Source organism: Paracidovorax cattleyae, from assembly GCF_900104515.1.
Taxonomy (GTDB): domain Bacteria; phylum Pseudomonadota; class Gammaproteobacteria; order Burkholderiales; family Burkholderiaceae_C; genus Paracidovorax; species Paracidovorax cattleyae.
The window spans coordinates 1-112231 of sequence record NZ_FNJL01000009.1 but is presented as its reverse complement, the minus strand read 5'-3'; the positions used below and the strand labels follow the sequence as shown (position 1 = coordinate 112231).

General features: G+C 70.3%; 102 protein-coding genes and 2 pseudogenes. 73 read left to right on the top strand and 31 right to left on the bottom strand.

The annotated features are described in order from the left end of the window. Positions 1-174 precede the first annotated feature (174 nt). The 3 genes from BLR05_RS09320 (at position 175) to BLR05_RS09310 (ending at position 2907) form a co-directional block, all read left to right on the top strand. On the top strand, positions 175-1041 hold the full coding sequence (locus tag BLR05_RS09320) for a M23 family metallopeptidase (protein ID WP_092833966.1): 867 nt from the start codon (positions 175-177) through the stop codon (positions 1039-1041). After that, on the top strand, positions 1038-1730 hold the full coding sequence (locus BLR05_RS09315) for a pseudouridine synthase (protein ID WP_377777907.1): 693 nt from the start codon (positions 1038-1040) through the stop codon (positions 1728-1730). Before BLR05_RS09320 ends, BLR05_RS09315 begins: the two co-directional genes overlap by 4 nt. 139 nt (positions 1731-1869) lie before the next feature. After that, the gene (locus tag BLR05_RS09310; protein WP_167361227.1) at positions 1870-2907 is read left to right on the top strand and encodes a tetratricopeptide repeat protein; all 1038 of its coding nucleotides are present in this window, start codon (positions 1870-1872) and stop codon (positions 2905-2907) included. Between the two features lie 31 nt (positions 2908-2938). Here the strand turns inward: BLR05_RS09310 and BLR05_RS09305 are convergent, their stop codons facing one another. Next, entirely contained in the window at positions 2939-3601 is a 663-nt protein-coding gene (locus BLR05_RS09305; protein WP_092833960.1) for a hypothetical protein, read from the bottom strand. Between the two features lie 136 nt (positions 3602-3737). Here BLR05_RS09305 and BLR05_RS09300 point away from each other — a divergent pair, with 136 nt between their 5' ends. From BLR05_RS09300 to BLR05_RS09280, 5 genes are all read left to right on the top strand, one after another. Then, a complete protein-coding gene (locus tag BLR05_RS09300) occupies positions 3738-5054 on the top strand; it encodes an MFS transporter (RefSeq protein WP_208605994.1) in 1317 nt (438 codons plus the stop codon). A 130-nt stretch (positions 5055-5184) separates the two neighbouring features. Beyond that, complete coding sequence (locus tag BLR05_RS09295; RefSeq protein ID WP_092833956.1) at positions 5185-6795, top strand: methyl-accepting chemotaxis protein; 1611 nt, start codon at positions 5185-5187, stop codon at positions 6793-6795. A gap of 95 nt (positions 6796-6890) precedes the next feature. Next, on the top strand, positions 6891-8243 hold the full coding sequence (locus tag BLR05_RS09290) for an ABC transporter substrate-binding protein (RefSeq protein ID WP_092833954.1): 1353 nt from the start codon (positions 6891-6893) through the stop codon (positions 8241-8243). A 206-nt stretch (positions 8244-8449) separates the two neighbouring features. Continuing rightward, entirely contained in the window at positions 8450-10099 is a 1650-nt protein-coding gene (locus tag BLR05_RS09285) for a DUF1800 domain-containing protein (RefSeq protein ID WP_092833952.1), read from the top strand. 64 nt (positions 10100-10163) lie between these two features. Further along, the gene (locus BLR05_RS09280) at positions 10164-11462 is read left to right on the top strand and encodes a DUF1501 domain-containing protein (RefSeq protein WP_092834092.1); all 1299 of its coding nucleotides are present in this window, start codon (positions 10164-10166) and stop codon (positions 11460-11462) included. Positions 11463-11523: 61 nt separating this feature from the next. Here the strand turns inward: BLR05_RS09280 and BLR05_RS09275 are convergent, their stop codons facing one another. Continuing rightward, positions 11524-12486, bottom strand: coding sequence for a DHH family phosphoesterase (locus BLR05_RS09275; RefSeq protein ID WP_092833950.1), 963 nt, complete (start codon positions 12484-12486; stop codon positions 11524-11526). A gap of 132 nt (positions 12487-12618) precedes the next feature. On the opposite strand from BLR05_RS09275, the gene BLR05_RS09270 reads away from it, so the two are divergent. The 3 genes from BLR05_RS09270 to BLR05_RS09260 all read left to right on the top strand — a co-directional run bounded on the left by BLR05_RS09270 (position 12619) and on the right by BLR05_RS09260 (position 15036). Continuing rightward, positions 12619-13278: a glycine zipper family protein gene (locus BLR05_RS09270; RefSeq protein ID WP_167361226.1), complete on the top strand. Its 660-nt coding sequence runs from the start codon at positions 12619-12621 to the stop codon at positions 13276-13278. A 46-nt stretch (positions 13279-13324) separates the two neighbouring features. Then, positions 13325-14179, top strand: a complete 855-nt coding sequence (locus tag BLR05_RS09265; protein WP_092833948.1) for a pseudouridine synthase — start codon at positions 13325-13327, stop codon at positions 14177-14179. A 239-nt stretch (positions 14180-14418) separates the two neighbouring features. After that, on the top strand, positions 14419-15036 hold the full coding sequence (locus BLR05_RS09260; RefSeq protein ID WP_092833946.1) for an MgtC/SapB family protein: 618 nt from the start codon (positions 14419-14421) through the stop codon (positions 15034-15036). Between the two features lie 58 nt (positions 15037-15094). On the opposite strand, the gene soxR is transcribed toward BLR05_RS09260, so the two are convergent. After that, positions 15095-15673, bottom strand: a complete 579-nt coding sequence (gene soxR, locus BLR05_RS09255; RefSeq protein WP_279616006.1) for a redox-sensitive transcriptional activator SoxR — start codon at positions 15671-15673, stop codon at positions 15095-15097. Positions 15674-15805: 132 nt separating this feature from the next. Between soxR and BLR05_RS09250 the strand changes: the two genes are divergently transcribed. The 3 genes from BLR05_RS09250 (at position 15806) to BLR05_RS09240 (ending at position 17948) form a co-directional block, all read left to right on the top strand. Then, on the top strand, positions 15806-16258 hold the full coding sequence (locus BLR05_RS09250; RefSeq protein ID WP_092833944.1) for a RidA family protein: 453 nt from the start codon (positions 15806-15808) through the stop codon (positions 16256-16258). Between the two features lie 81 nt (positions 16259-16339). Beyond that, positions 16340-17575 (top strand): MFS transporter, encoded by a 1236-nt coding sequence (locus BLR05_RS09245; protein WP_092834086.1) that lies wholly within the window; start codon positions 16340-16342, stop codon positions 17573-17575. Between the two features lie 130 nt (positions 17576-17705). Continuing rightward, on the top strand, positions 17706-17948 hold the full coding sequence (locus BLR05_RS09240) for a hypothetical protein (RefSeq protein WP_092833942.1): 243 nt from the start codon (positions 17706-17708) through the stop codon (positions 17946-17948). 43 nt (positions 17949-17991) lie between these two features. Here BLR05_RS09240 and BLR05_RS09235 read toward each other — a convergent pair whose 3' ends face one another. Next, positions 17992-18762 carry an IclR family transcriptional regulator gene (locus BLR05_RS09235; protein WP_092833940.1) on the bottom strand — a complete coding sequence of 257 codons (771 nt, stop codon included), beginning with the start codon at positions 18760-18762 and terminating at the stop codon, positions 17992-17994. Positions 18763-19158: 396 nt separating this feature from the next. Here BLR05_RS09235 and BLR05_RS09230 point away from each other — a divergent pair, with 396 nt between their 5' ends. After that, positions 19159-20226 carry a porin gene (locus BLR05_RS09230; RefSeq protein WP_092833938.1) on the top strand — a complete coding sequence of 356 codons (1068 nt, stop codon included), beginning with the start codon at positions 19159-19161 and terminating at the stop codon, positions 20224-20226. 113 nt (positions 20227-20339) lie between these two features. On the opposite strand, the gene ylqF is transcribed toward BLR05_RS09230, so the two are convergent. After that, the gene (gene ylqF / locus BLR05_RS09225; protein ID WP_092833937.1) at positions 20340-21308 is read right to left on the bottom strand and encodes a ribosome biogenesis GTPase YlqF; all 969 of its coding nucleotides are present in this window, start codon (positions 21306-21308) and stop codon (positions 20340-20342) included. Positions 21309-21435: 127 nt separating this feature from the next. On the opposite strand from ylqF, the gene BLR05_RS09220 reads away from it, so the two are divergent. The 3 genes from BLR05_RS09220 to BLR05_RS09210 all read left to right on the top strand — a co-directional run bounded on the left by BLR05_RS09220 (position 21436) and on the right by BLR05_RS09210 (position 23321). Beyond that, a complete protein-coding gene (locus tag BLR05_RS09220) occupies positions 21436-21687 on the top strand; it encodes a hypothetical protein (protein WP_092833935.1) in 252 nt (83 codons plus the stop codon). A gap of 44 nt (positions 21688-21731) precedes the next feature. Beyond that, positions 21732-21962 carry an oxidoreductase-like domain-containing protein gene (locus BLR05_RS09215; protein ID WP_092834084.1) on the top strand — a complete coding sequence of 77 codons (231 nt, stop codon included), beginning with the start codon at positions 21732-21734 and terminating at the stop codon, positions 21960-21962. Between the two features lie 93 nt (positions 21963-22055). Further along, on the top strand, positions 22056-23321 hold the full coding sequence (locus tag BLR05_RS09210; RefSeq protein ID WP_092833934.1) for a GAF domain-containing sensor histidine kinase: 1266 nt from the start codon (positions 22056-22058) through the stop codon (positions 23319-23321). 15 nt (positions 23322-23336) lie between these two features. On the opposite strand, the gene BLR05_RS09205 is transcribed toward BLR05_RS09210, so the two are convergent. Then, complete coding sequence (locus BLR05_RS09205; protein ID WP_092833932.1) at positions 23337-23972, bottom strand: LysE family translocator; 636 nt, start codon at positions 23970-23972, stop codon at positions 23337-23339. 133 nt (positions 23973-24105) lie between these two features. Here BLR05_RS09205 and BLR05_RS09200 point away from each other — a divergent pair, with 133 nt between their 5' ends. Beyond that, positions 24106-25818: a thiamine pyrophosphate-binding protein gene (locus BLR05_RS09200; protein ID WP_192883780.1), complete on the top strand. Its 1713-nt coding sequence runs from the start codon at positions 24106-24108 to the stop codon at positions 25816-25818. 10 nt (positions 25819-25828) lie between these two features. Here BLR05_RS09200 and gshA read toward each other — a convergent pair whose 3' ends face one another. Continuing rightward, positions 25829-27385: a glutamate--cysteine ligase gene (gene gshA, locus BLR05_RS09195; protein WP_092833930.1), complete on the bottom strand. Its 1557-nt coding sequence runs from the start codon at positions 27383-27385 to the stop codon at positions 25829-25831. Positions 27386-27660: 275 nt separating this feature from the next. Between gshA and xopZ the strand changes: the two are divergent. After that, a pseudogene (xopZ, locus tag BLR05_RS27480) lies at positions 27661-31530 on the top strand (XopZ family type III secretion system effector); the annotation flags it as partial. 176 nt (positions 31531-31706) lie between these two features. Here the strand turns inward: xopZ and BLR05_RS09190 are convergent. Together BLR05_RS09190 and BLR05_RS09185 are read right to left on the bottom strand one after the other, a co-directional pair. Beyond that, complete coding sequence (locus BLR05_RS09190) at positions 31707-32774, bottom strand: aldose 1-epimerase (RefSeq protein ID WP_092834080.1); 1068 nt, start codon at positions 32772-32774, stop codon at positions 31707-31709. Positions 32775-32793: 19 nt separating this feature from the next. Beyond that, on the bottom strand, positions 32794-33756 hold the full coding sequence (locus BLR05_RS09185) for an SMP-30/gluconolactonase/LRE family protein (RefSeq protein WP_092833929.1): 963 nt from the start codon (positions 33754-33756) through the stop codon (positions 32794-32796). A 122-nt stretch (positions 33757-33878) separates the two neighbouring features. Between BLR05_RS09185 and BLR05_RS09180 the strand changes: the two genes are divergently transcribed. Next, the gene (locus BLR05_RS09180; RefSeq protein WP_092833927.1) at positions 33879-34694 is read left to right on the top strand and encodes an SDR family NAD(P)-dependent oxidoreductase; all 816 of its coding nucleotides are present in this window, start codon (positions 33879-33881) and stop codon (positions 34692-34694) included. A 449-nt stretch (positions 34695-35143) separates the two neighbouring features. On the opposite strand, the gene BLR05_RS09175 is transcribed toward BLR05_RS09180, so the two are convergent. Next, positions 35144-36106 carry a LysR family transcriptional regulator gene (locus BLR05_RS09175; protein ID WP_092833925.1) on the bottom strand — a complete coding sequence of 321 codons (963 nt, stop codon included), beginning with the start codon at positions 36104-36106 and terminating at the stop codon, positions 35144-35146. 106 nt (positions 36107-36212) lie between these two features. Between BLR05_RS09175 and BLR05_RS09170 the strand changes: the two genes are divergently transcribed. From BLR05_RS09170 to dgoD, 13 genes are all read left to right on the top strand, one after another. Then, entirely contained in the window at positions 36213-37655 is a 1443-nt protein-coding gene (locus tag BLR05_RS09170; protein WP_092833923.1) for an aldehyde dehydrogenase family protein, read from the top strand. Positions 37656-37713: 58 nt separating this feature from the next. Then, positions 37714-38682 carry an ABC transporter substrate-binding protein gene (locus BLR05_RS09165; RefSeq protein WP_092833921.1) on the top strand — a complete coding sequence of 323 codons (969 nt, stop codon included), beginning with the start codon at positions 37714-37716 and terminating at the stop codon, positions 38680-38682. Positions 38683-38723: 41 nt separating this feature from the next. After that, positions 38724-39794: a multiple monosaccharide ABC transporter substrate-binding protein gene (chvE, locus tag BLR05_RS09160; RefSeq protein ID WP_092833919.1), complete on the top strand. Its 1071-nt coding sequence runs from the start codon at positions 38724-38726 to the stop codon at positions 39792-39794. A gap of 84 nt (positions 39795-39878) precedes the next feature. Continuing rightward, on the top strand, positions 39879-41396 hold the full coding sequence (gene mmsA, locus BLR05_RS09155) for a multiple monosaccharide ABC transporter ATP-binding protein (RefSeq protein ID WP_092834077.1): 1518 nt from the start codon (positions 39879-39881) through the stop codon (positions 41394-41396). Between the two features lies 1 nt (position 41397). Then, the gene (gene mmsB, locus BLR05_RS09150) at positions 41398-42642 is read left to right on the top strand and encodes a multiple monosaccharide ABC transporter permease (RefSeq protein WP_092833917.1); all 1245 of its coding nucleotides are present in this window, start codon (positions 41398-41400) and stop codon (positions 42640-42642) included. A 35-nt stretch (positions 42643-42677) separates the two neighbouring features. Then, positions 42678-44237, top strand: a complete 1560-nt coding sequence (locus BLR05_RS09145) for a sugar ABC transporter ATP-binding protein (protein ID WP_092833915.1) — start codon at positions 42678-42680, stop codon at positions 44235-44237. After that, positions 44230-45285 carry an ABC transporter permease gene (locus BLR05_RS09140; protein ID WP_092833913.1) on the top strand — a complete coding sequence of 352 codons (1056 nt, stop codon included), beginning with the start codon at positions 44230-44232 and terminating at the stop codon, positions 45283-45285. The genes BLR05_RS09145 and BLR05_RS09140 overlap by 8 nt, the downstream gene beginning before the upstream one ends. Further along, a complete protein-coding gene (yjfF, locus tag BLR05_RS09135) occupies positions 45282-46298 on the top strand; it encodes a galactofuranose ABC transporter, permease protein YjfF (RefSeq protein WP_092833911.1) in 1017 nt (338 codons plus the stop codon). Before BLR05_RS09140 ends, yjfF begins: the two co-directional genes overlap by 4 nt. A gap of 45 nt (positions 46299-46343) precedes the next feature. Continuing rightward, positions 46344-48077 (top strand): IlvD/Edd family dehydratase, encoded by a 1734-nt coding sequence (locus BLR05_RS09130; protein ID WP_092833909.1) that lies wholly within the window; start codon positions 46344-46346, stop codon positions 48075-48077. A 195-nt stretch (positions 48078-48272) separates the two neighbouring features. Further along, on the top strand, positions 48273-49211 hold the full coding sequence (locus tag BLR05_RS09125; protein ID WP_092833907.1) for a dihydrodipicolinate synthase family protein: 939 nt from the start codon (positions 48273-48275) through the stop codon (positions 49209-49211). 13 nt (positions 49212-49224) lie between these two features. Next, the gene (locus BLR05_RS09120) at positions 49225-50277 is read left to right on the top strand and encodes a 2-dehydro-3-deoxygalactonokinase (RefSeq protein WP_092833905.1); all 1053 of its coding nucleotides are present in this window, start codon (positions 49225-49227) and stop codon (positions 50275-50277) included. Beyond that, on the top strand, positions 50274-50996 hold the full coding sequence (locus BLR05_RS09115) for a 2-dehydro-3-deoxy-6-phosphogalactonate aldolase (protein WP_092833904.1): 723 nt from the start codon (positions 50274-50276) through the stop codon (positions 50994-50996). Before BLR05_RS09120 ends, BLR05_RS09115 begins: the two co-directional genes overlap by 4 nt. A 12-nt stretch (positions 50997-51008) precedes the next feature. Then, positions 51009-52157 carry a galactonate dehydratase gene (gene dgoD / locus BLR05_RS09110; protein WP_092833902.1) on the top strand — a complete coding sequence of 383 codons (1149 nt, stop codon included), beginning with the start codon at positions 51009-51011 and terminating at the stop codon, positions 52155-52157. A 34-nt stretch (positions 52158-52191) separates the two neighbouring features. Here dgoD and BLR05_RS09105 read toward each other — a convergent pair whose 3' ends face one another. Beyond that, positions 52192-54474: an FUSC family protein gene (locus BLR05_RS09105; RefSeq protein ID WP_092833900.1), complete on the bottom strand. Its 2283-nt coding sequence runs from the start codon at positions 54472-54474 to the stop codon at positions 52192-52194. A gap of 188 nt (positions 54475-54662) precedes the next feature. Here BLR05_RS09105 and BLR05_RS09100 point away from each other — a divergent pair, with 188 nt between their 5' ends. Further along, the gene (locus BLR05_RS09100) at positions 54663-56654 is read left to right on the top strand and encodes an esterase/lipase family protein (RefSeq protein WP_092833898.1); all 1992 of its coding nucleotides are present in this window, start codon (positions 54663-54665) and stop codon (positions 56652-56654) included. A gap of 12 nt (positions 56655-56666) precedes the next feature. Here the strand turns inward: BLR05_RS09100 and BLR05_RS27475 are convergent, their stop codons facing one another. The 4 genes from BLR05_RS27475 to BLR05_RS09085 all read right to left on the bottom strand — a co-directional run bounded on the left by BLR05_RS27475 (position 56667) and on the right by BLR05_RS09085 (position 58994). After that, positions 56667-57074, bottom strand: coding sequence for a methyl-accepting chemotaxis protein (locus BLR05_RS27475; protein WP_353615664.1), 408 nt, complete (start codon positions 57072-57074; stop codon positions 56667-56669). A 105-nt stretch (positions 57075-57179) separates the two neighbouring features. Further along, positions 57180-57428, bottom strand: coding sequence for a hypothetical protein (locus BLR05_RS27105; RefSeq protein WP_225978901.1), 249 nt, complete (start codon positions 57426-57428; stop codon positions 57180-57182). A gap of 164 nt (positions 57429-57592) precedes the next feature. Further along, positions 57593-58345, bottom strand: coding sequence for an Hpt domain-containing response regulator (locus tag BLR05_RS09090; protein ID WP_092834075.1), 753 nt, complete (start codon positions 58343-58345; stop codon positions 57593-57595). A 28-nt stretch (positions 58346-58373) separates the two neighbouring features. Beyond that, positions 58374-58994, bottom strand: a complete 621-nt coding sequence (locus tag BLR05_RS09085) for a response regulator (protein ID WP_092833896.1) — start codon at positions 58992-58994, stop codon at positions 58374-58376. A 128-nt stretch (positions 58995-59122) separates the two neighbouring features. Between BLR05_RS09085 and BLR05_RS09080 the strand changes: the two genes are divergently transcribed. From BLR05_RS09080 to tolA, 14 genes are all read left to right on the top strand, one after another. Continuing rightward, complete coding sequence (locus tag BLR05_RS09080; RefSeq protein WP_092833894.1) at positions 59123-59512, top strand: response regulator transcription factor; 390 nt, start codon at positions 59123-59125, stop codon at positions 59510-59512. Continuing rightward, positions 59512-60336 (top strand): ABC transporter substrate-binding protein, encoded by an 825-nt coding sequence (locus tag BLR05_RS09075; RefSeq protein ID WP_092833892.1) that lies wholly within the window; start codon positions 59512-59514, stop codon positions 60334-60336. Before BLR05_RS09080 ends, BLR05_RS09075 begins: the two co-directional genes overlap by 1 nt. Continuing rightward, positions 60336-62855 (top strand): sensor histidine kinase, encoded by a 2520-nt coding sequence (locus tag BLR05_RS09070; protein ID WP_092833890.1) that lies wholly within the window; start codon positions 60336-60338, stop codon positions 62853-62855. The genes BLR05_RS09075 and BLR05_RS09070 overlap by 1 nt, the downstream gene beginning before the upstream one ends. 107 nt (positions 62856-62962) lie before the next feature. Further along, a complete protein-coding gene (locus BLR05_RS09065; RefSeq protein WP_092833888.1) occupies positions 62963-63244 on the top strand; it encodes a DUF427 domain-containing protein in 282 nt (93 codons plus the stop codon). A 344-nt stretch (positions 63245-63588) separates the two neighbouring features. Beyond that, positions 63589-63888 carry a 2Fe-2S iron-sulfur cluster-binding protein gene (locus BLR05_RS09060; protein ID WP_092833886.1) on the top strand — a complete coding sequence of 100 codons (300 nt, stop codon included), beginning with the start codon at positions 63589-63591 and terminating at the stop codon, positions 63886-63888. Positions 63889-63991: 103 nt separating this feature from the next. Next, positions 63992-65692: a T6SS phospholipase effector Tle1-like catalytic domain-containing protein gene (locus BLR05_RS09055; protein ID WP_092833883.1), complete on the top strand. Its 1701-nt coding sequence runs from the start codon at positions 63992-63994 to the stop codon at positions 65690-65692. Positions 65693-65795: 103 nt separating this feature from the next. Continuing rightward, entirely contained in the window at positions 65796-66917 is a 1122-nt protein-coding gene (ribBA, locus tag BLR05_RS09050; RefSeq protein ID WP_092834073.1) for a bifunctional 3,4-dihydroxy-2-butanone-4-phosphate synthase/GTP cyclohydrolase II, read from the top strand. Between the two features lie 8 nt (positions 66918-66925). After that, positions 66926-67390, top strand: a complete 465-nt coding sequence (gene ribH / locus BLR05_RS09045; protein WP_011795345.1) for a 6,7-dimethyl-8-ribityllumazine synthase — start codon at positions 66926-66928, stop codon at positions 67388-67390. Then, on the top strand, positions 67387-67947 hold the full coding sequence (nusB, locus tag BLR05_RS09040; RefSeq protein ID WP_092833881.1) for a transcription antitermination factor NusB: 561 nt from the start codon (positions 67387-67389) through the stop codon (positions 67945-67947). Before ribH ends, nusB begins: the two co-directional genes overlap by 4 nt. A gap of 103 nt (positions 67948-68050) precedes the next feature. Beyond that, positions 68051-69235 carry a pyridoxal phosphate-dependent aminotransferase gene (locus BLR05_RS09035; protein ID WP_092833879.1) on the top strand — a complete coding sequence of 395 codons (1185 nt, stop codon included), beginning with the start codon at positions 68051-68053 and terminating at the stop codon, positions 69233-69235. Positions 69236-69258: 23 nt separating this feature from the next. After that, entirely contained in the window at positions 69259-69681 is a 423-nt protein-coding gene (gene ybgC, locus BLR05_RS09030; protein WP_092833877.1) for a tol-pal system-associated acyl-CoA thioesterase, read from the top strand. Continuing rightward, positions 69678-70379: a protein TolQ gene (gene tolQ / locus BLR05_RS09025; RefSeq protein WP_092833875.1), complete on the top strand. Its 702-nt coding sequence runs from the start codon at positions 69678-69680 to the stop codon at positions 70377-70379. The genes ybgC and tolQ overlap by 4 nt, the downstream gene beginning before the upstream one ends. Before the next feature lie 27 nt (positions 70380-70406). Next, positions 70407-70832 (top strand): ExbD/TolR family protein, encoded by a 426-nt coding sequence (locus BLR05_RS09020; protein ID WP_092833873.1) that lies wholly within the window; start codon positions 70407-70409, stop codon positions 70830-70832. A 55-nt stretch (positions 70833-70887) separates the two neighbouring features. Then, entirely contained in the window at positions 70888-71913 is a 1026-nt protein-coding gene (gene tolA / locus BLR05_RS09015; RefSeq protein WP_092833871.1) for a cell envelope integrity protein TolA, read from the top strand. Positions 71914-72018: 105 nt separating this feature from the next. Here the strand turns inward: tolA and BLR05_RS09010 are convergent, their stop codons facing one another. Then, positions 72019-73446: a cytochrome-c peroxidase gene (locus BLR05_RS09010; RefSeq protein ID WP_092834071.1), complete on the bottom strand. Its 1428-nt coding sequence runs from the start codon at positions 73444-73446 to the stop codon at positions 72019-72021. On the opposite strand from BLR05_RS09010, the gene BLR05_RS26505 reads away from it, so the two are divergent. Both BLR05_RS26505 and acpA read left to right on the top strand, forming a co-directional pair. Further along, the gene (locus BLR05_RS26505) at positions 73445-73597 is read left to right on the top strand and encodes a hypothetical protein (RefSeq protein ID WP_167361225.1); all 153 of its coding nucleotides are present in this window, start codon (positions 73445-73447) and stop codon (positions 73595-73597) included. The genes BLR05_RS09010 and BLR05_RS26505 overlap by 2 nt on opposite strands. Continuing rightward, positions 73594-75237 carry an acid phosphatase gene (gene acpA, locus BLR05_RS09005; RefSeq protein WP_092833869.1) on the top strand — a complete coding sequence of 548 codons (1644 nt, stop codon included), beginning with the start codon at positions 73594-73596 and terminating at the stop codon, positions 75235-75237. The genes BLR05_RS26505 and acpA overlap by 4 nt, the downstream gene beginning before the upstream one ends. Before the next feature lie 152 nt (positions 75238-75389). On the opposite strand, the gene BLR05_RS09000 is transcribed toward acpA, so the two are convergent. After that, the gene (locus BLR05_RS09000) at positions 75390-76724 is read right to left on the bottom strand and encodes an MFS transporter (RefSeq protein WP_092833867.1); all 1335 of its coding nucleotides are present in this window, start codon (positions 76722-76724) and stop codon (positions 75390-75392) included. A gap of 278 nt (positions 76725-77002) precedes the next feature. On the opposite strand from BLR05_RS09000, the gene cyoA reads away from it, so the two are divergent. From cyoA to BLR05_RS08965, 7 genes are read left to right on the top strand one after another with little or no spacing between them, the layout of a single operon-like run. Continuing rightward, positions 77003-78052 carry a ubiquinol oxidase subunit II gene (gene cyoA / locus BLR05_RS08995; RefSeq protein ID WP_092833865.1) on the top strand — a complete coding sequence of 350 codons (1050 nt, stop codon included), beginning with the start codon at positions 77003-77005 and terminating at the stop codon, positions 78050-78052. Between the two features lie 56 nt (positions 78053-78108). Beyond that, positions 78109-80115: a cytochrome o ubiquinol oxidase subunit I gene (gene cyoB, locus BLR05_RS08990; RefSeq protein ID WP_092833863.1), complete on the top strand. Its 2007-nt coding sequence runs from the start codon at positions 78109-78111 to the stop codon at positions 80113-80115. Continuing rightward, positions 80108-80740 (top strand): cytochrome o ubiquinol oxidase subunit III, encoded by a 633-nt coding sequence (gene cyoC, locus BLR05_RS08985; RefSeq protein ID WP_092833861.1) that lies wholly within the window; start codon positions 80108-80110, stop codon positions 80738-80740. Before cyoB ends, cyoC begins: the two co-directional genes overlap by 8 nt. Positions 80741-80742: 2 nt before the next feature. Then, positions 80743-81171, top strand: coding sequence for a cytochrome o ubiquinol oxidase subunit IV (cyoD, locus tag BLR05_RS08980; RefSeq protein WP_092833859.1), 429 nt, complete (start codon positions 80743-80745; stop codon positions 81169-81171). 7 nt (positions 81172-81178) lie between these two features. After that, entirely contained in the window at positions 81179-82057 is an 879-nt protein-coding gene (locus BLR05_RS08975; RefSeq protein WP_092833857.1) for an SURF1 family protein, read from the top strand. After that, complete coding sequence (locus BLR05_RS08970; RefSeq protein ID WP_225978904.1) at positions 82002-83417, top strand: ATP-binding protein; 1416 nt, start codon at positions 82002-82004, stop codon at positions 83415-83417. Before BLR05_RS08975 ends, BLR05_RS08970 begins: the two co-directional genes overlap by 56 nt. Next, positions 83407-83940, top strand: coding sequence for a response regulator transcription factor (locus tag BLR05_RS08965; protein ID WP_092833855.1), 534 nt, complete (start codon positions 83407-83409; stop codon positions 83938-83940). Before BLR05_RS08970 ends, BLR05_RS08965 begins: the two co-directional genes overlap by 11 nt. A 19-nt stretch (positions 83941-83959) precedes the next feature. On the opposite strand, the gene BLR05_RS08960 is transcribed toward BLR05_RS08965, so the two are convergent. Continuing rightward, complete coding sequence (locus BLR05_RS08960) at positions 83960-84727, bottom strand: sulfite exporter TauE/SafE family protein (RefSeq protein WP_092833853.1); 768 nt, start codon at positions 84725-84727, stop codon at positions 83960-83962. 171 nt (positions 84728-84898) lie between these two features. Between BLR05_RS08960 and BLR05_RS08955 the strand changes: the two genes are divergently transcribed. Together BLR05_RS08955 and trhP are read left to right on the top strand one after the other, a co-directional pair. Continuing rightward, positions 84899-85798: a LysR family transcriptional regulator gene (locus tag BLR05_RS08955; RefSeq protein WP_092833851.1), complete on the top strand. Its 900-nt coding sequence runs from the start codon at positions 84899-84901 to the stop codon at positions 85796-85798. Positions 85799-85886: 88 nt separating this feature from the next. Further along, positions 85887-87293 (top strand): prephenate-dependent tRNA uridine(34) hydroxylase TrhP, encoded by a 1407-nt coding sequence (gene trhP / locus BLR05_RS08950; protein WP_092833849.1) that lies wholly within the window; start codon positions 85887-85889, stop codon positions 87291-87293. 16 nt (positions 87294-87309) lie between these two features. Here trhP and BLR05_RS08945 read toward each other — a convergent pair whose 3' ends face one another. Continuing rightward, positions 87310-87690, bottom strand: coding sequence for a hypothetical protein (locus tag BLR05_RS08945; RefSeq protein ID WP_225978905.1), 381 nt, complete (start codon positions 87688-87690; stop codon positions 87310-87312). A 136-nt stretch (positions 87691-87826) separates the two neighbouring features. On the opposite strand from BLR05_RS08945, the pseudogene BLR05_RS08940 reads away from it, so the two are divergent. Further along, positions 87827-88457, top strand: a pseudogene (locus BLR05_RS08940) (MmyB family transcriptional regulator). Between the two features lie 12 nt (positions 88458-88469). On the opposite strand, the gene BLR05_RS08935 reads toward BLR05_RS08940, so the two are convergent. The 6 genes from BLR05_RS08935 to BLR05_RS08910 all read right to left on the bottom strand — a co-directional run bounded on the left by BLR05_RS08935 (position 88470) and on the right by BLR05_RS08910 (position 96002). Beyond that, a complete protein-coding gene (locus BLR05_RS08935) occupies positions 88470-89486 on the bottom strand; it encodes a putative transporter (protein ID WP_092833847.1) in 1017 nt (338 codons plus the stop codon). Positions 89487-89699: 213 nt separating this feature from the next. Next, the gene (gene acnB, locus BLR05_RS08930; protein ID WP_092833845.1) at positions 89700-92291 is read right to left on the bottom strand and encodes a bifunctional aconitate hydratase 2/2-methylisocitrate dehydratase; all 2592 of its coding nucleotides are present in this window, start codon (positions 92289-92291) and stop codon (positions 89700-89702) included. A gap of 103 nt (positions 92292-92394) precedes the next feature. Continuing rightward, a complete protein-coding gene (locus BLR05_RS08925) occupies positions 92395-93108 on the bottom strand; it encodes a hypothetical protein (protein ID WP_092833843.1) in 714 nt (237 codons plus the stop codon). A gap of 64 nt (positions 93109-93172) precedes the next feature. Next, complete coding sequence (locus tag BLR05_RS08920) at positions 93173-94198, bottom strand: HpcH/HpaI aldolase/citrate lyase family protein (RefSeq protein WP_092833841.1); 1026 nt, start codon at positions 94196-94198, stop codon at positions 93173-93175. Continuing rightward, positions 94195-94977: a trans-aconitate 2-methyltransferase gene (gene tam / locus BLR05_RS08915; protein ID WP_092834067.1), complete on the bottom strand. Its 783-nt coding sequence runs from the start codon at positions 94975-94977 to the stop codon at positions 94195-94197. Before tam ends, BLR05_RS08920 begins: the two co-directional genes overlap by 4 nt. Positions 94978-95015: 38 nt before the next feature. Further along, positions 95016-96002: a malate dehydrogenase gene (locus tag BLR05_RS08910; RefSeq protein ID WP_092833839.1), complete on the bottom strand. Its 987-nt coding sequence runs from the start codon at positions 96000-96002 to the stop codon at positions 95016-95018. Between the two features lie 195 nt (positions 96003-96197). Here BLR05_RS08910 and BLR05_RS08905 point away from each other — a divergent pair, with 195 nt between their 5' ends. The 7 genes from BLR05_RS08905 (at position 96198) to BLR05_RS08875 (ending at position 102182) form a co-directional block, all read left to right on the top strand. Next, positions 96198-96989, top strand: a complete 792-nt coding sequence (locus BLR05_RS08905) for a GntR family transcriptional regulator (RefSeq protein WP_092834065.1) — start codon at positions 96198-96200, stop codon at positions 96987-96989. 140 nt (positions 96990-97129) lie between these two features. After that, the gene (gene sdhC, locus BLR05_RS08900; protein ID WP_092833837.1) at positions 97130-97564 is read left to right on the top strand and encodes a succinate dehydrogenase, cytochrome b556 subunit; all 435 of its coding nucleotides are present in this window, start codon (positions 97130-97132) and stop codon (positions 97562-97564) included. 53 nt (positions 97565-97617) lie between these two features. Further along, complete coding sequence (gene sdhD, locus BLR05_RS08895; protein ID WP_092833835.1) at positions 97618-97983, top strand: succinate dehydrogenase, hydrophobic membrane anchor protein; 366 nt, start codon at positions 97618-97620, stop codon at positions 97981-97983. Between the two features lie 32 nt (positions 97984-98015). Further along, the gene (gene sdhA / locus BLR05_RS08890) at positions 98016-99824 is read left to right on the top strand and encodes a succinate dehydrogenase flavoprotein subunit (protein WP_092833833.1); all 1809 of its coding nucleotides are present in this window, start codon (positions 98016-98018) and stop codon (positions 99822-99824) included. A 28-nt stretch (positions 99825-99852) separates the two neighbouring features. Then, positions 99853-100554 carry a succinate dehydrogenase iron-sulfur subunit gene (locus BLR05_RS08885; RefSeq protein WP_013595337.1) on the top strand — a complete coding sequence of 234 codons (702 nt, stop codon included), beginning with the start codon at positions 99853-99855 and terminating at the stop codon, positions 100552-100554. 7 nt (positions 100555-100561) lie between these two features. Next, complete coding sequence (locus tag BLR05_RS08880) at positions 100562-100855, top strand: FAD assembly factor SdhE (RefSeq protein ID WP_013595338.1); 294 nt, start codon at positions 100562-100564, stop codon at positions 100853-100855. A gap of 16 nt (positions 100856-100871) precedes the next feature. Continuing rightward, complete coding sequence (locus tag BLR05_RS08875; protein WP_092833831.1) at positions 100872-102182, top strand: citrate synthase; 1311 nt, start codon at positions 100872-100874, stop codon at positions 102180-102182. Between the two features lie 89 nt (positions 102183-102271). Here the strand turns inward: BLR05_RS08875 and BLR05_RS08870 are convergent, their stop codons facing one another. The 5 genes from BLR05_RS08870 to BLR05_RS08855 all read right to left on the bottom strand — a co-directional run bounded on the left by BLR05_RS08870 (position 102272) and on the right by BLR05_RS08855 (position 104715). Beyond that, on the bottom strand, positions 102272-102526 hold the full coding sequence (locus BLR05_RS08870; protein ID WP_092833829.1) for a hypothetical protein: 255 nt from the start codon (positions 102524-102526) through the stop codon (positions 102272-102274). Between the two features lie 134 nt (positions 102527-102660). After that, on the bottom strand, positions 102661-103029 hold the full coding sequence (locus BLR05_RS27600; RefSeq protein WP_208605993.1) for a T6SS effector amidase Tae4 family protein: 369 nt from the start codon (positions 103027-103029) through the stop codon (positions 102661-102663). A 114-nt stretch (positions 103030-103143) separates the two neighbouring features. Beyond that, positions 103144-103512, bottom strand: coding sequence for a GNAT family N-acetyltransferase (locus BLR05_RS27100; protein WP_225979370.1), 369 nt, complete (start codon positions 103510-103512; stop codon positions 103144-103146). 6 nt (positions 103513-103518) lie between these two features. Further along, a complete protein-coding gene (locus BLR05_RS27095) occupies positions 103519-103704 on the bottom strand; it encodes a GNAT family N-acetyltransferase (RefSeq protein WP_225978906.1) in 186 nt (61 codons plus the stop codon). Positions 103705-103713: 9 nt separating this feature from the next. Next, positions 103714-104715, bottom strand: a complete 1002-nt coding sequence (locus BLR05_RS08855; protein WP_092834063.1) for a GlxA family transcriptional regulator — start codon at positions 104713-104715, stop codon at positions 103714-103716. Positions 104716-104928: 213 nt separating this feature from the next. Here BLR05_RS08855 and BLR05_RS08850 point away from each other — a divergent pair, with 213 nt between their 5' ends. From BLR05_RS08850 to BLR05_RS08830, 5 genes are all read left to right on the top strand, one after another. Next, positions 104929-106035: an S-(hydroxymethyl)glutathione dehydrogenase/class III alcohol dehydrogenase gene (locus tag BLR05_RS08850; RefSeq protein WP_092833827.1), complete on the top strand. Its 1107-nt coding sequence runs from the start codon at positions 104929-104931 to the stop codon at positions 106033-106035. Between the two features lie 143 nt (positions 106036-106178). Next, positions 106179-107048: an S-formylglutathione hydrolase gene (gene fghA / locus BLR05_RS08845; protein WP_208605998.1), complete on the top strand. Its 870-nt coding sequence runs from the start codon at positions 106179-106181 to the stop codon at positions 107046-107048. A 283-nt stretch (positions 107049-107331) separates the two neighbouring features. Continuing rightward, a complete protein-coding gene (locus BLR05_RS08840; protein WP_092833823.1) occupies positions 107332-109050 on the top strand; it encodes a phosphoethanolamine transferase in 1719 nt (572 codons plus the stop codon). A gap of 54 nt (positions 109051-109104) precedes the next feature. After that, positions 109105-110013: a LysR family transcriptional regulator gene (locus BLR05_RS08835; protein WP_092834061.1), complete on the top strand. Its 909-nt coding sequence runs from the start codon at positions 109105-109107 to the stop codon at positions 110011-110013. Positions 110014-110190: 177 nt separating this feature from the next. After that, complete coding sequence (locus tag BLR05_RS08830) at positions 110191-111801, top strand: methyl-accepting chemotaxis protein (RefSeq protein ID WP_092833821.1); 1611 nt, start codon at positions 110191-110193, stop codon at positions 111799-111801. 36 nt (positions 111802-111837) lie between these two features. Here the strand turns inward: BLR05_RS08830 and BLR05_RS08825 are convergent. After that, positions 111838-112231 (bottom strand): aldehyde dehydrogenase family protein (locus tag BLR05_RS08825; protein ID WP_143015881.1); only part of this gene is annotated, 394 nt, incomplete at its 5' end.

The window sequence follows — 112231 nt, the reverse complement described above, 5'->3', positions numbered from 1 at the left end:
CCGCCCCTGTAGGCCGGCGCCTCCAGCCGCCTACACTGGCAAGCCTACCCGGACGGGCGCCCGCGCGCCATCGATTGCCTGCAGACCATGCCTTCGCCATCCTCCCGATTCGCCATCCCCTCCCTTACCTCCCCGGACACCGCCGGGCCTTCCGGCGTGGTCGCCGGTCCATGGATGCCCTCGCGCCGCGCGGCGCTGGTTGCCGGCACCGCGCTGGCGGCCTCCTTGCGGACGGGTGCGCTGCAGGCGAAACAGGCTGCGGGCAGCGCGCAGGAAGGCGTGTGGCCACGGGCGCTGCAGGTGCCGGGCGGCGTGGCGCGCCTGTCGCTGGGCCCGGCGGCGCAACGGCCCCAGGCGCATGCGGGCGATGTGCCGCTGCTGGTGCTGGGCGATGCCATCGAGTGGACGGCGATCGTGGGCATCGCATTGTCGGCGCCCACGGGCACGGCCTCGGTGCAGGTGCAGTCCGACGGCGAGGCCCCGCGCGACATCGCCTGCCGCGTGGAGCCCAAGCGGTACAAGGAACAGCGGCTGACGGTGGCGCCGCGCACGGTGGACCTGTCCGCCGAGGACAACGCGCGCTACGAGCGCGAACGGGCGCACCAGCAGCAGGTGATGGCCACCTTCTCCACGCCGCTGCCGCGCGCCATGGACCTGGCGATGCGCCAGCCGGTGCCCGGGCGGCGGTCCAGTTCGTTCGGGCTGCGGCGCGTGTTCAACGGGCAGGCGCGCAATCCGCACAGCGGCATGGACATCGCGGCGGCCACCGGCACGCCCGTGGTGGCGCCGCTGCCGGGCAAGGTGATCGACACGGGGGACTATTTCTTCAACGGCGGCACGGTCTGGCTCGACCATGGCGGCGGCCTGCTGACGATGTACTGCCACCTGAGCGCGATCGACGTGCAGGTGGGCGATACGCTCGCCACCGGCCAGGCGTTCTGCAAGGTGGGCGCCACCGGGCGCGTGACGGGGCCGCACCTGCACTGGGGCGTGATGCTCAACCGGACCATGGTGGACCCGGCGCTGTTCCTGCCAGCATGACGCGCCGCGGAAATGGAACCCCGCCGCCGACACGGCCCGGCGAGAACCGGCGCGGGTCCAGCCCGCGACCCGGAGCGCGGCGCGCACCGGTGGAACGTGTCGGACTTCCACGCCTGCTGCGCTTCCACAAGCCCTACGGCGTGCTGAGCCAGTTCACACCCGAGGGCCGCTGGCGCGGGCTGAAGGATTTCATCGACCTGCCGGGCGTGTACGTGGCCGGCCGGCTGGATGCCGACAGCGAGGGACTGCTGCTGCTGACCGACGACGGCGGGCTGCAGGCGCGCATCGCCGATCCGCGCTTCAAGATGGAGAAGACCTATTGGGTGCAGGTGGAGGGCGTGCCGGACGCGGCAGCGCTGCAGGCGCTGGAGCGCGGGGTGCCGCTGAACGACGGCCCGACGCTGCCGGCGCGCGCCCGGCGCCTGGATGCGCCGCCGCCCGTGGGCGAGCGTGAGCCGCCGATCCGCGTGCGCCAGCACATTCCGGACACCTGGATCGAGCTGGTGATCCGCGAGGGCCGCAACCGGCAGGTGCGGCGCATGACGGCGGCGGTGGGGCATCCCACGCTGCGGCTGGTGCGCGCGGCGATCGGCCCCTTCGCGCTCGACGGACTGGCGCCCGGCACCTGGGCGGAGGCGGAGATTGCAGCGGCACTGGCGGCGCGGCGGCCCGGCACCCACCGGACGTGACGCCGGCCGGCGCGGGGCCACAGCGAACCGGGCAATGAGCGCGCAGGCCGCTGCGCAGGAGAGACAATCGCGGCCATTCCACCGCGCGCGGCTCCTGCAGGCAGCGCCGCCTCGGCAACGCCACCCGCAAAGGACACATATGGCAGCAGGCACCTCCTCCCCCACCGACCACCGCCGCACGCGCGACCAGCGCGCGGGCACGCTGCCGGCAATGGAAGAATGGTCGCTGGTACCGCTCGATGGCGCGGAAGCCGCCATCCCGGATGTGGCCGCACTGCTCGCGTCCGCTCCCGTGCCTGGGCGCCCTTCCGCGCCGGCCGCTGCGCACACCCCGGCACCGCCTGCCGCACCTGCGGCCTCGCGGGCGGGCGGCACCGGCGTGGCCCGTGCGGCCGGCATGCCGGCGCGTAGCGCGCGTGGCCTGCACGACTGGCCCTGGACCTGGCTGGTGCTGGCCGGCGGCGTGGCGGTGCTCGCCAGCCTGCTGGCCTGGAAGTCGGTCCACGACCGGACGCGCGCCGCCGAACAGGCGGCGCGGATGGAGGCCGATGCCCGCGCGGCGCGCATCGCACAGGCAGGACAGGCGCAGGACACGGACGCGCGCATCGATGCGATCCACAGTGCCTGGCTGCGCGGCCAGGGCGCGACGGAACTGCCCGCGGTACGGGCGATGGCACAGGACGGAAACGCCCGGGCGATGGTGCTGCTGGGCACCATGCTGTCCGAGGCGCACGGCATTCCGAAGGACCGCCCGGAGGCGGTGCGCTGGCTGGCGCAGGCGGCGGACGGCGGCTCCGCGCTCGCGGCGGTGCGGCTGGGAGCGATGTACGAGCGCGGCGGGGACGGCGAGCCGCGCCAGCTGTCCGCCGCGGAGAACTGGTATCTGCGCGCCGCACGCCAGGGCGATGCCGCCGGGCTCTACAGCCTGGGCACGCTGTATGCGCGCGGTGGCGACACCGTGGTGCAAAGGCCCATCACCGCCTGCATGCTGATGGAACTCGCGGCCCGCGCCCATGCGGCATCGGGCCGGGACGACGTGCTGCTGCCGGCAGGCCACAGTGCCCTGGGCGCGCGGGCCGCCCAGATGCGGCTGGCAGGTGCCCTGGGCATGCAGGACGCGGCGGAAGCACAGCGCCGCGCCGACGCCTGGAAGCCGGGCCAGCCGCTGGACCTCTGACCCCGCGGGGCGGTGGGTCAGCGTGAGCCCATCACCGCCGGCGCCACCAGAGGAACAGCGCCAGGAACGTGAGGCCGAAGAACAGCGGGATCCAGGCCATGAAGGTTTCCAGCAGCGACGAGGGGCGCATGCCGGACCAGATCTCGATGCGGACCCGGTCGATGCGCAGATTGCGGGCCGCAGCGAATTCCGCCACGGGCGCGAGCTTGCGGTCGGTCTTGAAGCTCACGGGCGGCGCGGCGCCGGCCATTTCCACGGGCTGGCCGGCGCGCAGGCCCTTGGCCACGATGTTCGGGATGACGTTCAGGCGCGCGCCGTTGTCGATGGACCAGCCCGCCATCCAGCGCGAACCGGCCTCGCCGTCGGCCAGCGCCACGCCCGAGATGTGCAGCACCACGGTATAGGGGTTGCCGCTGGCGGGCAGGTCGATCTCCTGGCCGGTATAGGACTGCGTGTCGGCGAACGGCATGCCGCCGGGTGGCAGTCCTTCAGCGGCGACCACGCCCTTCTTTTCCTGGAACCGTGCCAGCCGGGCCAGGGCATCGGGAGGCATTTCCTGGGTGGCCACCACGCGCCGGCCCCAGGCCTCCTTCGCGTGCGCCGCCGGCGCCATGCAGGCGCAGGCAAGGGCCAGCAGCGCGGCGGCGAGGCCGCGGGAGCCTGCGAGGACGGCGGGAGTCGCGAAGGTTTTCATGGATGCGGAGCGTGTGGCGGGATCGGTGCGGCGACACGGCCGCGGCGGCGAGTGTATCCAGGCGCAAGGCCCGTTCAAGCCGGGCATGGCGGGGCCGGCAGCGGATTCCGGGCGGCGGCGCGCGCGAAGGGGTAGCATGCAGCCCGTGCCTGTTCCTCCGTCCAATCCGCCTTCCTCCGCTCCCTCCTCCCCGGTGTCCCGCCCTCCCGGCATTTACAGCCACCCTGGTTTTCTCGCGTTCATCGTGGCGCGGGTGGCGGCCATGTTCGCCACGCAGGTGCAGGCGGTGGTGGTGGCCTGGCAGGTATACGACCTGACCCGCGAACCCATGGCGCTGGCCTGTGTGGGACTGGCGCAATTCCTGCCCATGCTGGCGCTGCTGCTGCCCGCAGGAGACCTGATCGATCGCGCACAGCGCAAGCGCATCCTGTGCGCCAGCTGGGCCGTGGGCGCCGTGTGCAGCGCGGCGCTGTGGTGGCTCGCGGGTCACGGCACCGCGGGGGTCACGGGCATCTACGCGGTGCTGGTGCTGTTCGGCGCCTCCCGCGCGTTCTCGGCCCCTGCGCTGCAAAGCCTGCTGCCGCAAGTGGTGCCCCGCGAGCGGCTGGCCTCGGCCATCGCCGCCAATTCCATGCTGATGCGCACGACGGCCATCGCCGGTCCGTTCCTGGGCGGCCTGCTGTACGCGGCCGGCGGCGGCGAGCTGACGTATGCCGTGTGCCTCGTGGCATTCGCCTTGGGAGCCGCGCTGATGCTGCGGGTGCCGGTGGCGCATGCGGCACCGCCGGGGCCGGTGCTGGGGACGATGCGCGAGCGCTTCGGCGAGGGCATCCGCTTCATTCGCTCGCGGCCCATCATCCTGGGCACGATCTCGCTGGACCTGTTCGCCGTGCTGCTCGGCGGCGTGATCGCGCTGCTGCCCATCTATGCGCACGAGGTGCTGCACGTGGGGCCGGAGGGCCTGGGCGCGCTGCGCAGCGCCATGGCCATGGGCGAGGTGGGCATGGGCTTCTACCTGAGCATGCGGCCCTTCAACCGCAGGGTGGGCGCGACGATGTTCATCGCGGTGGCCGTGTTCGGCGTGGCCAACCTGGTGTTCGCGTTCTCGACCGTGTTCTGGCTGTCGTTCGCGGCGCTGGTGGTGGCGGGCGCGGCGGACATGGTGAGCGTGTACATCCGCGGCTCGCTGGTGCAGTTCTCCACGCCGGACGCCATGCGCGGCCGGGTGAGCGCGGTCAACATGCTGTTCATCGGCTCGTCCAACGAACTGGGCGAATTCCGCGCCGGCACCAGCGCCGCCTGGCTGGGCACCGTGCCCGCCGCCTTGGTCGGCGGCCTGTGCACGCTCGGGGTGGTGGGGGCCTGGGCCTGGATGTTCAAGCCCCTGCGGAGGGTGGACCGTTTCGAGGAGGCATCGCCCCAGGCGGGCGCCGAGCCGGTCCAACGCCACTGATTCTCGATAACCCCTTTGCAGATGTGGTATTTTTGCCAATTCACTGTTGCAATCTTTTGCGGAAATCGGGGCTTCTACTGAAATGCGGGACCATCGGTCTCTAATGGAATCATTTTTTCGGGAGAACCCAATGAACAAAGATGCAAAAGTGCGTACCCAGCTGATGTTGGCTTTCGGCACGATGGGGGTGCTGATCCTCTTCATGTCACTGTTCGGCCTCACCGCGCTGGGCGACGCGACCACACGCTTCCAGGGCTACGTGCACGGCATCGGGGCGCGCACGGCGATCACGGCCCGGTTGCGCACCGCCATCGACGAGCGCGCCATCGCCGCGCGCAATATCGTGCTGGCGACCACGCCGGCCGAGGTACAGACGGAGAAGTCGCGCGGCGAGCAGGCCCACGCCCAGGTCCAGAAATCGCTTGCGGAGCTCAAGCAGCTGATGGCGCAGGCCACGGACACGTCCGACAAGGCGCGCGCGCTGGTGGCGGAAATGGACCGGATCGAGCAGAGCTACGCACCCATCGCCCTCGGAATCATCAACATGGCGGCGCGCGGAGAACGCGAGGCCGCCATCACCAAGCTGAACGGGGAATGCCGCCCGCTGCTCGACCAGTTCGCGGCCATCACGTCCGAATACGCCCAGTTGTCCCAAACCAATGCGAACCAATTGGCCGACACTGCCGCGGAACGGCTCGCGGCGGAACGCGCCGCGCTGATCGCGGCCGCGCTACTGGCGTTTGTCATCGCCACCGCGGCGGGCCTGGTGATCACGCGCAGGCTGACGGGCGCGCTCGGGGGCGAACCCGCGGAGCTGCGGCAGATCGCAGAGCAAGTGGCCAGCGGCGACCTCTCTCCCATGCAGCGCCAGGGCGCGATCATGCCGGGCAGCGTGCTGGCCTCGCTGGCGAGAATGCATTCGACGCTGGCCCATATCGTGACCGACGTGCGGCTCGCCTCGGACTCGATCACCACGGGATCCGGCGAGATCGCCACCGGCAACACGGACCTGAGCCGGCGCACGGAGCTGCAGGCCGGCGCCCTGCAGGAGACGGCATCCGCCATGGAAGAGCTGAGCGCGACGGTGCGCCACAACGCGGACAATGCCCGCGCCGCGAGCCAGCTGGCGACGGGCGCCACCAACGTGGCGAACCGCGGCGGCCAGATCGTCGAGCAGGTGGTGGACACCATGCAGGAGATCAGCGCCAGTTCCCGCCAGATCACGGACATCACCGGGGTGATCGACAGCATCGCTTTCCAGACCAACATCCTGGCATTGAATGCGGCCGTGGAGGCCGCACGGGCGGGTGAGCAGGGGCGCGGCTTCGCCGTGGTCGCCGCCGAGGTCCGCACACTGGCGCAGCGCAGCGCACAGGCGGCCAAGGAGATCCGGGCGCTGATACTGGGCAGCGTGGAGAAGGTGGACCGGGGAGCGACCCTGGTCTCCCAGGCGGGCACCACCATGGCGGAGATCGTGACGGAGATCCGCCGCGTGAGCGAGATCGTGGGCGAGATCAGCGTGGCGAGCGCGGAGCAGAGCGACGGAGTGCTGCAGGTGGGCCAGGCGGTGGCGCAGATGGACCAGGCCACCCAGCAGAATGCCGCGCTGGTGGAGGAAGGTGCGGCGGCAGCGGCCAGCCTGCGCGACCAGGCCCGGCGGCTGGACCAGTCGGTGTCGGTGTTCCAGGTGCCGGGTCTCGCCGGCGGCGCGGCACCTGCGCACCGGCTGGCGATGTCCTGAGCGGGCGCGGGACATGCCCGCGCCTTGGGGACGTGGACCGGTGGACTGCGCACTAGAATCCGCGCCACCCTTTCAACCCCGACGCGCTTTCGTCCATGCATTCCGCCACGGCCCGCGGCCCCGCCGCACTTTCCCGCACTCGCCGCTGGCCGGTGCGGGCCACCGGATGGCTGGCCGGGCTGCTGGTGGCGGCCTGGGCCGGCGCGGCCGCGGGCGCGCCGCCCGTCCGCCCCGCGTCGCGGGCGGCCGAGCCTGCGGCACTGCACATCTGGCACTGCTGGGCCTCGCCCGGTGAGCGCCAGCGCAGCGCGGTACTGGCACGGCATCTGGCGCGGCACGGCCTGCACTGGACGGTCGAGGAGCCGGTGTGCGACAACGGCAACAGCGCGCTGTCGGTGTTCACCCAGCGTTTCCAGCACCGCCTGCCGCGCCCGGCCGCGGTGATGGCGGCGGGCGAAGGCGCGCCGCCGCTGGCCGCCAAGGGCCTGCTGCTGCCGCTGGACGCCATCGCGCGCGAACAGGAGTGGGAAGAGGTCGTGCCCCACGCGCTGCAGGAATGGGCACGCTTCCGCGGCCACTGGATCGCCGCGCCGCTGTTCGTGCATTCCACCAACCTGCTGTGGTTCAACAAGCCTCTGCTCGACCGCCTGGGCGGCACCGTGCCCGATACCTGGGACGAACTGCTGGCGCTGCTCGCCCGTGCGCAGGAAGCGGGCATCGTGCCGGTGGGGATTGGCGCCGATGCGTGGGAATACTCGTTCTGGTTCGAGTCCGTGGCGGCCGGCGCGGGCGGTGCGGCGTTCTACCGGCGGTTTTTCCTGGAGCACGACCGGCGTGCCTACGACGAAGCCGTCGTGATGCGCATCTTCGCGCGCATGGCGCAACTGCGGCCCTACCTGCGCGCGAACGCGGCCTCGCGCGACTGGAGCAGCGCCAGCGGCCTGGTCGAGCAGGGCAAGGCGCTGCTGCAGATGCAGGGCAGCTGGCTGAACGGCGAGCTGCGCCAGCGCGGGATGGAGGCCGGGCAGGACTACCTGTGCCCGCGCTTCCCGGACACGCAGGGCATGGTGCTCTACATCGGCGACCAGATCGGCTTCGTGCGCGGCGCGCAGGTGGATCCGGCCGCGCAGCGGGCCTTCATGCGCATGGCGATGGACCTGGACTTCCAGCGCGAGATGGGCATCGCCAGCGGCGCCGCGCCCGCGCGCGTGGACGTGCCTGACACCGGCGCGGACGCCTGCGGCCGCCAGGCCATCCGGGACCTGCGCAGCGCCAACATGCGGCGCACCGTGCTCGCCTCCTTCTCGGCGCTGTCCCCGCGCTCGGTGCAGCAGCACATCAACGACATCGTCATGCAGCACCTGCAGGGCCGCATCGACGACGCGCGCGCCACGCAGCGTCTCAAGGACCTGTTCCTGGGCACCGGACCGGTCGGGCCCGAACGCTGAAGGGCGCTCGCCCCGGGTCGGCCATTCGCTATGTATTGCATAGCACTGCAGCCAATAGATGCAGGGGGTTCCGCACTTTTCTCCTGATGAGATGGACGGCACGCGGCGATACATCTGTGTCCGCCGGGTAAAACCTCGCGCGCCCCCTTGCGGGGCCCTGCGCGGCGGCGCACCATGCGCCCCACAGCCACTCTTCCTCCAACACCATGCTGTCCTTCGTGAACGCCGCTGCTGCCCGTGCCGCGTCCGCACGCGGCCCCGAAGACCCGGATGTCGCGCCCGCCACCATCGGGCGCCGCCAATGGCTCGCCACCGCCGCAGTGGGCCTGTGCGGAGCCGCCGGACTCACATTGGCCGCACCGCCCGGCGCCTTCGCCGCGGAAAGCGACCGCGACGCGCCCCGCTCCCCCGCGGAAGGCGCGCGCCTGCTGGACCGGCTCACCTGGGGCGCCAATGCCGCGGCGCTGGAGGGGCTGCAGCGCATCGGCCCGGCGGCCGCCATGGCCGCGCTGCTGCGCCCCGCACCCGACGCCCCGCTGCCGCCCGAGGCGCAGGCGCAGATCGACGCCATGGCCATCACCCGCACGCCGATGGAAACCCTGGCCACCGACCTGCAGACCCGCCAGCAGGCGATCAGGAACGAGCCCACCGAAGACGCCCGCAAGGCCGCCCAGGACGCCTACCAGCGCGACATGCGGGCGCTGCAGCGCGAGGCCGAGCGGCGCTTCGTGCTGCGCGCCGTGTACTCCCCGGCGCAGCTGCAGGAGAAGATGACCTGGTTCTGGATGAACCACTTCAACGTGTTCGCAGGCAAGGCCGACATCCGCGCCATGCTGGGCGACTACGAGGACCGCGCCATCCGCCCGCATGCGCTCGGGCGCTTCCGCGACCTGTTGGGCGCCACGGTGCGGCATCCGGCCATGCTGCGCTACCTGGACAACGCGCAGAACGCCGCCCGCCGCATCAACGAAAACTATGCACGCGAGCTGATGGAGTTGCACACGCTGGGCGTGGACGGCGGCTACAGCCAGCACGACGTGCAGGAGATGGCACGCGTGCTCACCGGCCACGGCGTGTCGCTGCGCCCGCTGGACGAGCCGCCGCCGAAGCTCAAGCCCGAGTGGGCGCGCCAGTACGTGCGCCGCGGCCTGTACGAGTTCCACCCGCAGCGCCACGACTGGGATCCGAAGGAGCTGCTCGGCCAGCCGCTGCAGGGCCAGGGCATGGCGGAGCTGGACGAGGCACTGGACCGGCTCGCCCGCGCTCCGGCCACCGCGCGCTTCGTGACCCGCAAGATGGTCGCCTACCTGGTCGGCGACGCGCCGCCGCCCGCGCTGCTGCAGGCGATGGCCGAGCGCTTCCAGCAGACCGACGGCCACATCGGCGCGGTGCTGCAGACGCTGTTCACGAGCGAGGCGTTCCAGGCCTCGCTCGGCACCCGGCTGCGCGACCCCGTGCAGTACGTGATGGCCGGCCTGCGACTGGGCTACTCCGACCGCGTGCTGGCCAACCCCGATCCGGCACTCTCGTGGCTGCAGCGCCTGGCCGAGCCGCTCTATGGCCGCGTCACGCCGGACGGCTATCCGCTGGACGCGGCTGCCTGGACCAGTTCCGGCCAGATGGCCGTGCGCTTCGAGATCGCGCGGGCGCTGGGCGGGGCCGGTACCGGCGCGCTCTACCGCGCCGAAGGGGCGCCGCCGCCGAAGGTGCAGCCCCCTGCGATCGCGCAGAACGCCGCCTTCCGGGCGATCGAGCCGCAGCTGGCGCCGGCCACGCGCGTGGCGCTGGCGCGTGCCGGTTCGCCCACGGAATGGAACACTTTCTTGCTGTCCGCCCCCGAATTCATGTACGCCTGATGGCCGCTCCGGGCGTTGCGAATGCAGCGCTCCCCGCTCCCCGATGACCCAGGAAAGGCCTGCCATGACGCATCCCGCCTCCCCCCGAGATTCTTCCCTGCCCCACAATGCGGCCGATGCCGTGCCGGGCCTTGCCGGCATCGCGCCCACGCGCCGGCGCTGCCTGCAGGCGCTCGCCGCGCTGGCCGCACCGGGCGTGCTCCAGGCCAGCCTGGCGGCCACGCCGCAGGGCGCCGCGGACGCGCGCTTCCTGCTCGTCTTCCTGCGTGGCGGCTACGACTGCGCCAGCCTGCTGGTGCCCACCGCCAGCGACTTCTACTACGAGAGCCGCCCGAATATCGCCATTCCCCGACCCGGCACCGAGGGCGGCGCCCTGCAGCTCACGGCCGACTGGGGCCTGCACCCGGCGCTGGCCGGCTCGCTGCAGCCGCTCTACGCGAAAAAGCAGGTCGCCTTCGTGCCGTTCTCGGGCACCGAGGATCTCACGCGCAGCCATTTCGACACGCAGGACAGCATCGAGCTGGGCCAGCCCGTGGACGCGCGGCGGGACTACCGTTCGGGCTTCCTGAACCGGCTGGCGCTGGAGCTCGGCGCCCAGCCACGCTGGCACGACCACCTCTCGCCCATGGCCTTCACCGACACGCTGCCGCTGGTGCTGCGCGGCGGCTACGACGTGCCCAACACGGCCCTGGCCGCGGCCGGCGCAGCCAAGCCGGGCATCGACGAACGGCAGGCAGGATTGATCGCCTCCATGTACCAGGGCACGCCGCTGGCCGGGCCCGTGGCCGAAGGCTTCCAGACACGCGACGAGGTAGCGCGCACCATGCAGGGCGAGATGGACGCCGCCAGCCGCAACGCGCTCAGCACCAAGGGCTTCGAGGGCACGGCGCGGCGCATGGCGCGGCTCATGCAGTCGCGCTACAACCTGGGCTTCGTGGACGTGGGCGGCTGGGACACGCACGTAGGCCAGGGCAACGCCACCGGCGCACTGGCCAACCGCTTCGAGGAACTGGGGCGCGGCCTGGCCGCCTTCGCCGACGAGATGGGCCCGGCCTGGGACCGCACCACCGTGGTCGTGGTGAGCGAGTTCGGCCGCACCTTCCGCGAGAACGGCAACCGCGGCACGGACCACGGCCACGGCAGCGTGATGTGGGTGCTGGGCGGCGGCATCGCCGGCGGGCGCATCGCTGGCGATCAGCAGGCCCTGACCGCGACCACGCTGTTCCAGAACCGCGACTATCCCGTGCTCAACGACTACCGCGGCGTGCTGGGCGGCATCTTCGCGCGCATGTATGGGCTGAATGGCGGGGCGCTCTCGCGCGTGTTCCCGGGAGCGAAGCCGAAGGACCTGCGGCTGGCCTGACGGGTGGGGCCGCTGCCTGGCCCCCTGAGGCTCCCGTGGCGCCCTGCCCGCCCCTGCCAGGTCAGCGCTGCGCTGCGCCGCCCGAGCGGAAGTCGCCCCCCAGCAGTTCGGGCAGGCGATCGCGCCCCATGCGGAACCCGCAGGCCTGCGCATGCCCGCCGCCGCCCATGCGCGTGGCGAGCACCGAGCAGTCGTAGCCGCGCTGCGAGCGCAGGCCGACCTTCACTTGGCCGTCCTTGCCCACCGCCCACATCAGCGCGAAGGTGCCGGACTGCTGCGACAGCATCTCGCCGATCAGGCTGTGGAAGGCGCCCGGGGCATTGACCATCAGCCCCTGCTCGCCATCGAACACCAGCGGCTGTGCGCCGCCGGCCACATCGGCCGCGAGGTGGCGGAATTTCTCGTCCATGGCCTCGCCGCGCGCGACGAAGGCCTGCGTCGCTTCGGGCGTGAAGCGAGCGATGGCGTCCCAGCGCGCGAAGTCGAAGGGCTCCATGTCCAGCGCGGCGACGTAGCCGGCGGTCTCGGGATACTTCCAGTTCCAGAGGTCGCGGTCCTCGATGAAGCGAACGAGGTCGGGCAGCGGCGCATCCGCGTGGAAGAAATCCCAGGCGAGGCACGCGCCCGACTTCTCCATGTCGAAGTGCACGACGCCGCAGCGGCATGCGAAGCCCGTGAGCTGTTCGGCGGCGCTCTTGTGGTGGTCGAGCATCACCAGGCGGGCGGCGCGCTCGTCGATGGCGCGCAGCAGCTCGGGCGGGAACGAGAAATCCAGGATGTACACGTACCGGCCATCGAGGGGCGGCAAATCCTCCACCGACTTCGCCTGGCCGTGGGAGAGACCCACGCATTCCACCGCGCCGCCGTAGTAGCGCCAGGCGGCCAGCGCGGCGCCGAAGCCGTCGGCGCAGCGGCCATGGTAGAGCACCAGGGGGGATGGGTCGCCGGGCGACGGGGCCATGAGCAGTGTCTGGGGCAGCAGGGTGCGCGCGGGAGCGGGGGCGGAAGTCGTCGTCGTGGTCATAGGGGCGCGATTGTCGGCGACATCGGGGCTGGCGTGCTCGCGCGGGGCGCGGAACAATGGCGTTGTCAGGGCAGCGTGCAATCCGCTGCCACCGCGCCCTGCCCCTCATCCACTCCGCCCGAGGAGCCCCACATGCCCGCGATCCACCCCCTCCTCCCCGTCCGCAAGAGCCCTGCACGCCTGGCTTGCACCAGCCTGCTGGCGGCCGCGCTGGCGCTCGCGGGATGCGCCAGCACGGTGCCGGCGCCCTCCAGCGCGGATCCGGCCGAGGTGCAGCGCCATGCGGCCGACCTGGCCGAATGCCAGCGCTACGCGCAGCAGATCGGCGTGGTGATCGAGACGCTGGACGGGATGGTGACCGGCGCCCTGGTGCTGGCGTCCCTCGCCTGGTCCGCGGGCGGCAGCCACGATGCGGTGCGCGACTGGGCCGTGGCGGGCGGCGCGCTCGGGGCCACCCAGGGCCTGAAGCCGCTGGAGCGACGGCGCCGCGCGGTGGACAGCTGCATGCAGGCGCGCGGCCATGCGGCCGGGCCCTACCCCGCTGCGCCGCTCCCGCCCCCGCCCGCCGAACCTGCTCCCGGCACGGTGACGGGCCCCGCGCTGCCCGCCATCGCGCTGGGGGTGGACAGTTTCAGCGCCCAGCAACTGGCGCGCGCCCAGGCCTGCAGCGCCCGGCCGGTCGCGGCGCTGGCGGCCAAGGGGCCGGGCTTCGAGACCTATACCGTGGCCTGTGACAGCGGCGATGCGCTGGCGATCCGCTGCGAGTTCGGCAACTGCCGCGTGCTGCGCTGAGCGGCCACGCGGCGTTCCGGACGCGCCCGGGTATGCTGCGCCCCCGATGCCGCCTCCGACCACCCCCCGACACCCGCCCCTGGCCATCCTCCGGCAGGACGACGACCTCGTCGCCGTGTACAAGCCCGCCGGCTGGCTGGTGCACCGCACGGGGCTCGACGCGGGCGAGACCCGCTTCGTGATGCAGGCGTTGCGCGACCAGTTGGGCCGCCGCGTGTATCCAGTTCACCGGCTCGACAAGGGCACTTGCGGGGTGCTGGTGATGGGGCTGCACGCGGACGCGGCCCGCGCGCTGTCGCAGGCTTTCGAGCAGCACCGGGTGGACAAGCGCTACCTGGCCCTGGTGCGCGGGCATGCGCCGGACCAGGCCATGGTGGACCATGCCCTGCGGCCGGACGACGCACCGCCCGATGCCGCCGTGCAGCCGGCCCGCACGGCGCTGCGCTGCCTCGCCCGGCTGGAGTGGCCCGAGGCCAGCGACGCGCGCTTTGCCACGACGCGGGCCTCGCTGGTGGAAGCGCTGCCGGAAACCGGCCGCCGCCACCAGATCCGCCGGCACCTCAAGCACATCGCCCATCCGATCCTGGGCGATGCCACCCACGGCAAGGGACCGCTGAACCGCTGGTGGGCGCAGCGGCTGGGCCTGCAGCGGCTCTGGCTGCACGCGTGGCGGCTGGAACTGCCGCATCCGGCGACGGGCGAGACGGTGGTAGTGGACAGCAGCCTGTACGGCGGGCCGCTGCCCGGCACGACGGCGGCTGCGGCGGCCGGGGCGGAGCATGCGGACCATGCCGACCGGGCGAATGTGCAGGCGGCTTCGCCCGACCTGCACGATTGGCAGGCACACGTCCTCAGCCTCGACTGGATACCCTGCGGCGATGCGGCCGCCCGGGAACGCTGACGCCGGGATCCACTGGAGGACGCGCATGCCGGAGCCGGCAGCACGGCCTTGACAGCGTCCGGGTAGGCGCCGTCCTACCTGCTGTCGCGACGGGTGCTGCCCGCATGGCCGCTGCCCGCAGCGCACAGTCGGGACCACTTCCGGAGACATGACACCGCCATGCACAGCACGACACCCCGACGCCCGGCCTGCCGGCCCATCCTGGCATATGCCGGCGGATGCCGGGACGGAGATCCCGCATGACGGACTGGTGGAGCGTGATCCTGGCCACGGTGGCCGGCGAATTCTCCGACCTGCCCGACCTGGAGCAGGCCACGCGCATCGTGGTGCGCCTGGGCATGGCCGGTCTGCTGGGCGGGCTGCTGGGCTGGGAGCGCGAGCACCGCGGCAAGGCCGCCGGGGTGCGCACGCACATGCTGGTGTCGATGGGCGCGGCGCTGTTCGTGCTGGTGGCCGAGCAGGAAGGCATTGCGCCTGCGGACAACAGCCGCGTGCTGCAGGGCATCATTGCGGGCGTGGGCTTCCTGGGCGCGGGCACCATCCTCAAGAGCGACGGCGCGCACCAGATCCGCGGGCTGACCACCGCCGCCGGCATCTGGCTCACCGCGGCGATCGGCGTGGCGGCCGGCCTGGGCCGCGAGGCGACCGCGGTGCTCAGCACGCTGCTGGCGCTGCTGGTGCTGGCCGCGGAACCGCTGGCACAGCGGCTGCTGCACCGGCGCGGCGCCCCCGGCGATGGGGGCAGGACGGCTGCCGCCGAGCGCCATGCCGCGGCCGGCCCGCGTTCACCCTCGCCGGCATCGGACCCCGGCAGCGAGACGGGCTCCACCGGCGGCGGACCGCCCCACGCATCCTGAAGCATCCGCCCGCTGCACCGCGCAGGCGGGTACTGCAGGCAGCCGTGGCTCCGGGCCTTCAGCGTGCCTGCCGCCGCGCGGCCGGATCGGCGGAGAAATGCGGCCCCGCGCCGGACGCCCCCAGGGCGTCGTCCGGATTGCGCAGCGGGCAGGCGCGCAGGGACAGGCAGCCGCAGCCAATGCAGCCGTCGAGCTGGTCGCGCAGGCGCGTGAGCGTGGCGATGCGTTCGTCGAGTTCCGCGCGCCAGGCCGCCGACAGCCGCCGCCAGTCGGCCACGGTCGGCGTACGGCCCTCGGGCAGGGCCTGCAGGGCGTCCGCGATCGTCGCGAGCGGCAGCCCCATGCGCTGCGCGATCTTGATGACGGCCACGCGCCGCAGCACGGAACGGGGATAGCGGCGCTGGTTGCCGGCGCTGCGCACGCTGGCGATGAGGCCCTTGGATTCGTAGAAATGCAGGGCCGACACGGCCAGCCCGCTGCGTTCGGCGACCTCGCCCACGGTGAGTTCGGGAACGTCGGCACGGCCGGCCCGCCGCGAAGGGAGCGTGTGGGTCAGGGATGGCGCCACGGATGCGGCGGGAGTGTCGGCCGGAGCCGAAGGAGCGGAAGTCGGGGCGCTGCGGGAGGCGGGCGGCATGGAGCGGTAGCGGGAATCGGCGGGGGTGGAAAAAAAGCGGTTGACCTCAAGTCTAGTTGAGGTTCGATACTGCAGGGCATGCGTTCGCCGGCCTGCCGGGCAGGCGTCCTTTTTCCATCCAGAGGCTTTCACATGACTTCCCACGCACCTGCCCAGACCTCCTCCACCGCCGCCCGCCCCGTGCTGTCGTTCGCCAATCCGGCCGGTCTCTACGACCCCGCGCCGAACGGCTATTCCCACCTGGCCATCGTGCAGGGACCCGCCCGTACCATCCACGTGGCCGGCCAGGGCGGGGAGGATGCGGAGGGCCGGCTGGCCGAGGGTTTCGATGCCCAGGTGCGCCAGGCGCTGGACAACCTCTGCACCGCGCTGGCCGCGGCGGGCGCGGCGCCGCGAGACGTCGCCCGCCTCACGGTGCTGGTGGTGGACCACTCCGAAGAGCGGCTCCACTCCTTCGGCGCGGCCCTGCAGGCCTGCTGGGCCGGCGCGACCCTGCCGGCCTGCACGCTGATTCCCGTGCCACGCCTCGCGCTCGATGGCATGCTGTTCGAAATCGACGCCATGGCGGTGCTGCCGGCGGCGTGACTGCGCCTGTCGCCTGCCCGCGGGCCGCGACGCCGCGGTGCCCCATGCCTTCGCCCTTCCCTGTTGACCGATTCGCCTGCCATGCCATCCAGCTCCCCTTCCACCCACGCGGGCAGCACCCCGCACACCCAGGCCCCCGCCGGCCTGTCCACGCCCGTCCTGCTCCTCATGGCCACGGCCTGCGGCCTGTGCGCCGGGGCCAACTACGTCAACCAGCCCCTGCTGCATTCGATCGCGGTGCAGCTGGGCGTGAGCGAATCCCGCGCCGCGTTCACGGTGACCATCGCCCAGGTGTCGTATGCAGCAGGTTTGCTGCTGCTGGTGCCGCTCGGCGACAAGCTGGAACGGCGGCGCCTGGTGGTGGCGCTGATGGCGCTGGCCGCCTGCGGGCTGTTCCTGAGCGGCTTCGCGGGCAGTTTCGGTGCGCTGGCCGCCGGCACGCTGATGACGGGGCTGTTCTCGGTGGCCGCGCAGGTGCTGGTGCCGATGGCGGCGGCGCTGGCCGCGCCGGGGCGCAGCGGCCGCGCGGTGGGACTGGTGATGAGCGGCCTGCTGGTGGGCATCCTGGCGGCGCGCAGCGTGGCGGGCCTGCTGTCGGGCGTGGGCGGGTGGAGCCTGGTGTACCGCGTGGGCGGCATCGCGATCCTGGCGGTGGCGCTGGCGCTGTGGTTCGTGCTGCCGGCGCTGCGCACGCCCAACCCGCCCAGCTACGCGCAGGTGCTGCGTTCGCTGGCCACGCTTGCGCGGCAGCACCCCCGGCTGCGCAGCCGGGCCCTGCTGGGCGGCCTGTCTTTCGGCTCGGTGAGCGTGCTGTTTTCCACGATGGCGCTGATGCTGGCCGGGCCGGCGCACCGGCTGGGCGATGCGCAGATCGGGCTGGTGGGCCTGGCGGGCGTGGCCGGCGCGCTCATGGCCAACTGGGCGGGCCGCATGGCCGACCGCGGCCGCGAGCAGTGGACCACCCGCGCATCGGTACTGCTGCTGGCGGCCAGCTGGGGCGCGCTGTGGCTGGGCGGCACCAGCCTGCCGTGGTTCCTCGTGGGGGTGCTGGCGATCGACCTGGCCCTGCAGGGCGTGCACATCAGCAACCAGAACGTGATCTACGCCCTGGCGCCGCAGGCGCGCTCGCGGCTCAACGCCGTGTACATGACGACCTACTTCGCCGGTGCCGCCCTGGGTTCCGCGCTGGGTTCGGCGGCATGGCAGCACGGCGGCTGGGGCGCCACCTGCGCCATCGGCCTGACGGTGGCGGGTGCGAACTGCGCCGCGATGTGGCACGACGCCCGGCTGGCCCGGCGGGCGGCCCGCCACAGATGAGCACGGGCGCGCACTGGCGGCGTGGTCCGACACGGCGTCCCCCGGCCGGGCCGGTGTAATGGCATTTCAGAAGGCCCCGCACGCCGCGCGGCCGGCCCACCCAACCATGCATTGCGAGGAGGACCGACCCATGCACGCAGAACACGCGACCATCCACGGCGAAGTGACCTACCGCGAGGGCGACGGCATGCCCATCGCCATTCCCGAAGGCCCGGTGGAACTCACCCATGCGGACGACAGCGTCACGCTGAGCTGGAAGGAACAGGATGAAAACGCGGCGGGCGTCGCCGCCCTGCCCCGCCATGAATTCGACCGCTATGTGAAGGAAGGCAAGATCGTCACCGAAGGCGGCACGGGGGACAGCGGCGGCTGATCGCCCTCACGACCGCACCGGGGGCCCATGCGCCCCGATCCCTTCAGCGGATCGACAGGGCCTCCGCAGCCTGCGCCAATTGCTCGCGCGCGGCCTGCAGGTCGGCTTCCAGTGGCCGGTCCAGGCGGCGGATGAAGGGGCAGGTCAGCACCGCCAGCGCCTGGCCCTGCGGCCCGCACACGGGCATGGAGATGTCGATCACGCCGAAGGCCTGCTGGCTGTCGCCCTGCCACCAACCCTGGGTGCGGACATGCTCCAGGATGGTGTGCAGTTCCGCCGGCTGCATCGGCGTTTCGCCCTCGGCCCCCTGCAGGGCCTGGTGCTCGGCCAGCATTTCGGCGCGGCGCTGCTCGGTCTGGAAAGCCAGCATCACGTGGCCCGAGCCGGTGTCGATCAGGCTCACCCGCACGCCCAGCCGGATCGACAGGCCCCAGTTGCCCGGCCCGTTGACCTGGGCCACCACCGTGATGCCCCCCCGGTTATAGACGCCCAGGTGGCAGGACTGCTGCGCCGCCGTGGCGAAGCCTTCCATGACCGGCAGGGCCTGGGACACCATGCGTTCCATGGGCGGATGGCTGTGCCCCAGCACGAAGAGCTTGAGGCTGAGCGCGTAGCGGTCGCCCTGCGGTGAGCGGGTGACGTAGTCGCGCGCCACCAGCCGCTCGAGCATGCGGTAGATCTCGCCCGGACTGCGTCCCATGGCCTTGACGATCTCGGCGCGGGTCAGGCCATGGGGCTGGCCGGCCAGCAGCTCGAGGATGTCCAGCCCCTTGTCCAGGGCGGGAGCACGGTAGCGATCGGTGTCTTCTGTCATGTCGGGGAATGGGGATGGGACGGCCCGTGCCGCGAGGGCCCCGGTGGCGCGCTGGTGCGCTGGTGCGCATTCTCCAGGCAATCGCGCGGCGAGATGCATGGCAATTTGCCGTGGCAGCGTCGCCACGGCAGCAGGGTATCCCCTCATTGGCGCTGGAGCCTGCTCGTTTTTACATTGTTCTCCAATGAATTAACAGTTCATATATGAACTTGGCAACGGAGCCCTACCAGGGCCCCGCGGCCAGCCGCTGCCCGTGGGGGCGGTGGCTCCAAGGCTTCCGGCGCGATGCCCCGTGCCCGGAACAGCCGGCGCGGATGCGCGCCACGGGTGGGCGACTGCCGGGCATGGCCCGGTTTCCTTTCGATCAGCAAAGTTACTACAACGGAGATAAACGCTGTGAATACGCATTCCAAGACAACCCTGGCGGCCGCGGCCGCGCTGCTGGCCGCGGCCGGCACGCTGCCCGGCGCAGCGCACGCGCAGTCCAACGTCACGCTCTATGGCCGCGTGGTCGCGGGCGTGGAATACATCAACAAGATCGCCGACCCCACGACCGGCCAGACCCACTCGCTCACGCGCGCCGCCGACAACCAGTGGGGGACGAGCATGATCGGCTTCCGCGGCAAGGAAGACCTGGGCGGCGGCCTGAGCGCCGTCTTCAACCTGGAGGGCGGCTTCAGCGCCACCAAGGGCACGACCGGCTCCGCGTTCTTCAACCGCCGTTCGCTGGTGGGCCTGAGCAGCGCCAGCTGGGGCACCCTGGTGGTGGGCAAGAACCTCTTCAACAGCAACGACGTGTGGAACATCGATCCCACGGGCCAGCAGTTCATGAGCAGCGCGACGCTGGTGCGCGGCCGCAACTGGCCGGGCGTGAACAACGTCATCGAATACACCACGCCCAATTTCGGCGGATTCACCGCCAACGTGCAGGTGGGCATGGGCGAGCAGCCGGGCTCGAACAAGCAGTTGCGCAACGAAGGCCTGTCGCTGGCCTATGCCGCGAACGACCTCGAAGTGCGCGCCATGCTCAACAGCCGGCGCGATGCGAACGGCAATTACAGCGACGCCTACGCCTATTCCAAGGACGCGATCCTGGGCGGTACCTACCGCATCGGCGCGGCCAAGCTGTTCGCCGCCTACGAAGCCATCTCCGCCCCCGACGCCGCGGCCGGCGCACCCAGCAAGCTCAAGCACGGCTGGCTGGGCGTGCGATACGACGTGACCCCGGCGCTCACCCTGATCGGCGCGGGCTACCGCGTCAGCGCCAACCGGGGCAACGGCAACGCCACGCTGCTGATGGTAGGCGCGGACTACTACCTGTCCAAGCGCACCTTCCTGTACGCATCGCTGGGCGGCGTGAACAACAGCTCCACCGCCAACTACGCGGCCGACGTCACCGTCAACGGCCCGGGCGCCGGCGCATCGCAGCGCGCGATGTATTTCGGCATGGGCCACTCGTTCTGAGGAGCTGCATCCCGGTTTTCCCGTTTCTTTCATTGCGAGCCGGTGGACCGGCATTGGGGCTGCCATGCGGGACATGGCAGCCCTTTTTTCCTGGTCGCCCGCCTGCGCCGTGGTCAGGCGCCTTCGCCGCTTTCGGCGCCGCTGGCGGGCCGACCTCCCTTGCGGCGCGATTCGCGCTCGGCCTTTTTGGCGGCCCGGGCGGCTTCCTGCACCTGCGCCGCGGCGCTCCAGGCCTCGAATTCGGGCGGTGTCTCCAGCGTGATGCGCCCCAGGATGGCACTGCGGAAATCCGTCATCACCAGCTCGGCCGCCTTCTGCAGGTTCACGCGCCCGCCCGACATCACGGCCCCGCGCTTGCGCGCGATCAGCGTGAGCAGTTCGTCGTCGTGCAGCGCCGCGATCCCGGCCGCGTCCAGCCCGAGGCGGTAGCGCGCGTCCAGCAGGGGCGCGTAGTGGCGCTGCAGGTAGGCCAGCAGTGCCAGCGCCACCTCTTCCTCGTCGTAGGCGTTGCGTCCCACCGCGCCGCTCGCGGCGAGCTTGTAGCCGCTCTCCGGGATGGTGATGCGCGGCCAGAGCATGCCGGGCGTATCCCACAGGTAGAAATCGTCGTCCAGCACGATGCGCTGCTCGAGCTTGGTGATGCCGGCCTCGTCGCCGGTCTTCGCCTGGGTCTTGCCGGTGAGCGTGTTGATCAGGGTGGACTTGCCCACGTTGGGAATGCCGCAGATCAGCACGCGCATGGGCTTGGCCATGCCGCCGCGCTGGGGGGCGAGCTGCCGGCAGGCGTCGATCAGGCGGCGGGCCGGCGCGGTGTCGGAAGCATCCAGCCCGATGGCGCGGGTGTCGGGACGGGCGTTGTACCAGTCGAGCCAGGCCGGCGTGCGGGCGGCATCGGCCACGTCCTGCTTGTTCAGGACCTTGAGCGTGGGCCGGTGGCCGGTGAGCTCGGCCAGCAGCGGGTTGGCGCTGGAGCCAGGCAGGCGCGCGTCCAGCAGTTCGATGACGACGTCGATGTCCTTGATGCGCTCGCCGATCGCCTTGCGCGTGGAATGCATGTGGCCGGGAAACCATTGGATGGCCATGGGAGGAACTCAGGTGGTGCGTTGGGAGAAGGGGGATGAAAGGGGTGTCAGCGCAGCCGCACGGATAATCGCGCATCCGGCGCCCTGCCCCGCCCCCGTTGTTCCACCGATTGTCCCAGACCCGCCCATGACCCGCGCCTCCCCCACGCCGCCACCCGCTTCCGAGACCACCCGGCGGCAGGCGTCCGAAATGCTGTTCAAGGGCGTGACCTGCGCGCTCATCGGCATCGTGATCCTGTTGGCGCCCTATTACGCGCGCTCGCTGGGCGTGCGCGACCTCATGGGGCAGATCCACGTGGTCGGCTGGTTCGCGCTCGTGCTCGGGCTGGCCTTCATGGGCCGCTGGGGCTGGCAGCGCTGGCGCGGCGGCCCCCGGTGACCGCACCGCACGGCCCGCAGGCGGACCCGGTGCAACTCGCGCCATTGCGCACCGCCGAAGACGCGGCACGGGCTTTCGCAGGACTGCAGGCGCTGGCGCAGGCCCGCGGCGTGGCGCTGCGGCCACCGCCCGGGCCGCCCACCACCTGCTGCGGCCGCGGCTGCAACGGCTGCGTGTGGGAGGGCTTCTTTGCCGCCGCGCAGTGGTGGTGCGAAGACGCGCAGGCGGCGCTGCCATCCCTCCCGGCCGCCATGCCCGTGGCCCCGGCCGCCTGAGCCGCCACGGCGCGGCCTGCGCGTCGGGGGGCCCGGCAGGCATTTCGCGGCCCCGGGCGCTCTACGGTATTGCTGTCGCGTTATTCTCGGCCCATGCATGCCACCGCGACCCCTGCCGCCCAGCCGGCCGACGCCTCCCTGGAGGGTGTGCATTCCGCCGCCCAGGCCCTGGCGGCCCGCAGCGCGCCGCAGCGCCTGGACGCCGTGGGGGCCACCGGCCTGCTCGACTCTCCTGCGGAACCCGGCTTCGACAGCCTGACGGCGACCACGGCCCGCCTGCTGGGCGCCGCGGCATGCTTCATTTCCGTCGTCGATGGACGGCGCGATTTCTACAAGAGCCAGTCCGGCTTTCCCGAGGCGCTGGCCCGCGCCCGTGAAATGGAGGGCCTGACGTTCTGCCACTTCACGCTGGACAGGGACGATGCGCTGGTGATCCACGACACCCACGCCGAGCCGCAATGGCGCGCCGTGCCCACCGTGGAGAGCCTGGGCGTGCGCGCCTACGTGGGCGTGCCCCTGAAGGCACACGGGCAGAACATCGGCAGCTTCTGCGTGATCGACACGCGCCCCCGCGCCTGGACGGACGACGAACTGGAGACCATCCGCCAGCTGGCCGCCTCCGCGGCGCGCGAGCTGGACCTGCGCACCGCCCTGGCCGCCGCGCAGGAGGCCGCCGCCACGGCGCGCGCCCAGGCGCTGGCGCGCGAACGGGTGCTGGCGGTGGTCGCGCACGACCTGCGCACGCCGCTGCAGGTGCTGCAGCTCAGCGCCACGCGCATCCAGCGCTGCGCGGAGGCGCCGCCGGAGGCCGTGGTGCAGCGCATGCTGTCGGCCGTGGGCATGATGGCCTCGCTGGTGGAAGGCCTGCTCCGGCCGGCCGATTCGGCATCGACCGTGCAGGCCCTGCCGCTGGCCACGCTGGCCAAGGATGCGGTCGAGATGATGGCGCCCATCGCCGAGAAATGCGGCATCGCGCTCCTGCTGGGGCACGTGCCCGACGCGCTGGTGCGCGTGGACTATGGCCAGATGGTGCGGGTGCTGGGCAACCTGATCGGCAATTCGCTGAAATATTCGCCCGAGGGCAGCACGGTGCGCCTGTCCGGCACCTGCAGTTCCCCGCATGCCGCGCGGTCCGTCGAGCTGACGGTGGCGGACAACGGCACGGGCATGGCCGCGGAGGAAGTCGCCCGTGCCTTCGAGCCCGGCTGGCAGGGCGAGACGGCCCGCGCCCGCCAGGACGGGGTCGGCCTGGGCCTGGGCATCGTGAAATCGCTGGTGGAATCGAATCGCGGCCAGGTGCGCATGGAAAGCCGCCCCGGCCAGGGCACTTCCGTCACCATCACCCTGCCGCGCGCCTGAGCGGCGCTCCCGCGCTCAGCGCGAGGCCACCATGCGCAGGCCCAGCGCGATGAAGACCGTGCCCGCGATACGGTCCAGCCACAGTCCGGCGCGCGGCCGGCGCTGCAGCCAGCCGCCGATCGTGCCGGCGAAGCAGCCCAGCAGGCCGAAAAGCACCGCTGCCTGCAGCGTGAACACCAGCCCCAGCACGCCCAGCTGCAGCCCCACCGCCCCCTGCGAGGGCACGACGAACTGCGGCAGGAACGAGAGGAAGAACAGCACGACCTTCGGATTGACCGCGTTCGCCAGCATGCCCCTGGCGAACAGGGCGCGCAGCGGCTGGGCGGCCGGCCCGGCCACGTCGGTGCGCAGGGTGCCGCCGCTGCCGGCATGGCGCAGGGCCTGCACGCCGAGCCACACGAGATAGGCGCCGCCCACCCACTTGAGCACGGTGAATGCGGCCGGAGACGCCGAGATCATCGCGCTCACGCCGAGCACCGCCAGCAGCGTGTGGCTCAGGCAGCCCGCGGCGCAGCCGAGGCCGAAGGCCACGCCCCGGGCCCGCCCCCGCGACATGCCCATGCCGAGCACCATGAGGTTGTCCGGCCCCGGCGTGGCGGTGATGAGGACGGCAGCGAGCAGGAACGCGAGGAGCTGGGCGGCGGTGGGCATCGCGCGATGATACGGGTCCGTCCCGCGGGCCCGCCTGGTGCGCCGGGCCCGGCGGTTCCACACATCGGAACACATACCCTAGGCAGGGCCCGCGCACTGGGCGATAGTGGCGCCTTCCCATTCTTCCCCTTCCATGACCACCCTGCCCCCTTCTCCTTCCGCTCCGGCCGCCGCCACGCTCCGCACCGGCGGCCGGATCCTCGTGGACCAGCTCATCCTGCACGGCGTGCGCCAGCTGTTCTGCGTGCCCGGCGAAAGCTACCTGGCGGTGCTCGACGCGCTGCACGATGCCGACATCGCCGTCACCGTCTGCCGCCAGGAAGGCGGCGCGGCCATGATGGCCGAGGCGCAGGGCAAGCTCACCGGCCGGCCGGGCATCTGCTTCGTCACGCGCGGCCCGGGGGCCACGAATGCCTCGGCCGGCATCCATATCGCGCACCAGGACTCGACCCCGCTGATCGTGTTCGTGGGCCAGGTCGCCCGCGAGGCGCTGGGCCGCGAAGCCTTCCAGGAGCTGGACTATGGCGCCGTGTTCGGCACCATGGCCAAGTGGGTGGTGCAGGTGGACGACGCGCGGCGCCTGCCGGAGCTGCTGTCGCGGGCGTTCCATGTCGCCACCTCGGGCCGGCCCGGGCCGGTGGTGGTGGCCCTGCCGGAAGACATGCTGACCGATGCGGTGCAGGCCGCCGATGCCCTGCCCCATGCGGTGGCCGAGACACATCCCGGCCCGGACGCGCTGGGGGAACTGGCCCGGCGGCTGGCCGCGGCCGAGCGGCCGGTGGCCATCCTGGGCGGCAGCCGCTGGTCGGAAGCCGCGGTGCGCGATTTCACGGCCTTCGCGCAGGCGTGGAGCCTGCCGGTGTACTGCTCGTTCCGCCGGCAGATGCTGTTTCCGGCCAGCCACCGCTGCTACGGTGGCGACCTGGGCCTGGGCGCCAATCCGAAACTGCTGGCGCGCATCCGCGAAAGCGACCTGGTGCTGCTGGTGGGCGGGCGGCTGTCGGAGGTTCCCTCGCAGGGCTATACGCTGCTGGACATTCCCGTGCCGGCGCAGCCCCTGGTCCACGTGCATGCGGATGCCGACGAACTGGGCCGGCTGTACCGCCCGGTGCAGGCCGTCCACGCCACGCCGCAGGCCTTCGCCGCCGCCCTGTCCGCGGTGCGGCCAGAAAGCCCGGTGCGCTGGGCCGCGCATGCCGCCGGGGCACGCGCCGACTACCTGGCCTGGAGCGATCCCGCGCCGATCCGCATTCCGGGCCCGCTGCAGATGGGCGAGGTGATGGGCCACCTGCGCAAGGTGCTGCCGCCGGACACGATCTTCTGCAACGGCGCGGGCAATTTCGCCACCTGGGTGCACCGGTTCTGGCCCTTCACGGCCTTTGCCAGCCAGCTCGCGCCCACCAGCGGCTCCATGGGCTACGGGCTGCCGGCCGGCGTGGGTGCGAAGCGGCTGTGGCCGCAGCGCGAGGTGGTGGTGTTCTCGGGCGACGGCGACTTCCTCATGCACGGGCAGGAGTTCGCCACCGCCGTGCAGTACGGCCTGCCGGTGATCGTGGTGCTGCTGGACAACGGCATGTACGGCACGATCCGCATGCACCAGGAGCGCGAGTACCCCGGGCGGGTGAGCGCCACGCAGCTGCGCAACCCCGACTTCCGCGCCTATGCGCAGGCCTTCGGCGGCCACGGGGAGCGGGTGGAGCGGACGGAGGATTTCGCGCCCGCACTGGCGCGCGCCCGTGCCAGCGGCCTGCCCAGCGTGCTGCACTGCCTGCTGGATGCGGAGGCGATCACGCCCACGGGCACGCTGGCGGGCATCCGCGGCGCGGCGCAGTCGGCCGGCCGCTGACGCGGGGGCCCTACACGGTCTGCGCGAGGGGCGCGCCGGCCGCCGAGGGCATCGCGCCGACGGCCATGTAGCGCTTGCGCCAGCTCTCGAAGTCCAGCGTGTCGGCGGCCTCGATGGCCTTCTGCTCGGCCAGGGACTCGGCGGCCATGCGCTCGTAGCGCGCCTGCTGCTCGCCGCTCCAGGGCTGCTGCAGCAGGGTGTCGCGCGAAGCGCGGGATTGCGCGAGCGTGAAGCCCAGGAAGCTCTGCCCGTCGCCGCCGGCCATGCGCGCGAGCACGCGTGCGGAGGGCGTGGCATCGGGCTGGCGCAGCATCCCCCGCGCCTCTTGCAGAGCCTGCGCATGCGCATCCGTGCCCTGGGCCGCATCCAGCGCGGCGGCGATGGGCGCGCATTCGGACAGGATCTCGGCACCCCATTCCGCCAGCGGCACGCTGCGGCCTCCGCGCTCCAGGCAGAGCCCCGGCTCGCGGCCGCGTTCGGCGGTCAGGTGCTGGTTGCGCTTGAGCGCGGCGATCTCGGCGGGGGTGTCGGGCGGGCTTTCGGACAGCAGGCAGTGCAGCAGGAACATGTCCAGCAGCCGCATGGTCGGCGCCTCGATGCCCACCGGCGCGAACGGATCGAGGTCCATGAGCCGCACCTCCACGTACTCCACGCCGCGGTCGCGCAGCGCGTGCAGCGGGCGTTCGCCGGGGCGCACGGTGCGCTTGGGGCGGATGGTGCCGTAGAACTCGTTCTCGATCTGCAGCAGGCTGGTGCCCAGCTGGTTGTAATCGCCGCCGGGGTTGCGCACGCCCAGGGCCTCGTAGGCGGGATAGGGACGCGTCAGGGCTTCGTGCAGGGAGTCGGCGTAGCCGTCCAGCCCGTTGTAGCTCACGGCCAGCGTGGCCTGGGCATCGCTCTGGTAGCCCAGGCGGCCCATGCGCAGCGAGGTGGCGTGCGGCAGGTAGAGAGAATCCGGCCCCAGGCGCTGCAGGCCGTGCTGGCGGCCCTGCACGAAGCAGTCGCACAGCGCAGGCGATGCGCCGAAGAGGTAGAGCAGCAGGAAGGCCTGGCGCCGGAAGTTGCGGATCAGTCCGAAATACTCGTCGCTCGCGATGCCGGGCATGGACCAGTTGTAGTGGATGCCCGAGATGGTCTGCATGCGGCGGCCGTAGCGGTGCCCCAGGCCCATGCGGTAGATGCTCTTGGCGCGGCCCACGTTGGAGGAGCCGAAGCGCGCCAGAGGGATGGTCTCGTCCGTGGGCAGGCCGCAGGGCATGCTCGATACCCAGAGCATCTCGCCGGACTGCGCCAGGGTGCGCAGCACGAACTGGTGGATCTCGGTCAGTTCCTCGAGGCACTCCTGCACCGAGGTGCGTGCGCCGGTGATGAGTTCGATCTGCGACTCGCTGTAGTCGGTCGTGATGTGCGGATGCGTGAGCGCGGAGCCCAGCGCCGCCGGATGGGGCGTGAGCGCCAGCCCGCCCTCGGCCAGTACGCGCAGGCCCTCCTTCTCGATTCCGCGGCGCATGCCCGCCAGCCGGTTTCCTGGCAGCGCGCGGATTTTCTCCTGCAGTTGGCTCGTCATGGTGCGTCTTTTTTTGTTACCGGTTGGTCCGTGTCGGGACGGAACTTAGCACGGCCGCCACGCTCGCGCTCGCGTCCCGGTCCAAGTCCCTGCTTCGCACCGCCGGACGGCGCTTCGGCCGGATGGCGGCGGCCGCAGCGGCATGCACCGCATCATCGCAGGCGTCGTGGCCAGCCAACGGCGCATGCCTCCGGGGCCTGCGGCGTCCAGCCACCTTCTCCTTCCCGGGATTTGCACCGGGATCGCGCACGACGCCCCTGTGACCGACGGACGCCATGCCGAAATTCTCCCTGCGCCCCCATACCACCACCCTGCTCGTCCCCGGCAATGCCCGCAACGCGGCGCATGCGGGGGACCCCGCGCCCGGCAAGCAGGCCCACCACAAATTGCACCAGCTCGACGGCGCCGCGGCGCGCGGCGAGGCGCTCGCGCCCCACTTCGGCCTGGCCGGCCGGGTGCGCAAGTACCTGGCGGAACCCCTGCCCGCCGCGGCCGGTGCCGATGCCGATGCCGCCAGTGCGCAGCCCCCGCCCCCGGGCGCCACGGCCCCGCGCAAGGCGACCAAGGCATTGCGGAAGTTCCTGGGCAAGGCAGGCACCGCGCTCGGGCTGCGGGCCGGCAGGCCCGCGGGCCTGGCCGAGCTGACGCGCTTCCGCGACAGCGCCGCCGCCGGCGCGCGGCCCATCGCGCGGGACGATCCGCGCGACCAGGGCACGTGGCGCAGCGTCGCCGCGGCGCAGGCCCGGGCGTTCGCCGCATCGCAGCGGCTGCACGAGGCCGAGGTGGCGGTCCGCAAGGCCACCGCACTCGAACACCTGGTGCAACTGCACATCGGGCGGCTGGAGTCCGACGCCCAGCGCTCCGGCCGGCGGATCGCGCATGCCGCCGACCGGCCCGTGGCGCTGCACCGGCAGCAGGAGGCCATCGCGGCGCAGCAGCAGGCCCTGGACGCCGGCATCGCGCGGCTGGCGGAGGAAGCCGGCGCGCTGGAGCGGCGCATCGCCCAGGCCGAGGCCGAGGCCGCCCTGGCGGCGCCCGTGCGCGGCCGGCTGGACGCGCTGATGAACGCACGCACCGCGGTGGACCTGGGCGGGGCGGACGCCGGAGCGGACGCCGTCGCACTGCGGCAGCATTTGCACGAGCTGCGGTCGCTGCACATGATCCGCACCGGCATCCGGAGCGACCTGGAGCAGCGCAGGCAGGATGTGCAGGCCGAACTGGAGCGGCTGGAGCGCTCCGCCGTGGCCATGGCCCGCGACCTGTTCGATGCGGACGACGAGGCCTCCGACCTGCGCTCCCTGCTGGGCGGCCTGCAGGACCGGCGCGCCACGCTCGAGACGGCGCGCGATGCAGCACGGGCTGACAGCGAAGCGGCCGCGTCCGCGCTGAAGTCGCGCGAGAAGGAACTGGCCGACCGGCATGTCGATACGCTGCCCGGCCTGCGCGCTCCGGCCGCGCCGGGAGAGGCCGCTGCCTGCGCATCGTTGAAAGCGGCGCTGCGGGACTGGGCGGACGGGCTGGACACGGCGCCGTTCGGCGACCGGGCGATTCCCGCTGCCGGCGTGGTGACCGTGGGGCTCAAGGCCCTGGCCGTGGCGGCCGGCGGCGACCCGGCGGAGGCCCTGCAGGCCCTCGCCGCACTGCGCCAGCTCCGGTGGGACGACCTGGCGCCCCCCCCTGGCGCGGAGCCCGACCGGCGGGACCCGGCCGGCCTGCCGCCTGCGGCGCAGCGCACCGTGGATCACCTGGCGCGCGCTCCCCGGGGCCTGCAGGTGCTGTCGCACCTGCTGCGCCCGGAAGGCAGCCCGGCCGCGCAGCCGGAGCGCCTGGCGGCCGCGCGCCTGGCATTGCGCGCCGATGCACTGCTGCGCGCCGCCGCGCCGGACGACGCCGCGCTGCGCACGTGGCTGGGCCACGCTCGGCGCGCTGCCCGCCGGGCCCTGCATGCCGTGGAGCCCGCGAAGGCGCTGGACGCGTGCACGGTGGACGAACGCGCGGCCTACCATGCGTTGCGCAATGGCTATGAAAGCAACGCGCCCGGCTCGGCCTACGACCGGGCGAACGGCCACCTGCAGCGGCTGGCGGACGCATTGCACGACCTCGCGCGGCATGGCGCGCAGCCGCAGGTGTTCGGCGGGCAGCCCAATGCGCTGCGCTCCCTGCCGCAGGCGCTGGAGGTGGGCTCCGCCACGGCGCTGCCCACGCCGCGGCGCCGGGCGGACGCGGCCCTGGAAAAGGCCGCCGGCCAGCTCTCCGAGATGCTCGGCGGCCTGCGCGCGGACCGCTCCCCGGGCCGGCTGCCCGGCCCCGCGGAATGCGCCTGGCAGGCCCTGGCGGAAACCGTGCGATGGGCATCGGAAGCCACGGACCGCACCACCCTGGTGATCGATGCCGCCGCGCGCGAGCGCATCACGGCGCGCGCCACGGAACTGCGTGCGCACTTCGAGCGCACGGCGCTCGGCCAGGGCGTGCCGCCGTCGGAACTCTCGCAGGACAGCCTGCCCTTGCTGGAGACCGCCTGGCAGCGACTCGAACGCCGCCCGCACACCGCCGCCGAAGCGCTGGCACTGCTGGCCGAGGGCCTGCCCGAGGATGCGGGCGGGCCCTCCTCCCCGCCGCCACCGCCTCCGCCCGGCGGCACGCCCGTGTCCTGGCGCGGCTATGCGCAGCAGCAGGGCGCGCAGTTCCGCGCCAGCGTACAGGAGGCCGCCCGCCTGCTGCGTGACGGCATCCCCGGGCAGGCCACCCATGCACAGGCCCTGCTGGACCTGACCCGCGACATGATCGGCCAGCTCGAATGGCGCGACCGCCTGCGCCTGATCGGCCAGCAGGCCTGGGGCCTGAACGCCGGGCCGCTGTCCGCGGCCGTGGCGCTGGGGTCCTCCATGTTCGGCCTGGGCGTGCGTCTGATCGCCGGTGCGCAGCGCAACCGCGACGCCGTGATGGAGTTCTACATGGGCCGCACCGGGATGTACCTGCAGATCGGCGAACTGCGCACGGACCAGGTGCAGGTGGGCGCAGGCGCGAACACCGGCTATGCCGCCAACCTCGGCACCGACCAGGCGACGCTCGGCGCCACCGTCGCGGCGGACTGGCGCTGGCGCGGCGAGCGCGGCCTGGAAAACGGCATTCAGCTGCGCCTGCCGCGCCTGGGCAAGGGCCGCGAGCCGGAACTGAATGTGGAATTCCTCGATGCCTACGAACACCTGCTTCGCCTGGCGGAGCCGGGCCCCGATGGCGCGCCGGCACGCCACGACTGGCTGCGCGAGCTGCTGGCCCACCATCCGGAACTGAGTGCGGGCCTGATCGACGATGCCCAGCGTTCCAGCACCGGCACCGAGACCAATGTATCCGCCAGCGCGGGCCTGCGCTTGGGCGAGGTCGCGGGCCGCGGGCGCCGCGCGGGGGTGGCCGCCAGCCTGGGCGCGAAGATGCGCCAGGACAACGGCAGCACCGCCACCACCGTTGCGGGCTACATGACCACGGTCTATCGCGATGCGACCGCTTCATCCCGGGTGGAGGTCGCGGCCCGCGCCACGGCCAGCGTGCAGTTCGCCGAGGCGCTGCGCAGCGACGGCGTGCAAACCGCGCAGCGCGCCAGCGCAAGCCTGGGCGTGCTCGACGCTGGCTACGCCGTGGAAGTGGCGAACCATGCCACGACGAACTTCTGCACGCTGTTTCTCTTCGGCGACGAGATCGACCCGACGCGCAGTGACCGCGCCACCGACTACTCGCGCTTCGAGGAGTTCGAGCGCCACGTGCGCGCGGAATGGGACGGCTGGGCGCACTACGGCACGGGCAAGCTGGGCAGCGACGTGGAAGAGCCGCTGCACCACCTGCTGGCGGACATCCAGCTTTCGCACTTCATGGAGCAGACCCGCACCTTCGCCCAGGCCAACGGCTTCGCGGCCATGTTCGCGGACAAGGTGATGCGCCCGCCCGCGGCCCCCCTGCTGGATGTGCACCGCGCGCTGTCCAAGCTGGCCCGGGCGGCCGGCGACGAGGACGGCGCACGGGCCGAGGACGCGGCCTTCGACGCCTTCCTGCAGAACGAGTCCATGTGGGAGCCCACCCTGCTGCTGTTGCGCGAGAAGGCCAAGCTGCAGGAAGAACGGGGCCTGGATTTCTTCCTCAAGCACCAGAACAACCGCGGCGCGGAAGCCATGCGCACGGTGGGCCAGTGGATCCTCTACGAACCCGTGCCACGGCGCGAGCCGGAACAGCGTCTGCAGCCAGCGCGGACCTGGGAGCCGCGGCCGGCCCAACCGCCGCAGGATGCGGACGGGGCGGCGGGTGCCGGCGCCGGAGCAGACAGCAGCCGCTACGACACGGCCACGGACGCGAGCCTGGATTCTTTCCGCACGGCCCCCGGATCACCGATGCGGCCCCCCACCCCCGCGGAAGTCCCGCCCACGGACGCCGGACCAGGCGCCGCGCGGCCAGGCGGCGGGGGGTCGCCGGGCCGCGCATCCTCCAGCCGGCCATAGCGCCACTGCACGCGCAGCGCGAGTTCCTGGCCACGCTGCAGCACGCGCAGGCCCGGCAGCCCCGGCTGGTGGAAGGCATCGATGGGCTGGGTGATGGGCTCGAAGCAGAAGGCCGGCCCTTCGGGCGGCCGGTACACCAGGCAGAAGTGGCTCCCGGCGCCGCCGTCCTGCTCGAAGTGCGGCATGCTCGCCGTGAGCTGCAGGCCGCGCTCGGGCCAGGCGATGCGCGCCGTGCCGCCCCAGCCGGTGTAGGCGTTGTCGATCAGGTTGCCGTGGGCCGATATGCCGCCGTTGAGGTTCCAGCCTTCGGGGAAACACCCGGTGTGGCGCGTGGGCAGCGGATCGCTGCCGCTGAGCCACACGCCCTGCACGGGGGCGAATATGCGCGTGCCCGGCGTGCGCGGGAACCAGGGATGCAGGCCCAGCCCATAGGGCAGCGGCTCGGGGCCGAGGTGGCGCACCTGCACGCTCTGGTCCAGCCCGCCCGGCACCAGGCGGAAGGTCTGCACGCATTCGTAGTGGTAGGGGTTGCCCTGGAACCCCTCCGAATGCAGGGCCATCTCCAGGGTGTCGGGGGCCGGCTGGCGCAGGCTCCAGAGCTGCAGCCAACCGTCGCCATGGATGGGGTACGGCTCACCGGCGCGGTTGGGCTGCATCGGATGGAAGCGCCCCGCGTGGGTGAACCCGCCGCCGCTGATGCGGTTGGACCACGGCACCATGGCGAACGAGGCCATGCGGTAGAGGTCGGCCGTGCGGCCGTCCCAGGAGCGCCAGAGGTCGGCGCGGCGGCCGTCGGGGCCGTCGATCTGCCAGGCCGCCACGCTGCCGCCCAGCGAAGGCACGAGGCCCAGGTGCTGGTCGGCATGGTGCAGCCAGGTGACGGGATGGAAGGTCTCGGTCATGGGGCGTCTCCAGTCAGGTTCAGCCGCCGAAGCGGTGGGCCGGCAGGCCGGGGCCGTCCACGGAGACGGCGAAGAGCGCTCCCCCCAGGGGCTCGGCCACCAGCCGGGCATCCGACAGGCCCGTGCGGGCGGAGATGATGAAGAGCGTGCGCAGGTCGGGGCCGCCGAAGACGCAGGTGGTGACCTGGCTCACCGGCAGCGGCACGCGGCACAGCTCGGCGGCGCTCACGGGATCGTGGCAGGTCACGCATGCGCCGCCCCAGTGCGCGATCCAGAGGCGCCCCCGGGCATCGGTCGTCATGCCGTCGGGCAGCCCGTCCTCGGCCGGCCAGCGCTTCCACAGCATGCGGTTCGAGAGCGTTCCCGTGCCGGGATCGAAGTCGTAGCGGTAGGTGCAGGCCTCGGCGGTGGCGTTGAAGAACATGGCCGGCGCGCGCGCCCCGTCCGGGGAGCCGGTGTGCGGCCACGCGGGGCCGTTGGTCACCGCGAAGCCGTCGTCGTGCCGCGTGCAGCGGCCGTCGGGATCGAAGCGGTAGAGCGCGCCGGTGGGCGCCTCGCAGCCGAAGTCCATCGATCCGGCCCAGAAGCGCCCCTGCGCATCGCACTTGCCGTCGTTGAAGCGGTTGCCGGCACGCTCCGGTTCGGGCTGGTGCAGGTAGCGCGGCGCGGTGTCCGTGGCCGGGTCGAACAGCGCGAAGCCGCGGCGCAGGGTGACGACGAGGCCGGGTGCCGCGGCGCGCTCGGCCAGCGCGGAGATTTCTTCCTCGAAGGTCCAGCAGCGGTGGGCGCCGCCTGCGGGGTCGCAGCGGTGCAGTTCGCGGGCGAGGATGTCCACCCAGTACAGCGCCTGCTCGCGCTCCGACCACAGCAGGCCCTCGCCCAGCTGGGAGGCCATCGGCCGCACGCAGCGCACGGCGCCGATCACGGGAATGGGCAGGGGCGCGGCCGGCGGGCTGACGGATGGCGTTTCGGGAGGGTTCATGCGCGTCTCCAGGCGTTGTTTCAGCGCCCGTCTGTCGCGGGCCTCTTGACGCGGCGCATCTTATCAACGCAAATTGATGCACGTAACCATTATTTTTTCTATCAATCGATACCAATTTTTATATGTCTCAAATTTCCTCCGTTCCCGCTCCCGGCGCCGCCGCCTCGCCGTCCGGAGCCCTGTCGGTGTTTCCCAGCCTGCGCGGGCGCGCGGTGTTCGTGACGGGGGGCGGCAGCGGCATCGGCGCCGCCATCGTCACCGCCTTCGCCGAACAGGGCGCGCGCGTGGCCTTCGTGGACGTGGCCCGCGAGGCCAGCGAGCAGCTCGCCCGCGACATCGAGGCGGCGGGCCTGCCGCGCCCCTGGTGGCGCGGGTGCGATGTGCGCGACATCGAGGCCCTGCGCGCCGCCGTGCGCGACGCTGCGGCCGAACTGGGCGACATCTCCGTGCTGGTCAACAACGTGGCGAGCGACGACCGCCACACCCTGGAGTCCGTCACGCCGGAGTACTACGACGAGCGCATGGCGATCAACGAGCGCCCGGCCTTCTTCGCGATCCAGTCGGTGGTGCCGGGCATGCGCCGGCTGGGCGGCGGCTCCATCGTCAACCTCGGCTCCACCGGCTGGCAGGGCAAGGGGTCGGGCTACCCCTGCTATGCGATCGCCAAGTCGTCGGTGAACGGGCTTACCCGGGGCCTGGCGCGCACGCTGGGCCATGACCGCATCCGCATCAACACCGTGTCCCCCGGCTGGGTGATGACCGAGCGCCAGATCCGGCTCTGGCTCGACGCCGAGGGCGAGCAGGAGCTGGCGCGCAACCAGTGCCTGCCCGACAAGCTGCAGCCGCGCGACATCGCGCGCATGGTGCTGTTCCTGGGCTCCGATGACGCCGCGATGTGCACCGCGCAGGAGTTCAAGGTGGACGCGGGGTGGGTCTAGGGCCTGTTAACGCTATGCAAGGGGATCGCGTTGCTTCGCAAAGGGGCTGGGTGCAAGGCGCCTGGGCGCAGCAAGGCCGGGGCCTTGCAAGCACGGGCAACGCCGCAAACGGCCCCTTCGCGGAGCAACCCGAAGGGAAGCGCATCACAGCCCGCCCCCCGGCGTTGCACTCCTGGTACGTGTGGACACACGCACGGCGTCGCGCGCCTTGATGGGCGGGCTGTGATGCGCTTCGCGACCCCTTGCATAGCGTTCACAGGCCCTAGGAGCAACCCCCTGAGGCGCTGACGCGCCTTCCCCCTTCTCTCGCCGGGCTGCACCCGGCGGGAAGGGGGACACCGCCAGCGCGGCGGGGCGGCCCTTGCGCGGCGGTTGCTGGAGGGGCCGTGCCTGTGCAGAGGCCGTGGCACAGCGCACATTCGCGTGGGCCCTCATCGGGGGGCTGCGGCCTACTCGTCCATCTCCAGCTTGCGGCCGTACTGCACGAAGCTGGTCTGCTTGAGCGCCTTCATCATCACCTTGGCGGCGGGCGACAGCAGGCGGTCGGTGCGGGTGACGATGCCGAAGGCGTCCATGTGGCAGGGCATGGCGATCGGCAGCACGGCGACGATGCCGTGGGCCGCGTAGTAATGGGCGACATCCGCCCCCACTACGGCGATCATCTCGCTCTGCTGCAGCATGCGGGTGATGAACAGCAGCGCGGAGGTCTCCACGATGTCCGTCGGCGGGGCGAGGCCGTCCTGCTGGAACATCAGGTCGAAGCGGTGCCGCAGCACGCTGCCGGCGGGCGGCACGATCCAGTTGGCCGACAGCACGTCCCGCAGCGTCAGGCCGCTCATGCCCGAGAGCGGATGGCCGGGGCGGCTGATGGCGCAGATCGGCTCGTCCGTCAGCGGCTCGTAGCGCAGGTGGCCGGTCTCAGGCCCGGGGAGCACGCGCCCCACCATGATGTCCAGGCGTCCCTGCTCCAGCCGCTCCAGCAGCACGGGACTGGTCTCGATGTCCAGCGTGATGCGCAGGCTCGGGTGCTGCTGCTTGACCAGGGCCACGGCCGCCGGCAGCAGGGTCAGGCCCGGCGAGGTGATGGCGCCGATGCCGACCTGGCCGTAGTGCCCCGTCTTCAGCGCGCCGATCTCGTCGTGGGCCTGGTTGAGGCTCGCCAGCGCCATGCGCGCATGCCGGATCATGGTCTCGCCATACCAGGTGGGGCGCATGCCGCGGGGCAGGCGCTCGAACAGCGGCACCTCCAGCACGTCTTCCAGGTCCTTGAGCAGCTTGGAGGCCGCGGGCTGGGTCATGCTGAGCACCTGGGCCGCACGGTGGATGTTGCCTTCCTCGGCCAGGGCCACGAGCAACAGCAGCTGCCGTGTCTTGAGGCGCGCGCGGATGAACCAGTGGTTGTAGGTGCTCATGGGGTTTTCCTGAATGCCGGGATTGATATGTATTTTGTCCAAAAAACTATTGGATTGATATAAAAAACATCCATAGACTGCAGCGCAACCGTAGCAAAGAGGGCCCATGAAGCTTGGCGACATGCAGCAGACGCCCCGGCACCTGATCAATGGGCGCTGGGAGATCGGCACCACCACCGGGGTCAGCGTCAATCCGTCCGACACCCGTGAGGTGGTGGCCGAATACGCCCGCGCCGACCGGAACCAGGCGGGCCAGGCCGTGCGGGCCGCTGCGGATGCCCTGCGCCACTGGAGCCGCAGCGCACCCCAGCGGCGCGCGGACGTGCTGGACCTCGTGGGCAGCGAACTGCTGGCCCGCAAGGAAGAACTGGGCACGCTGCTGGCCCGCGAAGAGGGCAAGCCCCTGCCCGAGGCGGTGGCGGAAGTGGTCCGCAGCGGCCATATCTTCAAGTTCTTCGCGGGCGAGGCGCTGCGCATCCCCGGGGAGCTGGTGGCGTCGATGCACCGGGGTGTGCAGGTGGAGGTGACGCGCGAACCCGTGGGCGTGGTCGGGGTGATCGCGGCGTGGAACTTCCCCTTCGCCATTCCCGCCTGGACGATCGCGCCGGCCCTGGCCTTCGGCAATACCGTGGTGTTCAAACCCGCCGAGCGGGTGCCGGCCTGCGGCTGGGCGCTGGCCGAGATCATCGCCCGCAGCGGCCTGCCGGCGGGCGCGTTCAACCTCGTCATGGGCAGCGGCCGCGAAGTGGGCCAGACCCTGGTGGACCATCCGCTGGTCGATGCCGTGAGCTTCACCGGCTCGGGCCCCGTCGGCGCGCGCATCCTGCGCTCGGCCGCGGCACGCGGTGCCCGGGCGCAGCTGGAGCTGGGCGGCAAGAACCCGTTGGTGGTGCTGGCCGACGCCGACCTGGACCAGGCCGTGGACTGCGCGCTACAGGGCGCCTACGGCTCCGCCGGCCAGCACTGCATGGCCTCCAGCCGCATCGTGGTCGAGGCCCGCGTGCACGAAGACTTCGTGGCCCGCCTGCGCCAGCGCTTGGCGGCGCTGCCCGTGGGCCATGCGCTGGAACGCGGCACCGGGATGGGGCCCGTAGTGGACGAGCGCCAGCTGGCGCAGGACCTGGAACACGTCGCGGCCGCCCGCCAGGAGGGCGCGGAGCACGTCTTCGGCGGCGAGCGCCTCGAGCGCCCCACGCCCGGCCATTACCTGAGCCCGGCGCTTTTCATCGCGCGCCCCGAGCACCGGATCGCCCGCGATGAGGTCTTCGGGCCCGTGGCCTGCGTGCTGCGCGCGGACGACTACGAACACGCCCTGGCGCTCGCCAACGACACGCCCCGCGGCCTGTGCGCGGGCATCTGCACCAGTTCGCTGAAGCACGCCATGCATTTCAAGCGGCACGCCCGCGCGGGCATGACCATGGTGAACCTGCCCACGGCCGGCACGGATTTCCAGGGCGAGCGCCGGGAGCCCGGCCACGGCCCGCGCGACCGGGGCCGCAGCGCCGCGGAGTTCTTCACCACGGTGCGCACCGGCTACATGCGGGCCTGAGCCCCTGCCCCACCCTTCCCCTTTCCTCTTCACACCACCATAAAGACAGGAGACAACGATGACGAAACTGACCCGACGCACGCTGGCCAAGGCCCTGGCCTGCGCGCCCGTAGCCGCCCTGCTGCCCGCGGCCGCATGGGCGCAAAAGCCCATCGTGCTGGGCTTCAGCCAGGTGGGCGCGGAGAGCGAGTGGCGCACCGCGAACACCGAATCGATCAAGTCGGCGGCAAAGGAAGCGGGCATCGAGTTGAAGTTCTCGGACGCGCAGCAGAAGCAGGAGAACCAGATCAAGGCCATCCGCTCCTTCATCGCCCAGCGCGTGGATGTGATCGCGTTCTCGCCCGTGGTGGAGTCGGGCTGGGAGCCCGTGCTGCGCGAGGCCAAGGCCGCCAGGATCCCGGTCGTGCTCACGGACCGCGCCGTCAACACCAAGGACACCTCACTCTTCGTCACCTTCATGGGCTCGGACTTCGTGGAAGAAGGACGCAAGGCCGGCCGCTGGCTGGTCGAGAAGATGAAGGACGGCAAGGGCGACGTGAACATCGTCGAGCTGCAGGGCACCGTGGGCTCGGCCCCGGCCATCGACCGCAAGAAGGGCTTCGAGGAAGTCGTGAAGGCCGACCCGAAGTTCAAGATCATCCGCTCGCAGACCGGCGACTTCACCCGCGCCAAGGGCAAGGAAGTGATGGAAGCCTTCCTCAAGGCCGAGGGCAGGAAGATCAACGTGCTCTACGCGCACAACGACGACATGGCCATCGGCGCGATCCAGGCGATCGAGGAGGCCGGCCTCAAGCCCGGCAAGGACATCACCATCGTCTCCATCGATGCCGTGAAGGGTGCCTTCGAGGCCATGATGGCCGGCAAGCTCAACGTGACGGTGGAATGCAGCCCGCTGCTGGGCCCGCAGCTGATGGCCGCCGTCAGGGACATCAAGGCCGGCAAGCCGGTGCCCAAGCGCATCGTGACGGAAGAAGGCATCTTCCCGATGGAGACCGCGGCCCAGGAATTCCCCAAGCGCAAGTACTGATTCCCGATCCCTCACACACCGATAAAAACCAGGAGACTCCCGTGAAGCGAACCTTTCTGAAAACCACCGCCGCCGCCTTCGCCCTGGCCGCCCTCGGCACCCTGCCGCTGGCGCATGCCCAGGACAAGGGCAGCATCGGCATTTCCATGCCCACCAAGTCCTCGGCCCGCTGGATCGCGGACGGCGACAACATGGTCCGGGTACTCAAGGAGCGCGGCTACAAGACCGACCTGCAGTACGCCGACGACGACATCCCCAACCAGCTCGCCCAGATCGAGAACATGGTGACCAAGGGCGCCAAGGTGCTCGTGATCGCCTCCATCGACGGCACCACGCTCTCGCGCGTGCTGCAGAACGCGGCGGACAAGGGCGTGAAGGTCATTGCCTACGACCGCCTCATCAAGGGCTCGAAGAACGTGGACTATTACGCCACCTTCGACAACTTCCAGGTCGGCGTGCTGCAGGCCCAGTCGATCGTGGACAAGCTGGGGCTCAAGCAGGGCAAGGGGCCCTTCAACATCGAGCTCTTCGGCGGCTCGCCGGACGACAACAACGCCTTCTTCTTCTACGACGGCGCCATGAGCGTGCTGCAGCCCTTCATCGACAGCGGCAGGCTGGTGGTGCGCAGCAAGCAGACCGGCATGAACAAGGTCGGCACGCTGCGCTGGGACGGCGCGACGGCCCAGGCCCGCATGGACAACCTGCTCTCGGCCTACTACGGCAAGGAGAAGGTGGACGCCGTGCTCTCGCCGTACGACGGCATCTCCATCGGCATCCTCTCGTCGCTCAAGGGCGTGGGCTACTGCACCGCCCAGCAGCCCTGCCCCATCGTCACCGGACAGGACGCCGAGGTGCCCTCGGTCAAGTCCATCCTGAAAGGCGAGCAGTACTCCACCGTGTTCAAGGACACGCGTGAACTCGCCAAGGTCGCCGCCAACATGTTGGACGCGGTGCTGTCGGGCAAGCAGCCCGAGATCAACGACACCAAGACCTACAACAACGGCGTGAAGGTCGTGCCGTCGTTCCTGCTCAAGCCGGTGCTGGTGGACCAGTCGAACTGGAAGAAGGTCCTGGTGGACAGCGGTTACTACAAGGAATCGCAGATCAAGTGATCCGCCGAGCGCGGCCCGCAGCGGGCCGCGCTTCCCGGGCCCCGTGCACCGGGCCCGCCAGCGATGCCAACGGACGCCAAGACCATGCTTCTAGAGATGCGGAACATCCGCAAGACCTTCCCCGGGGTGGTGGCCCTGGATCGGGTGGACCTGCGCGTGCAGGCCGGCGAGATCCACGCCATCGTGGGCGAGAACGGCGCGGGCAAATCCACGCTGATGAAAGTGCTGTCCGGCGTGTACCCGCACGGCAGCTACAGCGGCGAGATCGTCTTCGACGGCGAAGAGCGCCGGTTCGCGGGCATCCGGGGCAGCGAGCACCTGGGCATCATCATCATCCACCAGGAGCTGGCCCTGGTGCCCCTGCTCTCCATCGCCGAGAACATCTTCCTGGGCAACGAGACCGCCCGCCACGGCATCATCGACTGGATGGAGGCGCATGGCAGGACGCAGGCGCTGCTGGACAAGGTGGGCCTGCAGGAATCGCCCGGGACCCTGGTGGGCCAGCTGGGCGTGGGCAAGCAGCAGCTGGTGGAGATCGCCAAGGCGCTGTCGCGCCAGGTGCGCCTGCTGATCCTGGACGAGCCCACCGCCAGCCTGAACGAGAACGACAGCCAGGCGATGCTGGACCTGCTGCTGGAACTCAAGGACCAGGGCATCACCTGCATCCTGATATCGCACAAGCTCAACGAGATCTCGCGCGTGGCCGATTCCATCACGGTACTGCGCGACGGCAGCACGGTGGAGACCATGGACTGCCGCGCGGCGCCCGTCAGCGAGGACCGCGTGATCCAGGCCATGGTCGGCCGCGAGATGGCCGACCGCTATCCGCCGCGCACGCCCGACATCGGCCCGGTGGCCTTCGAGGTGCGCGGCTGGCAGGCCTACCACCCGCAGCGGCCCGAGGCGCCCTTCCTCAAGGGCATCGACCTGCAGGTGCGCCGCGGCGAGATCGTGGGCATCGCCGGCCTGATGGGGTCCGGGCGCACCGAGCTGGCCATGAGCCTTTTCGGTCGCTCCTGGGGCCGGCGCATCAGCGGCGAAGTGCTGCTGGACGGACAGCCCATCGACGTGGGCACGGTGGAAAAGGCCGTGCGCCACGGCCTGGCCTACGTGACCGAAGACCGCAAGGGCAACGGCCTGGTGCTGAGCGAGGACATCCGGTTCAACATCTCGCTGGCCCACCTGGAGGGCGTCGCCTCGGCCGGCGTGATCGACAGCGGCCGCGAGCACGCGGTGGCCCAGGGCTTCCGGGAGCAGCTGCGCATCCGCTCCTCCGGCGTGGACCAGAAGACGCTCAACCTCTCGGGCGGCAACCAGCAGAAGGTAGTGCTGGGCAAGTGGCTTTTCACCCGCCCCGAAGTCCTCATCCTCGACGAGCCCACGCGCGGCATCGACGTGGGTGCCAAGTACGAGATCTACACCCTCATCGCGCAACTGGCCGCCGAAGGCAAGTGCGTGATCGTGATCTCTTCGGAGATGCCCGAGCTGCTGGGTATCACCGACCGCCTCTACGTGATGAACGAAGGCCGCTTCGTCGCCGAGATGCCCACGGCCCAGGCATCGCAGGAAAAGATCATGAGCGCCATCGTGAAAGCCCACTGACATGTCTTCCATGACCTCCACGCCCCACCCCTCCGCCACCGCGACCGCCCCCGACGCCGCATCCGCAGCCAAGCCCGCGCGCACCGGCCGCTCGCCCCTGGAGCACGCCCGCCATCACCTGCGCGAGTACGGCATGCTCATCACGCTGGTCGCCATCATGGGCTTCTTCCAGTACATGACCGACGGCACCCTGATGGAGCCGCTCAACCTCACCAACCTGCTGCTGCAGAACAGCTACATCGTCATCATGGCGCTGGGCATGCTGCTGGTGATCGTGGCCGGCCACATCGACCTGTCGGTGGGCTCGGTCAGCGGGTTCATCGGCGCGCTGGCGGCCGTGCTCATGGTGCAGTACCAGTGGCACTTCGTTCCCGCCACGCTGGTCTGCCTGCTGTGCGGCGCCCTCATCGGCGGGCTGCAGGGCTGGTTCGTGGCGTTCTCGCGCATTCCGTCCTTCATCGTCACCCTGGCCGGCATGCTGGTGTTCAAGGGCCTGGCGCTGGCGCTGCTGGCCGGGCAGTCGGTGGGGCCGTTCCCCGAATCCTTCCAGCGCCTGAGTTCGGGCTTCATTCCCGACCTGTTCGGCATGCAGGGCCTGAAAGTGACCTCGCTGCTGCTGGGCACGGCCGTGGCCGCCGCCCTGGTGGTGGCGGGCGTCCGTGCCCGGGCCAACCGCGTGCGCCACGGCGTGCAGGTGGAGCCCACGGCCTTCTTCGTCGCCCGCAACGCGGTGTTCGCCGCGCTGCTCGTGTATTTCAGCTACCTGCTGGCCTCGTACAAGGGCCTGCCCAACGTGCTGATCGTGATGGCGCTGCTGATCGTGCTGTTCGATTTCGTCGCCAGCCGCACCACCATCGGCCGGCGCATCTACGCCATGGGCGGCAACGAGAAAGCCGCCAAGCTCTCGGGCATCAAGACCGAGCGCCTGTCGTTCTACGCCTTCGTGAACATGGGCGTGCTGGCGGCGCTCGCGGGCCTGGTGTTCGCGGCGCGGCTGAACACCGCCACGCCCAAGGCGGGCCTGGGCTTCGAGCTGGACGTGATCGCCGCCTGCTTCATCGGCGGGGCATCGGCCTCGGGCGGCGTGGGCAAGGTGATGGGCGCGGTGATCGGCGCCTTCGTGATGGGCGTGATGAACAACGGCATGTCCATCCTGGGGATCGGCATCGACTACCAGCAGGTCATCAAGGGCGTGGTGCTGCTGGCCGCCGTGCTGGTGGACGTGTACCACAAGAACAAGGCCTGACCTCAGACCAGGCCAGCCCGCACAGCACAGACGCCATGACCTCGCCCACGCAAGCCCCCGCTACCGCGCAGCCCCCCGGCGCCGCACCCGTGCTGGAACTGGCGGGCATCCGCAAGCACTTCGCCGGCGTGCCGGTGCTGCAGGACGTGCAGCTGCGCCTGTACCCCGGCGAAATCCATGCGCTGATGGGACAGAACGGCGCGGGCAAGTCCACCCTCATCAAGGTGCTCACGGGCGTGCTCAAGGCCAGCGGCGGCGAGATGCGCCTGGGCGGCCGACCGGTGTGGCCCGACGCGCCCCTGGCCGCCCAGCGCCTGGGCATCAGCACGGTGTACCAGGAGGTCAACCTCTGCCCCAACCTCTCGGTGGCCGAGAACATCTTCGCGGGCCGCTACCCGCGCCACGGGCTGGCGCAGGGCTTTCGCATCGACTGGGCGCAGATGCACCGGCGCGCGGCCGAACTGGTCGCCCGCATCGGCCTCGACATCGACGTGGCGCGCCTGCTGTCGGACTACCCCGTGGCCGTGCAGCAATTGGTGGCGATCGCCCGGGCGCTCAGCATCGACGCGCGCGTGCTGATCCTGGACGAACCCACGTCCAGCCTGGACGACGACGAGGTGCGCAAGCTGTTCGAGGTCCTGCGCCGCCTGCGCGCCGAAGGCCTGTCCATCGTGTTCGTGACGCACTTCCTGAACCAGGTGTATGCCGTGTCGGACCGCATCACCGTGCTGCGCAACGGCACCTGGGTGGGCGAATGGCTGGCGAAGGACCTGGGCCCGCAGGCGCTGATCGCCGCCATGCTGGGCCGCGAACTGGCCGCGCAGGCCGCCCGCGCGCAGGCGCCGCAGGAGACCGGCGCGCGAGCGCCCGCGCTGCTGCAGGCCGAGGGACTGGGCCAGGCCGGGCAATTGCAGCCGCTGGACCTGCAGATCCGCCCCGGGGAAGTGGTCGGGCTGGCCGGCCTGCTGGGCGCGGGCCGTACCGAGCTGGCGCGCCTGCTGTTCGGCCTGGAACAGCCCGACCGCGGCATGCTGCGCATCGACGGCCATGCGGTGGCCTTCTCCAACCCCATGGACGCCATCCGGCAGGGCCTGGCCCTGTGCCCCGAAGAGCGCAAGACCGACGGCATCGTGGCCGAACTCTCGGTGCGCGAGAACATCGCCCTGGCGCTGCAGGCCCGCATGGGCGTGGGCCGCTTTCTCTCGCGCGCCGAACAGGCCGCCCTGGCCGAACGCTACGTGCAGCTGCTGGGCATCAAGACCGCCAGCGTGGAAACGCCCATCGGCCTGCTCTCGGGCGGCAACCAGCAGAAGGCCATCCTGGCGCGCTGGCTGGCGACCGAGCCGCGCCTCCTGATCCTCGACGAGCCAACGCGCGGCATCGACGTGGCCGCCAAGCAGGAAATCATGGACCAGATCCTGCGCCTCGCGCAGGCCGGCATGGCCGTGCTCTTCATCTCGTCGGAGATGAGCGAGGTGGTGCGCGTGGCCCACCGCATCGTGGTGCTGCGCGACCGCCACAAGGTGGGTGAACTGCCGGCCGGCAGCAGCGAGGACGACATCTATGCACTCATCGCGGATCACGCACATGCCTGAGCAGCGCCCCACCCCCTTCTCCCCCGCCGCGCTGCTGCGCCATCGCCTGGCCTGGCCGGTGATCACGCTGCTGCTCCTGCTGGCCGTGAACACGGCCTTCAATCCGGGCTTCCTGCACATCGAATGGCGCGACGGCCATTTCTACGGCAGCCTGATCGACATCCTCAACCGCGCAGCGCCCCTGGTGCTGGTGTCGCTGGGCATGACCATGGTGATCGCCACGCGCGGCATCGACATCTCGGTGGGCGCCACCGTGGCCATCGCCGCGGCCGTGGCGGCCTGGCTGATCGGCGGGTCGGTGTCGGGCAGCGAGAGCCGCTTTCCGCTGCCGGTCGCCATCCTCGGTGCCCTGGGCGTGGCGCTGCTGTGCGGCCTGTGGAACGGCGTGCTGGTGGCCCGGGTGGGCATGCAGCCCATCATCGCCACGCTGATCCTCATGGTGGCGGGCCGGGGCATCGCCCAGCTCATCACCGACGGGCAGATCATCACCATCTACTACACGCCCTACTTCTTCATGGGCGGGGGCTACCTGGCCGGGCTGCCGTTCTCGCTCTTCGTGGCGGCGACCGTGTTCGCGGTGCTCTACCTCGCCATCACGCGCACGGCACTGGGGCTCTTCATCCAGGCCGTGGGCGTGAACCCGACGGCGGCGCGCGTGGCCGGCGTGCAGGCGGGCCGGCTCATCATGGCGGCCTACGTGTTCTGCGGCGTGTGCGCGGGCATCGCGGGCCTGCTCATCAGCTCCAACGTGAAGAGCGCGGACGGCAACAACGCCGGCCAGCTGATGGAACTGGACGCCATCCTGGCCGTCACGCTCGGCGGCACGGCGCTCACCGGCGGTCGCTTCAGCCTCGCGGGCAGCGTGATCGGCGCGCTCATCATCCAGACGCTGACCTACGCCATCTATTCGCTGGGCGTGCCACCCGAGGTGAACCTCGTGGTGAAGGCGGTGGTGGTCTTCATCGTCATGCTGCTGCAGTCGCCCGAGTTCCGCGCCCAGGCGGGCCTGCTCGCGCGCCGCCCCGCCGCCGGGAGGGCCCTGCCATGAGCGCCGTCATGCCCCCCGCCGCGGCCACGCCCCCCGGCGCGCGCCGCCCCCGCATGAACGCCAGATACCTGCCGCTGGCCGCCACCGTCGCGCTCTTCGTGGCCATGGCCACGCTGGGATCGCTGCGCTACACGGGCTTTTTCTCGGCCCAGGTGTTCCTCAACCTGCTGATCGACAACGCCTTCCTCATCATCGTCGCGATGGGCATGACCTTCGTCATCCTCTCGGGCGGCATCGACCTGTCGGTGGGCGCCGTGGTGGCGCTCACCACCATGGTGTTCGCCTCGCTGGTGGAGCGCCACGGCTGGAGCCCGGCGGCGGCCGTGCCCGTGGTGCTGCTGATGGGCACGTGCTTCGGCGCGTTCATGGGCTTTCTGATCGAGCGCTTCCGGCTGCAGCCTTTCATCGTCACGCTGGCCGGCATGTTCCTCGCGCGGGGCCTGTGCTACCTCATCAGCATCGACTCCATCAGCATCACGCACGAAGGCTATTCGGAGCTCGCGCAATGGCGCCTGCAGCTGACCGACACCGCCTCCATCTCGCTGGGCGCGCTGATCGCCATCGCCATGGTGCTGGCCGGCATCTTCATCGCGCACTGCACGCCGTTCGGCCGCGCGGTGTACGCGGTGGGCGGCAGCGAGCATTCGGCCGTGCTGATGGGCCTGCCGGTGCGCTCCACGCTGGTGGGCGTCTACACCCTGTCGGGCTTCTGCTCGGCACTGGCCGGCGTGGTGTTCACCTTCTACATGCTCTCGGGCTACGGCCTGCATGCGGTGGGCATGGAGCTGGACGCCATCGCCGCCGTCGTCATCGGCGGCACGCTGCTCACGGGCGGCGTGGGCTACGTGGCCGGCACGCTGTTCGGTGTGCTGATGCTCGGAATCATCCAGACGCTCATCTCCTTCGACGGCACGCTCAGTTCGTGGTGGACGCGCATCGCCGTCGGCGTGCTGCTGTTCGTCTTCTGCCTGCTGCAGCGCCTGCTCACGCGCCGCTCCGGCCCGCGCCGCTGACCCGCCACCGCCTCTTCGCTTTCCGCATCCCTCCCGAGCCCCACGATGACCACCCCTCCGCGCAAACTCCGCTCCACCGAATGGTTCGGCACGGCCGACAAGAACGGCTTCATGTACCGCAGCTGGATGAAGAACCAGGGCATCCCGGACCATGAATTCGACGGCCGCCCGATCATCGGCATCTGCAACACCTGGTCCGAACTCACACCCTGCAACGCGCACTTCCGGAAGATCGCCGAGCACGTCAAGCGCGGCATCTACGAGGCGGGCGGCTTCCCGGTGGAATTCCCCGTTTTCTCCAACGGCGAATCCAACCTGCGCCCCACCGCCATGCTCACGCGCAACCTGGCGAGCATGGACGTGGAGGAAGCCATCCGCGGCAATCCCATCGACGCCGTCGTGCTGCTGACCGGCTGCGACAAGACCACGCCCGCGCTGCTGATGGGCGCGGCCAGCTGCGACGTGCCGGCCATCGTGGTCACGGGCGGGCCCATGCTCAACGGCAAGCTGGCCGGCAAGGACATCGGCTCGGGCACGGCCGTGTGGCAGTTGCACGAATCCCTGAAGGCAGGCGAGATCGAACTGCACCAGTTCCTCGCGGCCGAAGGCGGCATGTCGCGCTCGGCCGGCACCTGCAACACCATGGGCACGGCCAGCACCATGGCCTGCATGGCCGAATCGCTGGGCACCTCGCTGCCGCACAACGCGGCGATTCCGGCGGTGGATGCGCGCCGCTACGTGCTGGCGCACATGTCGGGCAAGCGCATCGTCGAGATGGCGCACGAAGGGCTTACGCTCTCGAAGATCCTGACGCGCGAAGCCTTCGAGAACGCCATCCGCACCAATGCCGCCATCGGCGGCTCGACCAATGCCGTCATTCACCTGAGGGCGATCGCCGGCCGCATCGGCGTGCAGCTCGACCTGGAGGACTGGACCCGCATCGGGCGCGGCACGCCCACGCTGGTGGACCTGCAACCCTCGGGCCGCTTCCTGATGGAAGAGTTCTACTATGCGGGCGGTCTGCCCGCCGTGCTGCGCCGCCTGGGCGAGAACGGCCTGCTGCCCCACCCGGATGCGCTCACCGTGAACGGCAGGAGCCTCTGGGACAACGTGCGCGACGCGCCCCAGTACAACGACGAGGTGATCCGCCCGCTGGACAACCCGCTGATCGCGGATGGCGGCATCTGCATCCTGCGCGGCAACCTGGCGCCGCGCGGCGCGGTGCTCAAGCCCTCGGCCGCCACTCCCGAACTGCTCCGCCACCGGGGCCGCGCCGTGGTGTTCGAGAACCTGGAGCACTACAAGTCGCGCATCGTCGATGAGGACCTGGACATCGACGCGAGCTGCGTGATGGTCATGAAGAACTGCGGCCCCAAGGGCTACCCCGGCATGGCCGAGGTGGGCAACATGGGCCTGCCGCCGAAGCTGCTGCGGCAGGGCGTGAAGGACATGGTCCGCATCTCCGACGCGCGCATGAGCGGCACCGCCTACGGCACCGTGGTGCTGCACGTGGCGCCCGAGGCCGCGGCCGGCGGGCCCCTGGCCGCCGTGCGCGACGGCGACTTCATCGAGCTGGACTGCGAACAGGGCCGCCTGCACCTGGACATCAGCGACGAGGAACTGGCTGCGCGCCTGGCTGAACTGTCCGCCACCGACCACGGCGGCCGCGGCGGATACCAGCGCCTCTACGTCGATCACGTGCTGCAGGCCGACGAGGGCTGCGACTTTGATTTCCTGGTCGGCTGCCGGGGCGCTGCCGTACCCCGCCATTCACACTGATGAACACCCCCCTGAGGCGCTGCGCGCCTTCCCCCCGCTCTCGCATTGCTGCGCAATGCGGGCAGGGGGACGCAGCCCTCGCTGCGGGGCGGCCCTTGCTCGGCTGCCCTGGCCCTGGGCCGCGCCAGTTGCAGGGGCTGCGCTCAAAGCAAGGTACCCAGCAGGCCTGACTTAAACCATCACTTCGTGACCCCCATGCCAGCAAAACACTCTGCCCCATCCCCCCGCTACCGCGGCATCTTCCCGGTCGTGCCGACCACGTTCCACGAGGACGGCAGCCTCGATCTGGAGAGCCAGAAGCGCTGCCTGGATTTCATGATCGATGCCGGTGTCGATGGCCTGTGCATCCTGGCCAACTTTTCCGAGCAGTTCTCGCTGTCGGACGCCGAGCGCGAGATCCTCACGCGCACGTCGCTGGAGCACGTCGCGGGCCGGGTGCCGGTGATCGTCACCACCACCCACTACGGCACGCGCGTGTGCGCCGGGCGCAGCCGCGCCGCGCAGGACATGGGCGCGGCCATGGTGATGGTGATGCCGCCCTACCACGGCGCCACCTTCCGCGTGCCCGAGGTGCAGATCCACGAGTTCTACGCCCGCGTATCCGACGCGATCGACATTCCCATCATGGTGCAGGACGCCCCGGCCAGCGGCACGGTGCTGTCCGCACCCTTCCTGGCCCGCATGGCGCAGGAGATCGAGCACCTGGCGTACTTCAAGATCGAAACCCCCGGCGCTGCCAGCAAGCTGCGCGAGCTGATCCGCCTCGGCGGCGACGCCATCGAAGGCCCCTGGGACGGCGAGGAAGCCATCACCCTGCTGGCCGACCTGGACGCGGGTGCCACGGGCGCCATGACCGGCGGCGCCTTCCCGGACGGCATCCGCCCCATCATCGAGGCCCACCGCCAGGGTGACGGGGACCAGGCCTTCGCGCTCTACCAGCGCTGGCTGCCGCTCATCAACCATGAAAACCGCCAGGGCGGCATCCTCACGGCCAAGGCGCTGATGAAGGAAGGCGGCGTGATCGCCTGCGAGGCCGGCCGCCATCCGTTCCCGCCCATGCACCCCGAGGTGCGCCGCGGCCTGATCGACATCGCGCGCCGGCTCGACCCGCTGGTGCTGCGCTGGGCCCGCTGAACCGGCTGCCGCCATGAACGACACCGCCGCCGACCTCCACGCCACCCGCCTCGTCGCGCTCGACTGGGGCACCAGCTCGCTGCGCGCCTATCGCATGGGCGACGGGGGCCGCGTGCTGGAGCTGCGCCACCGGCCCTGGGGGATCATGCACCTGCCGCCCGCACCCGCGGGCGAAGACGCCGGCACCGGCGCCGCCTTCGAGCGCGCGCTGCAGTACGCCTGCGGCGACTGGCTGGCCGCCGCGCCGCACCTTCCGCTGCTGGCCTGCGGCATGGTGGGCAGCGCCCAGGGCTGGCGCGAAGCGCGCTACCTGCACACGCCGACCTCGCTCGATGCGCTGGCGCGGGGACTGACCCGGGTGGAACGCCCCGGCGGCCAGCCGCTGCACATCGTGCCGGGCCTGCTGCAGCCCGGCGACCTGCCCAACGTGATGCGCGGCGAGGAGACCCAGGTGCTGGGCGTGCTGGCCCTGCGGCCCGCCGATGACGCCGGCCCCTGGCTGGTCGGCCTGCCCGGCTCCCACAGCAAGTGGGTGGTGGCGCAGCGTGGCGGCATCGAGGGCTTCCACACCTTCATGACGGGCGAGGTGTTCGCCGCGCTGCGCGGCCACACCATCCTGGGCAGGACCATGGCGCCAGCGGGCGCGCAGGACGGCGCCGCGCCGGACGACGAGGCCTTCATGCGCGGGCTGAAAGTGGCCGGCGGCAGCGACGCCGGCCTGGGCCTGCTCTCGCACCTCTTCAGCACCCGGACCCTGGGACTCACGGGCGTGCTGCCCGCCGGCGCCCAGGCCGACTACCTCTCGGGCCTGCTCATCGGCCACGAGGTCGCCGCCCTCGCCTGCGTGCACCCGCCGGGCAGCGCGGCAGCGCCCGTCCAGCCGCTGCTCTGCGGCGAGCCGGACCTGTGCCGCCGCTACGCGCTGGCACTGCGGCTGCAGGGCTTCGCCGAGCCCGCCATTGCCGCCCAGGCCACGCCCATCGGGCTCTGGCAGATCGCCCGGGCCGCCGGCCTGCCGGCCGGAGGAGCGCCCCAACCCTCATCCGCAGAGAGCCTTGCAGCATGACCACCATCGACCACACCCTGTTCCACGCCCTGCAGCGCTGCGGCCTCATCGCCATCCTGCGCGGCATCCAGCCCCATGAGGCCGTGCCGATCGGTCAGGCCCTGTACGACGCCGGCTTCCGCATCATCGAGGTACCGCTCAACTCCTCCGAGCCGCTGGCCAGCATCCGCGCGCTTCGCGATGCCCTGCCCGCCGACTGCGTGGTGGGAGCGGGCACGGTGCTCTCCGCACAGGATTGCGCCGACGTGGCCGAGGCCGGCGGGCAGATCATCGTCATGCCGCACAGCGATGCGGCGGTGATCCGCGCCGCGCGCGCGGCCGGCCTGGCCTGCGCGCCCGGCGTGGCGACGCTGACCGAGGCCTATGCCGCGCTGGCAGCCGGCGCCAACCTGCTCAAGCTCTTCCCGGCCGAAGCGCTTCCACCCGCCGTGCTCAAGGCCTGGCGCGCGGTGATCCCGCCCGGCGTGGCGCTGGCGCCCGTCGGCGGCATCGCACCGGAAAGCATCGCCCCCTATGCGGCGGCGGGCGCCAGCGGCTTCGGCCTGGGCTCGGCTCTCTACCGCCCCGGCAACAGCGCGGCCGACGTGGCCCGCAAGGCCGTCGCCTTCATCCAGGCCTGGCACGACGCCTACGGCATGGCCCGCACGTGCGGGCAGGGCGCCGCACCGGTTGCCGCAGCAGCCACCCGTCCATCTCCCACCGCAGCTACCGTTTCCTGAAATTTCCCCGCCATGAAGATCACCCGATTGACCACGTTCCTGGTGCCGCCACGCTGGTGCTTCCTGAAAATCGAGACCGACGAAGGCATCGACGGCTGGGGCGAACCCGTCCTCGAAGGCCGTGCCCAGACCGTGGCCGCCGCCGTGGAAGAACTGGCCGACTACCTCGTCGGCAAGGATCCGCGGAACATCGAGGATCACTGGACGGTGCTCTACCGCGGCGGCTTCTACCGCGGCGGCGGCATCCACATGAGCGCGCTGGCCGGCATCGATCAGGCGCTCTGGGACATCAAGGGCAAGGCCCTGGGCGTGCCGGTGTCCGAGCTCCTGGGCGGCAACGTGCGCGACCGCATCCGCGTCTACAGCTGGATCGGCGGCGACCGGCCGGCCGAGACCGCGCGCCAGGCCCGCGATGCCGTGGACCGGGGCTTCACCGCGGTAAAGATGAACGGCACCGAGGAGATGCAGTTCGTGGACAGCTTCGACAAGGTGGAGCGCTGCCTGCAGAACGTGGCGGCCGTGCGCGAGGCCGTGGGCCCGCACGTGGGCATCGGCGTGGACTTCCACGGCCGCGTCCACCGGCCCATGGCCAAGGTGCTCATCAAGGAACTGGAGCCCTACCGGCTGATGTTCATCAAGGAGCCCGTGCTCAGCGAGCACGAAGAGGCGCTCAAGGAGATCGCGCGCATCTCGTCCACGCCCATCGCCCTGGGCGAGCGGCTGTACTCGCGCTGGGACTTCAAGCGCGTGCTGCAGGAGGGCTACGCCGACATCGTCCAGCCGGACCCGTCGCATGCCGGCGGCATCACCGAAACGCGCAAGATCGCGTCCATGGCCGAGGCCTACGACGTGGCCCTGGCCCTGCATTGCCCCCTGGGGCCCATCGCACTGGCGGCCAACCTGCAGCTCGATGCCGTCTGCTACAACGCCTTCATCCAGGAGCAGAGCCTGGGCATCCACTACAACCAGGGCAACGACCTGATGGACTACGTGTCCAACCCGCAGGCCTTCGCCTACCAGGACGGCATGGTCGCCATACCGCGTGGCCCGGGCCTGGGCATCGAGGTGAACGAAGACTATGTGCGAGAGCGCGCCCGGCAGGGCCACCGCTGGCGCAACCCGGTGTGGCGCCACCGGGACGGCAGCCTCGCGGAATGGTGACGCCCTCCACGGGGGGCCGGCTCCCGGGCCTCCGCTAGGGCGCTGCAGGGCCCATGGCTTCGCGCGCCGCGGCGCGCACCTGCCCCGCGCGTTCGGTGGCCAGCGCCAGCCGGCGCACCATCCACGGGCCGAGATCGCCCTCCTGCGGATCGGGCCAGGACTGTGCCTCGCCGGGACGCGACGGCGGCGCGGCATCCGCCGCCATGGCATCGGCGTCCGGCGGCCCCTCCAATCGGCGGGTGATCGCCTCGGCCGTCTGCGCGAGGGACACCTGCAGCGCCTCCGCATCCAGTCGACCGCGGCGCAGCAGCAGCATCGTCTTGATCGCGGTGAGCTGCGCCAGCAACTGGTAGCAGCGGGCCTGCAGGTGCTCCAGCGCCACGACGTTCGGCTGCACGGCCCTCGGCTCGGCCATGGCCCGCTCGGTGGCCTGCACGAGGGCCGACAGGCTGTCGTAGGCTTCGCGCCGCGCCAGCCGCCAGGCGAGCTCCGGCGCATTGTCCACCGCGTGCAGCTGACCCAGCGCCAGGGCCTCGCGCGCATGCCGCGCCTGCGCCGTCAGCGTGCGCTGCACCAGCGCCGGAATCTGCGAGCGCTCCCACGAGGGCAGCACATACGAGAACGCCCAGGCGATGCCGGTGCCGATCAGCGTGTCGGCCAGCCGCTCCAGCAGGTCGAAGGCCGGGCTGACGGCCCCGCCGTGCAGCATGTGCGACTGCACCAGGCCCAGCACCGTGGCCGCCACCGCGGTGACCAGGTAGCGCCGCACCGCGAAGGCGTGGGCCACGGCCTGCGCCGCCGTCAGGCACAGCACCAGTTGCCACGACGACAGGTGCGCCGCCAGCAGGGCCGCCGCCAGCGCGCAGCCCAGCAGGGTGCCCGCCACGCGGCTGTTGCGGCGCTCCAGCGTCTGCGCCAGGCTGCCGCGCAGCACCACCACGATGGTCAGCAGGATCCAGTAGGCGTGCGTCCCCCAGGGCAGCGCCTGCGCCACCAGGAAGCCCACGGCGATGGCCAGCGCGGCGCGCACCGCATGGCGCAGCGGCGGCGCATCCCAGCGCCAGAGCGTGGCCAGCGGCGCCCAGGACCAGGCCGTGGGGCTGACTAACATCTGCCAGCTGGCGCGCACCACGGACAGGTCCGGCGGGGCCTCGCCGCGCGCGAGCGCATTCATCCGCAGCGCCTCGTCGTTGATGTGCCCCACCCGGTCCGCCAGCCCGCGCGCCAATGCATGCGGCGACGGTCCCGCCATCGCGGCGGACGGCAGCGGATCGCTCCAGCGCAGTTGCGCCAGCGCGGGCCGGGCATCGGCGAAGGGCGCGGGCCGGCTGCCGCGCAGCAGCGCTTGCGCGAGCCGGGCGAACTCCGCCGCCGTGTCGAGCAGCACGCCGCGCAGCGCATGCAGCACCGGCACGTGGCCCGGGTGCGCCTTGAGCGCCTCCACGTCCAGCTCGCACGCCAGCAGGTGGTCCCGCGTCTCCAGCACCTGCACCAGCATGGCTGCCAGCCGCTGGCGGGCCGGCGTGGAGGGCGACTCCAGCACGATGTTGCGCGCGCCCTGCAACTGCTCCGCCAGCGCCGCCTGCCGGTGCAGCAGCAGGCCCGTCAGGGCATGGGGTGCCTCCGACGTGCCGTCCCGCGGATCCGTGCCGTCATGCACTTCATCCTGCGGGCCCTGCGCGCGCGCAGTGGCGCCGCCGGCCGGCGCGCTGTCGAACAGCCGCGCCTGCACGCGCATGAGTGCCGCCAGCGAATACAGCGTGTCGGCCACGAGCTGCACCCGGTAGCGCGCATTGAGCAGCCGGTTCGCCGCCACCGCGTAGAGCACGTACAGCCCCGCGCCCAGCGCGAAATGCGCGGTGATCGCCAGCGCGCCGGGTAGCGGGTCTCCGCCCGGCGGCACGCGCGGGGCCGCGGCCATCGAAAATACCATGGAGAACATCACCGCCACGGCGATCGGAATGCCGCGCCGGCCCCAGGCCATGGCGAGGAAGGCCAGGAAGGTGCCGGGCACCAGCAGCAGGCCCAGGTGCAGCGGATCGCGGTGCAGCCACTGCACCGCGAAGAACAGGGGAATGCCCAGCAGCGGCGCGGGCAGCATCTGCCAGAGCTTGCCGCGGCGCGGCCCGGGCAGGTCCGGCGGCGAGCAGACGATCACGCCCACCGACGCGGCCGCCGCAGCGGCGGCACCCAGCCAGACGTGCACGGCCACGGAAATGAGCAGCAGGCCCAGCGCCACGGACACCCCGTTGGCCACATAGTGGCTGAGCGCCACGCGCACGGCCGCCCGCAGGCGGTAATTCGAATAAAACCTCATACCCTGCCGAGGGTACTGCAGCGGTGCGCCCCTTGCAGCCACGGGGGGCATCTGCCGCGTGTAGCATCCGCACGGCCGGGCTGCAAAGCCGCTTCCCTCCTTTTTCCGGACATGTCCCGCAAGTGACTTCCTGCCTTCCGACTCCCCTGTGCCGCCCACCCTCTGCCGGGGTCCGCGAACGGCCCGCGATGCGGCGACTGGCCGCCTGGACCACGCTGTGCTGCCTCGCCGCGCTGCTGGCGGGATGCGCGGGCGTCACGGTGTCGGCCGTATCGCCGCGCGACTACCTCGCGCAGCGCCGCGGCGACGTGCTCACCACCGGACGGCTGAGCGAGGCCTCCGAGGAGGTGCTGCGCGTGCTGGGCACCGACGGCGATGCCTGCGACCAGGACATGCCCGCCTGCCGCCAGATGCTCACGGCCTCGACCGGCGTCGATGAGGAGCAGCGCCTGTCCTCCCTGGCGGAACTCTGGCTGCTCGCCGCGCTGCGGGACAGCGGCGACCGCAGGGCCGGCGGCCCGGCCCCCGACACCCCCGCCAGCGAGGACCAGCAGCTGGACGCCTGGCTGGAAACCGCGCGCCACGCCTGGGCCTACCTCTTCTTCACGCCGCGCGGCCCGGAGGCGCGCGCCTTCGAGGACCGCCAGACCCAGGTGCGCGACTACTACAACTTCGCCACCCAGCAGGCCCTGGCGGGCATGTTCTCGCGCTACCGCCGCGCCGTGGCCGCGGAGGGCGGCGAGCTGCCCCCCGGCAGGCGCCTGGAGTGGGGCGGCTGGCGCGTGCGCAGCGATGCCTCCGACCTGCGCCTGCCCAGCGGCGCGCCGGAGCCCAGCGAACTGATCGCGGCCTCGACGCTGCGCTTCTCGGGCCTGCGCAACACCTACCGGCGCGACGGTTTCGGGGCCGAGCTGGTCACCGCCATGCAGCCCGTGGGCGATGCGCCCCTGCCGGGCGGCCCGCGCCGCAGCGCCCTGCAGGCGGCCTCGGACTCGGAGCAGCCCTTCCGCGAAATGCCCTATCCCTCCGTCACGGCCCTGCTGCGCTTCGACGGACGCACGCTCGGCGAGGTGCTGGAAACGCGCGACGTGCAGGTGGAACTCTACGATCCCTACCACACGGCGCAGGTCGCGCTCGCGGGACGCCGCGTGCCGCTGGCCGGCAATTTCACGGCAGGCTATGGCCTGTGGCTCGCGCGGTCGGGGTTCGCGGTGCAGGCCATGCGCAGCCTGCTGGGCATGGAGGACGGCCTGTCGGAACCGCGCATCCACCTCATGCAGCCTTACGACCCCTCGCGGCGCACCATCGTCATGCTGCACGGCCTCGCGAGCAGCCCCGAGGCGTGGATCAACGTCGCCAACGAGGTGCTGGGCGACGAGACGCTGCGCCAGAACTACCAAGTGTGGCAGGTGTACTATCCCACCAACCTGCCGCTCTGGGTGAACCGCCAGGCGATCGAGGAGGCCCTGGAGCGCACCATCGCCCACTTCGATCCGGCGGGCACGGCCACCGCGTCGCGCGGCATGGTGCTGGTGGGCCACAGCATGGGCGGCGTGCTCGCGCGGCTGCTGGTTTCGGATTCGGGCGACGCGCTGTGGGACGCCATGCTCGCCGAGCGCCCTCTGTCCCGGGAAGACCGCGAGGCACTGCAGCCCGAACTGGATCCGCTGCTGCGTTTCCACGCCCTGCCCCAGGTCGGCCGGGCGATCTTCATCGCCGCGCCGCACCGCGGCACGCCGGTGGCCCGCCATCGGATCACGCGCTGGCTGTCCAACCTCGTGACCCTGCCCCTGGCCACCATGGAGCGGTTCGCGGACGTCACCCGGCGGCTCTCGCATACCGAGGCGCCGGAAGGCGGCAGCAGCGTGGTGCGCCTGCCCAACAGCATCGACAACCTGAGCGACACCGATCCCCTCGTGCAGGCCGCCGCGCACCTGCCCGTCTCGCCGCGCGTGCCCTACCACTCGATCATGGGCCGGGCGTCGGAGGACGGCCCGCTGGCGGCATCGACCGATGGCGTCGTGCCCTATGCCAGCGCACACCTGGACGGAGCCGTCTCGGAACGCATCATTGCCTCCGGCCACAGCGTGCAGGAGCAGCCCGGCGCCATCCTCGAGATCCGGCGCATCCTGCGGGACAACCTGCCCACGGGCGCTCCTGGGGCACCCGCCGCGCGGTAGCCCTCGCCAGGCTCAGGCGCCGAGCCGGGCCACCGCACCCACCAACGGGCGCTGCAGCACGCGGGCGGGCGCGGGGGCCGGCGCCCGGGCCGCCGGCGAGCCATGGGCCCGAGCCTCCACCCGGAACACGGCCACCGCGGCCACCAGGTGGTCCGCCTGGGTGTGCAGTGCATCCGCAGCGGCTGCGCTCTGCTGCACCAGGGACGCGTTCTGCTGCGTGGCCTGGTCCATCTGCGTCACGGCTTCGCCCACCTGGCCCACGCCCATGCGCTGCTCGCGGCTGGCGATGCTGATTTCCGAGACCACCTCCGTCACCCGCTGGATGGAATCCACCACCTCCGCCATGGTGGCGCCCGCCTCGTCCACCAGCGCCGTGCCGCTCTGCACCTGTGCCACGCTCGTCCAGCTTCTGCCAGACATTCACGAATTCCTCACGGGCCTGCGGGTCCTTCACTTCCGTCAGGAAGGCGGCGTCGTTGTCGGCAATCCGCTGGTACTTGGTATCGATGTCGGCCAGCGTCTCCTTCAGGGCCTCGGGGAGCGCACCAGCATGGCATGGCGGATCTGCAGGGAGATCTGGGTGATGCTCAGCTCCGTGCTCGCGATGCGGGTGAGCTGCGGCACGCGCCTGTGGCCGGTCGCATCCGCCAGTTCGCCCACGCGGCTCCATTGCGTCCAGGCCATCACCGCGGCGGCAGCCAGGGCGACGATGAGCACGACGGAGACGGCATACAACCGGCGCGCGATGCCGGGGCGGAAAAAAACAGCAAGCATGGGGAGATGCCTTGGGGCCGGGAGGGGGATAAAATGATACAAACAATTTTCAACAGGGCATGTGTTTTTATCAATTGCATGGCACATGTCATGCCCCGACCCGGTTAACTCCGCACGTCACCGCACCGGAAACAGCGCCTGATGTGACGCCGCGCGCTTCGCGGCTACGCCGTCAGGCGCGCGCGCAGAACCTGCCAGAGCCTCCGCGCGGATTCGGCGCGGTCTTCGAGGGCGGCCAGTTCCACCTCGCGCGCCAGGGCGCCGTCCTCGGCCCGGCCCAGGGTGCGCAGCACGCTCGCAAGGCTGTGGCAGAGCCTGCGCAGCGCCGCGAGGTCGGACGACTGCAGTGCCCGGTCGCCTTCGGCGGCATCGCGGCCGAACTGCAGGAGGCAGGCGGCGCGGTAGGTATGGAACAGGGCGGCATCCCCACTGAAATACTCCCGGATGGCCACGGCCTCCGCACCCGCCGCCACGGCACTGCCGGGGTCGGCTCCATGCGGCGCCGTCCGCGCGGCGCCGTCCGCAGCGGGCGCCAGCGGACCGGGATCGGCCAGCGCCTCCCGCACGCACCGCTCCAGTGCCGCCACGGCGACGGGCTTGTCCAGCGCGCGCCACGCCCCGCAGGCAGCGAGCTCCTGCCGCACGGCATGGTCCAGCCCGGCGCTGAGCACCACGATGCGCGCCCCGCCCGCCAGGCCGGGCTCGGCCTGCAGGCGCCGCAGCAGGCCCATGCCCGACTCGCCGGGCAGCATCAGGTCGGTGATGACCAGCGCGGCGCGGTACTCCTGCAGCCATGCCAGAGCGGACTCGACACAGGGGCAGGTCTGCACCGCGACCGGCAGGATCTCCAGCGCCATCGACACGAAGCGCGCGACCGAGGGATCGTCCTCCACCAGCAGCACGACAGGCTTGGCCATGGTCTGTCCGCGTTCCACCGCACCGTGCTCAGCCGCGGGCGGCCAGGCTGGCCCGCAGCGCCTCCGGCAGCTGCGCCACCATGGCGGGCTTGTGGATCACCGGCAGGCCCTGCAGGGCAAAGGCGTAGGGCTCGCGCTCGGCTTCCGAGAGCGAGGTCACCACGATGAGCTGCACCCGGGCGAACTGCACGTGCGACCGCAGGCTGGTGATGAGCGCCGCGCCGTCCAGGCCCGGCAGCAGGATGTCCACGATGAGCACGTCCGGCTCGAGCTTGCCGCACATGGCCAGGCCGGAGATGCCGTCGCTGGCGATGTGCAGGGACACTTCGGGGAACTGCTGGTCCAGCAGCAGCCGGATCAGGTTCTGGTAGTGGACGGAGTCCTCGATGAGCAGCACCTTGGCGCGACCCCCCGAGGTACTGCGTGCCGCCGCTGCCCCGCCCGCGGCGGTGCCGCGGCCCACCTCCCTGGAACGCAGCCAGCGCTCCACCGAGTCGCGCGAGATGCGGCGGTGTCCGCCGGGGGTCTTCCAGGCCTCCAGTTCGCCCCGGTCCACCATGAGCTGGATGGAGCGCACAGCCATGCCTAGCAATTTGGCGGTTTCAAGGGTGGTGTAGTGGTCGTTCTGGGCGTCTTCTGAATTCGGCATAGCTGGCATTGTGCCTCTGTGTGAGATGCAAGATGTAGGCAGTATGTGTCTTGTGGAATTCATTCCACTTGCATTGGGCAAATCTAATAAATATGATTCAACTTTTGCAAGGGACTGCGCGCCCATCCATGAAGACCGTACTCATCGTTGACGACCATGCGGATATCCGCCGCCTCCTGCGCATGACGCTGGAAGAACAGGACGTGTCGCTGCACGAGGCGGCCAGCGGCGAGACCGCGCTGGCAGTGGCGCGCGCGCAACGACCTGACGTCGTCCTGCTGGACGTGATGATGCCCGGCGCGTTCGACGGCGTGGAGGTCTGCCGCCGCATCCGTGCCGACCCGCAGCTCTCGCACACCCGCGTGATCATGCTGAGCGCGGGCGACGACCTGCGCGACCGCGCGGCAGGCCTGGCTGCCGGCGCCATCGAATTCATCGCCAAGCCTTTCAGCCCCGCGCGCATCGCCGAAGCGGTGCGGCGCCTCGACACCGCCATGGCGGCCCCGGCGGGCGGCTGATGCGGCACCCCCTGCAGGGCCTGGCTCCCGGCCTGCACGGCAGCGCAGCCGCACTGGCGCTGGCCTGGGCCCTGGCGGCAACGCCTCTGGCCGTGGGCGCAGGGCCCGTGGCCGAGCGGGTGAAGGCGCGTGGCACATTGCATGTCTGCATCTGGCCCAGCTACCGGGGAGTGACCTACCGCGACCCGCGCACGCATGCGCTCAGCGGCATAGACATCGAGCTGTCGGGCCACTTCGCCCGTGAACTGGGCGTGCGGCTGCAGTATGTCGATTCGTCCATGGACGCCATCGTGGCCGACCTCATGGACGAACGATGCGATGTCGCCATGTTCGCGCTCGGCATGATGCTGCCGCGCCTGCAGCAACTGCAGTTCAGCCAGCCTTATCTCCAGAGCGGCGTGTTCGCCATCACGACCAGGCGAAGCTCGGTGATCCGGCAATGGTCCGACCTCGACCGGCCCGGCGTGGCGGTCGCCGTGCAGAGCGGGGCGGCCATCCAGCTGCAGGCGGAGCGGCATTTCCGGCATGCGCGCATCGTGCCGGTGCGGCCGCCGGACAGCCGCGAGCGCGAACTGCTCTCGGGCCGGGTGGATGCCTTCATGACCACCGGCGTCTATGCCCAGCAGCTCGCGCAGAAGGCGGACTGGGTACAGCTCATCGCACCTCCAGAGCCCTTCCTCGGCATTCCCGCCGCCTATGCGGTGCGTCCCGGCGACGAGGCGTGGCTGGCCACCGTGGAAGGTTTCGTCGCGCGCATCAAGCGCGACGGCCGGCTGCGCGAAGCGACCCGGCGCCATGGCCTCGATGCCATGGCGTTGCACTGATGCGCATGCCGTTCCTGCAGCGCGCACTGGGGAAGCTCTCGCGGCGCCTGTCGCTCTGGCCCGCCGGCACCCCGGTGCTGATCGCCGGCCTCGCCGCGGCGGTGGGAGCGGTGGCGAGCGCGCTCGTGGTGAGCATCGGCGACCTGCGCAGCGCCATGGCCACCAGCGAGGGACAGGCCCGGCTGCTCGCCCGGGTGCTGGAAGACCAGACGACGCGCACCTTCGATTCGGCCGAGATGGTGCTGGCGACCCTGGCGCACGCGCAGACCACCGCCCCCCATGGCGGCGCCGAGCGCCAGGCCGACGCCGGCGAGGCCATGCGGCAGGCCCTCACCGCCCTGCCCTTCATCCGCAGCGTTTCGCTGGTGGACGAGCGCGGACGGGTGCTGGCGAGCACCGACTCCGCCATCACCGGCATGGATATCGACCGCAAGCGCCTGGGCCCGTGGCAGGAAGCGGGCGGCCAGTACATCGGACCACGGCTGCCGGGGCGCGGGCTGGAGAGCCTGCAGCGCGGGGTGCCCCCGCCCCCCGCCCCGCCGGGCCTGGCCTTTGTTCCGCTGCTCCACGGATTCCGGGACTACGCGGGTACGCCGATGATGCTGGTGGCGCTGGTCAACCAGGACGCGCTCTCCAACTTCCAGTACCTGGCGCTCGAATCGCTCAGCTACGACGCGGTGATCGCCACGGACGACGGGCACCTGCTGGCGTCGTCGATCCCCCTGCCAGACCCGGGCGCCAGGGACATCGCCTCGCTGCCGGTGTTCACGCGCCTGCTGCCGCTGAGCGAGCACGGCAGCTACATGGGCCCGGGGGTGCAGGGGCCCGAACGCATCCTGGCCTACCGGGCATCCCGCAGCAAGCCGCTGGTGGTCATCGTGGAAGAGCCCGAGCACGAGGCCTTCATGCGCTGGCTGGCAGAGTCCTACCCGTTCCTGGCCATGGAACTGGGGCTCGTGGCGCTGGCGCTCGCGCTCACCTGGATCGCCTGGCGCAGCCTCCGCGCCCGCGAGGCGGCACGGGCTGCAGTGGACGCCGCGCAGGGCCGCATCGCGCGCAGCGAGCGCGACCTGGCGCTGCTGCTGCGCAGCGTGCAGGAACTGATCTTCCGCACCGACCGCGATGGCGTGCTCACCTACGTGAACGCCCGCTGGAGCGCGTTATGGGGAGAGCCGCCGGCCTCGGCGATCGGGCGCCGGCTCCAGGACCTGGTGGGCCCGGAAGGCCAGGAGCGTGTGGCCGCGATGCTGGATCCGGGCTCCCAGGCCGCGCTGCGCACCCGCCAGTTGCGCGTGCGCTCGCCCCTGGGCGACGAGCGCGTGCTCGACGTGGCCGCGGTGCCGCTGCGTGCCGGCGACGGCCGGGTGCTCGCCTTCGCCGGCAGCGCCGTGGACGTGACCGAGCGCGAGCGGGCCGACCAGCGCCTGCGCGCCCAGCTAGCCTTCCAGAACCTGCTGCTGGAGACCAGCCCCCAGCCGATGATGCTGACCGACCTGACCCACCGCGTGGTGCTCGTGAACCGCTCCTGGGAGCAGGCCATGGGCTGTCCGCGGGAACGCATCGTGGGGCAGCGCGGGCCCCTCTATCCGGGCGAGGAAGCGGACAACTCGGCGCTCTCGGCCGGCGGCGGCACCACCCTGGAACGCGACCTACCCTACGGCGACGGCACACGGCGCGCCACGCGCGTGCTCAAGGCCGCCGTGCACGGAGACCACGGCGACGTCACGGGCGTGCTCAGCATCCTGGTGGACATCAACGAATTCCGCGAGGCCGAGCGCGCCACGCGCGAGGCGCACGACGCCGCCGAGGAAGCGGCCCGCACACGCTCCCAGTTCGTGGCCAACATGAGCCACGAGCTGCGCACGCCGCTGCAGGCCATCATCGGCTTCGCGGAACTGGGCTCGGCGCGCAGCCAGGACGAACGGCTGGGCGCGATGTTCGCCGACATCCTCGCGGCCGGCCAGCGCATGCTGACGCTGGTGAACGATCTGCTCGACGTGGCCAAGATCGAGAGCGCCATCGGCACCATCCACCTGGAGCGCACCGACCTGCGCGGCCACGTGCGCACCGTGGCGCGCGAACTCGCCCCCCTGGTCGCGTCGCGCCGACAGGACCTGCGGATCGACCTGCCGCTGCATCCCCTGGTGGCCCGGGCGGACCCGCAGCGCTTCCAGCAGGTCGTGCGCAACGTGCTGGCGAATGCCATCAAGTTCTCACCGGACGGCTCCTGCATCCAGTTGCGCGCCGGCATGGATGCCGACGACACCATCTACATCGAAGTGCAGGACCAGGGCCCCGGCATCCCCCCTGCCGAGCTGGAACGCATCTTCGACGCCTTCGCCCAATCGAGCTTCACGCGCAACCGGTCCGGCGGCACGGGCCTGGGCCTGGCCATCTGCCGCAAGATCGTGCAAGCGCTGGACGGCCGCATCCACGCGCGCAATGTGGAAGGCGGCGCGGTCTTCCGCATCGAGCTTCCCGTCCGCGGGCCGGCAGACACCCTGCCCGCGCCCCTCTGAACACGGCAGCCCCGCGCGAAACCGGTTATGGTGGAGCGCCCGCCGCGCCGCCGGACGGCGCGGCCCCCGCGTCCCACCTCCACCCACTTCCACCGAGATCCAATCCCATGAAAGCCACCTGGAACGGCGTGGTCGTCGCCGAGAGCGACGACACGGTCCTCGTCGAGGGCAACCACTACTTCCCCGAAAGCGCGCTCAAGCCGGAGTACTTCACCTTCAGCAACCACCGCACCACCTGCCCCTGGAAAGGCCAGGCCGCCTACCGGTCGCTGCTGGTGGACGGCGAGCTGAATCCGGATGCCGCCTGGACCTATCCCGACCCGCATCCCGAGGCCGAGCAGATCCGCGGCCGCTTCGCCTTCTGGAAAGGCGTGAAGGTCGAGGCCTGAGCGTTTACGCGGTTATACCTGCCCGCACTGGACAATCATGTGGATAACCCGGGAAAGGCACTGTACGGCGGCCGCAAGTGCTTGATTTCCCTGGAAAACCCACGCACTGCCCAAATTTTGTGCAATCTGCGTCCAACCGGCGCCCGGTTATCCCGCACCGCATGGGACAACAATGTGGATAACACGGGAGCAGCGCTGTATGGCGATCGCAAGTGGTTGATCCATAAGGCATGGATTCCCATTGCACAAAAATTGTGCAGTGGGAAACCCTCGCTGGACACCCCCATGGCGCCGTGCTCCGTCGCTGATTCCACCCTGTCCCGCCAGCCCGGCGGTTCCTTCCCATGAAGTCTTCCGCCCCCACGCCCCCGTTCTTCATCGCCCGCGTCGGCAGCGACGGCACCCAATGCGATGCCTGGCCCGAGCAGACCCTGCTGCAATCCATGGAGCAGGGCGGCATCGACTGGCCGAGCTCCTGCCGCAACGGCACCTGCCGCACCTGCATCGGCATGCTCACCGAAGGCTCGGTGCGCTACGCCATCGAGTGGCCGGGCCTGTCCCGCGAGGAAAAGGCCGAGGGCTGCGTCCTGCCCTGCGTGGCCTACCCCAACAGCGACGTGCACCTGGAGACCTCCGCGGTCTGAAGCCGCGTCCACGGTCCGGCGCGGCGCCCGCCCCTCTTGCGGGACGGCGCCCACCTTCGCCAGAATGGTCCCACCCTGCGGGATAAAAGAGGGAGAGAGGACCATGAACGACACCATCGAGGCGGCGCGCCGGCAAGGCGCCCGCGGCGCCGGCGTGCCCACGCGCGCCGACATCCTGCGCGAATGCGCCGAGGCTGACGCGCGCTGGGCGGCCGCGCCGGGCCGCAACCTCGTGCTGCTCTTCGACGGCACGGGCAACATCCTGGGCAACGAGCAGGACACCAACGTCGTGAAACTGCTGCGCATGCTGGACAAGGGACCTGCCGCGCCGGGCGGGGGCGCCGAGCAGCTCGTGTACTACGACCCGGGCGTGGGCACCGCCAACCTGTTCCCGCCGGCCAACGTCGCCGCCCGGCTGCGGCAGGCCGGCGACCGGCTGTCGGGCCTCGCGCTCGGCAGCGGCGTGTTCCACAACATCGCGGGCGCCTACCAATTCCTCTCGCGCACCTACCGGCCGGGGGACCGCATCTACCTGCTGGGCTTCTCGCGGGGGGCGTTCACCGCACGCGCCGTGGCCGGCATGGTCAACATGTACGGGCTCGTCCACCCGGAAGGCCTGCCGCTGCTCGAGAACCTGGTGCGCACCTATTTCGCGCCGCCGCAGCGCCGCAATCCGTCGGGCTCGCGCGAGCGCGAGGACTTCGCGCGCGACGTGGCCGAGAACTTCTCCCTGGGCCGCATGCCCCTGGTGCATTTCGTGGGCGTCTGGGACACCGTGGAATCCATCGGCATCGGGCTGCTGGGCGGGCTGAAGATCACCAATTCGGCCGGCTTCGCCTGCAAGCGCTTCGCCCACGTCCGGCATGCGATGTCCCTGCACGAGTCGCGCATGCCCTACATGCCCCGGCGCTACGACGATCCGTATTTCTCCGACCGGGAGCGCATGCACCGCAGCTTCGCGCAGCGCTGGTTCCGCGGCGTGCACAGCGACGTGGGCGGCTCCTACGCGCGGGACGGGCTGTCGCGCACCACGCTGCGCTGGATGGCCGACGAGGCCTGCGCGCAGGGGCTGCGGCTGGACCGCAGCCAGTTGCAGCCCGGCGATCCGCACACGCCCATGCACGACCAGGCCTACGACTGTCCCTACTGGGCCTGGGCAGGCCTGGACGCGCGCGACCGCCAGCCCGACGACGTCGTCGATGCCAGCGCGCTGCCCATCGCGGCCGCGGTGCCTGCGGAACACCTGCCGCGCACCCAGCCCTGGCGCATGCTGGGATGGGTGCTTCCGGTCGTGGTCGCGCTGCTGCTCGCGGCCGCCACCCAGGCCGGACGCGGCGCCTGCGTGCTGGACGGCGCCCCGGGATGGATGCGCGCCATGCCGTCGCTGACCCAGCTCACCGCCGCGTGGCAGGCCGCGTCCGGGGCGTCCTGCAGCCCCCTCGCCCTGCGCGAGGCCCTGGCCTGGGACACCCTCTTCGTCCTCGCCTATACCCTGTGGCTGCCCTACCCCGTGGCCTGGGCCCTGCGCCGCCTGGTATGGCGCGCGGTGCCGCGCGGGCGCCGCCTCGCCTGGCTGCCACGCCACGCCCACTGGCTCATGGGCCTGCTGGCGGCCACGGATCTGACCGAGAACCATGCGCTGCTGCACATGGACGCGGCGCCCTGGGGCACGGCCGCCGCCATCCTCTGCGCCGCCAAGCTCGCCTGCCTGGCGCTGCTGGCGGCCGTGCTGTGCCAGGGCGCCCTGGCGGGCCCGGAGCGCCCGCGACAGGACTCCGCCGCAGGGGCGGGCCGCCTGCACTAAAATCCCCCCTTTGCCGGAGCCCGCACGCTCCCGCGCCGCGCGCGGCGGCGCCCGCCCCACGGCGGCGCGCCCGGCCGCCCGGACCACCGAAAGCCCGCTCCCCATGAACACCCCCCTCCCCCCCGCGTCCATCTCGCCCGTCGAAGACATCGTGGCGGAAATGCGCGCCGGGCGCATCGTCATCCTCGTGGACGAGGAAGACCGCGAGAACGAAGGCGACCTGGTCCTGGCTGCCGACCACGTCACCCCCGAAGCGATCAATTTCATGGCGCGCTTCGGCCGCGGCCTCATCTGCCTCACGCTCACCCGCGAGCGCTGCGAGCTGCTGCGGCTGCCGCCCATGGTCGCGCGCAACGGCACCAAGATGGGCACGGCCTTCACCGCCTCCATCGAGGCCGCCGAGGGCGTCACCACCGGCATCTCCGCCGCAGACCGCGCCCGCACCGTGCAGGCCGCCGTGGCTCCGGATGCCAAGGCCTCCGACCTGGTGCAGCCCGGCCACATCTTCCCGCTGCAGGCGGTCGATGGCGGCGTGCTCATGCGCGCCGGCCACACCGAAGCCGGCTGCGACCTGGCCGCCATGGCCGGCTGCAGCCCTTCCGCCGTCATCTGCGAGGTCATGAAGGACGACGGCACCATGGCCCGCCTGCCCGACCTGCAGCAGTTCGCCGCCGAGCACGGCCTGAAGATCGGCACCATCGCCGACCTCATCGAATACCGCAGCCGCAACGAGACGCTGGTGCGCAAGGTGGGCACCCGCCCGCTGCAGACGTCCGCCGGCGAGTTCATCGCCCACGCCTTCCGCGACGGCCCCAGCCAGTCGGTCCACATCGCGCTGGTGCGCGGCACCTGGGGCGAGCACGACAGCGTTCCCGTGCGCGTGCACGAGCCCCTGTCCGTGCTGGACGCGCTCGAGGTGGGCCGCGACATGCACTCCTGGGACCTGGATGCCAGCCTGCGCCACATCGCGCAGCACGGCAGCGGCGTCGCCGTGCTGCTGAACTGCGGCGAGAGTGCCGAGCAGCTGCTCGCCCAGTTCGACGGCACCGCCCGCGCGTCGCACGCGCCGGAGCGCGGCCGCATGGACCTGCGCACCTACGGCGTGGGCGCGCAGATCCTGCGCGAGTGCGGCGTCACGCGCATGCAGCTCATGGGCCAGCAGCGCCGCCTGCCCAGCATGACCGGCTACGGCCTCGAGATCACCGGATACATCCCCAAGGAATAAGACACACCATGTTTGGCGCAGACAAAGGAACCGCGGACAGGCTCGACGGCAGGAAGCTGCACATCGGCATCGTGCAGGCCCGCTTCAACGAGGGCATCACCGAGGCCCTGGCGGCCGCGTGCCGCGAGGAACTGCTCGCCCTGGGCGTGCAGGAAAAGAACATCCGCCACGTGCGCGTGCCCGGTGCCCTGGAAGTGCCCCTGGCGCTGCAGGCCCTGGCCGAGCAGGACGAATACGACGCGCTCATCGCGCTGGGCTGCATCATCCGCGGCGAGACCTACCACTTCGAGCTGGTGGCCAACGAGTCCGGCGCCGGCGTGACGCGCGTCTCGCTCGACACCCAGACCCCGATCGCCAACGCCATCCTGACCACCGAGAACCTGGAGCAGGCCGTCGCCCGCCAGACCGAGAAGGGGCGCGATGCGGCCCGCGTGGCCGTGGAAATGGCGAACCTGCTGGAGGAACTGTCTTGAGCGACGACGCCTCCTCCACCCCGGCGCCGGGCGGCGCCAGGCGCCCGCCGCGGCAGGCACGCACCGGCACCACGTCCACGGGCGCGCGCAAGGCCGCGTCCAAGTCCGCCCGCAGCCGCTCGCGCGCCTTCGCGCTGCAGGCCCTCTACCAGCACATCGTGGGCCGCAACGAAGCCACGGCGATCGACGTGTTCACGCGCGACCTCTCCGGCTTCCACAAGGCCGATGCGGCGCACTACGACGCCCTGCTGCACGGCTGCATCGAGAACGCCGAAGCGCTCGACGCGCTGATCACCCCGAAGCTCGACCGCACGCTGGAAGAGATCTCCCCCATCGAGCATGCGACCATGTGGATCGGCGTGTACGAGTTCCAGCACTGCCTGGACGTGCCGTGGCGCGTGGTCATCAACGAATGCGTCGAGCTCGCCAAGGAGTTCGGTGGCACCGACGGCCACAAGTACGTGAACGGGGTGCTCAACGGCCTGGCGCCCACGCTGCGGGCGGCCGAGGTCGCCGCCGACCGCGCGCCCGGCGCCGCGGCGGACCGCACGGACTGAGCGCGGGCCGCGCGCCCCACCCTTTTCGCCAGCCCCCGGCTGCCGCCCGGCTCCCCCGCGGGGAGCGGTGCGCAGCCACAGCCTCCTTCCGGACATCCCTCCCATGAAGTTCTCCCGGCGCGCCGAGCGCATCGAACCCTTTTACGTGATGGAGATCGCCAAGGCCGCGCAGGCCCTGGCCCGCGAGGTGGCCGGCGGCCCGGAGCCGATGATCTTCCTGAACATCGGCGAGCCCGACTTCACCGCCCCGCCGCTGGTGCGCGAGGCCGCCGACCGCGCCCTGCGCAGCGGCGCCGCCCAGTACACCAACGCCCTCGGCCTGGACGCGCTGCGCGAACGCATCAGCGGCTGGTACGCCGAGCGCTTCGGCGTGGCCGTGCCGGCGCGCCGCATCGTGGTCACGGCGGGTGCCTCCGGCGCCCTGCAGCTCGCCTGCCTGGCGCTCATCGAGCAGGGCGACGAGGTCCTCATGCCGGACCCGAGCTATCCGTGCAACCGCCATTTCGTGAGCGCGGCGGACGGCCGTGCGGTGCTCGTGCCCTCCACCGCCGGGGAACGCTTCCAGCTCAGCGCCGGCAAGGTCGCCGCGCACTGGGGCCCGAAGACGCGCGGCGTGCTGCTGGCCTCGCCCTCCAACCCCACGGGCACCTCGATCGCGCCCGATGAACTGCGCCGCATCCACGCCGCCGTGCAGGCGCGCGACGGCTTCACCCTCATCGACGAGATCTACCTCGGCCTCTCCTACGAGGAGGCCTTCGGGCACACGGCGCTCGCGATCGGCGAGGACATCGTCAGCATCAACAGCTTCAGCAAATACTTCAACATGACGGGCTGGCGCCTGGGCTGGATGGTCGTGCCCGATGCCATGGTCCCGGTCGTGGAGCGGCTGGCGCAGAATCTCTTCATCTGCCCGAGCACCGTGGCGCAGCATGCGGCGCTGGCCTGCTTCGAGCCGGACAGCATCGCCGAGTACGAGCGCCGCCGCGCCGAGTTCAAGGCCCGCCGCGACTGCTTCATCCCCGCGCTCGAATCCCTGGGACTGTCCGTGCCCGTGCGGCCGGACGGCGCCTTCTACGCCTGGGCCGACTGCACCGCCGCGGCGCGGCGCCTGGGCGTGGAAGGCAGCTGGGATTTCGCCCACGAGGTCATGCGCCGCGCCCACCTGGCCCTCACGCCGGGGCGCGACTTCGGCAGCCATGCGCCGGAAACTTTCGTGCGCTTTTCCACGGCCAACTCCATGGCGCAGCTGCAGGAAGCCGTGGCGCGGCTGTCCCGGCTGCTGGGCTGACGCACGGCGCGAGGCACTGCCCCATGAGCTTCGAATGGCCCGTGCGCATCTACTGGGAAGACACGGATGCCGGCGGCATCGTCTTCTATGCCAACTACCTGCGCTTCTTCGAGCGCGCCCGCACCGAATGGCTGCGCTCGCTGGGGGTGCAGCAGCAACGGCTGCGGGAACTCGCGGGGGGCATGTTTGTCGTAACCGACGCGCGCGTGCGCTATTTGCGCCCCGCCCGGCTGGACGATGAACTGATTGTTACGGCCGCGCTCGAGGAAAGTGGAAGGGCATCCCTGACAATACGCCAGCGAGCGCTCCTGAAATCGGAGCACATGACAGAATCGGAGCCTTCGCCCCTGTGCGAGGGCTCCGTTCGCATCGGATGGGTCGACGCCGCCACGCTGCGCCCCGCCCGGATTCCCGGCCACCTTCTGGAACAACTCTCATCATCATGAATTCGCAAGACATGTCCATCCTGCACCTGGTGCTCAATGCCAGCTGGGTGGTGCAACTCGTCATGGCGCTGCTGATCGGCGTGTCCATCGCCAGCTGGGCCGCCATCTTCCGCAAGCTGTTCGCGCTCAAGCGCGTCCGGTCGCTCAACGACGAGTTCGAGCGCGAGTTCTGGTCGGGCACCAGCCTGAACGACCTCTACGCCAGTGCCGCGCAGAACGCCAAGAACGCCGGCCCCATGGAGCGGATCTTCGCCAGCGGCATGCGCGAGTTCCAGAAGCTGCGCGAGCGCCGCATCACCGACCCCGGCACCCTGCTCGACGGCGCGCGCCGCGCCATGCGCGCGAGCTTCCAGCGCGAAATGGACGTGGTGGAGTCGAGCCTGTCCTTCCTCGGCTCGGTCGCCTCGGTGAGCCCCTACGTCGGCCTGTTCGGCACCGTATGGGGCATCATGCACGCCTTCACCGGCTTCGCGGGCATGGAGCAGGTCACGCTCGCCACGGTGGCGCCCGGCATCGCCGAGGCCCTGGTGGCCACGGCGATCGGCCTGTTCGCCGCCATTCCCGCCGTGGTGGCCTACAACCGCTTCGCGCGCGACATCGACCGCGTGGCCATCCACCAGGAAACCTTCATCGAGGAATTCTCGAACATCCTGCAGCGCAACCTGGGCGCGGCACCGGCCTCCGCCTCGGGCCACTGACCCGCCACGCACGCGAAGGAGCCTCCCATGCCCACCATGGCCTCGCGCGGCGGCAGCCGCCGCCGCTCGATGAACGAGATCAACATGGTCCCCTTCATCGACGTGATGCTGGTGCTGCTCATCATCTTCATGGTGACCGCGCCCATGCTCACCCCCAGCCGGATCGACGTGCCCACCGTCGGCAAGGGCGCCAAGGCGCCCAAGGCCTTCGGCCAGGTCATCGTCCAGAAGGACGGCAGCCTGCAGCTCAAGACGGGCGACCTCGAGCGCCCCGTGACGCTCAAGGAACTCGGCGCCGCCGCCAAGGCCTGGCAGGCCACGCAGGAAGACGGCACGCCCGTGCTGGTCACCGCCGACCGCAACGTGACCTACGACTCCGTGGTCAAGGCCATGGACGCTCTGCAGCGCGCGGGCGTGCAGCGCGTGGGCCTCACCGTCAAGTCGGGCGGCTGACGCCCCGCACACCCTCCGCCCCCGACGCCGATCCCCGGAGCCGCTCCCGAACGCGATGCACGCCCACAACGACCGAGACCAGTTCGCCCCCACGCGTCCGCCGGGACGCCTGCGCGCCGTCGCGCTCGCCGTCCTGGTCCACGTGGCGCTCATCGGCGCCCTGACCTGGGGCGTGAACTGGAAGACCAGCGCCGACCAGCCCGCCATCGAGGCCGAGATCTGGTCCGCCCTGCCACAGCAGGCCGCACCGGCCGCGGTCGCCCCGCCGCCACCGCCCCAGCCGGCGCCGCAGCCCACGCCCCCTGCGCCTCCGCCGCCCGCGCCGGCCCCGCCGCCGCCTCCACCGCCCCCGAAGGCCGCGCCCGACCCGCGCGAGGCCGACATCGCCATCGAGCGCGAAAAGAAGCGCCTCGAACAGGAAAAGAAGGAACGCCAGCTGCAGGCCGAACAGGACCGGCGCGAACGCGAGCGCAAGGAGCAGGCCGAGCAGGACAAGAAGGAACGCCAGCAGAAGGAGAAGGCGCAGCGCGAGAAGGACCAGCAGCAACAGCGCGAGAAAGAACAGCGCGAAAAGGATCGCCGCGAGCAGCAGGAGAAGCTGGAAAAGCAGCAGGCCGAGAAGGAACGGCAGGAGCAGCTGCAGAAGAAGCAGGCGGAAGACAAGCGCAAGGCGGATGAAAAGCGCAAGGCCGACGCCGCGGAAGCCAAGCGCGTGGAAGCGCTGCGCCAGGAGAACCTGCGCCGCATGCAGGGCCTGGCAGGAGCCACCGGAGGTGAAACCGCCACCGGCAACGCCCAGCGCAGTTCCGGCCCGTCGGGCAGCTATGGCGGCAAGGTCGCGGCCAAGGTGCGGCCGAACATCGTCTATCCGGACGCCATCTCCGACAACCTGCGCACCGAGGTGGAAGTGCGCGCCTCGCCCGACGGCACCATCGTGGGCATCCGCGTCACCAAGTCCAGCGGCAACAAGTCCTGGGACGACGCCGTGGTGCGCGCGCTGGAGAAGACCGACACCCTGCCGCGCGACGTGGACGGCCGCGTGCCCTCCTCGCTGGTCATCGGCTTCCGGCCCAGGGACTGACCCGCGGGTGCCGCCCTCACCGGGCGGGTCGCGGGCAGATCACGGGCTGAGGCGCGGGCGAGGGCCGGCACCTCCAGCAAGGCCGGCACGGCGTCCCGGGCCGGCTCAGTGCGCTGCCGCAGCGCCCCGGGCACCCGCCCCCGCCCGGGCCACGGCGGAACGCCGGCCGCCCCGCGCCACCGCTTCCATGGCCGGCACGGCATCCTGGTCGGTCAGCGTGCGCAGGAACGCCACCACGTCGCCGATCTCGGCCTCGGTCAGCCGGGGCGCCTCGCCGGGCTCGCGGTCGAACGGCGCTTCCCGGTTGACGTTGCCGGCATATTCGGCCGGCAGATCGTCATAGCGCGGATGCGCGCCCCGCGCGCGCGGCGGGTAGGGATACCAGCGCTGCGGGTCGGTGTCGCGCGTGGCGTAGAAGCGCACCGCCTCTTCCAGGCTGTGGACGACCCCGTTGTGGAAAAAGGCCTGCCGCACCGCCGCGTTGCGCAGGCTGGGCGTGCGGAAGGCGCCGCAGAGCGCCTCGCGCTCCTTGCCGTCCGTACCGGCCGGCAGCGTGGCGCAGGTGCCCAGGTCGTGGAACGACGGGTCCCGGTTGGCCGGCAGCATGCGGTTGCGCGGCACGCCGATGGCGATGTGCCCGAAATCCGAGAAAGCGGGAAACGCCCCGTTGTTGGGGCTGACCTCGCTCAGGTGGCAGGACGCGCAGTTGCCCTTCTTCGCGTCGTTGAAGAGCGCGAGCCCGCGCATTTCGCGTGCCGACAGCGCCCTCTTGCCGCGGAGGTAGTCGTCGTACCGGCTGCTGTAGGGGTAGAAGCGCGCCGGGTCCTGCTGGAACATTTCCAGCGCCAGCGTGGCCCACTGGAAGCCCCGCGCGTCGTCGTCCAGCGCATCGGCGCCGAAGGTCTGCCGGAACTGCGCCGCATAGGGCGCCCGCCGCAGCCGCTTCACCACTGCCGCGGGGTTCGCATTGGCCATCTCGTGCGGCGCCAGCAGCGGGATGGCCGCCTGCTCGTGCAGCGTGCTCGCGCGGCCGTCCCAGGTATGGCCGCCCGAGGCGCCCTGGTCCACGCTTTCGTCGAAATCGTCGTCGAAGCGGTGCATGGTGAAGGGCGGCACGTTCTGCTGGTAGCGCAGGGACGGCGCTGCCCGCACGCCCAGGGCCGCGCCATCGGCGCCGCCGGGCTGCACCGCAAGGCCGTTGGGCGGCCCGAACGCGTGCGCCGGATCATGGCAGCTCGCGCAGGACACCCGGCCCGACGCCGACAGCCCCTGGTCGAAGAACATGGCCTGCCCCACGGCCTGCATGCGCGCGAAGTCCGGCTGCGCCGCCATCTGCATCCGGTTCGCATCGGGCGGCGCGGCACCGGACGACGCCGCGGGCCGTGCGGCCACCGGCGCCACGCCCGACGCGGCAGCGCCCCGCATCCACACCCCCAGGCCGGCCAGCACGCCTGCAGCGGCCAGCACGCAGGCCGGGCCGCTCCAACGAAGAAAACGCCGGGAGGCCGGGAACATGCGCGCAGGAGAAGTCATGGGACGGGAAGAAGCTCCGCAAAAAACGCTGCGCGCCAGCATGCGCCGCGGCCATGTCAGCTTCATGACGGCCATCTGTCATGCGCCGGACACAGCCGCTTTACCACAATGCACCTCGCATAAAACCATTCACAACAGCGCACCACCATGAAACCCACCCTTCGCCTCCTCCCCCTGGCCGCCGCCGCGGCCGCCCTGCTGTCCGCCTGTGGCGGCAGCGACGGCTCCTCCTATGACAGCCTGCTGCAGCAGCGCATTCAGAACGTCGTGGTGATCTACGCGGAAAACCGCGGCTTCGACAACCTCTACGGCCTCTACCCCGGCGCCGACGGCATCCCCGGCGTGAATCCGTCTGCCTCCGGCAGCTACCTGCCGCAGGTGGACCGCGACGCGGCGGGCTCCGTGCTCGCCAAGCTGCCCAAGGTCTGGGGCGGCGTCACCGCCTCGGGCCAGTCGGTCACCGTGCCGGAAGGCAGCACCGCCAGCCAGGACAACCGCCCCTTCCAGATCGACGCCGCATCCGGCTTCCAGACCACCGGCGTGCAGGTCGGGCCGAACGTAATCACGCGCGATCTCTACCACCGCTTCTTCGAGAACCAGATGCAGATCAACGGCGGCCGCAACGACAAGTTCGCCGCCTGGGCGGATTCGGGCGGCCTCACCATGGGCTACTACGACGGCAGCAACATGCAGCTGTGGAAGCTGGCCCAGAAATACGTGCTGGCCGACAACTTCTTCATGGGCGCCTTCGGTGGTTCCTTCCTGAACCACCAGTACCTGGTGTGCGCGTGCGCGCCCGAATACCCGAATGCCGACACCTCGGCCGCCAAGGGGTCGATCTCGGCCGTGGACCAGGACACCTCCGGCACCTTCCTGCCCCGCCTCACCGTGGCGGCCAACTCGCCCGCATCCGCCATCTCCGGCCCGCCGGTGTTCGTCAACAGCAGCAACATCGCCCCGAAGAACTATGCCGGCGACGGCAAGTTCTATGCGATCAACACGATGCAGCCGGCCTACCAGCCCAGCTCCAACGCCCCGGCCAGCGGCGCGAGCAACCTGACCGCGGATCCGGCCAAGGCCACCACGCTGCCCCCGCAGACTGCCACCACCATCGCCGACCTGCTCGACAGGAAGAACGTGGGCTGGGCCTGGTACGCGGGTGGCTACAACGCCACGCTGGCATCGGCCATCACCGACCGCGCCTTCGCCCGGCCCGCGCCGAACTTCCAGTTCCACCACCAGCCGTTCAACTACTACGCGAAGTTCGATCCGACCCAGTCCGCCACCGCGGCCTACCGCGCGCAGCACATGAAGGATTTCGACACGCAGTTCCTGCAGGACGCCGCCGCAGGCCAGCTGCCGGCCGTGAGCTTCTACAAGCCGCAGGGCAACCTCAACCAGCACCCCGGCTATGCCAGCGTGGCCGACGGCGACGCACACATCGCCAGCGTGATCGCCCAGCTGCAGGCCAGCCCGCAATGGAAGAACATGCTGATCGTCGTGACCTATGACGAGAACGGCGGCTTCTGGGACCACAAGGCCGTGCCCAAGGGCGACCTCTGGGGCCCGGGCACGCGGATCCCGGCGCTGATCATCTCGCCCTGGGCCAGGCACGGCGTGGTGGACCACACGCAGTACGACACGGCATCCACCCTGCGCTTCATCACGCGCCGCTGGGGCCTGGATACCCTGCCGGGCCTCGCGCAGCGCGATGCCGCCCTGGTGAAGAATGGCGGCCAGCCCATGGGCGACCTGACCTCGGCACTGGACCTGACGCAGATCCTGCAATAACGCGCGCCCCGCAGCCGCCCGGCCCCCGATCGGCCTGCTGCACCGCCCGCTGCACACCCCGCAAAGGAAAAGCCCGCTTGACGCGGGCTTTTCCTTTGTGCGCTTCTCCCCGTGCGGCGGCACGCCCGGGGCGCACCGCTCCTCTCAACGGTTCATTCGCGGCGCTCGATCAGGCGGTTGATCCGCAGCGCCAGCAGCGTGCAGACCACGCCGGACAGCAGGTACACGCTCACCGCGATCAGCCCGAACTTGGCCGACAGGCCCAGGGCGACCAGCGGGGCGAACGCGGCACCGACCAGCCAGGCCAGATCGGCCGACAGCGCGGCACCCGTATAGCGGAAGCGCGGCGAGAAATTGGCCGTCACCGTGCCGGAAGCCTGGCCATACGACAGGCCCAGCAGCACGAAGCCCACCAGGATGAAGATGTTGTTGCCCACCGTGCCGCTGCTGAGCAGCCACGGCGTGACCAGGCTGAAGACCCCGATCAGGCAGGCCATGGCGCCCAGGGTGTTGCGGCGGCCCACCCGGTCGGCCAGCCGGCCGGAGATGGCGATGGCGATGGCCGCGCAGAAGGCGCCGGCGATCTGCACGCCCAGCACGTGGGTGATGGACTGCTCGGAATACATCGAGATCCAGGACAGCGGGAACACCGTGACCACGTGGAAGAGCGCGAAGCTGGCCAGCGCGGCGAAGGCACCCAGGAACACGTTGCGGCCTTCGCTGCGCATGAGCTCCAGCACGCTCACCGGCTCCAGCTCGCGCTGCTGCAGCATCTCGGTATAGGACTGGCCGACGATCAGGCGCAGGCGGGCGAAGAGCGCCACCACGTTGATCGCGAAGGCGACGAAGAACGGAAAGCGCCAGCCCCAGTCGAGGAATTCCTGCACCGACAGGTTGCTGTAGAGATAGGCGAACAGGCTGGCCGCGAGCGCGAAGCCGACCGGCGCGCCCAGCTGCCCGATCATGGCGTACCAGCCGCGCCGCTCCTGCGGGGCGGACATAGCCAGCAGGGACGGCAGCCCGTCCCAGGTGCCGCCCAGGGCCAGGCCCTGACCCAGGCGCAGCACGACCAGCGCGATGATGGCGATGTGGCCCGCGCTGTTGTAGCTCGGCAGGAAGGCCATGCCCGCCGTGGAGGCACCCAGCAGGAACAGGGCGAGCGTGAGCTTGGTGCCGCGCCCCCAGCGCCGCTGCACCGCCATCGAGATGGCCGTGCCGACCGGGCGCACGACGAAGGCCAGCGCGAAGATCGCGAAGGCCATCAGCGTGCCGTCCAGGCGCGTCATGAAGGGAAAGACGAAGGACGGGAATACCAGCACGCAGGCGATCCCGAAGACGAAGAAGTCGAAATACTCGGACGAACGCCCGATGATCACGCCGACCGCGATCTCGCTGGGCGTGGCTTCTTCATGGGTGTCCGCATGGGACAGGGATTCCTCGTGGTGGAAATTCCCGGCGGGGTAAGGGGAAGCAGCTAGCCCACTCATATGAACGCTCCTCGATTCATGCTGAACACGGCTTCCGTTCTACACCCCGGCCATGGCCCCTACAAGGCGACTTTTCCCTGAGGCAGGGTCGGACAAACCCTTACACAAACCATGGTTTTGCGCTCATCGGGCTGCAGCCCGCGCCAGCCCGTGCTGGCGGCGCGTGCCTTGACCTTGGACAAAATGTCCAATCGACAGAGCCTTCCAAAGTATTACATTTGCCCGGTCCTGTAATCCGCGTTTGCCCTGAACGCGCTTTTCGTTACGCCTCCCAAAGCATGCTGAAAACCATGAAACTCCGCGGGCCCGCATGGCTCGGCGCGGCCGCCCTGGCTGCAAGCCTCGCCGGCTGCAGCAAGGCCGTCGTCCTCAATCCGGCGGGTGACGTCGCCGCACAGCAAGGCCAGCTGGTGGTCACCGCCACGCTGCTGATGCTGATCATCATCGTCCCGGTGATCCTGCTCACCTTCCTCTTCGCCTGGAAGTACCGCCAGACGAACACGGAGGCCGAGTACGACCCCGACTGGCACCACTCCACCACGCTGGAGCTGGTGATCTGGACCGTGCCGCTGATGATCATCATCGCCCTCGGGGCGCTGACCTGGATCAGCACCCACAAGCTGGATCCGTACCGTCCCCTCGACCGCATCGACGCGGCCCGCGCGCTGCCCGCCAGCGTCAAGCCGCTGGAGATCCAGGTGGTGGCCATGGACTGGAAGTGGGCCTTCTTCTATCCGGAGCAGGGCATCGCCACGGTGAACGAGGTGGCCGCCCCCGTGGACCGCCCCATCGTCTTCAAGCTGACGTCCACGTCCACGATGAACGCGTTCTACGTGCCCGACCTGGCCGGCATGATCTACACCATGCCCGGCATGCAGACCGAGCTGAACGCCATCATCAACAAGGCGGGCGTGTACCACGGCTTCTCGTCGCACTACAGCGGCCCGGGCTTCTCCGGCATGACGTTCAAGTTCCACGGCCTGAGCGACGGCGACTTCGACAAGTGGGTCGCCGACGCCAAGGGCTCCGGCAAGGCGCTGGACAGCAGGACCTACCTCGCCCTCGCCAAGCCCAGCGAGCGCAACCCCGTGGAGCGCTTCGCTTCCGTGGAAGCCGGGCTCTACGAGAAGGTGCTCAACCGCTGCGTCGAGGACGGCAAGATGTGCATGCACCACATGATGGCCATCGATGCCAACGGCGGCGAGGCCTACCTCAAGGCCGCCGGCCTGAACCTGCCCCAGGACGTGTGCACGGCCGAGAACTCCGCGCGCGTGATCGCCTCCCTGGAAACGACGCGCGAGACCGCGACCGCCGCCACCCCGCAATGACCCTGCAGGGCCGTTGACGCGCGAGCGGCGCCGGCCCCCACCAGAAGAAACCCGATATGTCCTCCGAACAAATTACTGCGTCCCACTGGGCCCTGGGACGGCTTACCTGGGACTCCGTGCCGATGGCGCACGAACCCATCGTGCTGTGGACCTTCATCGCCGTGATGCTGGGCGGCCTCGCCGTGCTGGCCGTGGTCACCCGCTTCCGCCTGTGGGGCCCGCTGTGGCACGACTGGATCTGCAGCATTGACCACAAGAAGATCGGGATCATGTACATGATCCTGGGCATCGTGATGCTGCTGCGCGGCTTCGCCGACGCGGTGATGATGCGCCTGCAGCAGGCCGTCGCCTTCGGCGACAACATGGGCTACCTGCCGCCGCACCACTACGACCAGATCTTCACCGCCCACGGCGTGATCATGATCTTCTTCGTGGCGATGCCGCTGGTCACCGGCCTGATGAACTACGTCGTTCCGCTGCAGATCGGCGCGCGCGACGTGGCCTTCCCGTTCCTGAACAACTTCAGCTTCTGGATGACCACCGCCGGCGCCATCCTGGTGATGATCTCGCTGTTCCTGGGCGAGTTCTCCACCTCCGGCTGGCTGGCCCTCTCCAACCTGGGGGCGCAGAACCCGGGGACCGGGCTCGACTACTACATATGGGCGCTGCAGGTCGCGGGGGTGGGCACCACGCTCTCGGGCATCAACCTGATCGTCACGATCATCAAGATGCGCGCACCCGGCATGAACCTGATGAAGATGCCCATCTTCACCTGGACGTCCCTGTGCACCAACGCCCTGATCGTGGCGTCCTTCCCCGTGCTGACGGCCGCCCTGGTGCTGATGTCGCTGGACCGCTATGTCGGCACGAACTTCTTCACGAACGACTTCGGCGGCAACCCGATGCTGTACGTGAACCTGATCTGGATCTGGGGCCACCCCGAGGTGTACATCCTGGTGCTGCCCGCATTCGGCATCTTCTCCGAAGTGGTCGCCACGTTCTGCCGCAAGCGCCTGTTCGGCTACACCTCCATGGTCTATGCCACGGTGGTGATCACCATCCTGTCGTACCTGGTCTGGCTGCACCACTTCTTCACGATGGGCTCCGGCGCCAGCGTGAACACCTTCTTCGGCATCACGACGATGATCATCTCGATCCCGACGGGCGCGAAGATCTTCAACTGGCTGTTCACCATGTACAAGGGCCGCATCCGCTTCGAGCTGCCCATGATGTGGACCGTGGCGTTCATGGCCACCTTCGCCATCGGCGGCATGACCGGCGTGCTGCTGGCCGTGCCCCCGGCCGACTTCGTGCTGCACAACAGCCTGTTCCTGATCGCCCACTTCCACAACGTGATCATCGGCGGCGTGCTGTTCGGCCTGTTCGCCGGCATCAACTACTGGTTCCCCAAGGCCTTCGGCTACAAGCTGGACCGCACCTGGGGCCTGCGCTCCTTCTGGCTGTGGGTGGTGGGCTTCTGGGTGGCGTTCGCGCCCCTGTACGTCCTGGGCCTGATGGGCGTGACGCGCCGCGTCAACCACTTCGAGGATCCATCCCTGCAGATCTGGTTCGTGATCGCCGCCGCCGGCGCGGGCCTCATCGCCCTGGGCATCGGCTGCTTCCTGATGCAGCTCGTGGTGAGCTACCTCAAGCGCGACCAGCTGCGCGACTTCACCGGCGACCCGTGGGACGCCCGCACGCTGGAATGGGCCACCTCCTCGCCCCCGCCGCAGTACAACTTCGCCTTCACGCCCTGCGTGCACGAGATCGATGCCTGGTGGGACATGAAGAAGCATGGCTACAAGCGTCCCCTGGCCGGCTACCAGCCGATCCACATGCCGGCCAACACCGGCGCGGGCGCGGTGATCTCCGGCTTCTCGCTGGTGCTCGGCTTCGCGCTGATCTGGCACATGTGGCTGCTCGCAGGCGTGTCGTTCCTGGGCATCGTGCTGGCCGCGATCATCCACACGTTCAACTACAAGCGCGACTTCTACATCCCTGCCGATGAAGTCAACACGACCGAAGAAGCCCGCACTCTCCAACTCGCCCGCTCCCATGTCTGATATCCGATACCAAGCCGGCGCCGCAGGCGCCCTGGCTTCCCGCGACTACCACCTCGCGGAGGAGCCCCATCCAGAGAACGGCACCGCGCTGGGCTTCTGGCTCTACCTGATGAGCGACTGCCTCATCTTCGCCGCACTGTTCGCCACCTACGGCGTGCTGGGCCGCAGCTATGCCGCCGGCCCGACCGGCGCGCAGCTGTTCGACCTCTCGCTGGTGGCCATCAACACGGCCTTCCTGCTGCTGTCGTCGATCACCTTCGGCTTCGCCATGCTGCAGAAGCAGAAGGGCAACGTGGGCGGCACGCTGGGCTGGCTGGCGGTCACGGGCCTGTTCGGCCTGTGCTTCCTGGGCCTGGAACTCTACGAGTTCCACCACCTGATCCATGAAGGCGCGGGCCCGCAGCGCAGCGCCTTCCTGTCCGCGTTCTTCACGCTGGTGGGCACCCACGGCCTGCACGTCACCTTCGGCCTGATCTGGCTGGTGGTGCTGATGATCCAGATCAGCAAGCACGGCCTGATCCAAGAGAACAAGCGCCGCCTGATGTGCCTGTCGATGTTCTGGCACTTTCTGGATGTGGTCTGGATCGGCGTCTTCACCTTTGTGTACCTGATGGGGGTGCTGTAAACATGAGCGCACAGAATTCGCACGCACACGCACATGCCCACGCGGGGCATGACGACCACCACCACGACGACGGCCCGCACAGCACCCTCTCGGGCTACATGGTCGGCTTCGTGCTGTCGATCATCCTCACGGCCATCCCGTTCTGGCTCGTCATGGCCAAGGTGATCTCCGACCGCAGCACGGCCGTGCTGGTGCTCGGCGCCTTCGCCGTGGTGCAGATCCTGGTCCACATGGTCTGCTTCCTGCACATGAACGGCAAGGTGGAAGGCGGCTGGACCATGCTGTCCACCATCTTCACCGTGGTGTTCGTGGCCATTGCCATCGCCGGCACGCTGTGGGTGATGTTCCACATGAACACAAACATGATGCCGGAGCACAACATGCCCGCATCCACGGCGCCCCTGCCCCCGCCGGTGAACAACGCGCCCTGACGACGCGGTGGCGCAAGGCAATACGGAGGCCGGCCCGCGCCGGCGCTCTCCCTTCCTGAAGGCGATGCTCATCCTGGTGGGCATCGCCTTGTTTTTGGGTTTCCTGGCCCTGGGCACCTGGCAGGTGCAGCGCCGGGCCTGGAAGCTGGCGCTGATCGAGCGCGTGGACCAGCGCGTGCATGCCGCGCCCGTGCCCGTGCCACCGCCCGCGCAGTGGCCGCAGGTGGACGCCGCCGGCTACGAATACCTGCCCGTCGCTGCCACGGGCCGCTGGCTCTCCGACCGGACCGTGCTCGCGCAGGCCACCACCGATCTGGGCTCGGGCTTCTGGGTGATGACGCCGCTGCAGCAGGCCGACGGCACGCAGGTACTGGTCAACCGCGGCTTCGTGCCGCAGGACCAGCGCGCGCGCTGGCTGCCCGGCGGCGAAGCACTGGCCACCGTGGACGCGGGCGACGCGCAGGCCTCCGTGCAGGGCCTGCTGCGCATGAGCGAGCCGGGCGGCAGCCTGCTGCGCGCCAACGATCCGGCGCAGCAGCGCTGGTACTCGCGCGACGTCGCCGCCATCGCCGCGGACCGGCAGCTCGCGCACGCGGCACCGTTCTTCATCGATGCCGGGCTGCCGGCACGGGGCACGTCCGTGGCAGTCCAGGAGACCCCGCCCGCCTCGGCCGGCCACCCGGGCCCCTGGCCCCGCCCCGGCATGACGGTGATCCGCTTCCCCAACAGCCACCTCGTCTATGCGATCACCTGGTACGGGCTCGCGCTGATGGTTGCTGCTGCGGGCTGGTATGTGGCACGCTACGAGTTTCGCCTGCGCGCCGCCGACCGTGCCCTCCCCCGCTCCTCCACCCCTTCCTCCTCCACCCGACAGCCACCGCGCTGACGGTCCGGCCGCCGCGGCAGCGGCAGCGCCGCCCCCCGCGCCGGCCACGCCCTCGGCGCGCAATGCCCGCTACGCGAACGCGGCCGCGGGCCTCAAGAACCTGCACCAGCTGATCCAGCTGCGCTGGGTGGCCGCCATCGGCCAGGTGTTCACCATCGAGGTCGCCTACTACAGCCTCGGGCTGTCGCTGCCGGTGCGCGAGATGCTCATGGTGGTGGGCTGCCTGGTGCTGTTCAACCTCGTCAGCCTGGTGCGCTGGCGCACCGGGCACGGCGTGCGGAACGTGGAGCTGTTCCTGGCGCTGCTGATCGACGTGGCCGTGCTCACGGTGCAGCTCTACCTGAGCGGCGGCACCGGCAACCCGTTCGTCTTCCTCTACCTGCTGCAGATCGCGGTCGGCGCGGTGCTGCTGCGCGGCGGCTACATCTGGTCGATCGTGGCGATCACCACCTGCTGCTTCGCGGCGCTGTCGCGCTTCAACCTGCCGCTGCCCCTGTCCGCGGACCTGCACCGGGGTCTGTCCAGCCCCTACCTGCTGGGCCTGCTGGCGTGCTTCCTGCTGAACGCGATCCTGGTGGTCATCTTCATCACCCGCATCGAGCGCAACCTGCGCCAGCGCGACGCGCGGCTCTCGGCGGCGCGCCAGCGGGCCCTGGAGGAGGAACACATCGTGCGCCTGGGCCTGCTGGCCTCGGGCGCGGCCCACGAACTCGGCACGCCGCTGTCCACCATGGCCGTCATCCTGGGCGACTGGCGGCACGACGCGCGTCTTGCCGCCGACCGCACGCTGCAGGACGAGGTCGCGGAAATGCAGGTCCAGGTGCAGCGCTGCAAGAGCATCGTGAGCGGCATCCTGCTGTCGGCCGGCGAGGCGCGCGGAGAGGCGTCCGCGCAGACCACGGTGCGCACCTTCGTCGATGCGCTCGCGCGGGACTGGCGCGCCACGCGCACCATCGCCGCGTTCGACTACGACAACCGCTTCGGCGCCGACACGCCCATGGTGTCGGACACCATGCTGCAGCAGATGGTGTTCAATGTGTTGGACAATGCACGGGACGCCTCGCCCGGCTGGGTGGGAATGGCCGTCGAACGCGATGCCGACCTGCTGCGCATCACCGTGACCGACGCCGGCCCCGGGTTCGATCCGGCCATCCTGGCGCGGCTCGGCAAGCCCTACCAGTCGAGCAAGGGCCGCGCGGGGGGCGGGCTGGGCCTGTTTCTCGCCATGAACGTGGCGCGTACCCTCGGCGGCAGCGTCACGGCCCGCAACCTGCCGGAGCGCGGCGCCGAGGTCAGCATCCGGCTGCCGCTGTCGGCGGTCGCGCTGCCACCCACCGGACACGCACACCATGGACGATGAACGCCTGCTGCTGATCGTGGAGGACGACGAAGCCCTCGCCAGGACACTGGCGCGCTCCTTCGAGCGCCGCGGCTACCGCGTGCTGCATGCCGACAGCCTGGCCGGCGTGGAAGACCTGCTGGCGGCGCACGCGCCCGGCTACGCGGTCGTGGACCTCAAGCTCAAGGGCGAGGCCTCGGGCCTGGCCTGCGTGCAGAAGCTGCATGCCTGCAACACCGGCATGCGCATCGTGGTGCTGACCGGCTTTGCGAGCATCGCCACGGCGGTGGAGGCGGTGAAGCTCGGCGCATGCCATTACCTCGCCAAGCCGTCCAACACCGATGACATCGAGACCGCCTTCGGCCTTTCCGAAGGCAATACCGAGGTGGAACTGACCAACCGGTCCAGCTCCATCAAGACCCTGGAGTGGGAACGCATCCACGAGGTGCTGGCCGAGACGGACTTCAATATCTCCGAGGCCGCGCGCCGCCTTGGCATGCACCGCCGCACGCTGACCCGCAAGCTCGGCAAGCAGCGCGTCTGACCTGGCGGGCCGGGGCCCGTCAGCCGAACAGCATGCCCAGGCCCAGCGCCAGCAGCCCCGCCATGAGGCAGCGGCGGAAGGCCTCCGGCGACAGGTGCCTGCGCAGGCGGTTGCCCAGCGCCATGCCGGCCAGGGCCGGCGCAAGCAAAAACACCGAACCGGCCAGCGTGGCGGCCGGCAGCTGGGCCTGCGATGCCAGGCCCGCGCCCAGCGCGAGCGTGGACACGGTGAAGCACAGCCCCATCGCCCGCACCAGCGCGTCGCGCTGCAGGCCCAGCGCCTGCAGGTAGGGAACGGCCGGCACCACGAACACGCCCGTCGCCGCAGTGACGGCGCCCGTAACAGCCCCCACGGCGAACCCCAGCGCCTGGGAATGCCTGCCGGAAACGGCCGGCAGCCGCGCGCCCGACAGCGACCAGCCCGCGTAGGCGATCAGCGCCGCGCCCAGTGCCATGCGCGCTCCCGCTCCCTGCGGCGGGCCCAGCCACCATGCGCCCAGCCAGGTGCCCGCGCAGATCCCGGCCTGCAGCCCGGCATGCCGCCGCAGCAGCGCGGGCGCCTCTCGCCAGGGTCCCATCTGCCAGACATTGGTCGCGAGCGACGGCACCACCAGCAGCGCCGCGGCCTGCGCGGGCGGCATCCAGAGCGCGAGCAGCGCCATGGACACGGTGGGCAGGCCGAGCCCGACCACGCCCTTCACGAGGCCGGCCAGCACGAACACCAGCACCGCCGCCAGCGCGCCCGGCGCCGTGCCACCCCACGCATGCATCCATCCCGCTTCCGCCATGCTTCCCTCCTGTCGTCGTCCGCCATTCCCGCCATTCCCGCCCCTGCCGCTGCATGCGGCCGGCATGTACAGCGATTCTGGAAGTCGCCGCCATAGCGCGCCATGCGGATGTGCCGTGGCCAGCCTCCGGAATTTCCGAAGCCTGAAAGGGTATCTGTGGTAGCGTGGCGCATGCGCTTCGACCTGACGGACCTGCGGCTCTTTCTTCACGTGCACGAGGTCGGCACGATCACGGCGGGTGCGGAACGGGCGCACCTGGCGCTGGCGTCGGCCAGCGAGCGCCTGCTCGCAATGGAGCAGGCGCTCGGCGCGCCGCTGCTGGTGCGGGGCCGGCGCGGGGTGCATGCCACCCCGGCCGGACAGACACTGGCGCACCACGCGCGCATCGTGCTGCAGCAGGTGGAGCAGTTGCGCGGCGAACTCGGCGCGCACGGCAGCGGCCTGGCCGGACACGTCCGGCTGCTCTGCAATACCTCCGCCATGAGCGAGCACCTGCCCGCGCCGCTGGCGGCCTTCCTGGCGGCGCATCCCCGCATCGCGGTGGATGCGCAGGAACGCTCCAGCGATAACGTGGCCGATGGTGTGCGCGACGGCCTGTGCGACATCGGCATCGCCTCGCGCACCGCCGACCTGCAGGGCCTGGCGGTCCGGCCTTTCGTGGCCGACCCGCTGGACCTGGTGGTGCCCCGCGGCCACCCGCTGGCCGGCCGCGGCCGCATCGCGCTGGCGGAAGCGGCACGGGAGGATTTCGCCGGCCTGCCGGACGACAGCGCCCTGCAGGCCCACCTCGCCCGGCAGGCGCGGCGGCAGGGCCAGCGGCTGCGCTACCGCGCCCGGCTGCAGCATGTCGATGCCGTGTGCCGCCTCGTGGGGCTGGGCGCTGGCCTGGTGGCCATCGTGCCGCGCGCGGCGGCTGTGCGCCTGGCCCGGTCCACCGGCATCCGGCGCGTGGCGCTGTCCGATGCCTGGGCCGCGCGGGAACTGGTGCTGTGCGTGCGCCCGGACGACAGCGGGGCACCGGGTGCCCTGCCCCTGCATGCCCGCGCCCTGCTGGACCACCTCGCCGGCTGAGGACAAAGCCTGCGCCAGGTCAAGGTGCGCGCCGCGGGTGGACGCCACAATCGCGGGCTCCACCGCGCCCTGCCCTGCCCACCGCCCCATGACGCTCCGCTCCCCCGAACTGCTGCTGCCCGCCGGCTCCCTCGACAGGATGCGCACGGCCTGCGATTTCGGCGCCGACGCCGTCTATGCAGGCCAGCCGCGCTACTCCCTGCGGGCGCGCAACAACGAATTCCGGCTCGAACAGATCGGCCAGGGCATCCGCGAGGCGCATGCGCGCGGCCGCAAATTCTTCGTGACCAGCAACCTGCTGCCGCACGACGACAAGGTACGCACCTACCTGCGCGACATCGAACCGGTGATCGCCCTCGGGCCCGATGCACTCATCATGGCCGACCCGGGGCTGATCATGCTGGTGCGCGAGCGCTGGCCCGAGATGCCCATCCACCTGTCGGTGCAGGCCAACACGGTGAACGCGATGGCCGTGACGTTCTGGCAGCGCATGGGCCTGGCGCGCATCATCCTCTCGCGCGAGTTGAGCCTGGACGAGATCGAGGGCATCCGCCAGCAGTGCCCGGACATCGAGCTGGAGGTGTTCGTGCACGGCGCGCTGTGCATCGCCTATTCCGGCCGCTGCCTGCTCTCGGGCTACTTCAACCGGCGCGACGCCAACCAGGGCACCTGCACCAATGCCTGCCGCTGGAGCTATGCGGCATCGCCGGGCACGGACGCCACCGACAGCGGCGAGGTCCGGCCGCTGCCGCTGGACGGCGGCTTCGATCCGCAGGCGGAGCAGGAGCGCGCGGACGGCGCCTTCGCGGCCTGCGGGGGCACGCCGCGCCATCCGCTGGCCGACCGCACCTACCTGCTCGAGGAAAAAGAGCGCCCCGGCGAGCTGCTGCCGGTGATGGAGGACGAGCACGGCACCTACATCCTCAACAGCCGCGACCTGCGCGCCGTGGAGCACGTGCACCGCCTCGTGGCCATCGGCGTGGATTCGCTGAAGATCGAGGGCCGCACGAAGAGCCGCTACTACGTGGCGCGCACCGCCCAGGTGTACCGCCGCGCCATCGACGACGCGGTGGCGGGCCGGCCTTTCGACCCGGCGATGCTGACCGAACTCGACGGGCTGGCCCACCGCGGCTACACGGCCGGTTTCCTGCAGCGCCGCCCGGCGCAGGACCTGCAGAATTACGACACCGGCAGCTCACGGCCCGTGCGCAGCCTGTTCGTGGGCGAGGTGGTGGCCTCCGGCGACGGCTGGGCCGAGGTGGAAACGAAGAACCGTTTCGCGGTCGGCGACCGGCTGGAAATCATCCATCCCGCGGGCAACCGCACGGTCCGCCTGGAACGCATGCAGGCGGCCGCGAGCGGCGAACCGCTGCACGTGGCTGCGGGCAGCCCGCTGCGCGTGCGGATTCCGCTGGAAGGGCCGGCTGCCGGCGCGATGCTCGCCCGCCTCCTCGATCAGGACGCCACCACGGATCCCGCGCAGCCGCAGCCCTGACGGCGCGCAGGCAGCGTCAGGCCATGCGCGGCTGCCCCGCGGCGAAGCCGGCCGGGCGCTGGTGGCGCAGCCCCATCCACTGCAGGTCCGCCAGCACCCGGGCGAAGGCGCCCTGGGCCATGAGCCAGGCGATGCCGCAGCCCGGCAGATCCCGCGGGCCGGCGAAAGCCAGGGCGATGCAGCCCACGGTCCAGCCCAGGTTGCCGATGGCCAGCAGGAGGATCAGCGCCCGCGGCATGGCGCGCCGGGTCGCGGTCACCGCGGCCACCGCCGCGTAGGCCAGGGGGAACCATCCGGTGGCGGACAGCAGCGAGGCAGGCAGGCCGGTGGCGGCGCCGAGCGGCCCGGCGGCAGCGCGCTGCACTGCACCGGTTGCCGCGCATTCGGGTGCGTCCACCCAGAGGACGCGGGGCAGGAAGCGGGGCGAGGCGAAGAGGCAGAGGGAATGCGCCGCGCCGATACGATGGCCACCATGATCTCCGCACCTGACGCAGGCCCCCCACCGGCCCGTACGCCCCTCCCCGATCCCCGGCATGCATGCGCCGTTCGGAGACCACCTGCGCCACTGGCGCCGGCAGCGCCGGCTGAGCCAGCAGGACCTGGCGCTGGAGGCGGAGGTATCCACGCGCCACCTGAGCTGAGTGGAGACGGGCCGCGCCGTGCCCAGCCGCGACATGGTGCTGAGGCTGGCGGAACGCCTTGGCGTCCCCTTGCGCGAACGCAACGCCCTGCTGGTCGCCGCCGGCTTCGCGCCCACGTACGCGGCGCGCGGGCTGGACCACCCCGACATGCGTGCCGCGCGCACGGCGGTCGACCTGGTGCTGCGCGGACACAAGCCCTACCCGGCCCTCGCGGTGGACCGCCACTGGAACATGGTCGCCGCCAATGCGGTGGTACCGCTGCTGCTGCAGGGGCTGGCCGGCCACCTGCTCGCCCCCCGCCCGTGAACGTGCTGCGGCTGTCGCTGCCCCCGGGGGCCTGGGGCCGCGCCTGGCCGATGCCGCGGCCTGGAAGGCGCACCTGTTGCACCGCCTGGACGAGCAGATCGCGGCGCACGGCGACGCACCGCTGCAGGCCCTGCGGGACGAACTCGCCGTGGAGTCGTTCTTTCCGGCGGACGATGCCACGCGCGAGGCGCTGGCGCGCCTGGCGGCCGGGGCCTGACCGGACGCCTGGTCAGGAGGCGGCAGACACCGGCACCGCCTCCGGCAGCGCCGCGGCATCCGCCAGCATCTGCCGCTCGAAGGCGCGCAGGCGCTTGTGGATGGAGATCTGCTCCACCACCGTGCTCCAGTTCTGCACCAGGAACTGGAAGGATTCCAGCACCCGGTCGAACGCGCGCGAGATCTGCTGCATCACCCCCAGCGTGATCACGCCGGCGATCAGCGTGGGGCCCAGGGCCACCAGCGGCACCAGCACGCTCACCTGCAGGTACGACCACTTCACCACGTCGAAGTACAGGTAGTTGAAGAACAGCCGGAAATAGTTGCGCCGCACATCGGCGAACAGCGCGGCGGCCGTGGGCGGCGCGGCGCGCGCGGGGTCGTCCTCGCCCAGCACCAGTTCCTTGCGGTAGGCGGCCTCCACGCGCTGGTTGTGGAACTCCAGCCCCGGCAGCCGCACGCCCACCACGGCCAGCAGCAAGGTGCCGCCCAGGGACCAGAGCAGCGCCACCCAGACCAGCGAATGCGGTACGGCGCCGATCACCGGCAGGCCGGTCAGCTTGTCCGACAGCACCCAGAGCACGGGCACGAAGGCGCCCAGCGTCATCAGGCTGCGCAGGAAAGTGAGGCCCAGGCCTTCCATGGTGGTGGCGAAGCGCATGGTGTCTTCCTGCACCCGCTGCGCTGCGCCCTCGATGTGGCGCAGCCGGGGCCAGGCGGCCATGTAGTGCTCGTTCATCGCCTGCCGCCAGCGGAAGATGTAGTGCTTGCAGAAGAAGTCCACCACCACCGCCGTGGTCACGTAGATCATGGCGATGCGCGAGAAGGTGGAGAGCTGCCCCCAGAACTGCCCCGCCGTGATGCTACCGGGCTGGCCCAGCGATTTCTGGATCAGGTCGTAGAAGCTGCCGAACCAGTCGTTGATCTGCACATCGAGTTCGACGCGGTACCAGGTGGCGAGCAGGATGAAGACGGAGCCGGCGATCGACCAGGCCCACCACCGGCGGGAGAGAAAGAAGGACTTGAACATGGCGGTGCGCGTTGTCGTGGTTCTTGGGCGTCGGACGCCGCCTGCACTGTAAATGTTCCATGGCGGGCAGGCCGCTTCAGCCCCGCCTAAGGTGGAAAGCAGGGCGAAAAAGGGACAAAGGAAAAGGCCCCGCGAATCGCTCCCCGGGGCCTCTGTATTTCATGGCTTTCGCCCGGCAGCGAAAGCGAGCGGGCCTCGCGGCCCGCCCGGCCGTCAGGCCGCCACGGTCTTGGCGGCGTCCGCGTATTCCTCGATCTGGTCGAAGTTCATGTAGCGGTACACGCTGGCCTTGTCGGCATCGATCACGCCCATTTCCTTGAGGTATTCCTCCTTGGTGGGCAGCTTGCCGATGCGCGAGGCGATGGCGGCCAGCTCGGCCGAGCCCAGGAACACGTTGGTGTTCTTGCCCAGGCGGTTCGGGAAGTTGCGGGTGGAGGTGGAGATCACCGTCGCGCCCTCGCGCACCTGCGCCTGGTTGCCCATGCACAGCGAGCAGCCCGGCATCTCGGTGCGGGCACCGGCCGTGCCGAAGGCGGCGTAGTGGCCTTCCTTGATCAGCTCGTTCTGGTCCATCTTGGTCGGCGGAGCCACCCACAGCTTGACGGGGATGTCGCGCTGGCCGCCCAGCAGCTTGGCGGCTGCGCGGAAGTGGCCGATGTTGGTCATGCACGAGCCGATGAAGGCCTCGTCGATCTTGGTGCCGGCCACTTCCGAGAGGAACTTGGCGTCGTCCGGATCGTTCGGGCAGCACACGATCGGCTCGGTGATGTCGGCCAGGTCGATCTCGATCACGGCGGCGTACTCGGCGTCCTTGTCGGCTTCCAGCAGCTCGGGGCTGGCCAGCCAGGCCTCGACCTTCTCGATGCGGCGCTTGAGGGTGCGCGCGTCGGCGTAGCCGTCGGCGATCATGTTCTTCATCAGCACGACGTTGCTGGTGAGGTATTCCTTGATCGGCTCGGGATTGAGCTTGATCGTGCAGCCGGCGGCCGAGCGCTCGGCGGACGCATCGGACAACTCGAAGGCCTGTTCCACCTTCAGGTCCGGCAGGCCCTCGATCTCGAGGATCTTGCCGGAGAAGATGTTCTTCTTGCCAGCCTTGGCCACCGTCAGCAGGCCCTGCTTGATGGCGTACAGCGGAATGGCATGCACCAGGTCGCGCAGCGTCACGCCGGGCTGCAGTTCGCCCTTGAAGCGCACCAGCACGGATTCGGGCATGTCCAGGGGCATCACGCCGGTGGCGGCACCGAAGGCCACGAGGCCGGAGCCCGCGGGGAACGAGATGCCGATCGGGAAGCGGGTGTGCGAATCGCCGCCAGTGCCCACGGTGTCGGGCAGCAGGAGGCGGTTCAGCCAGCTGTGGATCACGCCGTCGCCGGGGCGCAGGGCCACGCCGCCGCGGTTGCTGATGAAGGCGGGCAGTTCGCGGTGCGTCTTCACGTCCACGGGCTTCGGATAGGCGGCCGTGTGGCAGAACGACTGCATCACCATGTCGGCGGAGAAGCCCAGGCAGGCCAGGTCCTTCAGCTCGTCGCGGGTCATGGGGCCGGTCGTGTCCTGGCTGCCCACGGTGGTCATCTTCGGCTCGCAGTAGGTGCCGGGGCGCACGCCCTGGCCTTCCGGCAGACCGACGGCACGGCCGACCATCTTCTGCGCCAGCGTGAAGCCGGCCCGGGATTCGGCGGGCGCCTGGGGCAGGCGGAACGCGGTGGACGCGGGCAGGCCCAGGAACTCGCGCGCCTTGGTGGTCAGCGAACGGCCGATGATCAGGTTGATGCGGCCGCCGGCGCGCACTTCGTCGAGCAGCACGTCGCTCTTGAGCTGGAACTCGGCGACGGTCTCGCCGTTCTTCAGCAGCTTGCCGTCATAGGGCAGCACGTCGATCACGTCGCCCATTTCCAGCTTGGAGACATCGACCTCGATCGGCAGCGAGCCCGAGTCTTCCTGCGTGTTGAAGAAGATCGGAGCGATCTTGCCGCCCAGCGTCACGCCGCCGAAGCGCTTGTTCGGCACGAAGGGGATGTCCGCGCCCGTGGCCCAGATCACGCTGTTGGTGGCCGACTTGCGCGAGGAGCCCGTGCCCACCACGTCGCCCACGTAGGCCACGATGTGGCCCTTCTTCTTCAGGTCCTCGATGAACTGCATCGGGCCGCGCTTGCCGTCTTCCTCGGGCCTGAAGGCCGCGTCGGGGCGGGTGTTCTTCAGCATGGCGAGGTAGTGCAGCGGAATGTCCGGGCGGCTCCAGGCGTCGGGCGCCGGGGAGAGGTCATCGGTGTTGGTCTCGCCGGGCACCTTGAAGACGGTGACGGTAATCTTCTTCTCGACTTCGGGACGGCTCGTGAACCACTCGGCGTCGGCCCACGACTGCATCACTTCCTTCGCCTTGGCGTTGCCGGCCTTGGCCTTCTCGGCCACGTCGTTGAAGAAGTCGAACATCAGCAGCGTCTTCTTCAGCGCGTCGGCCGCCACGCCCGCCACTTCGGCGTCGTCCAGCAGCTCGATCAGGGGATGAACGTTGTAGCCGCCCACCATGGTGCCCAGCAGCTCCGTGGCCTTGGCCTTGGAGATCAGGCCCACCTTCAGGTCGCCGTGCGCCACGGCAGCCAGGAAGCTGGCCTTGACCTTGGCGGCATCGTCCACGCCCGGGGGCACGCGGTGCGTCAGCAGGTCCAGCAGGAAGGCGTCCTCGCCGGCCGGCGGGTTCTTGATCAGCTCGATCAGTTCGGCAACCTGCTTCGCGTCGAGCGGCAGGGGCGGGATGCCCAGGGCGGCGCGCTCGGCCACATGGTCACGGTAGGCTTTCAACATGGTGTTCTCCGGTGGGTTCGATCGTTGGATTTCTGGGGGCAAAGCCGGTCCTGCGGGCGCCGCGAGCGGCGTCCGTCCATCACAGGCAGGAACGCCGCAGCGCTTACCTGGCGGGCGCTTCGGCGGCAGGCGCAGCCGCCGGAGCGGCAGCAGCGGCCGGAGCCGGCGCGGGCGCATCCAGCAGGCTCGGCTGCGGGTTCTTGCGGATGGTCTCGCTGACGGCGACCTGCTGCGGGCTCATGCATTCGTCGGCCAGGCGCTGGCCCAGCTTCTGGTTCATGAGCATGGACTTGTTGGAGATCTGGATCCAGACCGCGCCGGCCTTCTGGTCTTCCAGGCGCACCGCGCCGGTGCTCGTGGCCACGGGCGTCATGCGGTAATGGAAGTTCTTGCCGGCGACTTCGAAGTACCCGGGCGACTTGGGATCGGCCTCGATGTTGACCGAAGCGCCCAGCTCGCAGGGGATGTGGCCGGTGTGCACGCGCTGGGCGATCTCGAGCTCCGCGGGGCTGAGGGCGGCCTCGGCGGCGATCAGGCCCGAGGCCACCTGGTTGGTGGCGCTCTTGAGCTGGGCACGGCTGCTCTGCGGATGCGCCTTGGCCACCTGCACGGGCTTCCTGGCGTCCTTGGCGGGGGCGGCCTTCGCGCTCTGGGTGGACTTGGCAGCAGGCTTCTTCGCCTCCTTGGAATCCTTGGCGGGCGCAGCCTTCGCAGCGGCCTTGGGAGCGGGCTTGGCCGGGGTCGGGGCGCCTGCGTCCTGCGCCATCACCAGGACGGGGCTCAGCAGCATCAGGGCGGAAGCGACGAGTTGTTTCATGGAAGCTCCAGCAAGGGAGAGGGGGTCGTGGGAGAGGGGATCGTGTGAGGGGGCAGCCGGTGCGTCAGGCAACCGCTGCCGCGGCGGAATCGAACCAGTCGCGCGCCCCGGAAGGCAGCGCGCGTCCGGTCTGGTGTGCACGCTCCAGCACCTGCCAGAAATAGCGGTAGCTGGCACGGTCGTGCAGAACGCCGTCCACGCTGATGGGGGCCCATGCGGCGTGCTCGGCGGCGGAAAGGATGGAAGCGGCCTGGACGATCTCGTCCCGGGCCGGCGCGAAGGCCTCCAGGATGGGACGGATCTGGGCCGGATGGATGCTCCACATGCGGGTGTAGCCGAGCTCGCTCGCAGCGCGGCCGGCGGCGGCGTGCAGCGCGGCGGCGTCGCTGAACTCGGTCACCACGCAGTGCGAGGGCACCTTGCCGTGCGCATGGCAGGCAGCCGCGATCTCGAGCTTGGCGCGTACCACCAGCGGATGCTCGAACTGGCCCTGCACGCCCATCGCCCGCGCGGGGATCGCCCCGCCATGCGCGGACACGAAATCCATGAGGCCGAAGCTGATCGACTCCACGCGCGGGTGGGCGGCGATCTCGAAGGCACGGTGCACGGCCGCGGGCGATTCGATGAGCACGTGCAGCGGCAGCGCGGGAGCGCCTGCGGCGTCCACGGCCCGCTCGGCACGCAGCACGTCGTCCACGGATTCGACCTTCGGCACCATGAGGTGGGAAAGCCGGTGCCCGGCCTCCCCCGCGATGGTGGCGACGTCGTGGGCGAATGCGGGATGGTCCACCGTGTGCACCCGGGCCGCCACGCGGGCCCCGGGGTGGGCATCGCGTGCCAGCGCGGCGACCAATTCGGCATGGGCGCGCTCCTGGCCGGCGGGAGCACCGTCCTCGCAATCGAGCGTCACATCGAACACGCAGCGGCCGAACTCGGCCGCCATCTCGGCCTGCAATTGCAGGCTCTTGCGCATGCGCACCTCAACGCCGCTGTAGTGGTCGCACACCGGCAGCCGTGCGGCAGCGGCCTGGGCACCGATCAGCACCTCGGCGGGATGCAGCCTGGAGGGAGCAGCCACCGCGGAGTTCATGCGGAGCGCCGCGCCACGATGAACATGCGCGGGAAGGCAAGCAGGCGCTGCCCGTCGGCCCGCACGGGATAGGCGGCGTCGATGCCGCGCTCGTATGCGGCCAGGAAGCCGGCCCGCTGCGCTTCGGGCAGCGGATCGACGAAGGGCTTGAGGCCGGTGCCGCTCACCCATTCGACGATGGCGGAGGCCGAGGCCATGGGATGCTGATAGACGGTATGCCAGACATCCACGCCCCGGGCGATGGGCGCCAGCAGGTCGTAATAGTCGGCGATGCCCAGGATGCGCGTGCGCAACGCCGCCGTGTCGCCGATGGCGTCGCGCCAGGGCGCCTGGGCGGCCACCTCGCGCATGGTGCGGTGCGAGGGCTCCTGCCGGTTGTCCGGCATCTGGATGGCCAGCACGCCGCCTGGCGCGAGCGTGGCGAACAACCGGGGAACGAGGGATTCGTGCCCGCCCACCCATTGCAGGGAGGCGTTGGCATAGAGCAGGTCGGGCGCTTCGCCCGGCTGCGGTGCCCAGGCGGCGATATCGGCCTGGACGAATTCCGCCGCGGGCAGGCGCTCGCGGGCGCTCTGCAGCATGGCGGCGGAGGTATCGATGCCGGTCACGCGCGCCCCGGGGAAGCGCGCGGCCAGCAGTTCGGTGGAGTTGCCCGGGCCGCAGCCCAGGTCCACCACATGGGAGGCCGCGGCCAGCGGCACCCGGGCGAGCAGTTCACGGGCCGGACGCGTGCGCTCGTCCTCGAAGCGGCGGTAGAGCGCGGGGTTCCAGTCGTTCATGGTCATCTCGGGTACGGCAGCCGCCAGGCAGGCCCGCCTTACAGCAGGTGCTTCACGCCGTCCTGTTCGCCTTGCAGCTCGGCCAGCGTCTTGTTGATGCGCTCCTGGCTGAACGCGTCGATCTCCAGGCCCTCGACGATCTTGTACTCGCCGTTCTCGGTCGTGACCGGGAAGCCGAACACGATGCCTTCGGGGATGCCGTACTCGCCCCTGGAGGGCACGCCCATGGTCACCCACTTGCCGTTCGAGCCCAGGGCCCAGTCGCGCATGTGGTCGATGGCGGCGTTGGCGGCCGATGCGGCGGAGGACAGGCCGCGCGCCTCGATGATGGCGGCGCCGCGCTTGCCCACCGTGGGCAGGAACACGTCGGCGTTCCAGACCTGGTCGTTGATGGCGTCCTTCACGCTCTTGCCGCCGATGGTGGCGAAGCGGTAGTCGGCGTACATCGTGGGCGAGTGGTTGCCCCACACCGTGAGCTTCTCGATCTCGCCAACCTTGCCGCCCGTCTTGGCAGCGATCTGGCTGGCAGCGCGGTTGTGGTCCAGGCGCAGCATGGCGGTGAAGTTCCTGGCCGGCAGATCGGGGGCCGACTTCATCGCGATGTAGGCGTTGGTGTTGGCGGGGTTGCCCACCACGAGCACCTTCACGTTGCGCGAGGCAACGGCGTTCAGGGCCTTGCCCTGGGCCGTGAAGATCTGGGCGTTGGCGGCCAGCAGGTCGGCGCGCTCCATGCCGGGGCCGCGCGGGCGGGCACCCACCAGCAGGGCGTAGTCGGTGTCCTTGAAGGCCTGCAGGGGATCGCTGTGGGCTTCGATGCCGGCCAGCAGCGGGAAGGCGCAGTCTTCCAGCTCCATGATCACGCCCTTGAGTGCCTTTTGCGCCTTCTCGTCGGGAATTTCCAGCAGCTGCAGGATGACGGGCTGGTCCTTGCCGAGCATTTCGCCGGAGGCGATGCGGAACAGCAGTGCGTAACCAATTTGACCGGCTGCACCGGTGACGGCGACGCGGACGGGCTTCTTGCTCATGAGGGAAACTCCAGAAGATGGGATGGAACGGGTGTCGGTGCAGGGGCACCAGCGCCAGTCGATCCAAGCAGCCAGGGTCCTGCAGAACAGCTCGCGAGTGTACCGCCGATTTCCGGCGAGGGTCAATTTGTCTTATGTCTTATATAAGATATGATGCGGACCGCCCCACACGGCGCCCGAGCCCCCACCAACCGCATGTCCACCCCACCGGCAGCCACTTCCGACAGCCCCGCCCCGACGGCCGGCGGCACGGGTGTGCCGACGCCGGCCTTCAGCCCGCTCTACCAGCAGATCAAGGGACTCATCCTGCAGAGCCTGCAGCAGGGCGAATGGAAGCCCGGCGAGGCCATCCCCAGCGAAATGGAACTGGCGGCCCGCTTCCGCGTGAGCCAGGGCACCGTGCGCAAGGCGATCGACGAACTGGCGGCGGAAAACCTCGTCATGCGCCGCCAGGGCAAGGGCACGTTCGTGGCCACGCACGCGGAACACCACGTGCAGTACCGGTTCCTGAAGCTGCAGCCCGACGTGGGCAACCCGGACGCCGAAGGCCCCGCCCAGCGCCGCATCGTGGAATGCCGGCGCACGCGTGCCAGCGCCGACGTGGCCCGCGCCCTGGCGCTGCGCGGCGGGGACGCCGTGGTGATGGCCCGGCGCATCCTCTCGTTCGCGGGCGTGCCCACCATCCTGGAGGACATCTGGCTGCCCGGCCAGACCTTCAAGGGCCTCACGGCCGAACGGCTCGCCAGCTACCCCGGGCCCACCTACGCGATGTTCGAGCTCGATTTCGGCGTGCGCATGGTGCGCGCCGACGAGAAGATCCGTGCGGTGCTGCCCGACGCGGCGCAGGCCGGCCTGCTGGGCATCCCCGCCGGCACGCCGCTGCTGAGCGTGGAGCGCACCGCCTACACCTACAACGATGTTCCGATGGAGTTACGCCGAGGGCTCTACCGGACCGACACACACCACTACCACAATGCACTGCAGTGAACCGGCAGGCCCGCCCGTGCGTACAGCCGCGGGATGGAAATCGCAGGTCCCACGAACTCCGCCTTGTTGCATTGCAATAGAATTTTGGGCGTTTCGCCTGCGCGAAATTACAAAGCAGTTACATCCACGAAAGCACCGCCATGACCGAGATCGCCAAAAAGCGGCCTGAATTCCGCAACATCAACGCCCTCACGGACCTGCCCACGTACCGCCTGCCGGCCGCGGGATGGGTGTCGATCCTGCACCGCATCAGCGGCGTGATCATGCTGCTGCTGCTGCCGTTCGTGCTGTGGATGTTCGACACCTCGGTCTCCTCGGAGATCTCGTTCGGCAAGTTCACCTCGGCATTCACCGCGGGCCTGGGCTTCGTTCCCGGCTGGTTCATCAAGCTCGTGGTGCTGGCGCTGATCTGGGTCTACCTGCACCACTTCACCGCCGGCCTGCGCCACCTCTGGATGGACGTGAGCCACGACGCCGTGAACAAGCATTTCGGCAGCATGTCGGCCAAGGTCACGCTGGCGATCAGCCTCGGCCTGACGGTGATCCTCGGCGCCAAGCTCTTCGGCCTGTACTGAGCCCCCGGCCAGCGCACCGCCCTCCCCCCTCCACGATTCCCAAGGATTTCCCCATGTCCGTGAACTATGGTTCCAAGCGCACCGTCGTCGGTGCCCACTACGGCACGCGCGACTGGCTGAGCCAGCGCGTCACCGCGGCCCTGATGGCCGTCTTCACCCTCGTCGTGCTGGCGCAGCTGGTGCTCACCAAGGGCCCCATCGGCTACGACCGCTGGGCCGGCATCTTCGGCGCGCAATGGATGAAGGTGCTCACGTTCTCCGTCATCGTCGGCCTCGCATGGCACGCCTGGGTCGGCATGCGCGACGTGTGGATGGACTACGTCAAGCCCGTCGGCCTGCGCCTCGCGCTGCAGGCGCTCACGATCTTCTGGCTCGTCGGCTGCGCCGGCTGGGGCATCCAGATCCTCTGGCGCCTCTGATCCGATCACCCCGCGACTGAAAGCACACAACAATGAGCTACACCAAAGCGAACATCACCACGCGCAAGTTCGACGTCGTCATCGTCGGCGCCGGCGGCTCCGGCATGCGTGCCGCGCTGGAACTCTCCCGCGCGGGCCTGAACGTGGCCTCGCTGTCCAAGGTCTTCCCGACCCGCTCGCACACCGTGGCGGCGCAGGGCGGCGTGTCGGCCTCCCTCGGCAACATGAGCGAGGACAACTGGCACTACCACTTCTACGACACCATCAAGGGCTCCGACTGGCTGGGCGACCAGGACGCCATCGAGTTCATGTGCCGCGAGGCCCCCAAGGTGGTGTATGAGCTGGAACATTTCGGCATGCCGTTCGACCGCAACCCGGACGGCACCATCTACCAGCGCCCGTTCGGCGGCCACACGGCCAACTACGGCGAGAAGCCCGTGCAGCGCGCCTGCGCCGCGGCCGACCGCACCGGCCACGCCATGCTGCACACGCTCTACCAGCAGAACGTGAAGGCCAAGACGAACTTCTTCGTCGAGTGGATGGCCCTGGACCTGATCCGCGACGCCTCCGGCGACGTGGTCGGCGTAACCGCGATCGAACTGGAAACCGGCGAGCTCTACCAGCTCCAGGCCAAGGCCGTGCTGCTGGCCACCGGCGGCGCGGGCCGCATCTTCGCGGCATCGACCAATGCCTTCATCAACACCGGCGACGGCCTGGGCATGGCGGCACGCGCCGGCATCCCCCTGCAGGACATGGAGTTCTGGCAGTTCCACCCCACCGGCGTGGCCGGCGCGGGCGTGCTGCTGACCGAAGGCTGCCGCGGCGAAGGCGCCATCCTGCTCAACAGCAACGGCGAACGCTTCATGGAGCGCTATGCGCCCACGCTGAAGGATCTGGCGCCGCGCGACTTCGTCTCCCGCTCGATGGACCAGGAGATCAAGGAAGGCCGCGGCTGCGGTCCCAACAAGGACTACGTGCTGCTCAAGCTCGACCACCTGGGCGCGGAGACGATCCACAAGCGCCTGCCGTCGGTGTACGAGATCGGCGTCAACTTCGCCAACGTGGACATCACCAAGGAACCGATCCCGGTCGTGCCCACCATCCACTACCAGATGGGCGGCATCCCGACCAACATCAACGGCCAGGTCGTGATCCAGAACGGCGAGGTGCACAACCAGGTGGTCAACGGCCTCTACGCCGTGGGCGAATGCTCCTGCGTGTCGGTGCACGGCGCCAACCGCCTGGGCACCAACTCGCTGCTCGACCTGCTGGTGTTCGGCAAGTCCGCCGGCCGCCACATCGTCGAGATGGTCAAGAACAGCGGCGAGCACAAGCCCCTGCCGGCCGACGGCGCCGACCGCACGCTGGCGCGCCTCAACCAGCTGCAGGAATCCAGCCAGGGCATCTATGCCCAGGACATCGCCAACGACATCCGCGCATCGATGCAGCAGCACGCCGGCGTCTTCCGCACGCAGGAAAGCATGGACGAAGGCGTGGTGAAGGTGAACGCCATCCGCGAGCGCGTGGGCGCGATCACGCTGAAGGACAAGTCCAAGGTGTGGAACACGGCCCGCATGGAAGCGCTGGAAGTGGACAACCTCATCGAGGTCGCCCAGGCGACGATGGTCTCGGCTGCAGCGCGCAGGGAATGCCGCGGCGCGCACACGGTCTATGACTACGAGCACCCCGCCGACCACCCCGACTTCCCGCTGGGCCGCAACGACAAGGAATGGATGAAGCACACGCTGTGGCACAGCGGCAGCAACAGCCTCACCTACAAGCCCGTGAACCTCAAGCCCCTGACCGTGGACAGCGTGCCGCCCAAGGTCCGCACGTTCTGATACGCCCACGAACCCACGAGACACCACCATGAAGCGCACCTTTCAAATCTACCGCTACGACCCGGACAAGGACGCCAAGCCCTACATGCAGACCGTCGAGATCGAGCTCGACGGCCATGAGCGCATGCTGCTCGACGCCCTGGTCAAGCTGAAGGCGCAGGATCCGTCCATCTCGTTCCGCCGCTCCTGCCGCGAAGGCGTCTGCGGTTCCGACGCGATGAACATCAACGGCAAGAACGGGCTGGCGTGCCTCACCAACATGAACACGCTCAAGGGCACCATCGTGCTCAAGCCACTGCCGGGCCTGCCCGTGATCCGCGACCTGATCGTGGACATGACGCAGTTCTTCAAGCAGTACCACTCGATCAAGCCCTACCTCATCACGGAAGGCATCACGCCCGAGAAGGAGCGCCTGCAGTCCCCCGAGGAGCGCGACGAGCTCAACGGCCTGTACGAGTGCATCCTGTGCGCGAGCTGCTCCACGAGCTGCCCGAGCTTCTGGTGGAATCCCGACAAGTTCGTGGGACCCGCCGGCCTGCTCCAGGCCTACCGCTTCATCGCCGATAGCCGCGACGAAGCCACGGGCGCGCGCCTGGACAACCTGGAAGACCCGTACCGCCTCTTCCGCTGCCACACCATCATGAACTGCGTGGACGTGTGCCCCAAGGGCCTCAACCCCACGAAGGCCATCGGCAAGATCAAGGAACTGATGGTGCGCCGCGCCGTCTGACTTGAACATGCCAGAAGACCTGCTCGACGACCGCGAAGTCGCCAAGCTCCGGTGGCGCAGCCGCCGGGGCCTGGTCGAGAACGACCTCTTCATCGAGCAGTTCTTCGCGACCCATGGCTCCCGCCTGACGCATCGCCAGGCGCAGGGCATCGCCACCCTGATGGACCTCTCCGACAACGACCTGCTGGACCTGCTGCTGCGGCGCAAGGAACCCTCCGGCGAGCTCGACACCGGGGACGTCAGGGAGGTGCTCGAACTGCTGCGCCGCCGCGCGCCGGCAACTCCACCGCTTGCGGGCTAACTACGAAGGAAACTCAATGAAACTGGCAGACAACAAAGCAACGCTCTCGTTCAGCAATGGCAGCCCGAGCGTGGAATTGCCCGTGTACCACGGCAGCGTGGGTCCGGACGTGGTGGATATCCGCAAGCTCTACGCCCAGACGGGCATGTTCACGTACGACCCTGGCTTCCTGTCCACGGCCGCCTGCCAGTCGTCGATCACCTACATCGACGGTGACAAGGGTGAACTGCTGTACCGCGGCTACCCCATCGAGCAGCTGGCCACGAACTGCGATTACCTCGAGACCTGCTACCTGCTGCTCAAGGGCGAACTGCCGGACGCCGCCCAGAAGCAGGAGTTCAACGATAGCGTGACCAAGCACACGATGGTCAACGAGCAGATGCAGTTCTTCCTGCGCGGCTTCCGCCGCGACGCGCACCCGATGGCCGTGCTCACGGGCCTGGTGGGCGCCCTGTCGGCCTTCTACCACGACAGCACGGACATCAACAATCCGCAGCACCGCGAGATCTCGGCCATCCGCCTGATCGCGAAGATGCCGACCCTGGTCGCCATGGCCTACAAGTACGGCGTGGGCCAGCCGTACATGTACCCGCAGAACGACCTGGGCTATGCCGGCAACTTCCTGCGCATGATGTTCGGCACGCCCTGCGAGGAGTACAAGGTCAACCCCGTGCTCGAGCGCGCGCTGGACCGCATCTTCATCCTGCACGCCGACCACGAGCAGAACGCCTCCACCTCCACGGTGCGCCTGTGCGGCTCGTCGGGCACCAACCCGTTCGCCGCCATCGCGGCCGGCGTGGCCTGCCTCTGGGGCCCCGCCCACGGCGGCGCCAACGAAGCGGCCCTGAACATGCTGCACGACATCCAGGCCCAGGGCGGCGTGGAGAAGATCGGCGAGTTCATCAAGCAGGTCAAGGACAAGAACTCCGGCGTCAAGCTCATGGGCTTCGGCCACCGCGTGTACAAGAACTACGATCCACGCGCCAAGCTCATGCAGGAAACCTGCAACGAGGTGCTGGCCGAGCTGGGCCTGGAAAAGGACCCGCTGTTCGCCCTGGCCAAGGAACTCGAGAAGATCGCCCTGGAAGACGACTACTTCGTGCAGCGCAAGCTCTACCCGAACGTGGACTTCTACTCCGGCATCGTGCAGCGCGCCATCGGCATCCCGGTGAACCTGTTCACCGGCATCTTCGCCCTGGCACGCACCGTCGGCTGGATCGCCCAGCTCAACGAGATGATCGGCGACCCCGAGTACAAGATCGGCCGTCCGCGCCAGCTGTTCGTGGGCGCCGAGCCGCGCACGGTGAAGCCGATCGCGCAGCGCTGATCGGGTTGCGTTGCCAAGGCGCGGTCACATGGTGGCTGCGCTGGCAAGAGGACAAACCGCCGCAGGAGGATGGCCTCCGCGGCGGTTTTTTATTGTTCGCTCTGATGGGGATGCTCAGGGGTATTGCTGCGTCGCCGTCTGCGTCCATGCAGCCTGTATCCCACCCACCCGCCCAGCATGGAGGCGAGGCAGCACACGCCCAGTGAAATCAGGATGAGATCCCCGATGTCGTTGTCGCTCCGGATGTAACGCGGGCCATACCATGCGGCAAAACCGTGGAACATGCCGAAGTACGCCGCTACGGCGAACAGGGAGCCAAACAAAATAGCCCACAAAATCTTCATGGGACACTCCAGAAGCGAGCCTCTTCTGCCTTGAGATAGTCTGACCAGTACCCCTCCAGCGAGAGTCCCCACTGAATTCGGAACCAGGAACTCAGCGAAGTCATCCTCGATCCGTTCCATAGGTCAATGTGGTCTCACTGCCTGCCCGGACCCCAATAATTTTTGAAGAACAGAATACCTGTCCTTCCATGGAGTGACTTGAAAAGGTCCGTGCCGGTTTGCGTGTTTTCAATCTGCTTTCCTACGAATCGTACAGATCGACCAGGAAGCCTTGATGCAGCCGTGTCGAGCCATGAAGCCAACTCCTCAGCTCGCAGCGGGTATTTGGCACCACCCTGCTGCCAAGACCGGACACCTCTGAAAGTGGAGAGGTCATAGCCAGTCCGCATGAGGGCAGCAGACAGATTGACAGCGCACTGGTTCTCATAGGTTGCGACAGGGAGCAAAGGCTTTTCCCTTGTTACGCCGGGATGATTCCTCCAAATTTCCTGAAAGCCTGCCATGCACACCTCTTCCACTGGGAAGCGGCATCCTAGCGGGCCAGCAGAAGAAGCTGATCAACAGTGCGCAATGATTTACATAATGGAAATTCATCCAGACCCGAAACAGAAACCGCCCTACTGATCTGTCGCCAGCCGCGAAAACAACTGCAGATCGATCGGCCGCCCCTCCTTCATCTCATATCCCCGCCGCACCCCCTCGCGTGTGAACCCCAGCCTCGCCAGCAGCGCCGCGCTGCCATGGTTCTCCATGTCCACATCGGCCCCGATCCGGTGGATGCCCAGCCGGTCGAACGCATGCCGGATGGCCGCGGCAACGGCCTCACTGGCAAGACCCCTGCCCCAGTACGCCGGCAGCAGCCAGTAGCCGATCTCGGCCCGGCGGTGTTCCCGGTCGATGTCGTTGAAGCCGCAGGCGCCGATGAGACGCTCCGGGGCCTCTGCCAGGCAGGTGCACCACCATTGCCCGGCGCCTTTCTGCTGGATGCGGCCTTACCAGCGGAGCTGCTCGCGGGTGGCTTCCAGGCTGGCATAGCGCACGCCGTAGTGTTGGATCACGCGCGGATCGCTCAGGCCCTCGAAGATGCCGGGCAGGTCGCCCTCGCGGAAGGGGCGCAGCAGGCAGCGGGGGGTGTGGATCTCGATGTCAGGGAATGCGGTCGATATGGTCAATGGCATGGTCGGAATTCAGTCGCCGAAGCGCTCGCGGTAGGCCTGGGGCGGGATGCCCAGGTGCCGCAGGAACAGGTGGCGCAGCGCCTGCTCCGATCCGAGCCCGACGCGCGCGGCCACGGTCTTGAGCGGCAGGGCGGCGTCGGATTCGAGCAGCCGGCGCGCGGCCTCCAGCCGGGCCGACTCCAGGAAGGCCGAGGGGCTGCGCCCCGTCTCCTGCGCGAACACGCGGCGGAAGTGGCGCTCGCTCATCGCGGCGCGCCCGGCCAGCACCTGCAAGGTGAGCGGCTCGGACAGGTGCTCCAGCGCCCAGGCCTGCACGTCCTGCATGCCGCGGTGGGTGGAGGCCTGGCTGGCGAGTTGCACGCTGAACTGCGATTGCCCGCCGGGCCGCTTGAGGTACATGACCATGTCGCGCGCGACCTCCAGCGCGAGGGCATGGCCATGGTCCTCCTCGACCAGCGCGAGCGCGAGGTCGATGCCCGCGGTGACGCCGGCGGAGGTCCAGAGGTGGCCGTCGCGCACGTAGATCGCATCGGGATCGACCGCCACGGCAGGATGCAGTGCCTGCAGCCGGGCGGCCACGCTCCAGTGGGTCGCGGCCCGGCGCCCGTCGAGCAGGCCCGCGGCAGCCAGGAAGAAGCTGCCGGAGCACAGGGCCACCAGGCGGCGCACGCGCGGTGCCGCAGTGCGCGCCCACGCCACGATCTCCGGGGCACCGGCCAGGGCCGCCTCGATGTGGCGGGCGCCGACCAGCAGGGCCGTGTCCGGCATCGCCGCGCACGCCGCGTCGTCGCCGGCGCACAGCACCTCGGTGGCCTCCAGGGCCATCAGCGTGTCGGAGCGCACGGGGCCGCGCGCACGAGCCGCGATGGACACGGCATAGCCGGGCGGCCGGCCGCGCCGCGCGAGGTGCACGTTCGCATAGTCGAACACCGAGAGCGGCCCCACGGCTTCCAGCGCCTTGAAGCCCGGATAGACGACGATGTGGACGGACAGGGGGTGGGCTGGGTGCATGCGGTCGGCGGAACGGTCATCGGACAAAGCGGGCCGGCCATCGGACATCGGCGCGCACGCGCCGGGCAGGCGGGCCCGGCTTGCTCTATAAAGCGGGATTGCTTTTTCGCCCGGGCGGTCCGGCCGGGGCGCGCGCGGGATTGTCCCCGATCGGCGCGCCGCCCGCGGGGCCGGCCGCCCGCCCTCCCCTCCTTCCCTTTCGAAAGCACCCCCATGAAAACCAAAGCAGCCGTCGCCTGGAAATCCGGCGAACCCCTGACCATCGAGACCGTGGACCTCCAGGGCCCGAAGTTCGGCGAGGTGCTGGTGGAAATCAAGGCCACGGGCATCTGCCACACCGATTACTACACCCTCTCTGGCGCCGACCCGGAAGGCATCTTTCCGGCCATCCTGGGCCATGAGGGCGCGGGCGTGGTGGTGGACGTGGGCCCGGGCGTCACCTCGCTCAAGAAGGGCGACCACGTGATCCCGCTCTACACGCCCGAATGCCGCCAGTGCAAGTTCTGCCTCTCGCGCAAGACCAACCTGTGCCAGCTGATCCGCGGCACGCAGGGCAAGGGCCTGATGCCCGACGCCACCAGCCGCTTCAGCATCGACGGCCAGCCGATCTTCCACTACATGGGCACCAGCACCTTCAGCAACTACACGGTGGCGCCGGAGATCTCGCTGGCCAGGATCCGCGAGGACGCGCCCTTCGACAAGGTCTGTTACATCGGTTGCGGCGTGACCACCGGCATCGGCGCGGTGCTGTTCACGGCCAAGGTGGAGGCCGGCGCGAACGTGGTGGTGTTCGGCCTCGGCGGCATCGGCCTGAACGTGATCCAGGGCGCGAAGATGGTGGGCGCGGACAAGATCATCGGCGTGGACATCAACCCCGCCCGCCAGGAGATGGCCCGCCAGTTCGGGATGACGCACTTCATCAACCCCAACGAGGTGGAGAACGTGGTGGACGCCATCGTGCAGCTGACCGACGGCGGCGCTGACTATTCTTTCGAGTGCATCGGCAACACCAGGGTGATGCGCCAGGCGCTGGAGTGCACGCACAAGGGCTGGGGCCAGAGCATCATCATCGGCGTGGCCGAGGCCGGTGCGGAGATCAGCACCCGCCCCTTCCAGCTCGTCACGGGCCGCCAGTGGAAGGGCTCGGCCTTCGGCGGCGCGCGCGGCCGCACCGACGTGCCGAAGATCGTGGACTGGTACATGGAAGGCAAGATCGACATCGACAGCCTCATCACGCACACGATGCCGCTCGCGGACATCAACAAGGGCTTCGACCTGATGAAGCGCGGCGAGTCGATCCGCGGCGTCGTCGTTTACTGATCCAATAGCCAATAGCGCCTGCCGGGCCGGTGCCGCCCGGCAGGCGATTCCGATCCACTGCCATGACCTACCAACCGATTGACCCCCCCGATGACGTGAAGGCGGCCCTCGAGGCGGCCGCACGCAGGCCCCGCGCCGCCCAGGTGCCCGGACTGGAACTGCTGGGCGAGCACGCCTGCTTCGGCGGCTCCCAGCGCTTCTATCGGCATTCCTCCGTCGAGATCGGCCTGCCGATGAAGTTCGGGGTGTACCTTCCTCCCGCGGCTCTGCGCGATCCCGGGCGCAAGGTGCCCACGCTCATGTACCTCGCAGGCCTGACCTGCACCGAGGAAACCTTCATGATCAAGGCGGGCGCTCAGCACTTCGCCGCGGAACGGGGCATCGCCCTGATCTCGCCCGACACCAGCCCGCGCGGGCCACAGGCCGAGGCCTTCGAAGGCGCCACCGCCGACTGGGACTTCGGCATCGGGGCCGGCTTCTACCTCGATGCCACCGAGGAGCCGTGGCAGCGCTACTGGCGCATGGAAAGCTATCTCATCGAGGAACTGATCCCGCTGCTCGAGCGCGTGCTGCCGATCGACACGGGCCGCCTGGGCCTCATGGGGCACTCCATGGGCGGCCACGGGGCGATCACGCTGGCACTGCGCCACCCGGGCGTGTTCCGCTCGCTCTCGGCCATCGCACCGATCTGCGCGGCCTCGCAATGCGCCTGGGGCGACAAGGCGTTCCGCCGCTATTTCGGGGTGTCCTGCAAGACCTGGCAGACGCACGACGCCACCGTGCTCATGCAGCGCCAACCCGCAGCGCCCTACCCGGACGGCATCCTGGTGGACCAGGGCATGGCGGATGCCTTCCTCGCAGAGCAATTGCACCCCCACGTGTTCGAGGCGGCGTGCGACCTCGTCAAGCAGCCGCTCGAACTGCGCCGGCACGCGGACTACGACCACGGCTACTACTTCATCCAGTCGGTAATAGGCGACCACATCGCCCACCACGCAGACCGCCTGGGCTGAGGTCGCGCCCCTTCCACTCCATTGCGGAGGCAGCTCGACCAGTCGGGAAAATCCTGCCCGGCATCTTTTCGGATGGCGGAATAATGTCGCCTTGATGACAGCGGCCGCACGGTCCGCAAGGCGACATGCAGGAGGGATGGATGGCAGCACACGACCCGCAGGGCCTGCAGGCCCTGCATGGGCCCGCAGGGCAGCGGATGCCCCTGGCGCGACACGGCGGCGAAGCCAGGCGGCCTGCGGGCCCGTTAATGCTGTCTTAAGCCGCAGTTTTCACACTGCTGCCATGCTCCCGTCGTCCGTTTTCCTGTCCCGACTCCCTTCCTTCGCCTCCGGCGGCGCCCCGGCCCGCGCGTCCGCCGAAGGCCTGCACCCCATGGCCGTGCTGCTGATCGCCTGCCTGTGGATGGGCACGGTCTGCAATCTCCCGCTCTGGAGCGAGGTGGTGCGCCTGCCGGGCGCCCACACCGTGCGCGGCGCGGGGTTCTCCCTGGCCTTCATGGTGGCGGTGTCGTTCGCCACGGCGGCCGTGCTGTCGCTCCTCGCCTGGGGCAAGGCGCTCAAGCCCGTGCTCTCGCTGGCCGTGCTGGCGGCGGCGGCAGGCGCCTATTTCATGGGTACCTACGGCATCGTGATCGATCCCGGCATGATCACCAACGTGGTCCAGACGGATGCGCACGAGGCTGCCGACCTGGTCACCTGGAAGCTGCCGCTGTCGATGCTCGCCATGGCCGGGCCGCCGCTGGTGTGGCTGGCCCGGGTGCGGGTGCGCCCGCTGGGCTGGCGCCGGCGTGCGGTGCACCAGGCGGCCTTCATGCTGGGTGCGCTGGCCGTCGCGGCGGCCTGCATTCTGGCGGTCTTCCAGGACTTCTCGTCCACCATGCGCAACCACACGCGCATGCGCTACCTGATCAATCCGCTCAACAGCGTCTATGCCGTCGGCAGCCTCGCGGCCAGGCCACTGCGCCGCGGCCGCGGCCCGCTGCAGCCGCTGGGCCGCGACGCCCGCCTGGGCGCCAGCTACGCGGGGCAGCCCAGGCCCCCGCTGCTGGTGCTGGTGCTGGGCGAGACCGGCCGCAGCGGCAATTTCGGCCTCAACGGCTACGCGCGCGACACGACACCCGAGCTGTCGGCCCGCAAGGACATCGCCAGCGCCACCGATGCCTGGTCCTGCGGCACCAGCACGGCGGCGTCCGTGCCGTGCATGTATGCGCACCTGGGCAAGGAAGCCTACGAGAAGCGCAGCGCGGACTACGAAACCCTGATGGATGTGCTGCAGCACGCCGGTCTGGCAGTGCTCTGGGTGGACAACCAGTCCGGCTGCAAGGGCGTGTGCGACCGCGTGGCCACGGTCAGCACGTCCGCCACGCCGACCGACCCGACGTGGTGCGCGGACGGCAAGGAATGCCTGGACGACGTCATGCTGCAGGGACTGGACGCGCGCATCGCCGCCCTGCCCGCCGAGCAGCGCGCGCGCGGCGTGGTGGTGGTGCTGCACCAGATGGGCAGCCACGGGCCGGCCTACGCGAAGCGCTCGCTGCCTTCGCAGAAGAAGTTCCGGCCCGAGTGCAGGACCTCCGCGCTGCAGGAATGCACGCGCGAGCAGGTGGTGAATGCCTATGACAACAGCATCGTTTCCACGGACCATTTCCTGAACAGCACCATCGGCTGGCTGGAGGCGCGCTCCGCCAGCGCCGAGACCGCCATGGTGTACGTGGCCGACCATGGCGAATCCCTGGGCGAGAACGGCATCTACCTGCACGGCATGCCCTACTCCATAGCGCCCGACGTGCAGAAGCACGTGCCGTGGATCACCTGGCTGTCGCCCGCCATGCAGCAGCGCACCGGCATCGCGACCGCGTGCCTGCAGAAGGACCTGCGCAGCCGGCGCCTCACGCACGACAACTACTTCCATTCGGTGCTCGGGCTCATGGACGTGCAGACCGGCGCCTACCAGCCTGCGCAGGACATGTACGCGGCTTGCCGCGTGGCGGCACGGGGCTGAAAAGCAGCATCCTGCCCGCGCGCGGGCGGAACGCGTGCGGCCACAATGCCGCCCATGAACCTGCGCTTCGTCGAGGCCTTTCACTGGGCTGTTTCGCTCAAGAGCATCACGCGCGCCGCGGAAAAGCTGCACATCACCCAATCCGCCCTGTCGAGCCGCATCGCCTCGCTGGAGGCCGAACTGGGCGTGGTGCTGCTGGACCGGCGCGAGCGCCAGTTCCGGCTCACGGCCGCGGGCCAGCGCTTCCAGCGGCTGGCGGTGCAGCTGCTGGCGCTGCAGCGGCGCGTGAAGGAGGAACTGGGCAGCAGCCCGACGGCGCCTGCGGTACTGCGCATCGGCGCCATCGAATCGGTGGTGCACAGCTGGCTGACCGGCTGGCTGAGGGAAATGCGCAAGAGCCGGCCGGGGTTCGAACTGGAGCTCACCGTGGACACCTCCGCGGTGCTGGCGGACCAGGTGCGCCGCGGTGCGCAGGATCTCGTCTTCACGGGGGTTCCCGTGACGGACAACGGCGTCCGCAGCCACTCCCTGGCGCCGATGGAGATGGTGTTCGTCGGCCACAAGGCGCTCCACACCGAGCGCCATTACGACCTCGCGCGGCTCGCGCAGCACGATCTCCTGACCTTCCTGCGTGGCTCCCAACCCCACCAGACGCTCCTGAAGCTATTCCAGGAGGCGTCGGTGCCCGTGCCGACAGTGCATGCCGTGTCGTCGATTTCCGCCATGCTGCAGCTCGTGGAGGGCGAATTCGGCATCGCATTGCTGCCGCGCGCGGTCATCCGGCACCTTTCGGGGCGCATGCCGCTGCGGGTACTGCCCAGCGACTGCGTGCTCACGCCCCTGCCCATCCACGCCATCTACCGCGAGGATCCCGGCTCGGACATCGCCGAAACGGTGCTCGGCTCGGCACAGGCCTATGCCGCACGCACCATGGCGACGCGCAGGCGCCGACCAGCGGACTGAATGCCCCGCGGCGGTGCAGCGGCCCTGGGGAAAGCCCCGATGGCCACCGGCCGGTTTTGCCCTTAGTGAAATTCAGATGGTGCCATCGATTTTTTCGATGGACGCAACAAGAGATTTTGCGTTGGCTCGGCCTGGGGGCAGCTTCGACAATGCGCCGCATTGCAATCGCGTTACCCCATGAAACAACTCACCCTGCGGCAAAAGCTCTGGCTTCCCCTCGTCCTGGCCCTGTTGGGCCTGTTAGCCCTCACCTTCGTGAATGCCTGGCAGACACGCACGCTCCAGTACGAAGCGCGGCGCACCGCCCTGGCCGACATCACCGACATGGCGCTGTCCGTCGTCGGCGACTACGACAGGCAGGCCCGGTCCGGAAAGATGACGCAGGAGGAGGCGCGCCGCGCGGCCAGGGAGCGCGTGGCGGCGCAGCGCTACGGCAAGGACGGCTACGTGACGATCGTCGGTGCCGACTCCACCATGGTGATGCACCCGATCAAGCCCGAACTCGACGGCAGGAACATGCTGTCCTTCAAAGACGCCAAGGGCACGCCGCTGTATGTCGATATCGCGGCCGCCGGCAGTTCGGCGCAGGGGCGCGGCTTCCTCGAGTACTGGTGGCCACGGCCCGGCAGCGATGCCCCCAGCCCCAAGATCGGCTACGCGGTGCGCTTCAAGCCCTGGAACTGGGACCTGGTGGCCGGCGACTACGTGGACGACATCGAGCAGACCTTCCGCAGCACGCTCTACCGCGCCCTGGGCCTGCTCGCCGTGCTCGGCGCCTGCATTTCGGTGATCACGGGCTTCGTCGTGCGCGACATCGAGCGTTCGGTAGGAGGCGAGCCCGCCGCGGCGGCGCACGCCGCCCTGCGCATGGCCGAGGGTGACCTGCAGGCCCACATCGCCCTGCGGCGCGGCGACGACCGCAGCCTGATGCATGCCATCGGCTTCATGCGCGACCGGCTCGGGCACATCCTGCAGCGCATCCAGCAGGCCACCGGCACGATCGACCACGCCGCGGCGGAAATCGCCCAGGGCAATGCCGACCTGTCCCGCCGCACGGAACAGCAGGCTTCCTCGCTGCAGCAGACGGCTTCCAGCATGGAGGAGCTCACCGCCACCGTGCGGCAGAACGCCGACAACGCACGGCAGGCCGCGCAGTACGTGTCGGCCACGGCACAGACGGCGGCGCAGGGCGGTGAAGCCGTGGGCAAGGTGGTGGAGCGCATGCGGGCCATCAACGCCAGTTCACGCAAGATCAGCGAGATCATCGGCGTGATCGACGGCATCGCGTTCCAGACCAACATCCTGGCGCTGAACGCGGCCGTGGAGGCAGCACGGGCGGGCGAACAGGGCCGCGGCTTCGCGGTGGTGGCGGGCGAGGTGCGCAGCCTGGCGCAGCGTTCCGCCTCGGCGGCCCGCGAGATCAAGGCACTCATCAGCGAGTCGGTGACCGAGGTGCAGAGCGGCTCCGACCTGGTCGAGAAAGCGGGTCGCACCATGGGCGACGTGGTGGACTCGGTGCAGCGCATCTCGGGCCTCATGGAGGGCATCGCCTCGGCGAATGCACAGCAGACCGCCGGCATCGAGGAAGTGAACCGCGCCGTGACCCAGATGGACGAGATGACCCAGCAGAACGCCGCCATGGTGGAGGAAGCCAGCGCGGCCACGTCCGCCATGGCCGCGCAGGTGGCGGTGCTGCGCGACGCGCTCGCCGTGTTCCGGCTGCAGGGGGGCGACCTTGCGCAGCTGGACGTCCACCGGGAGCGCGCGCAGCCGGCGCTGCTGTCCTGATCCCGGGCGCGCCGGGGACCGTGCGGCAGTCCCCTTTCAGTCCAGCTGCCCCTGGCAGAGGTACTTGGTGTGCAGGTAGTCGTCCAGCCCGTGGGTGGAGCCTTCGCGGCCGTAGCCGGACTCCTTCACGCCGCCGAAGGGTGCGGACTCGGCCGCCAGCGCGCCTTCGTTGATACCCACGATGCCCGTCTCCAGCGCATCGGCCACACGCCAGATGCGGCGCACGTCGTTGCTGTAGAAATATGCGGCCAGGCCGAAGGGGGTGTCGTTGGCGGCGGCGATCACTTCCTGCTCGCTGTCGAAGACCGTGAGAGGCGCCACCGGGCCGAAGGTTTCCTCGCAGGCGCAGGCCATGCTGGCATCCGCGCCCGTGAGCACGGTGGGTGCGTAGTAGTGGGCGCCCAGCGCATCCAGGCGCCTGCCGCCGGTG

What these genes read in the sequence shown, in the direction of transcription:
- BLR05_RS09320 (WP_092833966.1), top strand. Translation starts at nt 175, where the DNA reads ATGCCCTCGCGCCGCGCGGCGCTGGTTGCCGGCACCGCGCTGGCGGCC.
- BLR05_RS09315 (WP_377777907.1), top strand. Translation starts at nt 1,038, where the DNA reads ATGACGCGCCGCGGAAATGGAACCCCGCCGCCGACACGGCCCGGCGAG.
- BLR05_RS09310 (WP_167361227.1), top strand. Translation starts at nt 1,870, where the DNA reads ATGGCAGCAGGCACCTCCTCCCCCACCGACCACCGCCGCACGCGCGAC.
- BLR05_RS09305 (WP_092833960.1), bottom strand. Translation starts at nt 3,601, where the DNA reads ATGAAAACCTTCGCGACTCCCGCCGTCCTCGCAGGCTCCCGCGGCCTC.
- BLR05_RS09300 (WP_208605994.1), top strand. Translation starts at nt 3,738, where the DNA reads ATGCAGCCCGTGCCTGTTCCTCCGTCCAATCCGCCTTCCTCCGCTCCC.
- BLR05_RS09295 (WP_092833956.1), top strand. Translation starts at nt 5,185, where the DNA reads ATGAACAAAGATGCAAAAGTGCGTACCCAGCTGATGTTGGCTTTCGGC.
- BLR05_RS09290 (WP_092833954.1), top strand. Translation starts at nt 6,891, where the DNA reads ATGCATTCCGCCACGGCCCGCGGCCCCGCCGCACTTTCCCGCACTCGC.
- BLR05_RS09285 (WP_092833952.1), top strand. Translation starts at nt 8,450, where the DNA reads ATGCTGTCCTTCGTGAACGCCGCTGCTGCCCGTGCCGCGTCCGCACGC.
- BLR05_RS09280 (WP_092834092.1), top strand. Translation starts at nt 10,164, where the DNA reads ATGACGCATCCCGCCTCCCCCCGAGATTCTTCCCTGCCCCACAATGCG.
- BLR05_RS09275 (WP_092833950.1), bottom strand. Translation starts at nt 12,486, where the DNA reads ATGACCACGACGACGACTTCCGCCCCCGCTCCCGCGCGCACCCTGCTG.
- BLR05_RS09270 (WP_167361226.1), top strand. Translation starts at nt 12,619, where the DNA reads ATGCCCGCGATCCACCCCCTCCTCCCCGTCCGCAAGAGCCCTGCACGC.
- BLR05_RS09265 (WP_092833948.1), top strand. Translation starts at nt 13,325, where the DNA reads ATGCCGCCTCCGACCACCCCCCGACACCCGCCCCTGGCCATCCTCCGG.
- BLR05_RS09260 (WP_092833946.1), top strand. Translation starts at nt 14,419, where the DNA reads ATGACGGACTGGTGGAGCGTGATCCTGGCCACGGTGGCCGGCGAATTC.
- soxR (WP_279616006.1), bottom strand. Translation starts at nt 15,673, where the DNA reads ATGCCGCCCGCCTCCCGCAGCGCCCCGACTTCCGCTCCTTCGGCTCCG.
- BLR05_RS09250 (WP_092833944.1), top strand. Translation starts at nt 15,806, where the DNA reads ATGACTTCCCACGCACCTGCCCAGACCTCCTCCACCGCCGCCCGCCCC.
- BLR05_RS09245 (WP_092834086.1), top strand. Translation starts at nt 16,340, where the DNA reads ATGCCATCCAGCTCCCCTTCCACCCACGCGGGCAGCACCCCGCACACC.
- BLR05_RS09240 (WP_092833942.1), top strand. Translation starts at nt 17,706, where the DNA reads ATGCACGCAGAACACGCGACCATCCACGGCGAAGTGACCTACCGCGAG.
- BLR05_RS09235 (WP_092833940.1), bottom strand. Translation starts at nt 18,762, where the DNA reads ATGACAGAAGACACCGATCGCTACCGTGCTCCCGCCCTGGACAAGGGG.
- ylqF (WP_092833937.1), bottom strand. Translation starts at nt 21,308, where the DNA reads ATGGCCATCCAATGGTTTCCCGGCCACATGCATTCCACGCGCAAGGCG.
- BLR05_RS09220 (WP_092833935.1), top strand. Translation starts at nt 21,436, where the DNA reads ATGACCCGCGCCTCCCCCACGCCGCCACCCGCTTCCGAGACCACCCGG.
- BLR05_RS09210 (WP_092833934.1), top strand. Translation starts at nt 22,056, where the DNA reads ATGCATGCCACCGCGACCCCTGCCGCCCAGCCGGCCGACGCCTCCCTG.
- BLR05_RS09205 (WP_092833932.1), bottom strand. Translation starts at nt 23,972, where the DNA reads ATGCCCACCGCCGCCCAGCTCCTCGCGTTCCTGCTCGCTGCCGTCCTC.
- BLR05_RS09200 (WP_192883780.1), top strand. Translation starts at nt 24,106, where the DNA reads ATGACCACCCTGCCCCCTTCTCCTTCCGCTCCGGCCGCCGCCACGCTC.
- gshA (WP_092833930.1), bottom strand. Translation starts at nt 27,385, where the DNA reads ATGACGAGCCAACTGCAGGAGAAAATCCGCGCGCTGCCAGGAAACCGG.
- BLR05_RS09190 (WP_092834080.1), bottom strand. Translation starts at nt 32,774, where the DNA reads ATGACCGAGACCTTCCATCCCGTCACCTGGCTGCACCATGCCGACCAG.
- BLR05_RS09185 (WP_092833929.1), bottom strand. Translation starts at nt 33,756, where the DNA reads ATGAACCCTCCCGAAACGCCATCCGTCAGCCCGCCGGCCGCGCCCCTG.
- BLR05_RS09180 (WP_092833927.1), top strand. Translation starts at nt 33,879, where the DNA reads ATGTCTCAAATTTCCTCCGTTCCCGCTCCCGGCGCCGCCGCCTCGCCG.
- BLR05_RS09175 (WP_092833925.1), bottom strand. Translation starts at nt 36,106, where the DNA reads ATGAGCACCTACAACCACTGGTTCATCCGCGCGCGCCTCAAGACACGG.
- BLR05_RS09170 (WP_092833923.1), top strand. Translation starts at nt 36,213, where the DNA reads ATGAAGCTTGGCGACATGCAGCAGACGCCCCGGCACCTGATCAATGGG.
- BLR05_RS09165 (WP_092833921.1), top strand. Translation starts at nt 37,714, where the DNA reads ATGACGAAACTGACCCGACGCACGCTGGCCAAGGCCCTGGCCTGCGCG.
- mmsA (WP_092834077.1), top strand. Translation starts at nt 39,879, where the DNA reads ATGCTTCTAGAGATGCGGAACATCCGCAAGACCTTCCCCGGGGTGGTG.
- mmsB (WP_092833917.1), top strand. Translation starts at nt 41,398, where the DNA reads ATGTCTTCCATGACCTCCACGCCCCACCCCTCCGCCACCGCGACCGCC.
- BLR05_RS09145 (WP_092833915.1), top strand. Translation starts at nt 42,678, where the DNA reads ATGACCTCGCCCACGCAAGCCCCCGCTACCGCGCAGCCCCCCGGCGCC.
- BLR05_RS09140 (WP_092833913.1), top strand. Translation starts at nt 44,230, where the DNA reads ATGCCTGAGCAGCGCCCCACCCCCTTCTCCCCCGCCGCGCTGCTGCGC.
- yjfF (WP_092833911.1), top strand. Translation starts at nt 45,282, where the DNA reads ATGAGCGCCGTCATGCCCCCCGCCGCGGCCACGCCCCCCGGCGCGCGC.
- BLR05_RS09130 (WP_092833909.1), top strand. Translation starts at nt 46,344, where the DNA reads ATGACCACCCCTCCGCGCAAACTCCGCTCCACCGAATGGTTCGGCACG.
- BLR05_RS09125 (WP_092833907.1), top strand. Translation starts at nt 48,273, where the DNA reads ATGCCAGCAAAACACTCTGCCCCATCCCCCCGCTACCGCGGCATCTTC.
- BLR05_RS09120 (WP_092833905.1), top strand. Translation starts at nt 49,225, where the DNA reads ATGAACGACACCGCCGCCGACCTCCACGCCACCCGCCTCGTCGCGCTC.
- BLR05_RS09115 (WP_092833904.1), top strand. Translation starts at nt 50,274, where the DNA reads ATGACCACCATCGACCACACCCTGTTCCACGCCCTGCAGCGCTGCGGC.
- dgoD (WP_092833902.1), top strand. Translation starts at nt 51,009, where the DNA reads ATGAAGATCACCCGATTGACCACGTTCCTGGTGCCGCCACGCTGGTGC.
- BLR05_RS09105 (WP_092833900.1), bottom strand. Translation starts at nt 54,474, where the DNA reads ATGAGGTTTTATTCGAATTACCGCCTGCGGGCGGCCGTGCGCGTGGCG.
- BLR05_RS09100 (WP_092833898.1), top strand. Translation starts at nt 54,663, where the DNA reads ATGCGGCGACTGGCCGCCTGGACCACGCTGTGCTGCCTCGCCGCGCTG.
- BLR05_RS27475 (WP_353615664.1), bottom strand. Translation starts at nt 57,074, where the DNA reads ATGTCTGGCAGAAGCTGGACGAGCGTGGCACAGGTGCAGAGCGGCACG.
- BLR05_RS27105 (WP_225978901.1), bottom strand. Translation starts at nt 57,428, where the DNA reads ATGCTTGCTGTTTTTTTCCGCCCCGGCATCGCGCGCCGGTTGTATGCC.
- BLR05_RS09090 (WP_092834075.1), bottom strand. Translation starts at nt 58,345, where the DNA reads ATGGCCAAGCCTGTCGTGCTGCTGGTGGAGGACGATCCCTCGGTCGCG.
- BLR05_RS09085 (WP_092833896.1), bottom strand. Translation starts at nt 58,994, where the DNA reads ATGCCGAATTCAGAAGACGCCCAGAACGACCACTACACCACCCTTGAA.
- BLR05_RS09080 (WP_092833894.1), top strand. Translation starts at nt 59,123, where the DNA reads ATGAAGACCGTACTCATCGTTGACGACCATGCGGATATCCGCCGCCTC.
- BLR05_RS09075 (WP_092833892.1), top strand. Translation starts at nt 59,512, where the DNA reads ATGCGGCACCCCCTGCAGGGCCTGGCTCCCGGCCTGCACGGCAGCGCA.
- BLR05_RS09070 (WP_092833890.1), top strand. Translation starts at nt 60,336, where the DNA reads ATGCGCATGCCGTTCCTGCAGCGCGCACTGGGGAAGCTCTCGCGGCGC.
- BLR05_RS09065 (WP_092833888.1), top strand. Translation starts at nt 62,963, where the DNA reads ATGAAAGCCACCTGGAACGGCGTGGTCGTCGCCGAGAGCGACGACACG.
- BLR05_RS09060 (WP_092833886.1), top strand. Translation starts at nt 63,589, where the DNA reads ATGAAGTCTTCCGCCCCCACGCCCCCGTTCTTCATCGCCCGCGTCGGC.
- BLR05_RS09055 (WP_092833883.1), top strand. Translation starts at nt 63,992, where the DNA reads ATGAACGACACCATCGAGGCGGCGCGCCGGCAAGGCGCCCGCGGCGCC.
- ribBA (WP_092834073.1), top strand. Translation starts at nt 65,796, where the DNA reads ATGAACACCCCCCTCCCCCCCGCGTCCATCTCGCCCGTCGAAGACATC.
- ribH (WP_011795345.1), top strand. Translation starts at nt 66,926, where the DNA reads ATGTTTGGCGCAGACAAAGGAACCGCGGACAGGCTCGACGGCAGGAAG.
- BLR05_RS09035 (WP_092833879.1), top strand. Translation starts at nt 68,051, where the DNA reads ATGAAGTTCTCCCGGCGCGCCGAGCGCATCGAACCCTTTTACGTGATG.
- ybgC (WP_092833877.1), top strand. Translation starts at nt 69,259, where the DNA reads ATGAGCTTCGAATGGCCCGTGCGCATCTACTGGGAAGACACGGATGCC.
- tolQ (WP_092833875.1), top strand. Translation starts at nt 69,678, where the DNA reads ATGAATTCGCAAGACATGTCCATCCTGCACCTGGTGCTCAATGCCAGC.
- BLR05_RS09020 (WP_092833873.1), top strand. Translation starts at nt 70,407, where the DNA reads ATGCCCACCATGGCCTCGCGCGGCGGCAGCCGCCGCCGCTCGATGAAC.
- tolA (WP_092833871.1), top strand. Translation starts at nt 70,888, where the DNA reads ATGCACGCCCACAACGACCGAGACCAGTTCGCCCCCACGCGTCCGCCG.
- BLR05_RS26505 (WP_167361225.1), top strand. Translation starts at nt 73,445, where the DNA reads ATGGGACGGGAAGAAGCTCCGCAAAAAACGCTGCGCGCCAGCATGCGC.
- BLR05_RS09010 (WP_092834071.1), bottom strand. Translation starts at nt 73,446, where the DNA reads ATGACTTCTCCTGCGCGCATGTTCCCGGCCTCCCGGCGTTTTCTTCGT.
- acpA (WP_092833869.1), top strand. Translation starts at nt 73,594, where the DNA reads ATGAAACCCACCCTTCGCCTCCTCCCCCTGGCCGCCGCCGCGGCCGCC.
- BLR05_RS09000 (WP_092833867.1), bottom strand. Translation starts at nt 76,724, where the DNA reads ATGAGTGGGCTAGCTGCTTCCCCTTACCCCGCCGGGAATTTCCACCAC.
- cyoA (WP_092833865.1), top strand. Translation starts at nt 77,003, where the DNA reads ATGCTGAAAACCATGAAACTCCGCGGGCCCGCATGGCTCGGCGCGGCC.
- cyoB (WP_092833863.1), top strand. Translation starts at nt 78,109, where the DNA reads ATGTCCTCCGAACAAATTACTGCGTCCCACTGGGCCCTGGGACGGCTT.
- cyoC (WP_092833861.1), top strand. Translation starts at nt 80,108, where the DNA reads ATGTCTGATATCCGATACCAAGCCGGCGCCGCAGGCGCCCTGGCTTCC.
- cyoD (WP_092833859.1), top strand. Translation starts at nt 80,743, where the DNA reads ATGAGCGCACAGAATTCGCACGCACACGCACATGCCCACGCGGGGCAT.
- BLR05_RS08965 (WP_092833855.1), top strand. Translation starts at nt 83,407, where the DNA reads ATGGACGATGAACGCCTGCTGCTGATCGTGGAGGACGACGAAGCCCTC.
- BLR05_RS08960 (WP_092833853.1), bottom strand. Translation starts at nt 84,727, where the DNA reads ATGGCGGAAGCGGGATGGATGCATGCGTGGGGTGGCACGGCGCCGGGC.
- BLR05_RS08955 (WP_092833851.1), top strand. Translation starts at nt 84,899, where the DNA reads ATGCGCTTCGACCTGACGGACCTGCGGCTCTTTCTTCACGTGCACGAG.
- trhP (WP_092833849.1), top strand. Translation starts at nt 85,887, where the DNA reads ATGACGCTCCGCTCCCCCGAACTGCTGCTGCCCGCCGGCTCCCTCGAC.
- BLR05_RS08935 (WP_092833847.1), bottom strand. Translation starts at nt 89,486, where the DNA reads ATGTTCAAGTCCTTCTTTCTCTCCCGCCGGTGGTGGGCCTGGTCGATC.
- acnB (WP_092833845.1), bottom strand. Translation starts at nt 92,291, where the DNA reads ATGTTGAAAGCCTACCGTGACCATGTGGCCGAGCGCGCCGCCCTGGGC.
- BLR05_RS08925 (WP_092833843.1), bottom strand. Translation starts at nt 93,108, where the DNA reads ATGAAACAACTCGTCGCTTCCGCCCTGATGCTGCTGAGCCCCGTCCTG.
- BLR05_RS08920 (WP_092833841.1), bottom strand. Translation starts at nt 94,198, where the DNA reads ATGAACTCCGCGGTGGCTGCTCCCTCCAGGCTGCATCCCGCCGAGGTG.
- tam (WP_092834067.1), bottom strand. Translation starts at nt 94,977, where the DNA reads ATGAACGACTGGAACCCCGCGCTCTACCGCCGCTTCGAGGACGAGCGC.
- BLR05_RS08910 (WP_092833839.1), bottom strand. Translation starts at nt 96,002, where the DNA reads ATGAGCAAGAAGCCCGTCCGCGTCGCCGTCACCGGTGCAGCCGGTCAA.
- BLR05_RS08905 (WP_092834065.1), top strand. Translation starts at nt 96,198, where the DNA reads ATGTCCACCCCACCGGCAGCCACTTCCGACAGCCCCGCCCCGACGGCC.
- sdhC (WP_092833837.1), top strand. Translation starts at nt 97,130, where the DNA reads ATGACCGAGATCGCCAAAAAGCGGCCTGAATTCCGCAACATCAACGCC.
- sdhD (WP_092833835.1), top strand. Translation starts at nt 97,618, where the DNA reads ATGTCCGTGAACTATGGTTCCAAGCGCACCGTCGTCGGTGCCCACTAC.
- sdhA (WP_092833833.1), top strand. Translation starts at nt 98,016, where the DNA reads ATGAGCTACACCAAAGCGAACATCACCACGCGCAAGTTCGACGTCGTC.
- BLR05_RS08885 (WP_013595337.1), top strand. Translation starts at nt 99,853, where the DNA reads ATGAAGCGCACCTTTCAAATCTACCGCTACGACCCGGACAAGGACGCC.
- BLR05_RS08880 (WP_013595338.1), top strand. Translation starts at nt 100,562, where the DNA reads ATGCCAGAAGACCTGCTCGACGACCGCGAAGTCGCCAAGCTCCGGTGG.
- BLR05_RS08875 (WP_092833831.1), top strand. Translation starts at nt 100,872, where the DNA reads ATGAAACTGGCAGACAACAAAGCAACGCTCTCGTTCAGCAATGGCAGC.
- BLR05_RS08870 (WP_092833829.1), bottom strand. Translation starts at nt 102,526, where the DNA reads ATGAAGATTTTGTGGGCTATTTTGTTTGGCTCCCTGTTCGCCGTAGCG.
- BLR05_RS27600 (WP_208605993.1), bottom strand. Translation starts at nt 103,029, where the DNA reads ATGGCAGGCTTTCAGGAAATTTGGAGGAATCATCCCGGCGTAACAAGG.
- BLR05_RS27095 (WP_225978906.1), bottom strand. Translation starts at nt 103,704, where the DNA reads ATGCCATTGACCATATCGACCGCATTCCCTGACATCGAGATCCACACC.
- BLR05_RS08855 (WP_092834063.1), bottom strand. Translation starts at nt 104,715, where the DNA reads ATGCACCCAGCCCACCCCCTGTCCGTCCACATCGTCGTCTATCCGGGC.
- BLR05_RS08850 (WP_092833827.1), top strand. Translation starts at nt 104,929, where the DNA reads ATGAAAACCAAAGCAGCCGTCGCCTGGAAATCCGGCGAACCCCTGACC.
- BLR05_RS08840 (WP_092833823.1), top strand. Translation starts at nt 107,332, where the DNA reads ATGCTCCCGTCGTCCGTTTTCCTGTCCCGACTCCCTTCCTTCGCCTCC.
- BLR05_RS08835 (WP_092834061.1), top strand. Translation starts at nt 109,105, where the DNA reads ATGAACCTGCGCTTCGTCGAGGCCTTTCACTGGGCTGTTTCGCTCAAG.
- BLR05_RS08830 (WP_092833821.1), top strand. Translation starts at nt 110,191, where the DNA reads ATGAAACAACTCACCCTGCGGCAAAAGCTCTGGCTTCCCCTCGTCCTG.